Genomic DNA, 115,343 nt, shown 5'->3' on the forward strand with positions numbered 1-115,343 from the left:
CCCGGCACTGGGCCGGGCTCACCGACCGCGACAAGGGCGAACTGCGCAAGCACTACGCCTCCTGGCAGTTCAGCCAGTTCCTGCACGGCGAGCAGGGCGCGATGATCTGCGCCGCGCGCATCGTGGAGTCCGTGCCGGACATGGACGCCAAGTTCTACTCGGCGACCCAGACCATGGACGAGGCCCGGCACGCCGAGATCTACGGCCGCTTCCTGCACGAGAAGATCGGGATGCTCTACCCGATCAACGACAACCTGCGGTCCCTGCTCGGCGACACCCTGCGCGACAGCCGCTGGGACATGCCCTACCTCGGCATGCAGGTCCTGATCGAGGGACTGGCGCTCGCCGCCTTCGGGATGATCCGGGACACCACCAACAAGCCGCTGCCCAAGCAGATCCTCGCCTACGTCATGCAGGACGAGGCCCGACACGTGGCCTTCGGGCGCATGGCCCTGCGGGACTACTACCAGCAGCTCACCGACGCCGAACTGCGCGAACGCGAGGAGTTCGTCATCGAGGGCTGCCATCTCATGCGGGACCGGCTGCGCGGCGTCGAGGTGCTGGAGAACTTCGGCATCCCACGCGCCGAGGCCGAGCGGATCAGCGAGGAATCCGAGTTCCTCCAGCTCTTCCGCAAGCTGCTGTTCAGCCGCATCGTGCCCTGCGTGAAGGACATCGGCCTGTGGGGCAGGCGCCTGCAGCAGGCCTATGTCGACATGGGCGTCCTGGAGATGGGTGACTCCAGCCTGGACCTGCTGATGGCGCAGGACGAGGAGATCGCCGAGCGGCTGGACGCCGAGCGCTTCGCCGCGGAGGAACGGCTGCGGGTGGCCGAGGTGGGGGAGGCGATCGAGTCGGGGACGGCCGACGCCTGAGCCCCTCCGCCCGTGCAGTACCGTTCTGGCGTGTCCATGCCTCCACCCCCTCAGCAGCCGCAGTACCCGCACGGCCCGCAGCCCGGCCCCTACGGCCAGCAGCCCCCGGGGCCCTACGGGCCGCAGACCCCGCCGCCCCCGGGGCCCTACGGCTCCCCGTACCCGCAGGCGCAGCCGTACCCGCCCCAGCCCCACCCCCAGCAGCCCTACCCCGGCTGGGGCGTGCCGCCCATGGGTCCGCCCGCGAAGAAGCGCGGGCCCGGCCTGGCGCTGGGCATCGTGGGCGGGGTCGTCGGCCTGGTCGTGCTCGGCTCCGTGGGCGTCGGCGCGGTGCTCGAGTCCGGCTTCCCCGCCGCCGAGAACGAACTGGCCCTGCCCCACAGGCTGCTGGACGAGAAGTACCAACTCGCCGAGGACCTCTCCGACACCGAGGGGCAGAAGGTCGAGGACGAGGCCGACGGCGCCTGGGACGCCAAGGACATCCATGCCGTCGTCGGCCGCTACAGCCCGGGCGGCGACGACACCAAGGGCATGCTGCTCGTCTCCGGCATGTACGGCAGGTTCAAGAACGAGGCGGACGTCCGCAGCGGCATGCTCAAGGGCGCTGGCGAGGCCGGCGGGGTGACCGTCACCCGGCCCGCGCGGGACGTCACCCCGGCGGGCGCGGACGTCACCGTCTCCTGCGAGGTGCTCACCCAGAAGCAGGCCCTGGTGACGATCACCTACCCGGTCTGCACCTGGGCGGACGGCAACACGGCGGCCGTGGTGGGCGAGGTCGACCTGCAGCGGAAGGACTCCGCCGACGTCGACCTGGACACCGCCGCACGCAACACCCTGAAGGTCCGCTCCGAGATGATCAGACCGGTCGGCTGACCGCCACCCCCTCCTGCGCGGGGAACGAGGTCCGCAGCGTGAAGGCGTACGGCGTCGGGCCGTGCGCCCTCAGGTGCAACAGCCGCTCCTCCGCCTCGGCGACGTCGGGCCGGTGTCCCGCCGGCACCCACCACAGGGCGGTCACCGCGTCCCCGGGACGCTCGAACCACTCACGGCGCCGGGCCAGCAGCTCCCGGTGCCGGCCCCGGTACATGAACGCCGTGAGCGACTCGACGTCCCGCCACACCGACATGTTGACGATCAGCCAGGCGTCACCGAGGAAGGCGATGTCCGTCGCGTTGCCGGAGTCGCCCTGCAGCCGCCAGACGAAGCCCTCCGCGGCGTCCGCCACGGCGTTCACCGGGTCGAGGCCGTCGACGAAGTCCTTCAACCGGGGCGAGTCCAGCGGGTACTTGAGGCGGGCGATGTTCACCTGGGCGAGATGGCGCACGGGCTCCGAATCCGTCATGACCGGACGTTAGGTCGGCCGGCGCCGCTCCCGGTACCCCCGTCTCACAGGCCGAGCACTGCCCGCATCACGTCCTTCGCGATCGGTGCCGCGTCCCCGCCGCCGCTGATCTCGCCCCGGTCCGCCGAGGCGTTCTCGACCACCACCGCGACCGCGACCTTCGGCTCCAGATCGTCGTCGGCCTGCCCCCAGGAGACGAACCAGGCGTACGGCACACCGGCGTTGCCGAGGCCGTGCTGGGCGGTGCCGGTCTTGCCGCCGACCGTCGCCCCGGGGATGGCCGCGTTGGTGCCGGTGCCCTCCCGGACCACGTCGGTCATCAGCTCCTTCAGCCGCTCGGCCGTCGACGGCCGCATCACCTGCCGGTCCGGCCGCATCCCGCCGCCCGTGAGCGTCTCACCGCCCCGGCGGGTGGTCGACTCCACCAGATACGGCGTCCGCAACCGGCCCCCGTTGGCGACCGCCGCCGCCACCATCGCCATCTGCAGCGGAGTCGCCCGGGTGTTGTACTGCCCGATCGAGGCCAGCGCGAGCTGCGCCTTGTCCACACGGGTGTCGAAGGTGCTGGGCGCGACGGCGAAGGGGACGCGCAGCCGGGTGTCGTTGAAGCCGAACGCCTGCGCCGTGGCCGACATGCCCGGCACCCCGACGTCCACGGCCAGCTTGGCGAACACCGTGTTGCACGACCACTCGAACGCCGCCCGCAGCGAGGCGTCCCTGCAGCCGTCGGCCTCGTTGGTCAGCCGGGTCCTGGTACCGGGCAGCCGGTAGGGGTCGGGGGAGCGGGTGCGCGCGTCCGGATCCCTCACCACCCCCGAGTCCAGCGCCGCCGCCGCGGTGACCACCTTGAACGTCGACCCCGGCGGATAGGTCTGCCGCACCGCCCGGTTGAGCATCGGCTTCTCCGGGTCGTGGTTGAGCCGGGCCCACGCCGAGGACGCCGCCTCACTGTTGCCGGACAGCTCGGCCGGGTCGTACGACGGCGTCGACACCAGCGCCAGGACGCGGCCCGTGGCCGGCTCGATCGCGGCCACCGCGCCCTTGCGCCCGTGCAGCCCGTCGTACGCCGCCCGCTGCGCGCGCGGGTCGAGGGTGGTGACGACGTTGCCGCCCGGACCGGCGCCCCGCGTCACGTCGTTCCACAGCGGCAGCGGCGCCAGCATCGGGTCGGCGCCGGAGAGCACCCCGTCCTCCGCGTCCTCCAGGAACGTGGTGCCGTACAGCTGCGAGGCGTGCCCGGTGACCGGGGCGTACAACGGGCCGTCGCGGTAGGTGCGTTCGTAGCGCAGTTGCTCGCCGGTGTCCGTGGAGCCGGTGACCGGCTCGCCGCCGACCAGGATGTCGCCGCGCGGCTGCTGGTAACGGGCGATCGTGGCACGGCGGTTGGCCGGGTTGGACTCGTAGGTGCCCGCCTGGAACACCTGCACCCGGGCGGCGTTGGCCAGCAGCGCCGTCAGCAGCAGGACGCAGAACGCGCAGGCGTGCCGGATGTACCGGGTCATGGCCGGCCCGCCGCCGTACTCGGTCATGACGCCTCCCGCCCCGCGTGTCCGGCCACCCGGTCCTGCGCGCCGCACTCGGTCACGGCGCCTCCTGGCCGTCGTACTGGCTGCGGGCCGAGTCGCTGACCCGGATCATGAGCGCCACGATCGCCCAGTTGGTGACGACCGAGGAGCCGCCCTGGGCGAGGAACGGCATCGCCATGCCGGTCAGCGGGATCAGGCCGGTGACCCCGCCGGCGATCACGAACACCTGGAGCGCCAGGATCGAGGCGAGACCGACGGCGAGGAGCCGCCCGAACGGCTCGCGCAGGGCGAGCCCGGCCCGGTAGCCGCGCTCCACGAGCAGCGCGTACAGCAGGAAGATCGCCGCCAGGCCGGAAAGGCCCAGCTCCTCCCCGGCCGTCGCCAGGATGAAGTCCGACTTGACGGCGAAGCCGATGAGCACGGAGTGGCCGAGCCCCAGCCCGGTGCCGAGGACCCCGCCCGCCGCGAACGCGAACAGGGACTGCGAGAGCTGGTTGGGGCCCTGCCCGGCCTCGATCGTGGCGAACGGGTGCAGCCAGTCCTGGATCCGGCCGCCCACATGCGGTTCGAGCCGGCCCACGGCGACCGCCCCGAGCACGGCGAGCAGCAGGCCCACCGCGATCCAGCCGGTGCGGCCGGTGGCCACGTACAGCAGGACGACGAACAGACCGAAGAAGAGCAGCGAGGTACCGAGGTCCCGCTCCAGGATCAGCACGCCGACGCTCAGCAGCCAGATCGCCACGATCGGGCCGAGCACCCGCCCGGTCGGGAACTGCATCCGCCACAGCCGCCGGCCCGTGTACGCGAGCGCGTTGCGGTTGGCGGCCAGATAGGCGGCGAAGAACACCGCGAGCAGCACCTTGGCGAACTCGCCCGGCTGGATGGAGAACCCGCCGATCCTGATCCAGATGCGCGCGCCGTTCACCGCGGGGAACAGGATCGGCAGCAGCAGCGCGACGAGGGCGGCGACCACGCACACGTAGGAGTAGCGCTGCAGCACCCGGTGGTCGCGCAGCATCAGCACGACGAGGATGAACAGCCCCACCCCGAGCGTCGACCACACCAGCTGCGCCGGTGCCGCCCGGTCGCCCGGCGTCTCCAGGTCCAGCCGGTAGATCAGCACCAGGCCGAGCCCGTTGAGCAGCACCCCGATGGGCAGCGGGAGCGGATCGGCGTACGGCGCCCGCTTGCGGACCACGAAGTGCGCGAACAGGGCGAGCACACCGAGCCCGGCACCGTAACCGGCGGCCCCCGGCGGCACCCTGCCGCTCCTGGCCAGACCGACCGCGCAGTAGCCGTACACGGACAGCAGCACGGCCAGCACGATCAGCGCGAGCTCGACGCCACGGCGCCGGGGCAGGCGGGCACCACGCGCGGGCGCCCGCGGCTCGGCCACTGCGGTTCCGGCCTTGGTCATGTCCGGAACTTACCCAAACAGGACAGTCCGGCCGGGCAGGCGCCCCAGCGGGGCGCGTCAGCGGTGGACGCCGGCACAACCGGCCCGGCGCCGGCCCCGGCTGCCCGCACCGCCCTCACCGCCCGCTCTCAGGGCAGGGTGAGAGCGGCGACCGCGCCCCCGTCCACCGCGTTGCCGAACGTCAGCCGGGCACCCAGCACCTCCGCCTGCCCGGCCGCGATCGTCAGCCCCAGCCCGTGGCCCTTGGCGCCGCCCTCGGTCCGGAACCGCTGCGGGCCGTGCGCCACCAGGTACTCCGGATAGCCGTCCCCGTGGTCCCGCACCGTCACCACCGGGCCGTCCACCGTCAGCACCACCGGCGCCCGCCCGTGCTTGTGCGCGTTCGCCACCAGGTTGCCCAGCACCCGCTCCAGACGCCGCCGGTCCGTCTCCACCCGGGCGTCCCGCACGATCCGCACCTCGGTGTCCGTCCCCGACGCCCGCACCACCCGGCCGGCCAGCGCGCCCAGCTCCTCGAAGTCCAGCTCGCGGCGCTCCCGCCGGGTGTCCAGGCGGGAGATCTCCAGCAGGTCCTCGGTGAGCGTGCGCAGCGCCGCCACCCGGTCCCGGACCAGCTCGGTCGGCCGGCCCGGCGGCAGCAGCTCGGCCGCCGCGTGCAGCCCGGTCAGCGGGGTGCGCAGCTCGTGCGCCACGTCCGCGGTGAACCGCTGCTCGCTCAGCAGCTTGCCCTGCAGCGACGACGCCATCGAGTCCAGCGCGGCGGCCACCACGGCCACCTCGTCCTGCGGCCGCGTCGGATCCTTGGTCCGCGGATCGTTCACGCGGGCGTCCAGATCGCCCGCGCTGATCCGCCGGGCCACCCGCGCGGTGCCGTTCAGCCGCCGGGTCACCCGGGTCACCGCGAACGCGCCGACCAGCACCGTCGCCCCGATCGCCAGCGCCGACGACCACAGGATCGACTGGTCGAGCCCGGCGATCGTCCGGGCCTGCTGCGAGTAGTCGACCTCCACCGCGAGCGCCCGGTGGCCGTTGGCCGGACCCGCCGCCCACATCGTCGGCCGCCCCAGGTGCGAGGAGACCATCGTGCCGCGCTTCCCGGCCACCGCCAGCGCCCGCAGCCGCCCGGGCAGCCCGTCGGGGTCGAGTCCCGCGCCCGGCAGCAGCGCGTCCCCGGCCTCGTACGCCGCCGTGGCGTCGTCCAGCCGGGACAGCGCCAGGTCACGGGCCCGGCCGACCGTCTGGTTGGTGACCGACACGTGCACCAGCACCCCGAGCAGCGCGGCCAGCGCACAGCTCATCACCGTGATGAACGCGGCCGCCTTCACCGCCAGCGCCCCGGCCCACCGGGGCAGCGCGATCCTCATGGGCCGCTCGCGGACGCGCCGGGGGAGGCCGACGGGGACGCCGTCGCGGACGCCGGCGGGGCGGTCGCTCCGGATGCCGACGGGGACGGCCCACGGCCGTGCGGGACCCGGCCGGTGCGCAGGAACTCGTCCCGGGAGAACACCATGGCCCGCCGGTCCTGATCCCAGATCCAGGTGGTCCGGTACTCGTACCCGGCGATCCCGGCCGGAGAGCGCTCGATCAGGGCCCGGCCCGCCAGCTCCACCCCGATGATCGCGTCGTTGTCGGCCAGCACCTGCACCAGCCGGTGCCTCTCGACCGTGTAGACCCGCACCGCCGTCTGGTTGGTCGGGTACAGCCGGAAACCGAGCGTCATCTCGACCCGGCCGTCCCCGGTCAGATCCCGGTAGTACGCCCGGAGCAGCGGACACCGCGCCCGTACCCCGCCCGGCTCGCACTCGCGCACCCGGTCCACGGTCGCGTGGTACGCGCCCTTCGAGCCGTAGTCGTCCGGATGCGCGGCGATCTCCGCCCGCACGACGTCCACCGGATCGACCTTCCGGATGTCGTCACCGGGCACCGTGACGCCCTTGACGGTCTCCCGGGTCGCCACGGCGTACGGGTACGCGGGGCTGGACGCCGGCCGCAGATCCGGCCAGAGCCGCGCCGGGCTGACCGCGGTCGGTGTCGCCCCGGCGCCCTCCAGCCCGCCCCGGTCCCCGCAGCCCACCGCCGCCGTCGCCACCAGGGCGACGACGGCCGCGGCGCGGGCGGTGCGACGGACTGACCTGCGGGCTGGCACGGGGCTCCAGGTGCTTCGGGGGACGGTTGGGGCGACGGTGACGACCGAGGCCGGTACACCCTATGCGCAACTCGTAGGAAAGTCCTTTTTGCACACCTCAGCTGCCGGCCGTCCGCGAACGCCCCCGCCCCCCGGGCAGCAGGCTCACCCCCGGCCCCGCCGCAGGCTCACCACCGGCCCAGCCCTGGCGTCACCCTGCGCCCCGCCCTCCGCGGCCGACCTCGTTCTTGCCGTCACCGCGCCCGCCTGTTCCCATGGTCAGGGGGTGATGCACGCATGAGCGGCACGAGCGGCATGGGCGGCGAGGGCGGCATGAACGGACTGCGCGTGGTGCCGGCCCGGCAGCAGGGCCACGAACGCCTGCACGTGTGCGGCCCGGACGGAGCGGACGTCGCCTGGTACGACCGGGACACCGGCCGGGTGAACCTGGTCGCGGCGGACCGCGAGGCCGACGTGATGGACGCCCTCAAGCCGTTCCTGACCGGCCCGGTGACCGTGGGCCCGCCCCCGGTGCCCACCCCCGCCGAACTGGCCCGGCTCACCCTCCACCCCGACGACGACCTCGCCCCCAACCGCCCCGGCGAGGCCCTGCTCGTCGCCCTGGACCGCGACCCCGGCCACGCCCGCCGCCTGCGCCCCGACCCGCGCCGCCGCGCCCTCACCGCCGAGCAGACCGCCGGCGAGGCCCTGGACCGCCTGGAGGGCGCCGGCTGGCACACCCTGCACTCTCTCCCGCTCCCCGGCGGCGACCGCATCCACCACCTGCTCATCGGCCCCGGCGGCCTCTTCGCCGTGCACGCCCTGTACGCCCGCAAGCAGCGGGTCCTGGTCGCCGACCCGATGGTCACCCTGGGCCGCCAGGACCCGGAGCCCGTCCTGCGCCGCCTGCGCTCCGCCGCCGACCGTGCCTCCCACGCCCTGACCGCCGAGGTCCACCCCCTGCTGGCGCTCCTGGACCCCACCGACATACGCACCCCCACCCCGCCCCGGGACGTCCGCGTCCTGCGCACCGCCGACCTCCCGGCCCTGGCCCGCCTGGGCGCCGTACTGAAACCGGCCGACGCCGAGGCCCTCCACGCGATGGCCCGCGACCGGAGGACGTGGGCGAGGCTGTAGCAGACGTGGGCGAGGCTGCAGCGGGGGAGGAGCGGACGAGAGGGCGGCCGCCCAGGACATTTCCGTAGCGGGGGAGTAGCGCATGACCGGGCAGCCGCCCAGGGCAGTTCCGTAGCGGGGGAGTAGCGCATGACCGGGCAGCCGCCTAGGGCAGTTCCCCGACGCCCCGCCCCTCCACCAGCCCCTTCAGCAGATCCCCCGCCTCCCGCACCCGCTCCACGACGTCCCCCGCCGAGAACTCCAGCTCCGCCGCCCCCCGGCACCCCTCCACCTCCCGCCACGTCACCGGCGCGGACACCAGCGGAACGGCTCGCGCGCGCACGGTGTACGGCGCCGCCGTCGTCTTCCGGCCCGCGTTCTGGCTCCAGTCCACGAACACCTTTCCCGGCCGCAGACTCTTCGCCATCCGGTGCACCACCAGCCGCGGCATGGCCCGCTCCGCCTCCACCGCAAGCGCCTTCGCGTACTCGCTCGTCCGCTCCGGCGAACGCCCCCGCACCGCGGCCAGCAGATGCAGCCCCTTCGACCCCGCCGTCTTCGCGTACGCCTCGATCCCGTCCGACGCCAGCCGCTCCCGCAGCCACAGCGCGACCTCGCAGCACTGGACGATCGTCGCCGGCGCCCCCGGATCGAGGTCGAACACCAGCCGGTCGGCCTCCTCGGGCGACTGCACCAGCCACTGGTGCGTATGGAACTCGGCCACCAGGTTCGCCGCCCACACCAGGCTCGGCAGGTCCCGCACGACCACCATCCGCGCCGGCCCCTCGGACCGGGGCACCTCGGCGGTCATGACCCAGTCGGGCGTACCCGGCGGAATGTTCTTGGTGAAGAACACCTGCCCGTCCGGCCCGTCCGGATAGCGCAGCAGGGACACCGCCCGGTCCCGCAGATGCGGCAGCATCACGTCGGCGACGGTCGCGTAGTAGTGCAGCAGCTCCCCCTTGGTGAAGCCGGTCTCCGGGTACAGCACCTTGTCCAGGTTGCTGAGCGCGACCCTGCGGCCCTCCACCTCTGTGATTGGCGTCATAGGATGACAATCCCAGAAAAACACCCGCATAACGCCGTATCGCCATACGGCACATGCGACGCCCGCTCGGAACGGAGGCCGCGGCACGTGCGATCCATCTGGAACGGCGCCATCTCCTTCGGACTCGTCAGCATCCCGATCAAGCTGGTGAACGCCACCGAGAGCCACTCGATCTCCTTCCGCCAGATCCACACCGAGGACAGCGGCCGCATCCGCTACCGCAAGGTGTGCGAGCTGGAGGACCGGGAGGTCAGCCAGGCGGAGATCGGCAAGGCGTACGAGGACGCCGACGGCACGATCATCCCGATCTCCGACGAGGACCTGTCCCACCTCCCGATCCCGACAGCCCGGACGATCGAGATCGTCGCCTTCGTGCCGGCCGACCGGATCGACCCGCTCCAGATGGACGCGGCGTACTACCTCGCCGCGAGCGGAGCCCCGGCCGCCAAGCCGTACACCCTGCTGCGCGAGGCGCTCAAGCGCAGCAACAAGGTCGCCATCGCCAAGTACGCCCTGCGCGGCCGGGAACGCCTGGGGATGCTGCGCGTGGTGGGCGACGCCATCGCCATGCACGGACTCCTCTGGCCGGACGAGGTACGCGCCCCCGAGGGCGTCGCCCCGGACGGCGACGTCACCGTCCGGGACAAGGAACTCGACCTCGCGGACGCCCTGATGGACACCCTCGGCGAGGTCGACCTGGAGGACCTGCACGACGACTACCGCGAGGCGCTGGAGGAGGTCATCGCGGCCAAGGCGGCCGGCGAGACCCCGCCCGAGGCCCCTGAGCCCGCCGAGGGCGGCAAGGTGCTGGACCTGATGTCGGCGCTGGAGAACAGCGTCCGCGCCGCCCGCCAGTCCCGGGGCGAGCGGCCGGCCGCCGAGGAGGCGGAGGGAGCCGACGTCAGACCCCTCACCCGCCGCCGCTCCACCCCGAAGGAGACGGGCGGCAAGAAGTCGACGGCCACCACCTCGAAGAAGGCTCCGGCGAAGAAGACCGCGGACGCGAAGAAGTCGACGGCCAAGACCACCCGCGGCGCGAAGAGGACGACGCCGTCGAGGAAGTCGGCGGGTTCCACCGGCTCCGCGTCCGGAGCCGCTGCCCGGTCCACGTCCAAATCCACTGCCAAGTCCGCCAGTTCGGCCAAAGCGACGACGAAGAAGACCCCGGCGAAGAAGACGGCCTCCCGCAAGCGCTCGGCCTGACGGCGGGCCGTCCGCAGGACCGGAGCGGGGCCGGTGCGGGGCCGGTGCAGGGAATGGACCGGTATTCCCTCCCCTGAGATGGGACGACTCGGGCACGATGTGGGCGTGACTTACGTGGTGACCGTGACCATGGCCCCTGCCAAGGGCGCTCCGGAACTCGACCCCCTGCAGCGGGAGGGCGTCATCTTCGTGCTGCGGAAGGGCTTCGACTCGCTCGAAGCGGTCGAGGGACCGGACGGCATGGAGATCGAGCTGATGGACGACGTCATAGCCGCCCATCCCGGAGGCGCCCTGCTCAAACTCTTCGTGGACGCGCCGGCGCTGGAGTTCGCGGAGGACGCCGCGCGCGAGGTCGTGGCAGAACTCCTCGAACGCACCGAACCGCTCGCCGACTGGCAGATCACCCGCTGCGCGGTGGAACTGAACTCCGCCCTCCTGCAGGAGAGCCTCGACGCCGCCGACGGCCCCGACGCCCCGCCCGCCGACCCGGCGGAACGCGCCCGCCGCCACGCCGCGGCGGAACCCGCACCGGCGCAGGGCCGCCTCGACCGGGCCGAGGTCGAGGCCATGCGCACCAGGCTCCGCACCCTGGCACCGGCCCTGAGGGCCTTCCCGCTCGACCTCTTCGGCTTCTGCGACGACGAGGAAGAGCGCACCGTGTCCCGCGAGGCGGCCGAAATCGCCGCGGGTGCCCTCGTCTTCGCCATCGACCTCCTGGTGGACGAACTCTTCACCGACCTGGCCGGCCTCGAGGAGGACGGCCCCACGGTCGCCGAGAGCGACGCCACCTTCATGCTCCTGGACGACCTGCCCTCGCAGTACGCCGACGAGTACACGGTCCTCTTCGCCCGCCGCCTCACCGTCACGGCGGTCACCCTGACGGCCCGCCTCACCCAGCCCCACTTCACCGGCCCGCACTGCGTTGCCGAGGACATACTGCTGAGGGTCCTGCTCACCCAGGCCGAGGTCGCGGCCGACCTCTACGACCTCCTCACCGACGAGGTCACGACGGCCTTCGAGACCCTCACGGACACCCTCGACGAGGACCCCGCCCACGACCCCCTGGACCACGCCCCACCCGGAGTGGAGAACTGGTTCACCCCCTTCGATGCCGAGAGCCCCGTCCACCCGTACGCGACGAACGACGACGAGGAGTCGTTGCAGGGGCGGTAGCTGGTGGCCGGTGGCCGGTGGCCGGTAGCCGGTGGCCGGAGCCGGAGCCGGAGCCGGAGCCGGAGCCGGAGCCGGAGCCGGAGCCGGAGCCCCAGCCGCAGCCGCAGCCGCAGCCGCAGCATCGCGCGGACCCTCGGGTGGGCCCCACCCCCCGGATGGCTTCCCCGATGAGCGCCGCACCCGAAGTCGATCTAGCCTCCGAGATGAGCGCTTAGTGGATCTTCTGTTGGTGCGCTCTTCTGATTGAAGAAGGAGGAGAAATGCGCAAGCTTCGCACTGCCGTCGCGGCGGCCGCCATCATCGGCGGCGTCGGCTTCATGGGAGCCGCCCCAGCCACCGCCCTGCCCATGGGCGGCGGCCACGGCGGCGGTTGCAGGTCCCACGACTTCAACCTGGACATCCTCGGCGAGGTGGGCGTCCTCAACGGCCTGGGCGCCAACCTCATCAACGGTGAGGGCAGCCCGGGAGCCCAGTTCACCGACATCGGCTCCGACTGCGGAGGCTGGTAAGACCACCTCCAAGCACACCCGAATAGGTCCGGGCACCTGGCCGCCAAGGCCGAGGCCCACTCCACCGATCTGTGGCAGAGAATCTCATCTCAAGGTGGACACCGAAGGCCCCGCACCGTTACCGGTACGGGGCCTTTGTGTTGGCCACCGAGAATCCAGGTACTGAAGACCACTGACTCCATGGCGACTACAGTCACCTGTGTGCGACACGTCACGTTGCGTCGCACGTCGGGCGGTTGGGACCAGCCACCTTCGCGCCCGACTCGTGCCGGTTGGGGGGCATCATGAATGAAATGGTCAAGGGCTCGAACGTGGCTCTTGCATCCCTGAGTGAGAACGTCGGATCGGTCATCGTCGGTCTGGGCTGGGGGAGCCCGACCGGTGAAGGCGACGCGGACGTCTCCGTCCTGTTGCTGGACGTGAACGGCAAGGTCCGCAGCGACAGCGACTTCTACTTCTACAACAACCCGGTCGCCGTCGACGGGAGTGTGCAGCTACTGGGCAAGACACCGACGGCGGACGGCAACGAGGACCGGATCAGCTTCGACCTCACCGCGGTCCCGGCCGACATCGACCGCGTGGTCGTCGCGGCGAGCCGCTACAACGGAGCACGCTTCGGCGAGCTCGAGGACGTACACCTGACTTTGGCCGACGGCGCCGGTGACGACCTCCTCCGTTTCCCCGTCGCCGATGTCGACTCGATGAGCGCCATCATCTTCGGCGAGCTGTACCGGCGCGGAGATGAGTGGAAGTTCCGCGCTGTCGGCCAAGGTTACGAAGCCGGTCTCGCAGGTCTGGCCACAGACTTCGGCGTCGACATCGAGGACGACGCGGAAGCGGTGGAGGCACAGAACGACGCGGCGGCCGACGACCAGGAGGACATGACCGCCCCGGCCCCCGCCGGCGAACCGGGCCCGCAGAGCACCCGGGAAGCCGTCCCGTCTCCCCGCCGTCCCGCGCAAGCCGGCGAGTCACGGAAGCCTGCCGTCCGGCCCCGTACCGCCAAGAAGAAGATCACGCTGCCCAGGGTGGCCAAGAAGACCCTGGCGGAGAACGAGTCCTGGAGGGAGGCCCGGCTCTTCCCGGTGTCGGCGCTCAAGAGCGACCGCGACCGGGAGATGCGAGCCACCTCGGTGCTGCTGTCGGTGATGGCACAGGTGCCGGAATTCGGCCGGAGACTGACCGCGGCGTTCGGGGCGCCGGCGGGCCGCATGGAGACCTTCGCCGAGGTCACCCTGCCGCACGGCGACTCACCGCGACGCCCCGACGGGGTGATCCGCGTCGAACGGGCCGGCAAGCTGTGGACCGCCCTGGTCGAGACGAAGACCAACGGCAACGCGCTCAAGTCCGATCAGGTGCAGGCGTACATGGACATCGCCGCACGCCGCGGGTACGAAGCGGTGATCACACTCTCCAACGACGTCGCGCTGGAAGGCAGCCCGCTCGTCGACGTCAAGATCGACCGAAGGCGCAAGCACAAGGTGGCGCTCTGGCACCTCTCCTGGGCGGAGGTCACCCACCAGGCGCAGATGCTGATCCGCCACGAGGGCGTCGGCAACGCGGCACACGCCTGGCTCCTCCAGGAACTGCTGCACTACCTCCAGCACGACAACTCCGGCTGCCACGGCTTCCAGAACATGGGCCCGTCCTGGGTCCCCGTACGCAACGGGATCGACGACGAGACCCTGTGCCAGGGAGACGCGCGCGCCCTGGAGGTCGTCGAGAGCTGGGAGCGGCTCATCCGGCAGGTCTGCCTCGGCCTGGGCGGCGAACTGGGCCAGAAGGTCCTGCCCGTCCAGCGCGCCAAGCGGGGAACGGACCCGGGAGAACGCCGCAGCCGCCTCGCCGATCAGCTCTGCCAGGACGGCCGGCTGGACGCGGAGCTGCGCATCGACGGAACGCCCGGCGTCCTGACGGTCAGCGCGGACCTCCGCACCGGCAGACTCCGCACCTCCGTCGAAGTCCCGGCACCCGAACAGGGCTACCCCCTGTCCTGGGCGAAGCGGCTCGTACGCCGCCTGGCCGACGCCCCCGCGGACCTCCACATCGAGACCCTCCTCGAGGGCGAGACCGGCGGCCCCCGCGGCACCCTGGAACGGCTTCGCCCCGAGCCCGCGGACCTCCTCCCCAAGGACAGCACCAACCGCATCACCGGCTTCCGCCTGACCCTGATCAAGAGCATGGGAAGCGGCCGCGGCAACGCGGAGACCGGTTTCATCCGCAGCGTCGACGACGCGGTACACCGCTTCCACAAGTCAGTGGTGACCCACCTGGACCGCCCGGCACCCCGCCGGGCCCCGATCGGGGAAGCGGCCACGACGAACTGAGTCCGGCGACCCGCCTCAACCATCCGACCGGCCACCATGAGCCGATGCCACGAGGCCCCGGGTCCTCCCCGGGGCCTCGACCGCGTCCGTGTGCCGTCCGCTGGGGCAACCCGGACGGGGCCGAAGCGGGCGATCACATAATCCCCGTGACTCGATCGCCGTCCTGGCAGGATGGCGCCATGGAACGTGTGCTTGGAATCGGTGGGTACTTCCTGCGGGCCGCCCACCCGGCAGCCCTGAGCGCGTGGTACCGCGACTGCCTGGGCCTGGACGCGGACGAGCACGGCGTGTGGCGGCAGGAAGCCGGCCCCACGGTGTTCGCGGCATTCGAGCCCGAGACCGACTACTTCGGCTCCCGCACCCAGCGAACCATGCTCAACTTCCGCGTCCGTGACCTGGACGCCATGCTCGCGCAATTGCGCGCCGGGGGAGCCGACGTGGCAGACGAGACGCAGGACATGGAGGGCGTCGGCCGATTCGGCTGGGTCACCGACCCCGAGGGCAACCGCATCGAACTCTGGCAGCCCGCCTGACCTGACCCTCACCTTGGGCGGAGCCGTGCTCGTGGCCGACCATCTGGTCAAGGTACGAGCCAGGCCGGCTCCGCACGGTCACGTCCGAGCGTCGGCCTGAAGGCCGTGCCTACCGCCCGGAGAACTGCCTGAACGGACGCCAGAACGCAACTGGACGACGGCACGCCGCCGGCCGGCGTACCGAGGACTACGCAGCCGGCCCGGTGCCCGCTACCCCTTCCGTTCGCCGCCCGGCACGGAAAACCTCCCGGACAGTCCCGACGAGAAAACCCGCGGCAAGCACCCCGATCACGATCGCACCCTGCCGCACCCCATCGGCGTCACCTCCGTCGAGGTAGGCAACGCTGCGCACCTCGGTGGGGCGCTCAGGGTCGTACACGACGGGCATGTACGCCCCGGGCTTCGCGGAGCTTGCCGAGCCGGACGGGACATCGACGTCCGCTCGCACGGAACCGGACGGCGTACTGAAACGCACGGTCACGGAAGTCGCCCAGCCTTCCTCCGTCCGGCCGGTGATCTCGACTATGGCCGCGTCGGTCCTGAGGCCCTGGGCCCGAAGACTTGCCAGCACCTGGTACTCCTGAGCGGCCTGCCACCCCATGACTCCAGCAATGGCGGCGAACACCAGGAAGCCCGCGGCGGCCAGGCGGACCTTGGCCCAGCGAGGCGCCACCAGCCAGGACTCCGGCCCGGCCCGCAGCAGCCCAGCCACCAACTGACCCGGCGAAGGAATGCCCCAGCCCCGGCGTCGCAGCAGCCATGTGACACCGTCCGCTGCGGTCAGCGCGGCCGCCCAGCCGAGAACATAGAGCCACAAGGACCCAAACGGCCCGAAGACCATACACACCACGACGGCCACGCCGCCCGCGAGCACTCCCCACCCGGCTGGAATGCCGTACTCGCCCCGGCCGCCGCTCAGCACGGATCCGCGCTCATCCATCTGCGCCTCCACACCTCGTCACGGGATGAGACTCACGGGCTGCGGCACTGGTTGTAGGAGTACCCGACCGTCTCAGCAGGCGCTTGCACTGAATGACGGAGCATCAGGGACTGATGCCAAGCACGTCATGTGGTTCGTCGTATTGCCCGACTAATCTTCCGTGTATGGGGCTTGGCGACATCAAGTACGAAGACATAGTCGCGGCGACCGAGGAGTTCCGTCGCCTGGGCCGGGACAACTTCCTTCAGACCTACGGCTTCGGACGGGCCAGGTCATACGAGCTGGTTCTGGACGGCCTTCGCTATGACTCGAAGGCCATTGCCGGTGTCGCCCACGGGCATGCCACCGGCGACCTCCTGAGAGCAGGGGATTTCAGCGGCGGCGCGGCCACGGTGGCGCGACGCTTGCGCGAACTCGGATTCGTGGTGGAGACCGGGGAGGCCTCCCGGAACGGCGCAGCTCTGCTGGCACGCCTCCGGAAACTCAGAGTGTCCCGCGGACCCGGGAGCTCAGCACCCAGCCGTCATCAGCCGCTGAGCCTCCTGTGGGCGATAGCCCGCGAAGCCGATGAGCGGCCCCGTATGGCCCCGTGGCCACAGTTTCGAGACGAAGTGGGCCCGCTTCTTGTCGAGTTCGGCCTTCCCAACGCGAAGGCCACACCGGAGTATCCCTTCTGGCATCTCCGGGGCAGCGAGCTGTGGGAGGTCCAGGGCGTACCGGTCGAGCTGGTCAAGGAGATGCCGCGGATGAGCATCCTCGACGCGCACCACCCGCAGGCCGGCCTGACGGAAGAGACCGCCGCTCTCCTCGGAGACCCGTTGATCCGCCTCGATGCCATCGCCACCATCTGCGACGTATATCTCGAAGACGTCGACCGCCACACCCTCTTCGAGCGAATCGGCCTCGGCGGATACATAACAGCCGGCAGCCTGTCGAGCCCTTCGGAGCCGGGACGCAGCGAAGCCGGCGTGGACGAGTACGGGCGGATGACGGGCCCCGCACCACGCCGCGAAGCGACCGGTTCTGTCATCGTCCGCGACGAAGCATTGGCCAGAAGGGTCAAGGAACTCGAGGGCGATCGGTGCCAGATCTGTGGCACGACGCTCCGCTATCTGAACCGCCCCTACAGCGAGGCAGCTCACATAAGGGGCTTGGGCAGGCCCCATCACGGTGCCGACGAACTGCAGAACCTCCTGTGTCTGTGTGCCAACTGCCACGTCCTCTTCGACGGCTTGGAGATCTACGTCGACCCCGATGGCCTGGTCAGGGGAACGAGGGACAGCAGAGAACCCCGCCCGCTCCGCCGCGACCCCAGACATCCGGTGGACGAGGCGCACCTCGGCTATCACCGTGGTCTGTGCAACGTCAATGCTCATGGGCTTGCCGTCACCTGACCTGGTCTTCGGCCTTCATGCCCGTTCACCCGCACGGACGCCCGGCGTGTGATCGGCAGGGCGCCTCGCGTCTGACTGCGGGGGATGTACGGATGCTGAAAGGCGACCAGAACTATCGGTGTCCAGACGCCAATCGCCACGATGGCAACGGAGACAGCCCACTCACCCCACCGAGGGGGTCGACCGAAATGACCAAGGGGGAGACAGAAGCGTAGAAGCTCAGGCAGCGTGGGAGATGCAAGTAACAGAGCGGTGGGCGGTGGGGACAGGAGCCGAATGCTCCTCACCACTCGGGCCGGTGACCGAGCGCCGACGGACGCGTCGTGCTGCGCAAGGAGGATATGTGGCGACCGAAACGTTCAGCATCGACAAGCGGCCCTTGCGGGATCTGCTGCGGCAGGTCGAAGCGGGGAAGATCCAGTTGCCGGAATTCCAGCGTGGCTGGGTCTGGCCCTGGCCCAACATCGCGAGTCTGCTGGCTTCGGTGTCCCTCAATTATCCGATTGGGACGGTGATGCTGCTCGAAGGCGGCGGAAACGTCCGGTTCAAGTACAGGCCGATCGAAGGAGCGACCCCGGGTGGGCAGGTGCAACCGGAGTCGCTGGTCCTCGACGGACAGCAGCGGCTCACCTCACTGTTCCAGTCGTTGGCGATGGAAAGCCCGGTGGACACCCAGGACGAGCGCAAGCGTCGGGTGGCCGGCTGGTTCTACGTCGACATGGCCAAGGCCCTCGATGAGAACGAGGACCGGGAGGACGCGATCCGTTTTCTCCCATCCTCACGCAAGGTGGTCAACTTCCGCGGTGAGGTCCTGGAGGACTACTCGACAAGGGAGTTGGAGTACCAACATCGCCTCTTCCCGCTGCGAAGCCTATTCGACAACGCGTGGGGCGACGGCTTCGCTCGCCACTGGGGCTTCGCGCCGGACGCGATGGAGCTCTGGTACGGCTTCCGGGACGGCTTTATCCGGTCGTTCGACCTCTACCACTTCCCGGTCATCGAACTCGGCAAGGGCACCCCCCGTCAGGCCGTGTGTCAGGTCTTCGAGAAGGTCAACACGGGTGGAGTCACCCTCACCGTGTTCGAATTGCTGACGGCGACGTACGCCGCCGACGAGTTCGATCTGCGACGTCACTGGCACGAGTGCCGTTCTGCCTGGGAAGCACCTGAGTACGCCATCCTGCGGGACGTCTCCAACACCGACTTCCTCCAGGCGGTCACTCTGCTTGCCACCGCCGAGCGACGCCGCCATGAGGAAAAGGCCGGCACGGACGAGGAGCGCCTGCCGCGTATCGGCTGCAAGCGCAAAGACATGCTCGCGCTGAGCCTGGAGGACTACCGGCGGTACGCGCCCGACGTCGTCGCAGGCTTCAAGGCCGCCGCCAAGTTCCTGCGTCAGCAGTTCGTCTTCGACACGCGGTTCCTCCCGTACGGCACGCAACTCATCCCGCTTGCTGCGATCTTCGCGCTTGCCGGCAAGTACGCGGAGACCGCGGGTGCGCAGGAGAAGCTGGCTCGCTGGTACTGGTGCGGAGTGTTCGGCGAGCTGTACGGCGGTACCACCGAGACCCGGTTCAACCTCGACCTCCCCGACGTCGTCGACTGGATACACGGGGCGCCGCACGAACCCCGAACGGTCACACAGGCACAATTCGCGGCGAGCCGCCTGCTGACCCTGCGAACCCGGCAGAGCGCTGCGTACAAGGGCATCTACGCGCTCCTGCTCAAGGCGGGCGCCGTGGACTGGCGTACGGGGGAGAAGGCTGAGGTCAGTGTCTACTTCGACGAGGCGATGGACATCCATCACATCTTCCCGCAGGCCTGGTGCCAGAAGAACGGTTATGAGCGCTCCGTCTATAACTCCGTCGTCAACAAGACACCGCTGACGGCACGCACCAATCGGATCATCGGCGGCCACGCACCGTCCGAGTACCTGCAGCGGCTCGCCAAGGCGGCCGAGACGAGTCCAGAGGGCGTCGAGCAGCGCATCAGCACACACCTCGCGGACCCAGGGCTGATGCGGACCGACGACTTCGACGCCTTCTTCGAGGAACGGCGGAAGGTGCTTCAGGAACACATCGCCGGAGCGATGGGCAAGCCGGTGGTGGACGACCACATCCCCGGCCAGCGGCCTGGGGCGGCGGTCCGGGCCGCTGAGATCGGGCTAGGAGCCAGCGTCTAAGTTCTGTGACCTCAGGACACCCCAGTCCGGTGGGTCGAACGCGAGGCCCGCGCCGCTTAGTCAGGTGGGCCTCGCGACACGACCGCCCTGTCGCCGAAGATCCGGGAGAGGGTGGTGTGGACGCGTCTGGGCGCAGACGTCGACGGCGGTTGCCGCACCGGCGGCGGGCTCGGTGATGGTTCCAGCTGGGGGCGACGGCGACGACATGCCGTGCCGCGTGGGCCAGGACCGACGCTGGGCAGCAGATGTCTCCTCGGCCTACTCGCCCTTCTTTTCGACTGACCGCCAACGCCACATGACGCCCAGCCACACTGCACAGCAGACGACGAAGAACACCACCGTCCCAAGGCCAACCGACTGGATCACGAGCGAGCCGATCACGACAGCGATCGCCATCAGGACCGAGCAGCCGACGCAGCCGTAGCCACACGAAACGATCATGGGTTCCTGGCTCATGTGCCCCCCGAGAAAGTTCAATGAGCAAGGACCGAGCATAGGGCCAAGCTCACTCTGTCGGCACGCCATGCGGCGAGGCCCGGGCGCCAGGGATAGCGGCCACGTACTGGTGCCGAGACCGCTACCAGGCGGCGTAGCGGGCGACTGTCGTCATAGGCATTGTGCTTAAGCGGGGCGCCACCACATTCCCTGCCGACGCTGCAGGCCCGACGTCGAAGGCGTCGGCCGGCGGCACCGGTCAACATGTCCTGACGTACCGCCGTTCCTGGCTGCATGCGCCCGCATATAGGCGAAGACGCCGGGCCTCAGCGCTTCCGTTCGTGACGGGGTCTTTGGGCACCTCATGCTGGGTGCCCCGGCAGGATTCGAACCTGCGCACATGGCTCCGGAGGCTGTTTGGCCTCGCAGTAAAACGGCTGGTCAGGGTCAGGTAGACGCGTCATTGGTCCGTGCACGTCCACAAGCAGTCCACAGGATCCTGACCACCCGCAGCGGTTCACCGCTTCCTACGAAACTTGCCAAATCCTGTTCCCATAGCCCCAGCACATCGGATGCCGCAGGGTGTTGACGAGTTGCCGGTCATTGTGGTGGTCAACCCCGAGGTTGAAGCTCCAGCTGGCTGAGGGCAGGTCCTGTCCCATCCCTACCGTCTGACGCACTCGGCGCACCTCTCTCGAAGTGGCTGAGGGAAGCCGTACCACAGAGTTGACGATCATGTGAGCCATCAGAGGAACCGCCGCTGTACTCGCCGGGCTCTACACGGGTTAGGACTTGATGATCTTGGCTGTGGGTTGGTACGGACCGCTCGAGTCATCTCTTGACGCTGAGACATCATGCGAGTCCTAGAGGGCAGAGCAGTCGCCCGCTACAGTAACGGCCAGGGGGAAGTCCTTTGCGGCAACAGGCACCGGTCGAGCTGCCGGAGACGGAGTTGCTAGCGTGGGAGCAAGGGCATCAGAGGGGACTGGTCATGGCCACTGTGCACGATGTAGCCGCATACATCCTCGACCAGGCTGGGCCCGTGTCTGCTATGAAGCTGCAGAAGCTCTGTTACTACGCCTACGGTTATCACCTTGCCTGGGAGGATGAACAACTCTTCCCGGAACCGTTTGAGGCCTGGGCGAATGGTCCCGTAGCGCCAACGCTCTATGAGGCCCACCGCGGTAAGTTCTCACTTAAGCGCGGGGATTTTCCAGCAGTGCCGAGTCGTCTGACCTCAGGCCAGCGAGAATCCATCGATATCGTCATTAAGTCCTTCCGTGACTACACCGCGCATCAGCTTTCGGAAATGAGTCATCAAATCGATGGCCCGTGGGATCTGGCGCGAAAGCGAGCGAGCGTCCGAGAGCTTGAACGGTCGGATGAACGGTTGAGCGACATTGACATGTTTGAGTACTTCTCAAGGCTGATTTCCGTGGACGACGGGGAATAATTCGCAGCTGGATTTAGGCCGGGCGATGTCTCTCCTGCCTGTGCCGCAATAGCTACCCACTGGGTGTTTATTTACGACCGCATCGATGTTTTCCCGGTGCGGGCGACTTGATGTCTGGCCGGCGTCCGGAGCGACTCATCCTTCCCTCCGTAAGAGCTCTGCGCTACGAATAGAACCCTTGTCCGATAAGGCGCCGAGAGTCCGTCTGTCGACTCTCGATGGGCACATCTCCGAGCCCCTCGCGTTTAGCCTGCAATACAGCCTGCGCTGCCAACTTAGCGAGGCAGTACTGCCAAGTCAACGAGTCAGACATAAGCCCATAAACCGCTCTTATCGGATACGCTTGCGGTGCCCTGCTCTAGTGGTCTAGCTTTTCTCTCGCGACTCGGGGAGAGAACAGATCCGCCCAGTGCAGGTGATTGCCGTGCGGGTCTGATGGGGCATATTCCAGGTCGATGTATCGATACGGTTCGCCGTACGGCAGGCAAATATGATTCGCAGCGGGGGGCTGGGGGTGGCGAAAGCTAAGAAGCGGCTGGTGCCGCCGTCCAAGCCAAGTTCCGGTAAGCGTGTTGTTATGCCGGCCGTGGGGCTTCTTCCTAGCGCGGGTAACTCGCCGGCGCGGGTGTGCTGGCGTTTCGCTCATGCTGATTGGGAAGGGCGTTGGGGGTTGCAGCACCTGACTATCGAAAGATGGAACTGGATCATGTCCAAGCTGGTTCAGTTTGAGACCATGACCATTCAGGAGTTGCGGGAGTCGAATGCCTACGTCGAATACGAACTCCCGAGCAGGCTCGATGCAGAGGCCTTGACCCGTCTTGAGGAAGTTGGACTTTCTGACCTGACCAAGCTGGGGCGATTTCGCCTTACAGGGAAGAGTCGTTTGTATGGCGTCATGGAAGGCAACGTCTTTCATGTGTTGTGGTGGGATCCGCATCACCAAATTTACCCATGGGAACCCTGGAATACGTGATGCGGCCGAGCGATGGATGGCTTATGAAGAGCTGTAGCAAGGATCCATCGCCGTCTTCGACTCAAAGAATCAGGTAAAGCCTCGCGGGTGGCTAGTAGATTTGGGGGAGGCGTCTTCGGAATGGAAGACGTAATCGATTCATTTATCGAAGCTCTTTTGGAGGATAGTGAGCGCCTCGGCCAGCTAGAGCGTGCACATGTCGTCCAGGTTGCGAGCCGTCGGGGCATTAGCCCGCAGCAGTTGGATCGCGTTTTTACCGTGTTGCGTGGACACGGGGCGTTGAGCGAAGAGCCGAAGGACGGACGGACCGCCTTCGGTGAGGTAACTGAGTCCGAGCCCGATTCATCTGAATGCGATACGTCGGACTCTCCGCTTGGCCAGATCGGACGCCATCGTATCTTGAGTGCTGACGAAGAGGTTGCGCTGGGGAGACGGATCCAGATGGGGCAACGTGCAGCCGAACTCCTCGCAGCCGGCGAGGCCCTGGGGGAATCTGCCGAGCTCGTGCGTGATGGTGACGCGGCTCGCAGGACGTTGGTTCGGCACAACGTGCGCTTGGCAATCAATATCGCGAAGCGTTTTCTTCCGAGTGCGGGCGATCTAGAGCTTGACGATTTGATCCAAGAGGGAATCGTAGGCCTTAACCGCGCGGCGGAAAAGTTCGACCCCGCGATGGGGTTTAAGTTTTCCACCTATGGAAGCTGGTGGGTGCGACAGGCAGTAAGTCGAGCCATCGCTAATACCAGCTCCGCGGTCCGCCTGCCAGTGCATATTCGCGAGGAACTGCGGCGCATCGAAAAATACGCGCGTGGCTTCGAAATGCGTAATGGTCGAGTTCCAACAGTTCCGGAGCTAGCCGAGGCATTGGAAGAGAAGCCTGCCTCGATTCAGGCGCTCCTCGACTACTCCGCGCCCATCATCCATTTGGATGTCCCCGTCGATGATGAGGGCGGGGCAACATTGGGCGACCTGTTGCTCACGTCCAAGACGGAGCGACCAGAGTACGAGACCATCCACCAAATCCTGAGGCAGCAAATCCTCGACACGGTAAGCAGCTTGTTGGAAGGTGCGGACCCGAGACTGATGCGACTTTTGGAAGGCCGTTTCGGCCTAGACGGCGATGAACCTATGACGCTGGAGGCCCTAGGCAAGGAATTCGGAATAACAAGGGAACGGGTGCGGCAGTTGGAGAAGAAGCTGCTTGAGCGGCTGCGAGCAAACGACAAACTTAAGGATCTGATGATGGAGTTCTTCGCGACGGGGGCGGCGTGACACAGAACGTGATCGAGGCCCAAACCCGATTTGTGACCTGGCTCGACAGCAGAGTGACGGCTGCGGGCCGAGGGGACGGAGAGAGCCTCTTGGAGGCGGATCCGTCAGGTGTGTATTGGTTGGGACGGCTTGCCCCAGAGAGCGAAGCGGCAGCAGTGGGCCGCGAGCGACGCATGGCTCCGTGCGCAATCGGAATGAGGGTGCGACCCGACCGCGGCGGGCCCTGGTCTTTCCGAGTCCGAGTGCGAGCCTTGGCCTGGAACCGGGCGCGGGATTCACAGGAGCGGGGCGAGAAGTGGGAGAAGACCGCGCCGATCGACGTGGAGGTACCTGTCGATGTCCCGGTGGGCGCAGCTGGAACGCCCTTCGGTAGCCGGCTGATCGCCGAAGCTCTGCACGCCGCTGGGGCCGTGGGCTCGAGAGCCGAGTTGCGGGTGACCGACGAGTCCTGGCGCGGAGCGCCTGAGCTCCTAGTGGAGCTTGTTAATACCACTTCGGCAGGATCGCGCCAACGCGGCGAGTGTCACCTGTTCGAAACAGAGCTGCGAGTAGTGGATCTGCCAACTCTGCCGTTCTTGTTGGAATCACTACCCGATAGCTTTCGATATGACCGACGTCTTCCCGCGATCGGCATCAACTGCGGTGTGACCCTCGAAGGAGCCCGCGAGCTAGTCACAACTGACCAAGTGGTGGTCGACCGGGGACGCCCGGAATATACCTTCGGCTACACCGACGTAGATGCCTTGCCGCTGACATTCGAGCGTCTGTTTCAGGATCCAGTGGCTACCTTGTCGCGACTGGTGGATGCCTACGAAGCGTGGGGGCGCGACCATTGGTCGCCTGAGCGCCTGCGGCACCGGGCTTCGGAAGAACACTGGCAGCCGGAGATGGTTCGCCAGGCTCAAAAAGCCGCTGATGAGCATGTCGCGGAGCTGCGGCGGCTGCATGCCGGCGTGGAGGCGCTGGAGCAGCACCGTGATCTCCGCTGGGCGTTCCAGTTGATGAATCGGGCTATGTGCCGCGCGTCGCGTGGACGTTACGACGGTTGGCGGCCTTTTCAAATTGGCTTCGTGTTGTCGGTACTGCCCTCCCTCGTGCGCGGGGGAGCGGACTGGCAGACAGTGGAAACTGTCTGGTTTGCCACCGGTGGTGGCAAGACTGAGACCTATCTGGGCCTACTCGTGCTGGCTGCCTTCCATGACCGGCTGCGGGGGAAGCTCGCAGGTATTACCGCATGGAGTCGTTTCCCACTCCGAATGTTGTCTCTGCAGCAGACTCAGCGATTTGCTGATGCGCTGGCTGCAGCCGAGCTGGTGCGCCAAGACTACAAGGTTGCTGGTGATCCGATTTCGCTTGGCTACTTCATTGGTTCCGGCGCTACCCCCAATGAAATCCCAACAGCGCCGACTGAATATAACCCCATCGACATCGATGAGCCTGGTATGGCCGACCGCTACCGAGTGCTAACCGCCTGCCCATTCTGCGGGTCGGAGAAGCTCCGCATGAAATTTCACCGCGGTGACTGGACCCTACGCCACCTGTGCACAGCGACCCAATGTCCCTCTAAGGGACAGCCGCTGCCCGTGTATATCGTTGACCAGGAAATCTACCGTTTCCTCCCTACCGTGGTGATCGGTACCCTGGATAAGGCAGCGCTCATCGCCATGCAAGGCGGTATGCGGGCCTTCGTCGAAGGACCAGCCGGCCGTTGCTCGCGCACAGGCCATGGCTTCACTTACGCCAAGCGCGCCAAACGTCCTAACGGCTGCCTCGTGCCCGACTGCCCTGGGGAGACTACCCCCTTGACCGTGAAGGAACGAGCTCGCTTCGCTCCCTCTTTCCGATTGCAAGACGAGTTGCACCTTCTTCGCGACTCACTAGGGGCGGTCGATTCCCATTACGAGTCGCTGTTGGACGCCCTGCAGCTCGAGCTCACAGGCACGACGCCGAAGATCATTGCTTCATCGGCGACGCTCACCGGATTCGAACGGCAGGTAGGCGTCTTGTACAACCGCCCGGGACGGGTCTTCCCGGTTCCCGGCCCCTCTGCTCGTGAATCCTTCTGGACACGCGAGACCGATCACCTACTGCGCAGATTCGTCGCGGTATGGCCACGCGGCGTCACTCTAGAGTGGGTGTCCGACCGCACCACCACCATCCTGCAGCAGTCTGTGCGTAGGTTGCTACAGGAGCCCCAACGCGTCTGCGCCGAGGCACGCATCGACCCTACGCATGTGCCCATGCTGCTGGATATGTACGGCACCCATGTCGTGTACGGCAACACCGTGCGGGATGTAGAGGCGGCCCGCCGTTCCCTAGGCACCCAGGTGCCCGTGAATCCACTCAACGCCGCACAGCTCACGGGCCAGACTCCCTTCGAAGAGGTCCGCGAGACGTTGCAACGCCTCGTGCGTCCAGAGGACGGATTCCTTGACCGCCTGCATGTCCTCACCGCGTCGTCGATGATTTCTCACGGGGTAGACGTTGACCGCCTAAACATCATGACGGTGCTTGGTGTTCCACTGACGACCGCTGAATTTATCCAGGCCACCGCACGGGTGGGACGAACTCATCCGGGCCTTGTCTACGTAATACATAAGGTCGGCCGCGAGCGCGACGCCGCAGTTTTCGCCCACTTCACTCCCTTCATAGAACAGGGTGATCGCTTTGTGGAGCCCATTCCGGTTACTCGCTCGAGTCGCCGCGTACTGGAGCTGACCACCAGCGCGGCAATCGAGGCGCGCCGTTTGTTCGTCCACGAACCGCGTTCTGCTTTGGGGCGTCTGACCACAGTAGAACTGCTGCGTAAGTTCGCCGCTCAAACCGACCTGGCCTCAGGAGAGGAGGCCCGCGCCTGTGCGGCGGCCCTGGGCGTAGACGAACAAAACCACCTAGCTTTCGATGACGTCCACAGGCAGTTGGAGGCGTATTTCATGCGCCTTGAGGATCCCGGTTATGGGGCTAAGTGGCCAAACCAACTACTCGCGCGCGCGCCCATGCGCTCGCTGCGTGATGTTGAAGCCCAGATCCCCATCAGTGACGACTAACCGAAGGGAGAAAGTACACGATGAAAGATCAGCGTAGCGGATCACAGATTCTCTATGGTTTCCTTCCTCAGCAGACTGCCGATCTCAAGGGTGGCATTTGGCGCACGACTGAGTGGAAGGACCCGCGTCCCGTCGACGTTGACGATTCGATCATTCGCCACCGCCTGGCTTTCGAACTTGAGGGTTGGGTCCAACACGGCATGGATCCCAGCGCGGTGAACTTCGTGCGGTCCGGTGGAAACATCGAGGTTGTGGCAGTTAACCCTGAACGGGGGGTGCGCGTTGAACGCTTTCCACAGGTGTGGGTGTGTCGTGTTTGCAGACGGGTCCAGACTGGTGCACCCAATATTTGCATGTGTGGCACTAACCGCTGGCAGCAGTTGCACTTCGTTGGCTTCCACGAGTGCGGATATCTCGAACAGCCAGTCATCCCTCTTTGCCGCGACCATCGCCAGGTGTGTATGCCTCCCCAGTCAAGCATGGATGCCTCGCGCATCGTCTTCGAGTGTCCGATATGCCACCGGGAGATTCGCAAGGGATTCGGTTACCGTAAGTGTCCCTGCGGGCGCCGTTACTCCGATGCCAGAGGCGCAGAAAATTTGCGTTACAACGTCCACCGCTCAGCCAGCGTCTACACTCCGCAAACCTTCACCCAGATCAATCCTGCCAGCCGCGCGGCAATGCGTCGTGTCACCGAGTCCGGCGGACCGCGCCGCGCACTGCTTTGGGCTTTGAGCGGTTTCGAGGACGCTGAGCCGGGAGGCGGCCGCCAGACACTGACCTCGCTAGTCGATCAATTGGTAACCTCCGGCCTGTCTCGCACTGTGGCCGAACAGATGGCTGTGGTGGCTAGCGAAGCGGGGGAACTCGGCGTAGAAGAAGACCTCGGCGCGCTCGCAAATTCCCACACTGTCCAAATCCAGGCCGCCGAACGCGAGGCCGTCGACGTCGCTTTGGCCGCCACAGACAAGGACTCTCGCCGGCGCGTCGTCGACCTGGTCACACCCGCAACGCCGAGCGATGCCCTCACCCGTTACCAGGTCGATTACCCTGCTGCACTCCGTCGTGCCGGCCTGGCCGGAGTCGATCTCTTCACTAACTTTCCCGTCCTTAAAGCAGTTTATGGCTTCACCCGAGGTGGCGGCGAACCCGGATCGTCACGGCTAAGTCTGTTTTCCGGAAAAAGTGGCGGACGGCGCGTATACGCAGACCTGCGCGCTACTGAGGCGCTCTTCTTCCGTCTCGACCCCATGCTGGTCCACGCTGCACTTTGTCGACGCGGTCACGCACTGCCGCCGGTTTCTGACGCCCGCATGGCCCGCACCGTCCTTGCTGCCGAAGCCGTACCGCCCTCACGCTTCAGTGACCCGGGTGATGCGAACGGTGCGAGGGATTTGATGGGACGTGATCTACTTACTCTCATTCACTCCTATGCACATCGGGCAATCCGCCAACTTGCCGTCTTCGCTGGAGTCGACCGCGAAGGCCTCGGTGAATATCTTGTTCCTCGCCATAATGGATTTTTCGTTTTTGCTGCAAGCCGCGGCGACTTCGTCCTTGGTGGTCTGCAAGCAGTTTTCGAAAACGATCTTCACCTACTGCTATCTAGCATCGCAGGTGCTGAATCGCGATGCCCGATGGACCCTGCATGTGAACGCAACGGTGGGGCCTGCTCCGCCTGCCTTCATTTGGGTGAACCAGCTTGCGATTACTTCAATCGTTTTTTGGATCGGAGTGCTCTGTTTGGTCCTAGCGGGTTTCTTGCGGCGGCAAGGAAGGCCTCGCGGTAATTACGATACGGCAGGGGAGGGTTCACTCTTGTTGCTTTCGGTTCGGCCGCTACTGCACACCTGTGCTTCGCTGGTGCGTATGGCAGCGGCTGAGCACTGGAAACGTTGCAGCCAGTCGTAGAGCTGTGCACGCGCGTGAGGTGCCACGCTAGGAAGGCCAGCGGTATAGCGACTACTTACCACTTTTTTCGTGAGTGGCATTCCGTGCTCGATGGCGAGTAGTGCCGAGGCGACCTCGTCGACGCGCTTACGGCGTGTGCGAAAAAAGGCTGGTGTCGCGATAAATCGATTAACGCCCACTGAACGAATGCGCGCTTCTATTGATTGATCGACTGAAGTGGTTGCATCGATCATTTGCCAGGCCTCCTTCGCCACTGCGTCGATGTGAGGTGCCACGGGCGCGCTATGAAAGAGCGCGGTTGCGAGAAGTTGAGCAGCGCGTTGGAAAGGTTGTCCTTCATAGTCGGTGAGTCTGGCAACCTCACGCGGAAGCCAAACAAGGTTTGGAACGAAGCTATAGAGCAGTGGTATACGACTGGCAAGGACAGACTGGCCGACGTCTCGCCATACATGTGCCGCGATAAACCCATTACCCATCTTCGCGCTGGCAAGAGGGTGCCGTGCAGGCGCAGTGATGGTTAGAGAGCGGGCTGTCCCCTTGACGAACGAATTATCGTCCAGGCAGTACCCGAGCGGATCAGGGCTGGACCACCGTTCTTCCCGGGTACCACCAGCGCTACGGCAGGATAGATCGCGTACCGACCATGGCAGCATTACCGGCCATGCAGCGTACGCGTCCAGTGGTAGCCAAACCCCTGTCTGGAGAATCACATCAATTGGGTCTTGCTCGGCTAGGCGTGAAACATCAGGGACGAAATGCGTCAAAACACTGTCGCCTGTTACCCGTCTGGCAGTCATCTCACCATCCCGTAGCTGAAGTTGCGCCGAAAGGCTACTTGGACCGACGTTCATGGGATAGACCCAGAGCTGACAGCACAGCACAGCACGTGTAAGCATCGACGGCAGACGGGCGTTGAACCGCTACGGGGAAGTGTTGAGGTTGGAGGCCACAAGCGGTCCGCGGATCTCGATCCGACGTGACGGCCTGTGGTGCTCGCATGGTCGAACCAGGCGGGCGGGACGATCCGATGTCGCGGCGCGGCGGACGCTGAATGGGCCTCGCGCTTGCAGCCCGGTTATCGCTGTGCAGAACAACGGGACTTCAGTTACGGGGGATCGGCACTTCGCTCCTCCGCAAGCGCGGCTTGCCGCTGTTCGTTCGCGTGGTCAAGGTAGTCCGATACGTTCGAACTAGCGAGTGTCACTTCCTCATTAGGCTCCGGCAAGGGAGCTCCGCGACGGTGAGCAGCTAGCAACGTGATGCCGAAATGGCACACTTCGCTCATGAACCACGGAGTAGGTGCCGTTCTGGTGGAGTACTCCCAATTGTCGAGGATCGTGACCAGCTTCAGCATTTTCCGACGGAGATCGTTGTCTGAGATACCGGCAATAGGTAGGCGTGCCGCATCGACGTTCCGGGCAACACTTCTGGCCCACTCAGCGCGCTCTGCACTCGATCGGGGCGGCACTTCCTGGAACAAGTCCTGGATGCTGAGCAACGTGTGGGCAGCGGCATCCATGGCCGCATCGTTGCGTTGCCGCTCGATCTCCTGCCTTTGGGCTTGTGCCTGCTTGCGCTGCTGCCAGACGGCACCGCCAAAGGTCGTTGCGGCACCAACTGCGACACCAACCAGCCCGAAAACCCCGGAAGTTACGTCGCTCATTGGTTCATTATGCCGTGACCAGTTACTGATGAGCCCGCTAACCAAGGCCTCCTTCACGTCAGTCCCGTGATCGATGGAGGACAAGGGCGGCCGCCGTCCTGTGGTGAGGAGCGGCCGCCCCGCAACGCCAACGCACTGTGGTGAACAACCGCAACCCGTCTGCTGACCTTCGCAGCTGGTGAGGGACACGCCGGCCCGAGGTCGAGGGACCTTCGCCTATGCCGGGCCCGGCGGGCACTTTGGAGGCAGGACCGCGTGCATCTCACCGCCCTGACTGGCTGTCGGCGGCCCGCCATCCGCGGTTCGCTCGGGCTACGTGGAAGTAAATCCCTGAGCCCAGTGGTTGCGGATGAGTGCGCGTGACTGGTCGGCCGACTGCTTGCTGGGCGTAGGCATGCGATCGGGTGCCGACCATAGCCGGCCAGGATGCAGTTCGTCCCATGGGGGTCGGGCCCCGGTGGTTCTCTTCCCGCCGGGAGAGTGGTTGCCGAAGCCATCCACCAGCGTGTTCCACACGGGTCTGAACCGCCGGATCATGAGCTGTTCGGCTAGGGATACGAAGAATCCCACCGCGACCAAGTACCGCACACGGAAATCCTCCGCGTCCAAGTCGCGGGCGTGCTCCAGGGACGTGCGGTGCTCGTTGATCCGGGCCCAGAGGGGCGCCTGGTCCTCCTCGGGGAAGGTGATCAAGCCCTTGCGGCCACCCGAGTACACGGCCTTGCCGACGTAGATGGGCGTATGGCACCCATCGGCGATGGGACGGTACAGCTCGTGATCGCCGGCGTAGTAGATCGCATAGATCCCGGCCCCGAACATGGGAGGCACGTTGGTGATAGGAGCGGGCTCCATCTCCAGCATCCTCATCTCGATGCTGTGGCCTAGGTTCTCCAGCTTGAGTGGATCGTATGGCTCCGGGCGTGTAGCGACCTGTCTCCAATGACTTTGTACGCCCGGGGCTCTCCGCTGCTTTCCTATCTGACCAGCATCCTCGGACACCGATCCTCACCCCTCCCCTTAGCGCGCGCCATGATCGGCTGCCTGGTGTGGCGGACACTCTAGCGAGTGGGTTTGCCGAGGTGAGGGGACCTTCTCACCCATCGGGTGCCATGATCCAAAACTCCGCGGTATGCTTCCGCTATGTCTGATCAGGGGAAAAGAAGCGCCATGGGACGGACGGCCGTGGAGTTGTTCGCGGGCGGCGGCGGGCTCGCTATGGCTGTGCACAATGCCGGCTTTTCTCCCCTGCTGGTGAACGAGTTCGCCAAGCGCGCGCTGCAGACCCTAGAGGAGAACGGAGCGGTCCCGCGTGATGCCGAAGACACGTCCATGCCGAAGCCGGGTAGTGGCCGCGCTGGTCGCCGTGCTGAGGGGTGGCCCCTTGTACCGGGGGACGTTCGCGGCATCCCCTCGTTCGATTTCCTAAAGGACGCCGAGGTAGACGTCCTCGCGGGCGGACCTCCCTGCCAGCCGTTCAGCCTTGGCGGCGTCCACAAGGGCACCGAGGACGAGCGGAACATGTTCCCCCAGATGTTCCGTGCCATCCGAGAGATGAGGCCCAAGGCCGTCATCTGCGAAAACGTGCGCGGTCTGCTTCGTCCGTCGTTCCGGCCGTACTTCGAGTACATCCTCCGGGAGATGAGCCTGCCGTTCGTGCGGCGTGCGGAGGGCGCCACCTGGGAGGACCACGATGAGGTGCTCCGGAAGATCCTCGCAGAAGGCTCCACGGAGCCAACCGAGCGGTACGACGTGACGTACGTTCCCGTGAACGCGGCGGACTATGGCGTGCCACAGATCCGACACCGCGTGATCATCGTCGCGTTCCGCGCTGACCTCGGCGTGGACTGGGAGAAGTACAAGCCGGAGCCCGGGTTCTCGGAGGCCGCGCTCCTCTACTCCATGCACGACGGCACGTACTGGAAACGCCACAACGACGTACCAGGGATCGACGCGATTCGAGAGAGGGTCATGGCGAACCTGCCGGCCGCCCCTCTCCTGCCGGATGGAATGGAGCCGTGGCGCACCCTGCGGGACGCGATTGCCGGCATCGATGAGAACGAGGGCAAGCCATTGCCCCCGGTTCCGTTGGAGGCTGTCCACGACCGGCTCGAAGTCGATGGCATTCCCGATCACGTGGGCTGGCCCAGGGCCCGCGTCTACGTCGGCCACACCCCGAACGAACTTGACCGACCCGCCAAGACGGTGAAGGCCGGCGTGCATGGGGTGCCCGGCGGTGAGTCTGTCCTGCGCTTGGATGACCCCACCTTCGACGGGAGCGGGTACCGCTACATGACCGTTCGCGAGACGGCGCGCGTTATGACGTTCCCCGATGACTGGGTACTTGCTGGTCCACGAGGCGAGAAGATGCGCCAGCTTGGGAACGCCGTTCCGGTCAAGCTCGGTGAAACCTTCGCGAAGGCAGTCCGGGCCGCTCTCGATGATGCCGAGGGACGGACGTGATCCCACCGGCCAAGAGCCAACATGGTTGGAGCGATCAGCTCCCACCTGAGCGGGCCTGGAAGCCGAGGGCGAGTATGACCAGGGCGGCTCGCTCTGCGGAGCAGGACCGGGCAGCCGGCGGCCGTCACCGACGCATCGTCGTGATCGATGACGAGAAGCGGGCGACCGGATCAATCGCGCTTCGTCTCTACCGCCGCACGCGCCGGATCCGCGCGTATCTTCGTTGGTCGCAACAGGGCTCCACGCGGGAGCGCTACGTGGGCGAGGTCAACGCCGCGACTCGTACCGCCAACCTCGCTCAAGCCTGGTCCATAGCTCGGGCCGCAGGAATGGTCATCGACGAGGTGCTGCCGACCGATTCAAAGGCCTCCTCGATAGCCGTGCGCGCCGTCATGGCGGCAAACAAGGGGCGTGACACGAAGCCGGAGCTCCTGCTGCGCTCGATCCTGTACCGCAGGGGCCTGCGGTACCGCGTGAACGCCCAGCCGTTGCCCGAGCTGCGCCGCACAGCCGACCTGCTCTTCCCGAAGGCCCACGTTGCCGTCTTCGTCGACGGCTGCTATTGGCACGGGTGCCCCGACCACTACCGTCCCGCAATGAAACGCTCCCGATTCTGGCAAGACAAGATCCAGGGCAACCAGGCCCGGGACGCTGACACGAACCAGAGACTTCGCGAGAAGGGCTGGACGGTCATCCGGATCTGGGAGCACGAGGACCCGAACGTCGCTGCCGAGAAAGTAGTAGCGGCGCTCGAGCAACGGTGAACGATGCTCGTCGCGTGTCGCGGTCACTGTGGCAGTCTGTGAGCATGCTTCGGGAACCCACGCAGCTGACCATCGGTGATGACGGACAGGTCCAGCTCCCCCTCGGCCTCCTGGCGGAATCCGGCCTGAGTCCCGGCTCCGAGATCCTTGCTTACAGCTTGGGAGACGGTCGCATCACTCTTCGCCGAGCCGAAGACGCGATCGGCGAGCTACTCTCCACGGGAGACATCACGTAGACGGGAGACGTCTGGGGATGACGGCCGTTCACGTGGGCCTCTCTTCGAAAGCACCGATTCACAGCTTCTGAGGTCGCTGTAACTCACGCTTTGTTGGGCCGACTACTCGCATCGACGGGTGCGGGGACTTTTTCGGATCGGTGAACCAATGTCTCTAGGCGGTGGCTGCCTCAGCGCGAGCCATCTGTGGAGTTACGGTCGTTGGTACCTGCGCACGGTGCATGTCCCAGTGCTTGGCCAGCCACTTGAGGTGATCAGTCGTCACCGTCACGGTCAACGGGGCGCGGTCCAGTTTCGAGTAGTCGGGGTACGCCTTGAGAGCGTCGGCCAGGTGCAGGGCCCTGGTCTGGGGGTTGACGGTGATCAACCCGAGATCGAAGAGCCGGTGCAGGTCACGGCGCAGTAGCAGACCACCGCCCTTGTGGTGACTGCCGTTCGCCGCGTAGCTGTACAGGTGCGCCGCTTCCAACGCCTGGACTGGGGCCGGCCCGGTGAACGCGCATACTTCCCCGAACACGCCCAACAGGTGCTTGCGGAAGGCGGGCTGGCCCTTTCGCACGCGAATGGTGGCAGTGACGTGACCACCGGCGATGACCTGCTGGGCGGTGTCGATGATGCGCAATGGCAGCGGCGTATCGCCGCCGGTGAGGGCGTGCTGGAAGTCGTCCCAGCGCAACTCGCGCAGGCTGTTCTGGGAAGCGCGTTGCACGCATAGCGCGCGCAGCTCGGCAGCGGTCAATGTGCCGCGGGCAGGGGTCCAACCGGCCTCGTGCCGGCTGCGGTATGTGGTGACCCGCTTGCGCTTCCAACCGGCCTGATCAGATTCGTGCTTGCACTTCTGGTTCCAGCACACGAACCGGGGCAGCTTCTTCTTTCGTTCAGCCACATCGGCCTTACCGCACTCGCGGCAGTAGGGGGTTTCTTTCTCAGCCTGCCCAACCTTGATTTCCTCGATCACCGACAGGCCCAGCAGCTCGGTGGCGTCCCACAGTGCGATCACGTCGCCGACCTTCAACTTGGCATGATTGTTCACCGTGCTGTCCCAGCTGTAATGGGTGGCGGGGTTGTCGTCGTAGCCCTCACTCACCCGCTTGCTTCCAGCCTTCGCCAGCACCAACCACGCCGCCACTGAGTCCTCCCCAAGCACATCGAACCAAGATGGTCTCACGCAGGCACGATCCCGCACGAGCGCCTGGACCAACGTAGGGGGCTGCACTGACAACTCCCTTTCGGTCCCATGGCAGAGGCTGGTCTGGGTGAACCGTATGGTGTAGCCACGATCGCCCGGTGATTTCGTCTACATGGCCGGCTGAGCCTAGGGACGCCCAACCACGCGAGGTCGCGAAGTTGACCGCCTCAGGCACAGCCGGTTGAGCCTTGGAACTCTTCAGGCGAGACTTTCCAGTCCCAGGTTGACCGTGGCTGACCGCTGCAAGTGGCACGGCAGGGGCACGAACTTCAGCCATCGACAGTCAGCCACGACGGCGGGTGCGCCGACCGATGATGCACGCGTGTGCTTCGCTGCACCCCCACCGAGCTCAGCCACGTTATTTGGGTGTCGTCGACCAGAGTAAGCGGGCACGGCAAGCCCGTGACGACGACCGGAGCTCCCAACTTTGCGAACCGGGATACCGAAAGTCAACCCGTGAAGCCACTCTATGTTGCGCTACGGACAATATTTTGTGACGTCCGCATCATCCAGCAGTAGACGGGAGGAATTCGCCTCACGGAAACCTTCGCGCGGTTAGTCGAAGCTGCAGGCGAGATAGTCACCTAAAGTTTGGAATCTGCCGCATTTTTTTCTCGCCAAAGTAGTAACACTGCGCTCCTGGGTAGTGAACTCCATGTTCGATGTACGCGATCACATGGCCGCTCAAGGCAGTGATCTGCCAATCCCGCCCCAAAAGCTTAGCGAGGAAGCGAAATGCGCTATCAGGTGTGCCCCCCACTCCATCGAAGTTGACTATTTCTTCTTCGATCGCTCTTGTGCGGGGAGAATTTCGATCATATCGAAAGGTGAAAGGGAGAACTTCCCTAAGCCACTCCAGGTACCACGATACCGATCCATCGAGGAAAGGGATGCCGGGCATCTCCCAGTACAAGTCTATGGGATAAAGTGCATCGAAGTGATCGTAACTAAGGGTTGCCTTATCTCGCCGCCTACCCCCGTCATTATTTCCGAATCCGTTGCTATTCCAGTATGGCTGCACGCTCGGGTCAAGGGATTGCAGAATTAGATATTGCGGCCCTATGGTGGACAGCTCGTCATCTATGCGTAGATGTGAGAATGAAAATTCTTGAGGCTTCAAACCTTCCCTGCCGGATAGCTTGCGATGGAGTCGACTCAATCTAGAGGGAAGGGACTTGTCGGCATTTCCGATGTAGACGAGCTCTTCATTTCGTTGTAGCGCGAAGAGTCCAGCCGCAGGAGGTAGGCTTTCTATATTGAGAGGTGTTAAAGGATGCGTTCTCTGGCATATGAGGAGATCTGCAAGTTGGCGTCCAAGGTTAGCAACGTCAAGCTTGACTACGCCCTCTTCGGAGACAACAAGCGATAGGCCGGTGACCGGTGCTGACAAGCCTTCGCGTGCTGGGGTGGACGCCTGAATCCACGCGCGGTTGGTGGTGAACGGAAGCATGTGAACCGTGTCGCTGCCGCGTTGATTCGGCTCGGGGAGCCCCTCGCGACGAAGTGTCCCGCGCAACTCGATGTACAGATCGTTAAGTGTTAGATACTCCGACTTTCCCGCGATGCCAAGCCGAATCGAGTCGACCAGAGCGCGGGTGAAGGATGTAGCCAGAGGAGCTTCTGACTTGCCGATCGGTGGCAGAGCGTAAGCTATCCCGTCGGCAGCGGTCAGAGTGTAAACTCCGCTGACGTCTGTAACGTCTGCCATTTGATTTCCGGTTTTCGACAGGCCCATGATAGCTCGCCCTGAATAGCAGCAATCCATGATGACCATTTTCGCGCGAGCGGGGCTTCCGGTTAGTGCCCGACGTACCCGCTCATATTCGAGGCCTGTGAGATCTGGGTCCTTAGATTCGGTCTCGGAGACTGCGAGACACAATTCACCTGTTTCGCTCAGAATCCCATGGCCAACAAAGTAGACCAACAGTACCCCGGTAGTCTCTTCAGCTATCCTACGGAGTCGTTGGGCTAGCTTTGTGGCTACTGGAGGGTCTTCGAATACTGTAACGCGATCCTCAGGCCAACCGCACAGCTCGGGATCGGTCAGAACCGAATACATGCCCTGGAGGCTGAATTGGGCGGCGGGTACCTTTGGCAGGGACTGATCTTCATAGTTTGAAACTCCAATGAGGATCGCCCGAGACTCTGAGTAATCAACTAGATCTTGGAGCATTTCCCTCTGCCAGGAGTTGCTGAATCAGTTCTTGTGCATTCTGAATGTTCGTTGCGCTAACTTCAATGGTTCGATCTGCGTGTGTAACTTTGATGGTTACCTTGGATCGGTTTTGTAGCCAAGTACCCAAAGATCCCGCCAGAACTGTTGCTATCCCCCCTGATCCGATCGCGACAGAGATCAACTCGAAACCCCCGCCAAGCTGTCCTTCTTGAAGGTCTTGACGCTCTTGCTTTACCAGACCTTCGAGTTGACGTTCAGTGCGCAGCCACTGAAACAGTGATAGGTGATCGTCAATCATCGTTGGTGAGCTGAGCCGGATTTCTACCCGCATGCGACATCACCTCTCGTGTGCTGCTCGGTGCTGAATGCCACCGATCATGCCATGCGATGGGCCGTGCAGCTCTGCGTTCGTTACACACGCATGATGGCGACATCCGGTCGCGGTGCATTCCTTCTCGGGCGTCAGACGCTTGGTTGCTTAGCGCGCGGCACGGACGCCGGCCGGGCTGGAGCGGGGCGGAGACAGGAGCGCAGGCCCGGCCGGGGGCCGGGCCGCGAGCGGTGAGCGTAGCGAGCCGCCTTGAACCCGTGAAGAAGGTTGTTACTCAGTTGGATGCCTGGGGCGCCTGGGGTTTGAAGTCGTACGCGCAGGCTGGAAGTTCAGCGCTCTGGCGGTGTGCGAGCGGCAGGAAGATCACTGGTCGGATCGTCCATGTGATGCGGGTCTGCTCGTGGGTGACTGACACCGTGCTGGGCTCGGAGCGCAAGAGGGCTCGTCTGGTCTCGATGCGGCCGTCGTACAGCCATTCCCATGCTGCGTCCGATGCGTCCGCGTCGAGGGCTGGGGAGATCGTGCGGAGTGCGACTGAGACCCATCGGTCTGCCTGGGGTGCTGTGTAGGCGTCGAAGGATGCCAACCGCACCGGACGCTGCTGCTCCGTGAGGTCTTCTGTCCAGCACTCGCACCAGTAGCCGCGGCGAGGACCCCTCATCAGCACGGGTGTCCTCCCTGGTGGTCCTCTGCGCGGAGCTCCGCAGTGACTGTGCGGCCTGAGTCGTCGCCCTGGACCGTGACGTTGTCGGCGAGGGCGGCCACCATGCCGAGTCCTCGGCCGTGGGTGGCGTTGAGGGGCGGATGCTGAATCTCAGGGGTGGTCCTGGACTGGCCGGAGTCGGTCACCGCGATCGTGGTGGTGAGCTCGGAAACGGTGAGCGTGACGTGGAAAGCGCCGGCGCCGTCTCCGCTGGCCGTATAGGTGAGGGCGTTGGTGCCGAGTTCCGTGACGATCAGCGCGGCGTCGTCGGAGTGGGGGTGGCCATTCAGGGCGGCGTGGATCCAGTTGCGCGCGGTGCGGAGCGCTCGGGGGTCCCCCGGGAACGTGCGTTGGTGGGTGCGCATGGCGTCCTCCATGGCGGTGACCTGCTGCTTCTGTGCCTGCCAGGCGGACTGGCTGACACGGACCATGCAGAGCCGTACAATTAGTACTAGCACCGTACCGAATGTGCGCGTATTGGAAGTGCGGGTTCGTACTTTTCGTGCGGGCGGGTGGGCGCATAGCGTTCGCTGCATGGTCTGGTGCTGACCTGATGCCGATGGAGGAAGGACTCCGCATGTTCGGTCTGTTTGTGCGCTTCACGTGCAAGGACGACGTGGCGGCGGCTGCGTTCGACGATCTGGTGGCGCGGACCGGTGAGCTGATCCGGGCGAACGAGCCCGGAACGGTGGTCTACGCGGTGCACCGTGTTGACGGCCGTCCGCTGGAGCGCGTGTTCTACGAGCTCTACCGGGACAAGGGTGCCTTCGAGGAGCACGAGTCCAAGGACTACGTGTGCGCCTTCCTCTCAGAGCGGGGCCAGTACCTGTCCGGCATCGAGGTGGACCGCTTGGATTTCGTGTCCGGCAAGGGCGTGGACGTTGAGCACTGAGTATCAGAAGGCGCTTGGTCGCAAGATCGCCTTCAACCGCAAACGCCGGGGGCTGTCGCAGAAGGAGTTCGCCGGCCTGCTGGGGCGCTCGGAAGCGTGGGTGTCTCAGGTTGAGCGGGGAGTACGGCGCATCGACCGGATGACCGTACTGGAGAAGGTCGCCGACGTCTTGGAAGTGCCGATTGCCGAGTTGGCGGCTGAGGCTCCTCTTGTCGCGTCGGTGACCGAAGGGGAGCCGCCTGGTGCCAGTCGCCTGCGGTTGGTACTGAGTGCGGCTCACTCACTCAAAGCGGTCCTCAGTCAGCAGGATCCGTCCCCTGACGTGCCGGCGCTGCGCGCCGAAGTCGACCTTGCCTGGTCGCTCACTCACCAGGGCAACTACGCCGACCTGGCCGAACTGCTCGAAGGGCTGGTGCCCCGGTTGGAGTCGGCCACCCGGTCGGTCCCCGAGTCGGAACGCCCTGAGCTGTTCCGGATGCTGGCGGTCATGTACCACACATGCAGCGGCGCCCTGGCGAACATGGGCGAGCCGGAAGCGGCCTGGATCGCCGTGGACCGGGCCGTGGTCGCTGCCGAGCGGGCGAATGATCCGCTGCTGATGGCGGCCGGTGAGTTCCGTCTGTCGCTGGTCTTCCTCGGCGCGCGTCATTTTGATCAGGCGGCCCAGGTGTCCGGGAGTGCGGCTGAGGCGTTGCGGCCTCTGGCCGAGTCCGGGCAGGTGGAGGCGGTCGCCCTGCGCGGTGCTCTGACCTTGCAACGGGCGGTGGCCGCGGCTCGGTTGAATCTCGCCGATGACGCTTACGGGTACCTCCGCGAGGCCCGCGAGATGGGCGAGCAGGTCGGTGACGGGCGCAACGACTACAACACCGAGTTCGGGCCCACCAATGTCGCCTTGCATGAGGTGGCCGTCGCGGTAGACCTGGGCGACGCCGGCGTTGCCCTGCGGGCTGCGGAGACCGTTGATGCCTCCGGACTGTCGGCGGAACGGCAGACACGCTTCCAGATCGACCTTGCCAGGGCGTATGCCCAACGACGCCAAGTTGCTGACGCCGTTTCAGCGCTGCTGGCGGCCCGTGGGCTGTCACCGGAGCTGGTGCGGGCTCTGCCGATGGTGAAGCAACTCATTGCCGACCTGCTGACCATGAGCCAGCCGCCCTCCGAGGAGCTACGCGCCCTGGCGGGGGAGCTGGGCGTACACGAAGTACGGACTGGTACCTGAAGTACTAGACAGTACTTGGAGTACGGGTTACTGTGGTTGCTGTCGGCGCGCCCCTTCGCCTCCAGCGGAGTTGGTGATGCGGGCATGCGAACGGGCCGGAGCAGGAAGGCAGACCTGCGCCGGCGCGTGAGCGGAAAGGGCCACAGAAAGCAGATGTGGCCTGAGCGGGAGGCAGCCCACTCAGGCCGGGTGCGTCGTTGGCATCAACGCTCTTGGAGCGTATCGCGCCCAGTCGGTATGCGGTCAACCTCCCGTTGCGTAGTCATTCGTCACTAATTGCACCGTCGTGCATGCGTACGGTGCAGCGCAAGGGAGATCAGTTCTGTGCGTGTAATCCGTGTAGAGACCTCGTCGGCCACCATCCTGCTGACCGAGGCTCCGGAACCGAAGGTACGGGACCGGCAGACCGGTGAGATCGCCAAGGACGCCAACAGCGGCGAAGCGCTGATGACGATCGGCGTCGTCTACATCGAGGACGGTGAGTCCTCGCTGATCAAGGTCACCGTTCCGGAGAGCGGCGTCACCGAAGGGCTGGCGCTTGGCGCCCCGGTTTCGCTGGTGGGCCTGGTGGCGCGGCCATGGGAGAGCGTGTTCAACGGCCAGCAGCGGCACGGCATCGCCTTCCGCGCCGCTGCGGTCGCGCCGGCCGCCTTCCCGGCCGCCGTCGGGGCATCGGCCTGATGTCGGACTGGATGACACTGCTGGAGGTGGGTGGCCCCCTCGCCGCGTTCGGCGGCGGGGCCGCCTACACCCGGGCTCGTCACCCGGGCGTCTACTGGTCCACGGTCGGATTGCCGTTATCGACGGCCCGGCTCCTCGGCTCGTACGGCTCCGTCATGGAGGCGTGCGGCCTGACAGTGCAGCCTTCCCGGCTGCGCGTTCTCGCCACCAAGGCAACGACTCGACGTGAGGTCCGGCCGGTTCCCCCGCGGCGGGGCATCATCCGGCCCACCTCGACCGGCCTGCGGCTTCGGCTGCGCCTCGCTCCCGGGCAGGAACCGGCGGACGTCGCCGCCTCGGCCGAACGGCTGCGGCACGCCTGGGGTGTCCACGCCGTGTACGTGACGGACGTGAAGCCGGGAGTGGTGGAGCTGCGGCTCGTCGGCTTCGACGTGCTGCGCGACGTGCGGATGCCGAGGAAAGCCGGCGGCGGGCATCTCAAGGTACCGGTGGCGCTGAGGGAGGACGCGACGGCCTTCGTACGGGACTATCGCGCCGTCCCGCATCAGCTCACGCTCGGCGCAACACTTTCCGGCAAGTCGATGTACTTGCGCCACCTGGTCACCGGACTGGCGCGGCAACCGGTCGCCCTGGTCGGCATCGACTGCAAGCGCGGTGTGGAGCTGGCGCCGTTCGCCCCTCGTCTGTCGGCGCTCGCGACCGACCCGGAGCAGGCGGCCGAACTGCTGCCCGTGCTCATCAAGGAGATGGAGGACCGGTACGACCTGATCAAGGCACGACAGGGCATCGCTCCCGGCACTCCCGCTGAGGACATCACCTCGGACATCTGGGGTCTGCCCGAAAGTGAACGTCCGGTGCCGGTCGTGCTGTTCGTGGACGAGGTGGCGGAACTCTTCCTCGTCGCGACGAAGAAGGATGAGGAACGTCGCGACGAGATGGTCACCCTGCTCATCAGGCTCGCCCAGCTCGGCCGGGCCGCCGGCATCTATCTGGAGGTCTGCGGGCAGCGCTTCGGCGCGGAGCTGGGCAAGGGGGCGACCATGCTGCGGGCCCAGCTGACCGGTCGCGTCTGCCATCGCGTCAACGACGAGGCCTCCGCCAAGATGGCGCTTGGCGACATCGCGCCCGAAGCCGTCACGGCCGCCTGCGCCATCGCTCCCGAGCGGCCGGGCCTGGCCGTGGCCGGCGACACCTCGGGCGGCTGGTCCCGCATTCGTACGCCGTACCTCTCCCTGGGTGACGCGGCCCGCATCTGTCAGGACTCGGCGCACCTCGCCCCCGAGCTGGCCACATTGGAGCCGTTCCGGCCCGAATTCCCGGCCGGTCATGTCGAGGCCCCGTCACCGATCGTCCGGCCGATCCCGGTCACCGACTGACCCTCTCATCTGCTCAGCACTTGGTCGGCGTGACTTCTCGCGCCACGTCTCTACCCCGTCATGCCCGATTCCGGAAGGAGCCGCATGATGCGTGCTCACCTGGCCCGTGTCGACGCGGTGCTTGTCCAAGCGCTCATCGCGGCGGCGCTTTCCTTTGCCCACCTGCACGACGTCGCCTCGGCCGCTGGGCAAGCCGGTTGGAAGGCTTGGGCCTACCCCGTTTCCGTCGACCTCCTCCTCGTAGCCGCCTGGCGCCGACTGCGGTCCGGCGACGCGAAAGCGTCCGGCTGGTGCTGGTTCGTGATCGCCCTCGCCGCCTCGCTCGGCGCCAACGTGGCTACCGCTGGTCTGCTCAACATGCACCAGGTGCCGGCCTGGCTGCGCATCCTCGTCGCCGGATGGCCAGCGGTCGCCTTCCTCGGCGGCACCCTCCTCGCCCACACCACACACGAGACGGCCGAAGAATCCGCGCTGGCAACTCCGGAGCCGGCCGTGACGGCCCCGGAGCCCGAACAGCGACCGGCCGTCGCCCCTCGCCCGGTACCGGTGCCGGCCGCGCTCGTCGCTCACGCCCGCAAGGTCGCCGACGAACACCACGCCCGGACCGGATCGGCCATCGACACCTCAACCCTTCGCGCTCGGCTCGGCGTCGCGGCGCCACTGGCCGAAGCCATCGCCGCACAGCTCTGAGAGGAGTACTCATGCCCGCCAACCCTCGATTCCGCCGTGTCGTCCGCATCGGTCCCGTCCAGGTCGGCACCTACTACGACGGCCGGGGCCGCGAGAAGCACGCCGCCGTCTGCACGGCCCCGCGCTGCGGCTTCTCGGCCGACTACGACAGCCGTGCCGCCGCCGAACTGGCTGCCCGCACCCATCGCTGCCGCGTCCGCTGAGGGAGCTCCCGTGACCGTCTCGCTGCCGCTCGTCTTCGTCCTGGGTGTCATCGCCTGGGCCGCGATCAAGTTCCTCGGTGTCCGGCTCTGGGTCGCCCTCGTGATCGCGCTGTTCGGCTTCTGGCTCTCGCACACCTTCCTCGCTCCCGCCATCGAGTCCGGCACCCGTTCCGGGGTTGGCGTCGTCAATGGCACCCACAAGTGACAAGGAGGTCCGCCGTGCTCCGCCCCAAACTGCCCGCCGCCCCCACTCTGCCGACGACAACCGTCACGCCTCAGCAGACCCAGGCCCCGGCCTTCTCCGCTGGCCGCACGGTCGCTCCGTACGTGGGCGTCGGTGTCGTCGCCGTGGTCGTCGTCGGCATCGTGCTCACCGCGCTCCTGGCGGCGGTCGCCGTATCGGCCGTGTCCGTGGCCGTCGCCGCCGTGGTCCTGCGCTCACTCCTCAGCAGCGCGAACAAGCGCTGACCGGCCGCCGGGGCGGCAACCAGCCGCCAAGCATCCCGCCGCCCCGGGGCCGTCCCTCCCAACCGTCGCAACAGCCGAAAGGAACTGCCATCATCACCCGGCAGACTCCGCCCCCGCTGGCGGAACTCTCCACGCTGGCCTCCCTCGGCACCATGCCCGAGCTGGCCCACCAACTGTCCGGACTGGGCGGCTGCATCCACCCCGTCCGCCTCGACGGTCACCGCACCGAATACTCGGTGGACCAGACGACCGGCGAGATCGGCCGCGTCCTGCACCACTTGGACTCGTCGGCCCTGCCCGCCGGTCAGCTCCTCATCCGTTGCAACAACCGCCGCGCCACCCGGTGCGCGGCCTGCGCCGAGACCTACCGCCGCGATACCTACCACCTGATCACCGCCGGGCTCCGCGGTGGCAAAGGCACCCCGCAGAGAGTCGGGACACACCCGCGCGTCTTCGCGACCTTCACCGCCCCGAGCTTCGGCCCGGTCCACAACCGACCCTCCGGCGGCCGGAAATGCCGTTGCGGCGTTCGGCACGAGGAAGGGGACGCCGTCCTGGGGACGCCACTCGACCCGGACTCTTACGACTACGAAGCGGCCGTGCTGTGGAACGCACACGCAGGGGCGCTGTGGCGGCGCTTCTCGATCTACCTCCGCCGCGAGGTCGCCAAGCGAGCCGGCCTCACTCAGCGAGCATTCCGGCACCACGCCCGAATCTCCTTCGCGAAGGTGGCCGAGTACCAGAAGCGCGGTGCTGTCCACTTCCACGCCGTGCTCCGCATCGACGGCCCCGAGGGTGGCGACTCCGCTCCTCCCTCCTGGGCCTCCGCCCAGTTGCTGACCGATGCCGTTCGGGCAGCAGCGACCACGGCGCGTGCTGGCGGGCCGGTGGTCGACGGGCGGCCCCACACCTTCGTCTTAGGCCGTCAGCTTGACGTTCGCACGATCCGCTCCGCCGACTTCGACAACGGCCAGGAGCTGACCGAGCGGGCCGTAGCGGCGTACATCGCCAAGTACGCCACCAAGGGAGCAGAGACCGCGACCGGCACCCTGGACCGGCCTATCAGATTCCTCGCCGACCTGGCGCAGGTCGAGATCAGCGAACACGCCCGGCGGATGATCCGCACCGCTTGGACCCTGGGCGCCCGTGCCGAGCTGGCAGAGCTCCGTCTGCGGGCCTGGGCTCACATGCTCGGCTTCCGCGGCCACTTCTCCACCAAGTCCCGCCGCTACTCCACCACGCTCGGCGCTCTCCGTGAGGCACGGGCCGACTGGCGCCGGGCCCAAGCCGCCCCGCCGGTCACGCAGGACGGCGAGACCACGCTCGTCCTCGCGCACTGGGTCTTCGCCGGCACCGGCCTGTCGAGCGCCGAAGCCTGGCTTGCCGAATCTCTCGAGCCCGCCCCCGGAACGGAAGGAGAACCGACATGGACGCCCGCCGCGACGAATTGATGACTGTTCGCCAAGTCCTGGCCGAGCTGGGCGGCGTTTCCCGACGGACGTTTTACCGCTGGCGCGAGCTGGGACAGGGGCCGGCCGCGTTCAAGCTCCCCAACGGCGAGCTTCGGGTATGGCGTAGTGACTTCGCCTCGTGGCTCCGGCAGCTGGAGGAGGCAGCGTGAAGTCTCTTGACGTGAAGGTCTGGGGCGTACGCAAGCGGGACACCAAGACGCCCTCGTACGGCGTCCGCTGGTCCGTCGCGGGCAACGTCTTCTCCGACTCGTTCCGTACCAAGGCGCTCGCTGATCACTACCGAGCCAAGCTCATGAGTGCCATGCGAGGCGGCGAAGAATTCGACACGGAGACCGGTCTTCCGGCCTCGATGGAACAAAAGAAGTCGCCGTTGTCCTGGTACGACTTCGCCCTGAGGTATCTCGCAATGAAGTGGCCCCACGCCGCACCCAATACGCGAGACGGCATCAACGAATCTCTGACCAGTGTGACCATGGAACTGCTCGTGGAGCGTGCAGGACGGCCGTCCGACGGGGAGATCCGCAAGGCCTTACGCAACTGGGCCTTCGTGCTGCCGGGACCCAAGGACCGAGAGATCCCGGATAACGCCCGGAACGTTCTGCACTGGGTGGCCAAGGCATCACGACCGCTTGCGGACCTCGCTGATCCGGCAACGGCCCGTGCGGTGCTCGACGGGCTGAAGCTCAAGCTCGACGGCACCGCGGCAGCCGCCGAGACCGTGCGGCGGAAGCGGCGGACTCTCGTCAACGCCGCGAACTATGCGGTCGACCTGGGAGAGCTGCGTGAGAACCCGATCACGGCGGTTCGCTGGCAGAAGCCGAAGATCTCGAACCAGGTCGATCCGCGCGTTGTCGCCAATCCGGAGCAGGCACGCAATCTCCTGACGGCGGTGTCCTACGTGGGTGGTTACCGGCGTGCTCGCGGCCGGCGCCTCGTCGGGCTGTTCGCGGCGATGTACTTCGGTGGCCTCAGGCCCGCTGAGGCGGTCGGCCTGGTCGAGACTGACCTTGTCCTCCCTGAGCAAGGCTGGGGTTCGGCGCTGCTCCATCGGACCCGTCCTTCGGTCGGCAAGCGGTGGACGGACTCGGGGGAGACCCACGACGACCGCGGGCTCAAGAATCGGCCGACTGAGGACGTTCGGCGTGTGCCCATCCCGCCCCAGCTCGTCACCGTGCTGCGCGAGCACCTGGCCACGTTCGGCACGGCGGATGACGGGCGGCTCTTCTTCAGCGAGAAGGGTTCGGTCGTCCCGTCCTCGACCTACTACCGCGTGTGGCAGGAGGCTCGGCTCCTGGCGCTTCCGCCGGCTGTCGCGGCCTCGCCGCTCGCGAGTAGGCCGTACGACCTTCGGCACTCGGCGCTGTCGACGTGGCTCAATGCCGGAGTGGATCCCACCGAGGTGGCGGAGCGCGCCGGCAACAGCGTTGAGGTCCTGTTGACCCGCTACGCGAAGTGCCTGGACGGACGGCAGGATGTCGCCAACCGGCGGATCGAGGACCTGCTCCGCGAGTACGAGTGAGACAACCTGCACCCACACGGAGGCCTCAGGCATGTCGCCTGGGGCCTCCCTCGTTTGTGCCCTACCTGCGCCGATGCTTCGTTCGGACAGGGCGAGCTGAGCGGCGTCGCTTGTCCTGCGGTCTTGTGGCCGCGTCATGCTTGCTGCTGGCATATCTGCCACGTCAACGCGGGAACGCAGGGGGCCTTGTGGAGCTGAACGTCACGCGCTGGAAGCGATACGGGCATGATCGTCTGTACGCCAACCTGCCTGATGGCACCGCGGTCGGTTGGGCGGACGTCGCGACGGGGGACATCACGGTCTTGCGGGCAGAGTGTCGCGACGACGTGATCGCCGTGCTCACGAAGCACTTACAGAGCCTTACCGGGCCTGTCCCGCCACACAAGGCGCCGGAGGTTCAGGCGCGTCCGATGCTGCCGCCTCTGACGCCGGCCGACGACCTGGCCGTCAATCCTCCCGGGCGGTCCTTGCGTGATCTGCTCGCCGAATCCGGCCCGGGGCTGATGGAGCGAGCTTTCTCAAGGCTTCTGCGGCGGCCATCGGAATGGGACTCCTGGCGAAAGGGGTTGGCGGGGGAGCGGCGAGTGGGAGCCGAGCTGAACCGGTTGGGGCGCCACGGATGGCGCGTCCTGCACTCCATCCCCTTGGCCAACCAAGTGGATATCGATCACTTACTGATCGGGCCTGGTGGAGTGTTCAGCATCAATACGAAGCATCACGACAGGAGGGCCGTATGGGTCGGGGATAATTCCGTGAAAGTCGATCACGGTAAACCGGCGCCCTACGCACGCAAGAGCCGGGCGGAGGCCAAACGTGTCGCCCGAGTGCTTGAGCGCTATTGCGACTTCCCGGTACCGGTGGAGCCGGTGCTCGTCTTCGTCGGTGTCAGCGAGCTGAAGGTAGTTGCTACGCAGCTCAGTGTCCGGGTGTACCAGGAGCGTCAGGTATCGGCACTCGCTCCGCTCTCAGGCGCTCTCACGGCCGACCAGGTGGAGCAGGTGTACCGCGTGGCTCGCCATCGGCAAGCTTGGAACAATGCCTGATGCCCCTCAGCGAAGCGCCAGTTTGCTTCGGTCGCGTGTTGTGGCGCTGATCGGCGGCCATGGTTCACGCGTCCCCGCGAGTGGTGATGGCTTCCGCGACGCTGAAGACCTCGCCGCACTCAGCGCACTGTGCTTTGCCGAAAACGTAACTCAACTTGTGCGCAACATCGGTCTGACCGTCTGCGAGTGCGCGACTGTGGAGTCTTTGGGCCAGCCCCTCCAGGGCTGAGGTGTCGGCAGGCTGCAGCGGCATCTTCTTTGCCGTGGTCTCGTTCATGTACATGCTGTCCGTCGTCGAGAAGCAGCCGTACTCGCCGAAGGCTATGAAGTTCTCTGTACTGCACGAGGGGCAAGGGACTTCGTATTCGTCGTCGTTCAGTCCGTCGAGCTGTTCGCCCCAGTCTTCGACCCCCTGGAAGCTAATGAGCGCGGCCAGCAAGTAGACGTAGGTGCCGGGGTCGTCGCCGAGGGCGGGATCCTGAAGAGCTTCCTCGGTCAGTTGCACCAGGTCCGACATCTCCGAGGCGTAGGCCACGTGGGGATCTTGCTCGTCGTATGGCCGATCAGTGCTGGCCGCGATGGCGCCGGCCAGCGTGAGTGGCATCTGTCTGTCCGCGGGTGACCACTGGCGTGCCATGTCTCGCAGGGCGGGCAGAGCCGCGTAGCTCGCTGAGTAGACGGTCCCTTGATGGCACAGCCGGGACCAAAGTTCGGTCCAGCCTGAGTCCTTCGGTGCCGGGCTCACTGCGTCGAGCAGGCCGGGAATGTCTTCTGCCGTGCCGTAGGCGTGGTGGAGCTGGGACCAGTCCGTCATGCCAGCGATCTAAGCAGTCGGCTGCGCCGGACCCCATGGCTGGGGCCGTGCCGGTCGCCCGACCTTGAGGGTAAGCCGAGCCTAGGGCCAGAAAGCAGCCAGCGACCTGCGGCGATGCCTCAAGATCCCGTCCACGCCTCGTCCACAGACCCCGACATGCGCCCGCTCCGAGCGACACACGCCTGCACATACGCGAAGACCCCGGCCTCAGCGTTTCCGCTGGTGACGGGGTCTTTGGGCACCTCATGTTGGGTGCCCCCGGCAGGATTCGAACCTGCGCACACGGCTCCGGAGGCCGTTGCTCTATCCCCTGAGCTACGGGGGCGTGTCGGCCGCTGAGCTGTTCGCTTGCGGCGACGGGTAGAACACTAGCAGGTCCGACGGGGTGATCAGGAACGGGTTTCCCGGGTGCGTCGCCGGTGGGTTGAGGGGAGACGGTCGGGAGCCGGACGGCGGTGTGGCTCGGCATGGGCCGGCCGGCAACGCCGCTCCGGCGGGAGCCCGGTATCGGCGTCCTCCGCGCGGGTTGGAAGTGGGGAAAAGCCGGACGCGGTGGCCGGTGCCGACCTACTCTCGAGTTGTGCCAGGCGCGTCGGGTCGGGTGCTTGTTGTGGACGACAACAAGGTCATCCGGCAGCTGATCAGGGTCAACCTCGAGCTGGAGGGGCTTGAGGTCGTGACCGCGGCCGATGGTGCCGAGTGTCTGGATGTCGTGCATCGGGTCCGCCCCGATGTCGTCACGCTCGACGTCGTCATGCCCCGGCTGGACGGCCTCCGGACCGCCGCGCGGCTGCGTGCCGATCCTCGTACGCAGGATCTTCCGGTCGCCATCATCAGCGCGTGTACGCAGCACGAGGTGGAGAGCGGTCTCGACGTCGGTGTCGACGCCTTCCTCGCCAAGCCCTTCGAACCCGCGGAGCTCGTGCGGCTCGTCAAGCAGCTCATCGAGCGGAAGCCCGGGCGCACCGGCACCGGCACCGGCCGGCACGGTCACGGGGACGGCGAAGGCCACGGGTACGACGGCGAAGGCCACGGGGACGGCCAGGGCCAGGGGGACGAGGACGGCGACGAAGGCAGTGGCGGAGACGCCGGGGGCAGTGGTGGGGCGGCGGGAGTGGCGGTGAGGTGAGGGGACTCGTGGGCACAGGGGGAGGGCGCGTCCTCAGGGCCTTCCGTCTCGTACCGTAAAACCGCCTCGCATTCCCACCCCCCACCTCCCCTACGCTTGTCCCGTGACCCCCGTCGAGCTCTCCCGCACCGTGTTGCACTCGGTGCGCGCTGCCGTGGACGACGGGGAGCTGTGCGTGGACGTGCTGCCGGAGCGGGTCGTCGTGACCGAGCCGGGGCCAGGGGGGTGCGGGGACTACGCCACCAATGTCGCCCTCCAGCTCGCCCGGGCCGCCGGGCGAGCGCCCCTGGACGTCGCCGGGATTCTCCGCGAGCGGCTTCTCGGCGCCGACGGGATCGATGACGTCGTCGTCACGGGGCCGGGGTTCCTCAACGTCACTCTCGCCGACAGCGGTGAGACGGCCGTCGGTCTCGTCGCCGAGGTCCGCCGCCTCGGCCCCGCCTACGGTCACGGTGACGCGCTCGCCGGGCAGGTCGTGCTGCTGCGGGTGCCGTACGAGGTGCGGGCCGAGGTCGTGGCCGACGCCGTCGTGCGGATCGTGGCCACCCAGGGCGGGCGGGCCGAGGTGGAGCACGGGGAGCCGGTGAACCTGCGGCCCGTGCCCGCGCCGGAGGACCCCGCGCCGCTCGGGGCCGACGCCGCCCAGTGGGCGCTGCTGCATCCCGCGCCGCACGACCGGCCCCGGATCACCGCCGACCACCTGGTGCAGCGGGAGGCCAATCCGCTGTTCCGGGTGCGGTACGCGCACGCCCGTACCCGGGCCATGTCCCGCGGTGCCGCCCGCCTCGGGTTCGGTGCCGAGCCCGGACCCGTGGCCGCCCGCGAGGTCGTCGCCGCCCTCGCCGACCACCCCCGCATCCTCACCGCGGCCGCCACCCACCGCGCCCCGGACCGGCTCGCCCGGCATCTCGTCACCGTCGCCGATGCCGTGCTGCCCCTGCTGCCCACCGTGCTGCCGCGCGGCGAGGAGAAACCCTCGGCCGCCCACCGTGCCCGGCTCGCCCTCGCCGAAGCCGCCGGGACGGTGCTGGCCGGCGGCCTGTCCCTGCTCGGCATCGACGCACCCGAACACCTCTGAGGCGACCCAGGACGCCCCGGAGAGAGACAGAGAGTCTGAGAGTCACGTCATGAGCCGTTCCGCCCACCCCGCCGGGCCCCGTCACGCCGATGTCCTTCCCGAGGGGCACTACTCCGCCCCGCCCGCCGATCTCAACGCCCTCGACCCCAAGGTGTGGGCGCAGACCGTCGGCCGGGACGAGGACGGTGTCCTCACCGTCGGCGGGATTCCCGCGACCCGGCTCGCCGAGGAGTTCGGCACCCCCGCCTACATCCTCGACGAGGCCGACTTCCGGGCCCGGGCGCGTGCCTGGCGCACCGCGTTCGGTGCCGACGCCGACGTGTTCTACGCCGGGAAGGCGTTCCTGTCCCGGGCCGTCGTGCGGTGGCTGAACGAGGAGGGGCTCAATCTCGACGTGTGCTCCGGTGGAGAGCTGGCCACCGCGCTGTCCGCCGGGATGCCCGCCGAGCGCATCGCCTTCCACGGCAACAACAAGTCCGTGGCGGAGATCGAGCGGGCGGTCGAGGCCGGGGTCGGGCGGATCGTGATCGACTCCTTCCAGGAGATCGTGCGGGTCGCGCACGTCGCGCGGTCGCTGGGCAGGCGGCAGCGGGTGCAGATCCGGATCACCGTCGGGGTCGAGGCGCACACCCACGAGTTCATCGCCACCGCCCACGAGGACCAGAAGTTCGGCATCCCGCTCGCCGGCGGTCAGGCCGCCGAGGCGGTGCGGCGGGCGCTCCAGCTCGACGGGCTCGAGGTCATCGGGATCCACAGCCACATCGGCTCGCAGATCTTCGACATGTCCGGCTTCGAGGTCGCCGCCCACCGGGTGGTCGGGCTGCTGAAGGACATCCGGGACGAGCACGGGGTCGAGCTGCCCGAGATCGACCTCGGCGGCGGCCTCGGTATCGCGTACACCAGCGCCGACGACCCGCGCGAGCCGCACGAGATCGCCAAGGCGCTGACCGAGATCGTCGGCCGGGAGTGCGAGGCCGCCCGGCTGCGCACGCCCCGCATCTCGGTCGAGCCGGGCCGTGCCATCGTCGGCCCCACGGCGTTCACCCTGTACGAGGTGGGCACCGTCAAGCCGCTCGAGGGCCTGCGGACGTACGTCTCCGTGGACGGCGGGATGTCCGACAACATCCGGACCGCGCTGTACGACGCGGAGTACAGCGTCGCGCTCGTCTCGCGCGCAAGTGACGCCGAGCCGGTGCTCAGCCGTGTCGTCGGCAAGCACTGCGAGAGCGGGGACATCGTGGTCAAGGACGCGTTCCTGCCCGCGGACGTGGCGCCGGGTGACCTGCTCGCCGTGCCCGCCACCGGTGCCTACTGCCGCTCCATGGCCAGCAACTACAACCACGTACTGCGTCCGCCGGTCGTCGCGGTGCGGGACGGCGAGGCGCGGTTGATCATGCGGCGTGAGACGGAGGAGGACCTGCTGCGTCTCGACGTCGGCTGACGAAGGCCGGCGTGCCGGCCGGCGCAGGGGACTGGCCGAGGGTGCCGGAATCCCCTGTTCCGCGGGCTTCGGTGAGCCGTGGGGACAGGGGCCGGAAGATCTTCGGTCATCCCATCCCGGGAAAATGAAATAGATGTCTCACGATCCGGACGAAGGGTAGAAAGTCCCGTCCGGTGAGTGAGACTGGTCCAACCGCAGACGGTAAGAGGAAACGAGGTCGGATGATGCGTACGCGTCCGCTGAAGGTGGCGCTGCTGGGCTGTGGAGTGGTCGGCTCAGAGGTGGCGCGCATCATGACGACGCACGCCGACGACCTCGCCGCCCGGATCGGGGCCCCGGTGGAACTGGCCGGCGTCGCCGTGCGCCGGCCCGGCAAGGTGCGCGAGGGCATCGACCCGGCCCTGGTCACCACCGACGCCACCGCCCTCGTCAAACGCGGCGACATCGACGTCGTCGTCGAGGTCATCGGCGGCATCGAGCCCGCGCGGAGCCTCATCACCACCGCCTTCGAGCACGGCGCGTCCGTGGTCAGCGCCAACAAGGCGCTGCTCGCCCAGGACGGGGCCGCGCTGCACGCCGCCGCCGAGGAGCACGGCCGGGACCTGTACTACGAGGCCGCCGTCGCCGGCGCCATCCCGCTGATCCGGCCGCTGCGCGAGTCCCTCGCCGGCGACAAGGTCAACCGGGTGCTCGGCATCGTCAACGGCACGACCAACTTCATCCTCGACAAGATGGACTCCACCGGCGCCGGGTACCAGGAGGCGCTGGACGAGGCCACCGCGCTCGGATACGCGGAGGCCGACCCGACCGCCGACGTCGAGGGGTTCGACGCCGCCGCCAAGGCCGCCATCCTGGCCGGTATCGCCTTCCACACGCGCGTGCGGCTGGACGACGTCTACCGCGAGGGCATGAGCGAGGTCACCGCCGCCGACTTCCGCTCGGCCGCGGAGATGGGCTGCACGATCAAGCTGCTCGCCATCTGCGAGCGGGCCGCCGACGGCGCCTCGGTGACCGCGCGGGTGCACCCCGCGATGATCCCGCTGAGCCACCCGCTCGCCTCCGTGCGCGGCGCCTACAACGCCGTCTTCGTCGAGTCCGACGCCTCCGGGCAGCTCATGTTCTACGGCCCCGGCGCCGGCGGTTCCCCGACTGCCTCCGCCGTGCTCGGCGACCTGGTCGCCGTCTGCCGCAACCGGCTCAACGGCGCAACGGGGCCCGGTGAGTCGGCGTACGCGGCCCTGCCGGTCTCGCCCATGGGCGAGGTCGTCACGCGGTACCACATCAGCCTCGACGTCGCGGACAAGCCGGGTGTACTGGCCCAGGTCGCGACCGTGTTCGCCGAGCACGGAGTGTCGATCGATACGGTTCGCCAGCAGGGCAAGGACGGCGAGGCCTCCCTCGTCGTCGTCACCCACCGGGCGTCCGACGCCTCCCTGACCGGGACCGTCGAGGCGCTGCGCAAGCTCGACACCGTGCGGGGTGTCGCCAGCATCATGCGGGTTGAAGGAGAGTAACCAGCAATGACCCACCAGTGGCGCGGAATCATCGAGGAGTACCGGGACAGGCTGCCGGTATCCGACACCACGCCGGTCGTGACGCTCCGCGAGGGCGGCACGCCCCTCGTGCCCGCGCAGGTGCTCTCCGAGCGCACGGGCTGTGAGGTCCACCTGAAGGTGGAGGGGGCCAACCCCACCGGATCCTTCAAGGACCGCGGCATGACCATGGCCATCTCCAAGGCCAAGGAGGAGGGGGCGAAGGCGGTCATCTGCGCCTCCACCGGCAACACCTCCGCCTCGGCCGCCGCCTACGGGGTGCGGGCCGGGATGGTCTCGGCCGTGCTCGTCCCGCAGGGCAAGATCGCCCTGGGCAAGATGGGCCAGGCGCTGGTGCACGGCGCCAAGATCCTCCAGGTCGACGGAAACTTCGACGACTGCCTCACGCTCGCCCGCGCCCTGAGCGAGAACTACCCGGTGGCGCTGGTCAATTCGGTCAACCCGGTGCGCATCGAGGGGCAGAAGACGGCCGCCTTCGAGATCGTCGACATGCTCGGCGACGCCCCCGACATCCACGTCCTTCCGGTCGGCAACGCGGGCAACATCACCGCCTACTGGAAGGGCTACAAGGAGTACGCCGCCGACGGCGTCTCCGCCCGGACGCCGCGCATGTGGGGCTTCCAGGCCTCCGGCAGCGCGCCGATCGTGCGCGGCGAGGTGGTCAAGGACCCGTCGACCATCGCCACCGCGATCCGGATCGGCAACCCCGCCTCCTGGGACTACGCCCTCGCCGCCCGCGACGAGTCCGGCGGTGCCATCGACGAGGTGACGGACCGTGAAATCCTGCGCGCCTACCGGCTGTTGGCCGCGCAGGAGGGTGTCTTCGTGGAGCCCGCCTCCGCCGCTTCGGTGGCCGGTCTGCTCAAGGCCGCCGAGCAGGGCAAGGTGGACCCGGGGCAGCGCATCGTGTGCACCGTCACCGGCAACGGGCTGAAGGACCCCGACTGGGCCGTCGCCGGCGCGCCGCAGCCGGTCACCGTCCCGGTCGACGCCGCCACCGCGGCGGAGCGCCTCGGCCTGGCCTGACCGCCCGCGGGCCCGGGCGACCGGGCCCCCGGACCCCGCCCCGCCGGGGCGGCCCGTGGCAGGGTGCACGGGAGGACCACGACACGCATCGTGCGCCTCCTGTGCGCCCTATGTCGCCGCGGAACCTTCCTTCGATAGGCTGTACTGAACCCGCCTACCGCATATGCCCCGCGTGTGGGCGCGGGCCGCGCCGTCTCCGCGACCCGTCGGGTCTTCGTACGTCATCGAATGTTCATCGAAGCGATCGAGCGGCATTCGGTCCCATCGGATGTCCTTCGACACTCAACGCAGCTCAAGGAGAGTCTTCGAGCGATGGCCGGTCCAGCTTTCCGCGCCGCCGCCGTACGGGTGCGCGTCCCTGCCACCAGCGCCAATCTCGGTCCGGGCTTCGACGCCCTGGGCCTCGCGCTGGGGCTGTACGACGACGTCGTCGTCCGGGTGGCCGACTCCGGTCTGCACATCGACATCGCGGGTGAGGGCGGCGAGACCCTGCCCCGTGACGAGAGCCACCTGCTCGTCCGCTCCCTGCGCACGGCCTTCGACCTGCTGGGCGGACAGCCCCGCGGCCTGGAGATCGTCTGCGCCAACCGCATCCCGCACGGCCGTGGCCTCGGCTCCTCCTCCGCCGCCATCTGCGCCGGCATCGTCGCCGCCCGCGCGGTGACCATAGGCGGCGAGGCCCGGCTCGACGACGCGGCGCTGCTCGCGCTGGCCACCGAGATCGAGGGCCACCCCGACAACGTGGCCGCCTGTCTGCTCGGCGGATTCACCCTGTCCTGGATGGAGGCCGGCGCCGCCCGCGCCATCAGGATGGAGCCCGACGATTCCATCGTTCCGGTGGTTTTCGTGCCGGGGAAGCCGGTGCTCACCGAGACCGCGCGCGGCCTGCTGCCGCGCACCGTGCCGCACGTCGACGCCGCCGCCAACGCGGGCCGTGCCGCCCTGCTCGTCGAGGCCCTCACCAGGCGCCCCGAGCTGCTGCTGCCCGCCACCGAGGACCGTCTGCACCAGGAGTACCGCGCCCCGGCCATGCCGGAGAGCGCCGCGCTGGTGGAGCGGTTGCGGGCCGACGGGATCCCGGCCGTCATCTCCGGCGCCGGACCCACCGTCATGGCGCTGGCCGACACCGACAGCGCCGAGAAGGTGTCCCACCTCGCGGGTGAGGGCTGGGCCGCCAACCGGCTGGACCTCGATGTCCAGGGAGCGAGCGTGCTGCCGCTTGCGACCTGAGACACGGTTGCCGGATTTGGAGAGGGGGAATGTTTGTTGGATCCGGTAGTGTTAACCTCAAGTCTGCACCCGACCCCACCATGGCGAGGTGCATCGTGTCCCCGTCCGGGACAGACATCCTTCCGGGAGCCTCCCACACCACTCCGTGTTCCGTGCGCCGTACCTGGGCAGTACGACGCATGCGGACTCTGAGCGGGACTCTGGGCACGCTCCGGAATCGGTGCTACCACGCCACGTGACACTGGGTGCCACGACTCGCGGAAGCGCCATCACCAGAAATTCTCTTCCGCCGCTTTGGCGGACCACCGCCCCGGCACGGTCCATCGAAGACAGGACCGTAGTCCGGACAGCACAACCGGTCGCCGAGCCAGACAGGCCGACGTCCGCTCCAGGGAAGGACCCTTCGTGAGCGACACCACCGATCTGATGGGCGCACGTGTCGAGGAGACCGCTGCCGCGCCCGCCACGGACGCCTCCGCGCCTGCCAGCGGTGCCGGCTCCCGGCGGCGCCGCGGTACCGGCCTCGAGGGCATGGTGCTGGCCGAGCTGCAGCAGGTCGCATCCGGCCTCGGCATCAGGGGCACCGCGCGCATGCGCAAGAGCCAGCTGATCGAGGTCATCAAGGAGGCCCAGGCCGGGGGCGCCGCTCCCAAGGCGGAGGCCGCCACCGAGACCAAGCCCAAGCGCCGGGCCACCTCCAAGGCCCGTACCGGCGAGGAGGCCGCCGAGAAGAAGGCGGACAAGTCGGCCGAGGCTCCCGCCGAGAAGGCCGTGGCCCAGCAGCAGATCGAGATTCCCGGCCAGCCGGCCGGTGGCGCCGCCCGCTCGGGCGACGCCGAGCGTGGGGGCGACGAGGCCCCGGCCGAGCGGCGCCGCCGCCGTGCCACCGCCGAGGCGGGCAGCCCGGCCGCCGGCGCCGAGAGCGTCGCCGCCGAGGCGAAGGGTGAGTCCAAGGGCGAGACGCAGCAGGGCGGCCAGCAGGGCGAGTCCCGCGGCGACGCCGGTGACGGCGAGGGCCGCGGCCGCCGCGACCGCCGCGACCGCGACCGTGACCGCGGCCGTGACCGCGACCGCCGTGGCAAGGGCGACGACCAGCAGGGCGGCGGCCGGCAGGACCGGCAGCAGCAGGGCCAGCAGCAGGGCGGCCGGCAGGACCGCAACAGCGGCCCGCAGGACGACGACGACTTCGACGGCGGCCGCCGTGGCCGTCGCGGCCGCTACCGCGACCGCCGTGGCCGCCGTGGCCGCGACGACGTCGCCGAGCCGCAGGTCGCCGACGACGACGTCCTGATCCCCGTCGCGGGCATCCTGGACATCCTCGACAACTACGCGTTCATCCGGACCTCCGGCTACCTGCCCGGCCCGAACGACGTGTACGTCTCCCTCGCCCAGGTCCGCAAGAACGGCCTGCGCAAGGGTGACCACATCACCGGCGCGGTCCGCCAGCCGAAGGAGGGCGAGCGCCGCGAGAAGTTCAACGCGCTGGTCCGTCTCGACTCCGTCAACGGCATGGCGCCCGAACACGGCCGCGGCCGCCCGGAGTTCAACAAGCTGACCCCGCTGTACCCGCAGGACCGCCTCCGCCTGGAGACGGACCCGGGCGTGCTGACCACCCGGATCATCGACCTCGTGTCGCCGATCGGCAAGGGCCAGCGCGGTCTGATCGTGGCCCCGCCGAAGACCGGCAAGACCATGATCATGCAGGCGATCGCCAACGCGATCACGCACAACAACCCCGAGTGCCACCTGATGGTCGTCCTCGTCGACGAGCGTCCGGAAGAGGTCACCGACATGCAGCGGTCGGTGAAGGGCGAGGTCATCTCCTCGACCTTCGACCGCCCGGCGGAGGACCACACCACGGTCGCCGAGCTGGCCATCGAGCGCGCAAAGCGCCTGGTGGAGCTCGGTCACGACGTGGTCGTGCTGCTCGACTCGATCACGCGTCTGGGCCGTGCGTACAACCTCGCCGCCCCGGCCTCCGGCCGCATCCTGTCCGGTGGTGTCGACTCGACCGCCCTGTACCCGCCGAAGCGGTTCTTCGGTGCGGCCCGCAACATCGAGGACGGCGGCTCGCTGACCATCCTCGCCACCGCCCTGGTGGACACCGGGTCCCGCATGGACGAGGTGATCTTCGAGGAGTTCAAGGGCACCGGCAACATGGAGCTCAAGCTCGACCGGAAGCTCGCCGACAAGCGCATCTTCCCGGCGGTGGACGTCGACGCGTCCGGTACCCGTAAGGAAGAGATCCTGCTCGGCAACGAGGAGCTCGCCGTCGTCTGGAAGCTGCGCCGGGTGCTGCACGCGCTCGACCAGCAGCAGGCGATCGAGCTGCTGCTGGACAAGATGAAGCAGACCAAGTCGAACGGCGAGTTCCTGATGCAGATTCAGAAGACGACGCCGACCCCCGGCAACGGCGACTAGCCGGTAGGTACCGGGTAGGAAACGAGGGCCGCCCCCCGTCACCACGTGACGGGGGGCGGCCTTTTGGCGCTGAGAGGGAGGGGAGCGCATCACGCGCCCCACTCACCACACCTCTCCCTGGGGGGAACCGCCTTGCCCACGTCCGAGCCCGGGCGGCACAGACGCCGGATACGTCTTGCCGTCCCCCTTGCCGCGGCCGGTGTCGCCGCCGCCGTGACCGCCGCGCTGATGACGGCCTCCGCCGGCGCGGCCACCGCGCTGCCGAAGCCCGGCACCGCCCCCGCCGTCACCCAGCCGTCCCAGGCCACGCTGGCGAAGCGCATCGCGGGCGCCTCCGGGACCGAGCAGCCGGCGAAGACCAGCAGCCCCTCGGCCGTCTCGCCGAAGATCATCGGTGGCAGCGAGACCACCATCTCCTCGGCGCCCTGGATGGCCCAGCTCTGGTACTACGACGACAGGAACACCACCGACACCGGCGACGACGTCAGCTTCTTCTGCGGTGGCTCGGTGGTCTCGCCCACGAAGATCCTCACCGCCGCGCACTGTCTCAGGGAGGACAACCGGAACTACGACTGGGCGAACCACGGCGCCGTCGTCACCGGTACCGACCAGCTGCCCACCACCGACGCCGCCGGCAGCACCGACCTGCACGGCGGCCAGGCCACCGGCGTACTGCGGCAGTGGTGGCAGCCGGGGTACGACCCGGTGGACAAGGAGACGGGGAGGTACGAGGGCGACCTCGGCGTGCTCACCCTGGGCGTCCCGGTCAAGGCCACGCCGATCCGCATGGTCGCCTCCGGCGACACCGCGTCCTACGCCACCGGCACCAGCGCCAAGGTGTACGGCTGGGGCCGCACCAGCTCCACCAGCCAGGACATCTCCCAGACGCTGCGGACGACCGCGCTCACCCTGCACTCCGACAGCGCCTGCTCCGGCGCCTACGACACGGCCTACGTCGCGGGGCGCATGGTCTGCGCGGGCACCCAGAGCGGCAGCGACACCGGTACCAGCGCCACCTGCAACGGCGACTCCGGCGGGCCGCTCGTGGTGGGCGGCCGGATCGTCGGAGTGGTCTCCTGGGGCGTCACGGACTGCGTGAAGCAGGGCTACTACAGCGTCTTCACCAAGGTCGGCGCCTACGTCGGCTCCGCCTGTCCCCAGATCGACGACAGCAACCTGAGCTACGAGGACAACAAGGCCGACCTCTTCGTGCGCGCCTCGTCCACGAAGACGGGCTACGAGAAGGACTCCAAGGGCACGTCCTTCGGCTCCCGCATCTCCTGGGGCGACTGGGGCGGGGTCAACCTCGCCCTCCAGGCCGACCTGAACCGGGACGGCTACCAGGACGTCGTCTACCGGGTCAGCTCCACCGGCGACGTGTACTGGGAGCACTTCGTCCTCAACAGCGCCCGCACCAGCGGGAGCTGGACCGAGACGAAGATCTTCACCGGCTGGAAGACCCGCAAGCGGATCATCACGGCGGGCGACGTCACCGGCGACTACCTGCCCGACGTGCTCTCCGTCGACTCCAGCGGCGCGCTGTGGCTGTACGCGGGCAAGGGGAACGGCACCTTCGCCACCAAGGTGAAGGTGAGCACGGGCTGGGACCAGTACAACTCGGTGCGCGGCCACGGGGACTTCAACGGTGACGGCAAGGCCGACCTGCTCGCCCGCAAGTCGAGCAACGGCGACCTGTATCTGTACAAGGGCACCGGCAAGTCCGGTACCGGCGCCTTCTCGGCCCGGGTCAAGGTGCGCAGCGCCTGGACCGGCTACAACGCCTTCGACGCCGTCGGCGACGTGAGCGGCGACGGCAGGGCCGACTTCCTGGCCCGCACGCCCGGCGGAACCCTGTACCTGTACAAGGGCACCGGAAAGGGCACAAGCGAGATCTTTGCCACAAGGGTCTCGGTCGGCACCGGCTTCCAGGCGTACGACATCTGGGGCTGAAACCGCAGGTGAGCATGGCTCGCCCAAGACCGCACGGTCACGCAGGGTGCCCGTCGCCGCACGCGGCGGGCACCCCGCGCTGTGCAACCCTGTGCCGAGTTTCTCCGTCTGACCAGGCGGAGCGACGATGGAGCGGTGACGACCGCGCCTGACCCTGAAAGCAGGGGGTAGACGACCGGACGAGACCTAGGAGTGACGTGTCCGCCGAGAGCACGCCGGAGCCCGGCATAACCGAGCCGGTACCCACCGGCCCGCAGCGAAGAGGCCAGGGCCGCCGCCGCAAGGCCGCCGCCCCCGGCAAGCGCCGCAAGGCGCTGCTCGCCACCGCGTGGGCGGCCGCCGGCGTCGTCGTGCTGGGCGGCACCGGTCTCGGATACGTCTACTTCAAGCTCAACGGCAACCTGAAGAGCGTCGACATCAACCAGGCCCTCGGCGACGAACGGCCCACGAAGATCGACAACGGTTCCGAGAACATCCTGGTCCTCGGCTCGGACACCCGCTCGGGCAAGAACCGGAAGCTGGGCGGCGGCACGGACGACGGCAGCGCCCGCTCCGACACCGCGATGATCGTCCACGTGTACAAGGGGCACAAGAAGGCCAGTGTGGTCTCCGTCCCGCGCGACACCCTCATCGACCGCCCCGCCTGCACCGACACCAAGGGCAACAGCCATCCGGCGGCGTCCGGTGTCATGTTCAACTCCGCCTACTCCACCGGCGGCGCCGCCTGCGCCGTGAAGACGGTCGAGTCCCTCAGCGGCATCCGCATGGACCACTACCTCGAGGTCGACTTCGCCGGCTTCCAGAAGCTCATCGACGACCTCGGCGGAGTCCCGGTCACCACGAGCAAGGCCATCGCCGACCCGCAGAGCCATCTGAACCTCAAGGCCGGCACCCACACCCTCGACGGTGAGCGCTCACTCGCCCTGGTCCGCACCCGGCACGGCGTCGGCGACGGCTCCGACCTGGGCCGCATCCAGCTCCAGCAGGCCTTCGTCAAGGCGCTGCTGGACCAGGTCGAGCACGTCGGCGTGCTGAGCAACCCCAAGCGGCTGTACGACCTCGCCGACACCGCCACCAAGGCCGTCACCACCGACTCCGACCTCGGCTCGGTCAACGCCCTCGCGGACTTCGCGAGCGGCCTGAAGGGCATCGGCTCCTCCCACATGCGGATGGTCACGATGCCGGTCCAGTACGACCCGGCCGACCCCAACCGGGTCCTGCTGCAGAAGACCAAGGCCGAGCTGATCTGGAAGGCCCTGAGGAACGACCGGCCCATTCCCGCGTCGGCCACGAAGGGCACCGCGGCGGGCGGGGCCAAGGGCGTCGTCAGCGGCTGACCCCCGTACCGGGGCCGTCCCGCCCCCCGACCGCCCCCGCGCCGGGCCCGGCAGGGGCGCCGGGGGACGAGCGGGGAATAGACGGCCCCGCCCCCCGGTTTTGGGGGATGGCGCCAGTCCTGGCAGACTGGTACGTCGGCTCCGGTTCACGCTTTCGCATCCAGCGGCTGCGACCCGGCGCCCTCCCGAAACCTAGGAGACACCTTGAAGCGCGACATCCACCCCGAGTACGTCGAGACGCAGGTCAGCTGCACCTGTGGCGCGTCGTTCACCACCCGCAGCACCATCGGCTCCGGCACCATCCGGGCCGAGGTCTGCTCCGAGTGCCACCCGTTCTACACGGGCAAGCAGAAGATCCTCGACACCGGTGGCCGTGTGGCCCGCTTCGAGGCCCGCTTCGGCAAGGCCGCCGGCTCCAAGAAGTAGCGAGCCCCAGATCGCCGGTCCACGGTCGCGCCCTCTCCCGGGGCGTGCCCGGGACCGGCGTTTTTGGTCGCCCGCCCTTGTCCTCACCGCAGTATCAGGAGCCGAAAGATGTTCGAGGCCGTCGATGAACTCGTCGCCGAGCACGCCGACCTGGAGAAGAAGCTCGCCGACCCGTCGGTCCACGCCGACCAGGCCAACGCGCGCAAGCTGAACAAGCGCTACGCCGAGCTCACCCCGATCGTCGCCACGTACCGCTCCTGGAAGCAGAGCGGCGACGACATCGAGACCGCGCGCGAATTCGCCGCCGACGACCCCGACTTCGCCGCCGAGGTCAAGGATCTGGAGAAGCAGCGCGAGGAGCTGACCGAGAAGCTGCGCCTGCTCCTCGTCCCGCGCGACCCCAGTGACGACAAGGACGTCATCCTGGAGATCAAGGCCGGCGCCGGCGGTGACGAGTCCGCGCTGTTCGCCGGCGACCTGCTGCGCATGTACCTGCGGTACGCCGAGCGGATCGGCTGGAAGACCGAGATCATCGACGCCACCGAGTCCGAGCTGGGCGGCTACAAGGACGTCCAGGTCGCGGTGAAGGCCCGCGGGCAGATCGAACCCGGCCAGGGCGTGTGGGCCCGGCTGAAGTACGAGGGCGGCGTGCACCGCGTGCAGCGTGTGCCGGCCACCGAGTCCCAGGGCCGTATCCACACCTCCGCCGCCGGTGTCCTCGTGACCCCCGAGGCCGAGGAGGTCGACGTCGAGATCAACCCGAACGACCTGCGGATCGACGTCTACCGGTCCTCCGGGCCCGGCGGCCAGTCGGTCAACACCACCGACTCCGCGGTGCGCATCACGCACCTGCCCACCGGAGTCGTCGCCTCCTGCCAGAACGAGAAGAGCCAGCTGCAGAACAAGGAGCAGGCGCTGCGTATCCTGCGCTCCAGGCTGCTCGCGGCGGCGCAGGAGGAGGCGGAGCGGGAGGCGGCCGACGCCCGGCGCAGCCAGGTCCGCACCGTCGACCGCTCCGAGAAGATCCGCACCTACAACTTCCCGGAGAACCGCATCTCGGACCACCGCGTCGGTTTCAAGGCGTACAACCTGGACCAGGTCCTGGACGGCGACCTCGCCGCGGTGATCCAGGCCTGCGTCGACGCCGACTCGGCGGCGAAGCTGGCGGCCGCGTAAGAGGCGCGTACGAGTTACACGGAGGACTTGCGTGCAGTCACCAACTGGGGGGCGACCCCCGAGCCCCCGCAGTCTGCTGCTCGCCGAGGTGGCCCAGGCCACCCAGCGGCTGGCCGACGCCGGCGTGCCCTCGCCACGTACCGACGCGGAGGAGCTCGCCGCGTTCGTCCACGGCGTGAAGCGGGGCCAGCTGCACTCCGTCAAGGACTCCGACTTCGACGCCCGCTACTGGGAGGTCATCGCCCGGCGTGAGCAGCGCGAGCCGCTGCAGCACATCACCGGGCAGGCCTACTTCCGGTACCTGGAGCTCCAGGTCGGGCCGGGCGTGTTCGTGCCCCGGCCGGAGACGGAGTCCGTGGTCGGCTGGGCCATAGACGCCGTGCGCGCCATGGACGTGGTCGAGCCCTGCATCGTGGACCTGTGCACCGGCTCCGGCGCCATCGCGCTCGCGCTGGCCCAGGAGGTGCCGCGCTCGCGCGTGCACGCCGTCGAGCTGAGCGAGGAAGCGCTCCAGTGGACCCGCAAGAACGTCGAGGGGTCCAGGGTCGACCTGCGCCAGGGTGACGCCCTGACCGCCTTCCCGGACCTCGACGGCCAGGTCGACCTGGTCATCTCCAACCCGCCGTACATCCCGCTCACCGAGTGGGAGTACGTCGCGCCCGAGGCCCGTGACTACGACCCGGAGATGGCGTTGTTCTCCGGCGAGGACGGTCTCGACCTCATCCGCGGCATCGAGCGCACCGCGCACCGGCTGCTGCGGCCCGGCGGGGTCGTCGTCATCGAGCACGCCGACACCCAGGGCGGGCAGGTGCCCTGGATCTTCACCGAGGAGCGGGGCTGGGCCGACGCGGCCGATCATCCGGACCTCAACAACCGCCCCCGGTTCGCCACCGCCCGCAAGGCGCTGCCGTGAGCACCCCGACGACTTCCAGCCCGCAGTACCCGCATGAGGAGGCCCGCTAGACATGGCACGGCGATACGACACCAACGACGCGACCGACCGTGTGACGGGTCTGCGCGAGGCCGCGTCCGCCGTCCGCCGGGGCGAACTGGTGGTGCTTCCGACCGACACGGTCTACGGCATCGGCGCCGACGCGTTCTCCGCGGAGGCGGTCGCCGACGTGCTGGCCGCCAAGGGCCGGGGCCGCAACATGCCCACCCCCGTGCTGATCGGCTCCCCGAACACCCTGCACGGCCTCGTCACGGACTTCTCCGAGCTGGCCTGGGAACTGGTGGACGCCTTCTGGCCGGGCGCCCTCACGCTCGTTGCCCGGCACCAGCCGTCCCTGCAGTGGGACCTGGGCGACACCCGGGGCACGGTGGCCGTGCGCATGCCGCTGCACCCCGTCGCCATCGAGCTGCTCACCGAGGTCGGCCCGATGGCCGTGACCTCGGCCAACCTCACCGGTCACCCGGCGCCCGAGGACTGCGACGCCGCCCAGCGGATGCTCGGCGACTCCGTCTCCGTCTACCTCGACGGCGGCCCGACGCCCGGCAACGTGCCGTCGTCCATCGTGGACGTCACGGGCGAGGTGCCGGTCCTGCTGCGGGAGGGCGCGCTCTCCCCGGAGGAGCTGCGCAAGGTCGTACCCGACCTCGAGGTGGCGAATTGACGGCCCCTGACGCGGGGCGTGGCATAGGCAGGGAGAGCGCCGCGGAGATCACGACGACGTTCGTCGGGCTTCCGCGCGACTGCTTCCGCATCCTCCACGTCAGCACCGGCAACGTGTGCCGCTCGCCGATCACCGAGCGGCTGACCCGTCACTTCGTGACGGAGCGGCTCGGTGTACTCGGTGGCGGGCTGATCGTGGAGAGCGCCGGCACCTGGGGCCACGAGGGCGCGCCCATGGAGGCCAACGCGGAGACCGTCCTGGCCGAGTTCGGCGCCGACGCCTCCGGCTTCACCGGCCGGGAACTGCTGGACGAGCACGTCATCATGGCCGACCTCGTCCTCACGGCCACCCGCGACCACCGCGCCCAGGTCATCTCCATGGGCCACTCGGCGGGCCTGCGCACCTTCACGCTGAAGGAGTTCACCCGCCTGGTGCGCGCCATAGACCCCACCACGCTGCCTCCGCTGGAGGACGGCGTGGTGGCGCGTGCGCGCGCCCTGGTGCGCGCCGCGGCCGCGCTGCGCGGCTGGCTGCTGGCGCCGACCGCGGAGGCGGACGAGGTGTACGACCCGTACGGGGCGCCGCTGCCGTTCTTCCGCTCGATCGGCGACGAGATACACGAGGCGCTCGATCCCGTGGTGACCGCACTGACCGGGGTCCCCGCCCGCGCGTGACGCGGGCGGGCACCGCTCGCCCGCGAGGGGTACGGCGTGAGCCGCGGACGCGGCAACCCGCGCATACCGGACACACCGGGCCTACATTGGACTCACGTCACCGTCGACCGCCCGGAGCCCGCCATGTCGGTCACCCGCACCCTCGAGGCCGATGTCCTGCGGCAACAGGATCCCGAGCTGGCCGACATCCTGTTCGCGGAGCTGGACCGGCAGTCCACGACCCTCCAGCTCATCGCCGCCGAGAACGTCACCTCCCCGGCCGTGCTGGCCGCCCTCGGCTCACCGCTCGCCAACAAGTACGCCGAGGGCTACCCCGGTGCCCGGCACCACGGCGGCTGCGAGATCGTTGACGTCGCCGAGCGCCTGGCCGTAGAGCGGGCCATGGCACTGTTCGGCGCCGAGCACGCCAATGTGCAGTCCCACTCGGGCTCCTCGGCCGTCCTGGCCGCCTACGCCGCCCTGCTGCGCCCCGGCGACACCGTCCTCGCCCTCGGGCTGTCCCACGGGGGCCATCTCACCCACGGCTCGCCCGCGAACTTCTCCGGCCGCTGGTTCGACTTCGTCGGCTACGGCGTCGACGCCGAGACCGGGCTCATCGACCACGACCAGGTGCGCCACCTGGCCCTCGGCCACCGGCCCAAGGCCATCGTCTGCGGCTCCATCGCCTACCCCCGCCACCTCGACTACGCCTTCTTCCGGGACGTCGCGGACGAGGTGGGGGCGTACCTGATCGCCGACGCCGCGCACCCGATCGGCCTGGTCGCCGGGGGAGCGGCGCCCAGTCCGGTGCCGTACGCCGACGTCGTCTGCGCCACCACGCACAAGGTGCTGCGCGGGCCGCGCGGCGGAATGATCCTGTGCGGCGCCGAACTGGCCGAGCGGGTGGACCGGGCGGTGTTCCCCTTCACCCAGGGCGGCGCGCAGATGCACACCATCGCCGCCAAGGCCGTCGCCTTCGGCGAGGCGGCGACCCCTGCCTTCGGCGCATACGCCCACCAGGTGGTCGCCAACGCGCGGGTGCTCGCCGGCCATCTCGCCGCCGAGGGACTGGGCGTGATCACCGGCGGCACCGACACCCACATGATCATCGTCGATCCGGCCCCGCTCGGTGTCGACGGACGCACCGCGCGCGGCCGGCTCGCGGCCGCCGGGATCGTGCTCGACTGCTGTGTCCTTCCCCACGGTGACGGCCGCGGGCTGCGCCTGGGCACGGCCGCGGTGACGACGCAGGGCATGGGGGAGGCGGAGATGGTGCGGATCGCGGCGCTCATGGCCGCGGCCCTGCGGGGCGAGGCGGAACCGGCCGTGACGCGGGCCGAGGTACGTGAGCTGACCGGTGGATTCCCGCCCTATCCGGAGTGAACCGGGGCGGGCGGAGACCGCGTGCACCCGGACGGGCGCGGTGGCACACAGCCACCCGTGCAACCATCGTCGCTACCCGGAAGTCCTCATCCATAAGCGTCCGTCGCTAGGGTGTGGGGCTGTGATGGCCAGCGAGACCTGTGGGGAAGCCCGTGCGTGAATACCTGCTGACGCTCTGCATCACGGCCGCGGTGACGTACCTGCTGACAGGGCCGGTACGGAAGTTCGCGATCGTGGCGGGGGCGATGCCGGAGATCCGGGCACGTGACGTGCACCGGGAACCCACTCCGCGGCTCGGCGGGATCGCGATGTTCTTCGGACTGTGCGCGGGCCTGCTGGTGGCGGACCACCTGACCAACCTCAACGAGGTCTTCGCCAAGTCCAACGAGCCGCGGGCGCTGCTGTCCGGGGCCGCGCTGATCTGGCTGATCGGTGTCCTCGACGACAAGTTCGAGATCGACGCGCTGATCAAGCTCGGCGGACAGATGATCGCCGCGGGCGTCATGGTCATGCAGGGTCTGACGATCCTGTGGCTGCCCGTCCCGGGCGTCGGCAACGTGGCGCTGACCCAGTGGCAGGGCACCCTGCTGACCGTGGCCCTGGTCGTCATCACGATCAACGCGGTGAACTTCGTGGACGGCCTCGACGGCCTGGCCTCCGGCATGGTCTGCATCGCGGCGGCGGCGTTCTTCCTGTACGCCTACCGGATCTGGTACTCGTACGGCATCGAGGCGGCCGCCCCGGCGACGCTGTTCTCGGCCATCCTGATGGGCATGTGCCTGGGCTTCCTGCCGCACAACATGCATCCGGCGCGGATCTTCATGGGCGACTCCGGCTCGATGCTCATCGGCCTGGTGCTGGCCGCCGGCGCGATCTCCATCACCGGTCAGGTGGACCCGGACGCGCTCGCCCTGTTCACCGGTTCGGAGAAGGCGGCGGTGCACCAGACGGTGCCCGTCTACATCCCGCTGCTGCTGCCGCTGACGATCATCGCCGTGCCCGCGGCGGACCTGGTGCTGGCCATCGTGCGCCGCACCTGGCGCGGCCAGTCGCCGTTCGCCGCGGACCGCGGCCACCTGCACCACCGCCTGCTGGAGATCGGCCACTCGCACAGCAGGGCGGTGCTGATCATGTACTTCTGGTCGGCGCTGATCGGCTTCGGCGCGCTCGCCTACTCAGTCAACTCGGCGTCGATGTGGATCGTGCTCGGTGTGGTCTTCCTGAGCGCCATCGGCCTGATCCTCCTCCTGCTGCCCCGCTTCACCCCCCGCGTCCCCGCCTGGGCCCAGCACTTCGTACCGCCCCGCTACCGTCGTCGCGGCGTGGGGGCGTCACTCTCCCCCGACGACTCCACACCGGCGTCCACGACGGACCGGACCGCCTTCACCGGCCCGGAGGAACGCACTCCTGTGGCGTCCGGGGTCTCGAGCGTCAGCGGGGCCACGGCCATCGGCTCCCGTTCACGTCTTGCCGATCGAGGCAAGGCCGGGACGTAGAAATCAGCCACGGTGTCCAAGAGTCGGTGACAGTTCGTGCGCGCGCGTGAGGGATGCGTGATCGAGCTCACCACACTACGTGCTGGTGCGGTCACTCTCGATATGTAAGATCATCATCGACCGCGCCGACATGGTCCTGACCAGACCGATGTCTCAGCAATCAAAAATGGGGGTTGACATGCGCAAGTCGCGTGGATTCTGGCGTGCCGCCGCTGTGGGCGGGGCGACTCTTGGTGTCGCTCTTCTCGCTTCCGCACCGGCCCAGGCAAGTGCGCACAACTGCACCGAGGGCGGCAGCAACTGCATCGTTGTCACTGGCTCGGGCCTCAAGGTCACCAGCATCATGGGTAACTACTCGCCGGCACCGAAGACGATGTCCGGGAAGATCGCCAAGCTGAGGATCACCCTTCCGGGTAAGGGCCCGGAGGTGCACTGGGAGCACGACAGCGTCCGCCAGGGCCGCGCCGAGGACCACAACTGGGACTCGTACGCGAAGAGGTATCCCGACGGCACCAAGATCTGCACGGGCTGGAAGTGGACCGACGCGCTGGCCTGTGCCACCGTGCACGACTGATTGGCACCACTTGTCGGACCTCATGCGGGGCGCTCGGATCGACTCGAGCGCCCCGTAGTCATGCCGCATGGCGGCCACCACTGGGTGCGATGCTCCTGGGCTCCTCTCGCGTGATGTTCGCGGCAGGAGCCTTCGGTAGGTAAGAATCTGACTAGAGCATTGCCATCTCGTGGTGGAGCAAAGCTCCCCAATACCAGACAAACAGGCCCGGTTTTTGCACAGACGCGCACTGTCACTCTCATGTGTGACAGCAAGCACACCCAGCAGGTAAAGACCTCATCAAATAGTTTGTGATACGGTTCACGAGAACCCCGGATAGAACCGAAGGACCGTAGTGCGACGGTCCACCGGTGTGAGGTCTCGACCACTCAGCCCGGGACTACGCTCGTCCATGACGACACCTGCCCCCTGTGAAAGCGGAGTTGCCGCCATGCCGTCCAATGACGCCCGGAACCTACTGCAGATCGCTGTGCCCGCAGCGGCCGCCGGCGTGATCGCCGTCGCCGTGAGCGCCGCGGTCGCGGGAGGCAAGGGTGCTCTGGGTGCGGCCGTCGGCACGCTGCTGGCCATCCTGTTCATGGGAATCGGCCTCTACGTGCTGCAGTGGACGGCAAAAACGCTCCCGCAGTTGTTCCAGGCCATGGGGCTGATGCTCTACATGGCTCAGCTCCTGCTCCTCCTGATCTTCGTCGCCGTCTTCAAGGGCACCTCACTCTTCAACGCCAAGGCGTTCGCCGTGTCGCTGGTCGTCACGACCGTCGTGTGGATGGCAGCGCAGGCGCGCGCACACATGAAGGCCAAGATCTTCTATGTCGATCCCGACTCCGCGAAGAGTGAGAAGCACGAGAAGACGGGGCCGCCGTCGTGAGGGGTAGGGGCGGGATAAAGGCTTGGGAGAACTCCTGCTATCGTCCGGTGCCAACTGCGGCATCGCGGGCGCGGGCATCCCAGCTGACGCCTGCTCAATCGCGAGGCTTGATGCCCCCCAGCCGCCCCCACATCCGTAACACCTGTCCGGTGCCGATCAGCGGCCCTGCGCCGCGCCGACACAACGAGGTTGCCGTACCCATGCGTCACGCCGAAGGAGCCCGCGGTGAGTGCTGACCAGACCCAGCTCGCCTTTGACTGGAGTTGTCGGATCATGTCCGACAACGGGTGTGGCTTCCCGGCTCCGGGCCTGCACTCGTTCCTGTTCAAGCCGATGGCCACGGTCGGCGGCTTCGAGTTCAACAAGGTGATGCTGCTCGCGATCGTCACCACGGTCGTCGTCATCGCCTTCTTCTGGGCCGCCTTCGGCAACGCCAAGGTCATCCCCGGCAAGCTGCAGATGGTCGGCGAGGCCGGCTACGACTTCGTGCGCCGCGGCATCGTCTACGAGACGCTCGGCAAGCGCGAGGGCGAGAAGTGGGTGCCGCTCATGGTCTCCCTCTTCTTCTTCATCTGGCTGATGAACATCTGGTCCGTGATCCCGCTGGCCCAGTTCCCGGTGGCCTCGGTCTTCGCCTTCCCGCTCGTGCTGGCCCTGATCGTCTGGGTCCTGTGGGTCGGACTGACCTTCAAGCGCCACGGCTTCGTCGGCTTCTTCAAGAACATCACGGGCTACGACAAGTCGCTCGGCGCGGTGCTGCCGCTCGTCATGGTCATCGAGTTCTTCTCGAACCTGCTCGTCCGCCCGTTCACGCACGCGGTGCGACTCTTCGCCAACATGTTCGCCGGTCACCTGATGCTGGTGATGTTCACCGTCGCCTCCTGGTACCTCCTGAACAGCTGGATGATCCCGGCCGCCGGCATCTCGTTCGTGATGACCATGGCCATGATCTGCTTCGAGCTCTTCGTGCAGGCCGTCCAGGCGTACGTCTTCGTACTGCTGGCCTGCTCCTACATTCAGGGCGCTCTCGCCGAGCACCACTGAGCCCCACACACCTCCCCGTCGTCCGGTGGCCAACCCCCACCGGTTCTTAAAAGAGAAGGAAGAAACGGCATGTCTGCTGCCATCGACATCGCTGCTGGCGTCTCCGGCTCCCTCGGCTCCATCGGTTACGGCCTCTCGGCCATCGGCCCCGGCATCGGCGTCGGCATCATCTTCGGTAACGGCACCCAGGCCCTCGCCCGTCAGCCCGAGGCCGCCGGTCTGATCCGTGCCAACCAGATCCTGGGCTTCGCCTTCTGTGAGGCGCTCGCCCTCATCGGCATCGTTATGCCGTTCGTGTTCGGTCAGTAATAGCTACTTACCGCTACACGTTTCGACGAAAGGCACTGATGTGATCGCCAACCTGGTACAGCTGGCGGCCGAGGAGAAGCAGAACCCGCTGATCCCGGCCGGCCCCGAGCTGCTCGTCGGCACCATCGCCTTCGCCATCGTGTTCTTCTTCTTCTGGAAGAAGCTGCTTCCGAACATCAACAAGGTTCTGGAGGAGCGTCGCGCGGCGATCGAAGGCGGCATCGAAGAGGCCGACGCCATGAAGGTCGAGGCCCAGAGCGTCCTTGAGCAGTACAAGGCTCAGCTCGCCGAGGCCCGGCACGAGGCCGCGCGTCTGCGCCAGGAGGCGCAGGAGCAGGGTGCCACGCTCATCGCCGAGATGCGGGCCGAGGGCCAGCGGCAGCGCGAGGAGATCGTCGCCGCCGGTCACACCCAGATCGAGGCCGACCGCAAGGCCGCCGCGGGCGCGCTCCGCCAGGACGTCGGCAAGCTCGCCACCGACCTGGCCGGCAAGCTCGTCGGTGAGTCCCTCGAGGACCACGCCCGGCAGAGCCGTGTGATCGACCGCTTCCTCGACGAGCTCGAGGAGAAGGCCGAGGCCACGCGATGAACGGAGCGAGCCGCGAGGCCCTGGCAGCCGCACGTGAGCGTCTCGACGCGCTGACGGACTCCACGTCCGTGGACGCGACGAAGCTCGCGGACGAGCTGGCCGCCGTCACCGCGCTGCTCGACCGCGAGCCCAGCCTGCGTCGGGTCTTCACCGACCCGGCGCAGCCCGGTGAGGCGAAGGCCGAGCTGGTCCAGCGCCTGATCGGCGGTCAGGTCGGCACGACCACCGTCGACCTGGTGTCCGGCATGGTCCGTTCCCGCTGGTCGCAGCCGCGCGACCTGGTGGACGCCCTGGAGGAGCTGGCGAACGTCGCCGACCTCACCTCGGCGCAGAAGACGGCCACGCTCGACGACGTCGAGGACGAGCTGTTCCGGTTCGGCCGGATCGTCTCCTCGAACACCGAGCTGCGTGCCGCGCTCACCGACCGCTCGGCGAGCGTCTCGGCCAAGGCCGAGCTGCTGCGCCGGCTCCTCGGCGGCCGGGCCAAGCCCGCCACCGAGCGTCTGGTCGCGCGCCTGGTGTCCGCGCCGCGTGGACGTAGCCTGGAGTCGGGACTGGAGTCCCTGTCCAGGCTCGCCGCCGAGCGCCGGGACCGCATGGTCGCCGTCGTCACGTCGGCGGTGCCGCTGAGCGACGGGCAGAAGCAGCGCCTCGGCGCCGCCCTGACCAGGCTCTACGGGCGCCGGATGCACCTCAACCTGGACGTCGACCCCGAGGTCGTCGGCGGGATCCGGGTGCAGGTCGGTGACGAGGTCATCAACGGCTCCATCGCGGACCGGCTGGAGGACGCGGCCCGCCGCATGGCGAGCTAGCGACACCTCGGCAATCGAGAAAACGCAAGACGTGCTTACGGCCCTGGTTGGGCCGTGCAGAGGATTCACCTCATTCAGGGGGGAGTCCCCATCCCCCCAAAGTGAAACTTCGGGCCCAACAAGGAGAGCAGGGAACCCAGATGGCGGAGCTCACGATCCGGCCGGAGGAGATCCGGGACGCGCTGGAGAACTTCGTCCAGTCGTACAAGCCGGACGCGGCCTCGCGCGAGGAGGTCGGTACGGTCACCGTCGCCGGCGACGGTATCGCCAAGATCGAGGGCCTGCCCTCGGCCATGGCGAACGAGCTGCTGAAGTTCGAGGACGGCTCCCTCGGTCTCGCGCTGAACCTGGAAGAGCGCGAGATCGGTGCCGTCGTACTCGGTGAGTTCAGCGGTATCGAGGAGGGACAGCCGGTGCACCGCACCGGTGAGGTCCTCTCCGTCGCGGTCGGCGAGGGCTACCTCGGCCGCGTCGTCGACCCGCTCGGCAACCCGATCGACGGCCTCGGCGAGATCGAGACGTCCGGCCGCCGCGCCCTCGAGCTGCAGGCCCCCACGGTCATGCAGCGCAAGTCGGTGCACGAGCCGATGGAGACCGGCTACAAGGCCGTCGACGCCATGACCCCGATCGGCCGTGGTCAGCGTCAGCTGATCATCGGTGACCGCCAGACCGGCAAGACCGCCCTGGCCGTCGACACGATCATCAACCAGCGCGACAACTGGCGCTCGGGCGACCCGAAGAAGCAGGTCCGCTGCATCTACGTCGCCATCGGCCAGAAGGGCTCCACCATCGCCGGCGTGCGCCGCGCGCTGGAGGAGAACGGCGCCCTGGAGTACACGACCATCGTCGCCGCCCCGGCGTCCGACCCGGCCGGCTTCAAGTACCTGGCGCCGTACACCGGTTCGGCCATCGGTCAGCAGTGGATGTACGAGGGCAAGCACGTCCTGATCATCTTCGACGACCTGTCGAAGCAGGCCGACGCCTACCGCGCCGTGTCGCTGCTGCTGCGCCGCCCGCCGGGCCGTGAGGCCTACCCGGGTGACGTCTTCTACCTGCACTCCCGCCTGCTGGAGCGCTGCGCCAAGCTCTCCGACGAGGAGGGCGCCGGCTCGATGACCGGTCTCCCGATCGTCGAGACCAAGGCCAACGACGTGTCGGCGTTCATCCCGACCAACGTCATCTCCATCACCGACGGCCAGTGCTTCCTGGAGTCGGACCTGTTCAACGCCGGTCAGCGCCCCGCGCTGAACGTCGGTATCTCCGTCTCCCGAGTCGGTGGTTCCGCGCAGCACAAGGCGATGCGCCAGGTCTCCGGCCGCCTCCGTGTGGACCTCGCCCAGTTCCGTGAGCTCGAGGCGTTCGCCGCCTTCGGTTCCGACCTGGACGCGGCCTCCAAGGCCCAGCTGGAGCGCGGTCAGCGCATGGTCGAGCTGCTGAAGCAGGACCAGTACCAGCCGATGTCGACCGAGGACCAGGTCATCTCCGTCTGGGCCGGCACCAACGGCCGTATGGACGACGTCCCGGTCGTCGACATCCGCCGCTTCGAGCGCGAGCTGCTGGACTACCTGCACCGCAAGGAGTCGGGCCTGCTCACCTCCATCCGTGAGGGCGCCAAGATGTCGAACGACACGATCCAGGCGATCGACGACGCCGTCGCGGAGTTCAAGAAGCAGTTCGAGACCTCGGACGGCAAGCTGCTCGGCGAGGACACTCCTGCCGCTGCCGCCAAGTGACGTAAGGAAGGGACCTGACTCATGGGAGCCCAGCTCCGGGTCTACAAGCGTCGCATCCGATCCGTCAGCGCGACCAAGAAGATCACCAAGGCGATGGAGATGATCGCCGCCTCGCGCGTCGTCAAGGCGCAGCGCAAGGTGGCGGCCTCCACGCCGTACGCGACCGAGCTGACGCGTGCGGTCACGGCGGTCGGTACGGGTTCGAACACCAAGCACCCGCTCACCACCGAGGCGGAGAACCCGGCCCGCGCCGCGGTTCTGCTCCTCACGAGCGACCGCGGTCTCGCCGGTGCCTTCAACTCCAACGCCATCAAGGCGGCGGAGCAGCTGACCGAGCGCCTGGAGCGCGAGGGCAAGCAGGTCGACACGTACATCGTCGGCCGGCGTGGTGTCGCCCACTACAACTTCCGTGAGCGCAAGGTCGCGGAGTCGTTCACGGGCTTCACCGACGAGCCCTCGTACGCGGACGCCAAGAAGGTCGCGGCGCCCCTGATCGAGGCCATCGAGAAGGAGACGGCGAACGGCGGCGTGGACGAACTCCACATCGTCTACACCGAGTTCGTCTCGATGATGACGCAGACCGCGCTCGACGCCAGGCTGCTGCCGCTGCGTCTCGAAGAGGTCGCCGAGGAGGCCGTCCCCAAGGGCGAGATCCTCCCGCTGTACGACTTCGAGCCGTCGGCGGAGGACGTCCTCGACGCCCTGCTGCCGCGCTACGTGGAGAGCCGGATCTACAACGCGCTGCTCCAGTCGGCCGCTTCGAAGCACGCCGCCACGCGGCGCGCGATGAAGTCGGCCACCGACAACGCGGGTGAGCTGATCAACACGCTCTCCCGTCTTGCCAACGCGGCCCGCCAGGCCGAAATCACCCAGGAAATCAGCGAGATCGTCGGTGGCGCCAGCGCCCTGGCCGACGCGACCGCGGGGAGTGACCGATAAATGACCACCACTGTTGAGACCGCGACGGCTACGGGCCGCGTCGCCCGGGTCATCGGCCCGGTCGTCGACGTGGAGTTCCCCGTCGACGCGATGCCGGACATCTACAACGCCCTTCACGTCGAGGTGGCCGACCCGGCCAAGGCCGGCGAGAAGAAGACGCTGACCCTGGAGGTCGCCCAGCACCTGGGTGACGGCCTGGTCCGCACCATCTCCATGCAGCCCACCGACGGTCTGGTCCGCCAGGCCCCGGTCGTCGACACCGGCAACTCCATCACGGTGCCGGTCGGCGACTTCACCAAGGGCAAGGTGTTCAACACCCTCGGTGAGGTGCTGAACGTCGACGAGCAGTACGACGGCGAGCGCTGGGGCATCCACCGCAAGGCCCCGAACTTCGACGAGCTCGAGTCGAAGACCGAGATGTTCGAGACCGGCGTCAAGGTCATCGACCTGCTGACCCCGTACGTCAAGGGCGGCAAGATCGGTCTGTTCGGCGGTGCCGGCGTCGGCAAGACGGTGCTCATCCAGGAGATGATCTACCGTGTCGCCAACAACCACGACGGTGTCTCCGTGTTCGCCGGTGTCGGTGAGCGCACCCGTGAGGGCAACGACCTGATCGAGGAGATGTCGGACTCCGGCGTCATCGACAAGACCGCTCTGGTCTTCGGTCAGATGGACGAGCCCCCGGGCACCCGTCTGCGCGTCGCGCTGGCCGGCCTCACCATGGCCGAGTACTTCCGTGACGTCCAGAAGCAGGACGTGCTGTTCTTCATCGACAACATCTTCCGCTTCACGCAGGCCGGTTCCGAGGTCTCCACCCTGCTCGGCCGTATGCCGTCCGCGGTGGGTTACCAGCCGAACCTGGCCGACGAGATGGGTCTCCTCCAGGAGCGCATCACGTCGACCCGCGGTCACTCGATCACCTCGATGCAGGCGATCTACGTCCCCGCCGACGACCTGACCGACCCGGCCCCGGCGACCACCTTCGCCCACCTCGACGCGACGACGGTTCTCTCCCGTCCGATCTCCGAGAAGGGCATCTACCCGGCCGTGGACCCGCTGGACTCCACGTCCCGGATCCTGGACCCGCGCTACATCGCCGCGGATCACTACAACGCGGCCATGCGCGTGAAGACGATCCTGCAGAAGTACAAGGACCTCCAGGACATCATCGCGATCCTCGGTATCGACGAGCTCGGCGAGGAGGACAAGCTCGTCGTCCACCGTGCCCGTCGCGTGGAGCGCTTCCTGTCCCAGAACACCCACGTCGCCAAGCAGTTCACCGGCGTGGACGGTTCGGACGTGCCGCTGGACGAGTCGATCGCGGCGTTCAACGCGATCTGCGACGGCGAGTACGACCACTTCCCGGAGCAGGCGTTCTTCATGTGCGGTGGTCTTGAGGACCTCAAGAACAACGCCAAGGAGCTGGGCGTCTCCTGAGCCCCGTGCTCTCGGTGAGGGGGCGGGTGCGTCCCGCCCCCTCACCCACGCCCCCTAGAATTGACCCCAACACCCGGCACCCCCGCCGGGTGGTGACCCGAGGAGCCACCCTTGGCTGCTGAGCTGCACGTCGAGCTGGTCGCCGCCGACCGCCAGGTCTGGTCCGGCGAGGCCACCCTGGTCGTCGCGCGCACCACGTCCGGCGACATCGGCGTCATGCCCGGTCACCAGCCGCTGCTCGGTGTGCTGGAGTCGGGCCCGGTGACCATCCGTACGAGTGATGGTGGAACGGTCGTCGCCGCGGTGCACGGCGGTTTCATCTCGTTCGCCGACAACAAGCTGTCGCTGCTGGCCGAGATCGCCGAGCTGTCGGACGAGATCGATGTCCAGCGCACGGAGCGCGAGCTCGAGCGCGCGAAGGCGGAGGACGACGCGGAGGCAGAGCGCCGCGCCGACGTCCGTCTGAGGGCGGCGACGGCGGCGCGTTGATCCAGCGCGCGGTGTGATGACGTCACTCAGCCGCGGTCGGTCCGGAGCAATCCGGTACCGACCGCGGCTGAGGCAGATGTGGGTGTTTTTTCGGTTTCATTACTCAGTTGTTAGCGCAGTGACACTGTTCGGGAGACGAGGAGGTCGGTGCCGATGGTCCTCGCTCTGACTGTGTGCGGGATCGTGGTCTTGCTCGTGGTGGTGGGACTGTTCCTGTTCGGCCTGCGCCGCAGACTGATCCAGCGCTCCGGCGGAACCTTCGACTGTTCGCTGCGCTGGGACGTGCCCGAGAAGCCGGACGCCGGCGGCAAGGGCTGGAGCTACGGCGTCGCCCGCTACAACGGCGACCGGATCGAGTGGTACCGGGTCTTCTCCTACGCCCTGCGCCCGCGCCGTGTCATGGAGCGCGCCGCCATCGAGGTGGCCGGCCGCCGGCTCCCGGAGGGCGAGGAGGAACTGGCGCTGCTCTCCGACGCGGTGATCCTCGCCTGCACGCACCGCGGCACGCGCCTCGAACTGGCGATGAGCGAAGACGCGCTGACCGGGTTCCTCGCGTGGCTGGAAGCGGCCCCGCCCGGTCAGCGGGTGAACGTGGCGTAGCCGCGTTCACCCGCTGTGTGGGGGTCCCCCGGACGACGTCCGGGGGAGCGTCGATGTGGCTCGGGTGCTCTACAGGTTGTTGCTGATGGCGCTCACCAGTTCTCCGTTGCTGGTGTCACCGCTGAACTCCCAGAAGAACGCGCCGCCCAGGCCCTGGTTCTTGGCCCAGGTCATCTTGGACGCGATGGTGGCGGGGGTGTCGTAGGACCACCAGTTGCTCCCGCAGTGCGCGTACGCCGTGCCGGCGACGGTGCCGGTGGCCGGGCAGGACGTCTTGAGGACCTTGTAGTCCTCGATGCCCTGCTCGTAGGTGCCCGCCGCCGGGCCCGTGGCCGTGCCGCCCGGGGCGTCCTGGGTGACACCGGTCCAGCCGCGGCCGTAGAAGCCGATGCCGATGAGCAGCTTCTTCGCCGGAACGCCGATCGCCTTGAACTTGGCCATCGCGTCGGCGGTGGTGAAGCCGTCCTTCGGGATGCCGGAGTACGAGGTGAGCGGGGAGTGCGGGGCGGTCGGGCCCTTGGCGTCCCAGGCTCCGAAGAAGTCGTACGTCATCACGTTGTACCAGTCGACCGAGCTCGCGGCGCCGGCGTAGTCGGCCGCCTCGATCTTGCCGCCGTTCGAGCCGTCGGCGGTGGTGGCCGCGGTGACCAGGTTGCCGGTGCCGAACTTGGCGCGCAGCGCGGCCATCAGGTTCTTGAAGGCCGCCGCCCCGCTGGTGTCGCAGCTCAGTCCGCAGGCGTTCGGGTACTCCCAGTCGATGTCGATGCCGTCGAAGACGTCGGCCCAGCGGGGGTCCTCGACCAGGTCGTAGCAGGACTGCGCGAAGGCGGCCGGGTTCTTCGCGGCCTCGCCGAAGCCGCCGGACCAGGTCCAGCCGCCGAAGGACCACAGCACCTTGATGTTGGGGTACTTGGCCTTGAGCTGACGGAGCTGGTTGAAGTTGCCGCGCAGCGGCTGGTCCCAGGTGTCGGCGGCGCCGCTGACGGACTGGTCGGCGGTGAACGCCTTGTCGTAGTCGGCGTAGGAGTCGCCGATCGCGCACTTGCCGCCGGTCACGTTGCCGAAGGCGTAGTTGATGTGCGTGATCTTGGCGGCGGAGCCGGACGTCACCAGGTTCTTGACGTTGTAGTTGCGGCCGTAGATGCCCCACTCGGTGAAGTAGCCGAGCTTGACCTTGTCGCCGGTGGGCGGGGGAGTGGTGCCGCCGCCGGTGGTGTGCACGGCGACCGCGCCGCTGACCGGGCCGGTCTGGTCGGCGGTGTCGCGGGCCCGCACGGTGTAGGAGTAGTCGGTGCCGGCGGTCAGCCCGGTGTCGGTGTACGAGGTGGCCGTCACCGTGGAGACGACCTTGCCGTCGCGCAGGACGTCGTAGTTCTTGACGCCCTTGTCGTCGGTGGCCGCGCCCCAGGCGATCTTCACCGAGGTGTCGGTGATGCCGGAGGCGGTCGGGGTGCCGGGGGCGGAGGGCGCCGCGTCACCGGGGACGGTGGTGCCGTCGCAGCTGTCGCCGTTCAGCTTGCAGTTGGACGGCGAGCCGGGGCCCGCGCCGTTGAAGCCGAAGGAGACGGAGGCGCCGGGGGCGATGCCGCCGTTGTAGGACTTGTTCTTGGCGGTCCAGTGGGTGCCGGAGTTCGTGACGTCCGCGTCCCACGCGGAGGTGACGGACGTACCGGAGGGGAAGTCCCACTCGACGGTCCAGGAACTGATGGCGCTGGTGCCGGTGTTCTTGACGGTCCACTGACCGCCGAAGCCGGTGCCCCAGTCGCTGGTCTTGGTGAAGCTCGCCGTCGCGTTGGCCGCGGCCTGGGCGGGGCTCGCGAGTCCGACGAGGCCGGCCAGGGGGAGCAACAGGGTCGCGAACCCTGCCGCGGCTCTGTGTCTGAAGCGCATGCTGCGCCTCCCTCTTCGTTGGGGGTGTCAGGGGCATGACTGAGCCTTCACGCCCACGGTGCCGCGAGAATAGAAAGGTCTGGACCACGTGGTCAATAGGTCTGGACCACTTGGTACGCGGCTCCGTCCGCATCCCCAACTCCTCTGCCAGCACCACGGCTTGCCCCCGGTGGAGAGGCTCCGGCTTCCCCGGTGGACGGCTGACGTGCGCCTTCCCCCGGCGGCCGGCCGTCCGGGCGGCCCCGGAAGAACGGCGCGGCCCGCGCCCTCCACGAGTGGAAGGACGCGGGCCGCGGAAGTGTGGCCTCGCCGGTCGCCCGGCCGTACGGCTAGCGCTCCCCGCCCGGTACCCAGAGCACGTCGCCGGTCTCCTTGTTCGCCGTCCGGGCCAGGATGAAGAGCAGGTCGGACAGGCGGTTCAGGTAGGTCGCGGTCAGCGGGTTCATCACCTCGCCGTGCGCCTCCAGCGCCGCCCAGGTGGAGCGCTCGGCCCGGCGGACCACCGTGCACGCCTGGTGCAGCAGGGCGGCGCCGGCGGTGCCACCGGGGAGGATGAAGGAGCGCAGTTTCTCCAGCCGCTCGTTGAAGCGGTCGCAGTCCGCCTCCAGCCGGTCGATGTAGAACTGCTCGACCCGCAGCGGCGGGAACTCCGGGTTCTCCTTCACCGGCGTCGACAGGTCGGCACCCACGTCGAACAGGTCGTTCTGGACGCGGGTGAGCACCTCGACGACCTCCGCGTCCAGGCCGCCCAGCGCGATCGCCGTGCCGAGCACCGCGTTCGCCTCGTTGGCGTCGGCGTACGCCGAGATCCTGAGGTCCGTCTTGGCGACCCTGCTCATGTCGCCGAGGGCGGTGGTGCCCCGGTCGCCGGTCCTGGTGTAGATGCGCGTCAGATTGACCATGCGACCAGCGTAGTTACGCTCCGGCCGTCCGGAACACGCGTGTGCCCACCGTCACGGTCAGCACGGCGAATCCGACCGCGACGAGACCGCCGTACAGCATGTGCGCGCTCGCGTACCGGCCGACGTAGGCGTCGCGGACGGCGTCCACCAGATAGCGGAACGGCACGCAGTGCGAGAGCGCGTCCAGCCAGGCCGGCGCGAGGGTCATCGGGAGCATCAGGCCGGACAGCAGCATCGACGGCATCGACACCGCGTTGATCAGCGGCCCGAACTCCTGCGGGGTGCGCACCTTCATCGCCAGCGCGTACGACAGCGAGGCCAGCGACACGGTGAGCAGGGCGACGAAGGCGAAGCCGATGAGGACGCCCGGCAGCGGCGCGCGCAGGCCCATCACCAGCGCTGCCAGCACCAGCAGCACCGCCTGGAGGACGAAGACCGTGGCATCCCGCAGGACCCGGCCGAGGAGCAGGGCGAGACGGCTGACCGGGGTCACCCGCATCCGCTCCAGCACCCCCTGGGCGTTCTCCATGATGACGGTGAAGCCCGCGAACAGGGCGCCGAACAGGCCGAGCTGGAGCAGCAGCCCGGGTACCAGCATCTGCCAGGAGCTGCCCCCGCCGCCCAGTGGCAGACCGGTGAGCAGCGGGCCGAAGAAGAGGAGGTACAGCAGAGGCGTCAGTACACCGAAGAGCAGGGCGAAACGCGAGCGCAGGGACTGGCGGAGATAGCGGCCGTAGACGAGGGCCGTGTCGTGCAGCAGCATGCGGGCGTCCTAAACGGCGACGGGGGCGGCGTCGGCCGGGGCGGGACCGCGGCCGGTGATGGCGAGGAAGGTGTCCTGGAGGGTGGCGTCGATCGAGCCGCCGTGCGCCAGCTTGAGCGCGCCGGGCGTGCCGTCGGCCACCACGACACCCCGGTCGACCACGACCAGGCGGTCGGCAAGGGCGTCGGCCTCGTCCAGGTAGTGGGTGGTCAGGCAGACGGTCGTGCCGTGCCGGTCGCGCAGCCCGCGGACCAGGTCCCACAGGTCGGCGCGGCTGCCGGGGTCGAGGCCGGTCGTCGGCTCGTCCAGGAACAGCACCTTCGGGCGGTGGGTGAGCGCCATCGCGATGTCGAGGCGGCGCCGCTGCCCACCGGAGAGTGCGGCCGTCCTGCGGTCGAGCAGAGCGGTGAGGTCCAGTTCGCGGGCGAGTTCGGCGGTGCGCCGGACCGCCTCGGCCTTCGGCAGGCGGTACATCCGGGCCTGGGTCACCAGCTCCTCCCGGACGGTGATCTGCGGGTCGACCCCGCCGGACTGGGCGACGTATCCGGAGACCCGGCGCACTCCGCCCGGATCGGTGGCCAGGTCGTGCCCGGCGACGGTCGCCGCGCCCCCGGTGGGCCTCAGCAGGGTGGTGAGCATCCGCAGGGTGGTGGTCTTGCCGGCGCCGTTGGGTCCGAGGAGGCCGAGGATCTCGCCCTCCCGGACGGCGAGGTCGACACACCGTACGGCCTCCACCGGGCCGGCTTTCGTCTGGAAGGTGCGGGCCAGGCCGGCCGCGCTGATGACTGCCATGGCGAACAGAAAAACAGAGTCCCTGAAATTTTGCAATGACCCCAACTTTTCATCGGTCCCAGCGAAGCTAGGATGCGGGCATGGCTGAGGGGCTCAGGGAGCGGAAGAAACGGCAGACCAGGCAGTACATCTCGGATGTCGCCACGGGGCTGTTCGTCGAGCGCGGGTTCGACGCGGTGACGGTCGCGGAGATCGCCGAGGCGGCCGACGTCTCCGTCAACACCGTCTACAACTACTTCCCGGCCAAGGAGGACCTGTTCTTCGACCGCTCCGCCGGTATGACCGACCGGCTGGCCCGCTGGGTGCGCGGCCGCCCGGTGGGCGAGTCGGCGGTCGCCGCGGTGCTGCGCGAACTGCGCGAGGAGGTCGAGGCCGTGTCCCCGCGGGTCGGGCTCATCCCCGGGTACGCCGCGTTCATGAGGGTCATCGAGGAGGCCCCCGCGCTGCGCTCCCGGCTGTGGGGCATCGGCCAGGAGGTGCAGTCCACCCTGGAGCGGGAGCTGCGCGAGGAGACCGGCGCCGCGGACGCCGACGACCTGCCGCATCTGATGGCCGGCCAGATCGCCTGGGCGCACAGTACGGTCATGGCGGTCATCGGCCGCGAGATGGTCAGGGGGCGCGATCCGCGCGATGTCTCGCGGGAGGTGCTCGCCCTCCTCGACGACATCGAGGACCTGCTGAGCGAGCAGGTCCTCACGTACGCGGTGCGCCCCGGGGCCTGAGCGGCCCGGGCCCCGCGTCAGCCGATGGCGATGCGCGGGTGGGCGGCGGGCCGGATCCAGGACATGATGCCGTCCATCGTGGCGCGCGGCACCGACACACAGCCGGCCGTCGCCCCCGATCCGTTGACGTGCAGGAAGATCCCCGCACCCCGGCCCGGGGTGGCCGGCCACCGGTTGAAGTTGATGACGAGGGCCTTGGCGTACTGGGTCGGGTAGTTGACCAGGTGCTCGCTGCCCCGGTCGCCGGACTCCGTGAGCGGGAAGTCGGCGCCCGCCTCGCCGTGCATCGAGTTGTAGTACTTCGACTGCGGGTCCTCCACCCACCAGTCGTCGGACCCCACCACGTGGTACGGCATGCTCGTGCCGCCCGCCTGGACGCCGAACCCCTCGGTGACGGTGTAGGTCCCGGACGGCGTGGTGTACGTGCTCTGCCGCCGGGTCGCCCCGTTGGTCACGCCGTTCGATCCGACCCGCCCGGCACTCGTGCCGAACTGCGCCTTCCAGCCGGAGGCTCCCTTGGCCCAGGCCGTGACCGTGGCGTAGGAGCCGCTCGCCTTGACGGTGATGATCTGGGTGGCGTCGCCGACCTCGACCGGGACGGGGAAGTCGGGCGCACTCGCGGTGCCCGGGCTCGCCGCGCCCGCGCCGGAAGCGCCACCGGAACGGGCGGGGGCGCCGGAGGCGGAGGGCGTCCCGTCCGAGGAGGCACGGCTGCTCGGTCCGGCCGAAGCGGACGACGTGGCGGAGGCCGAAGCGGTGGCGGATGCCGACGCTGACGCGGACGCGCTCGCCGACCCGGTGGCCGAGGCACCCGGCGTGACGGTGGCCTCGGCGGCGACCTGTTCGGCCGGGCCGGCGTCGGCGTCGCCGCTTCCGCAGCCCGCTACGAGGAGCAGTGCACCGCCTGCCGCGGCCGTGGCGAGGAGCCTGCGGGGGCGGGCCGGGGCGGGCCGGGAGGCGAGCGGAACGAAGGACTCGGGCAGCACGGAGTGACCCTTCATCGAGGTGAGGGTGGGGCGGGCGGGCGGGGGAGGGGCGGGCGGCCGGCGCGAGGGGCTCAGCCCTGCTTCGGGCCCTCCGGGGCGGGCAGGGAGCCGGAGCAGGTGGCGCGGCCGAAGTTCCCGCTGGCGGTCGCGCTCTGGACGTGGTGGCCGCGGACGGCGAGCGCGCAGTGCGCGGTGCCGCCGTCCTCGCCGAGCACGATGCTGATGAGCGGGTCCCGGCCGACCGGAACCTCGACGGTCCGGTGCCAGGGCAGCCGGGCGCCCCGGACCACGGTGGCCGTCCCCGACTCGCTGCGGGCCTGGAAGGTGAGGTCGGCGGTGCCGGTGCCGGTCACCTCGTAGGTGACGGAGGCGGTGGGCGTCCGGTGCCGGGCCGGAGCGGAGTCCTCGTCGCCGTTAAGGACGCCGTACAGCACGAGCCCGGCGCACGCGGCCAGCACGCCGCCGGCGACGAGCAGGCCGGCTCGGTCCGGACGGCGTCCGGCGGCGGCGGGCGACGGGTCCTTCTCCGGTGTGCCCGCGGATTCCACGCTTTCTTCAGCGGTTTCCGAATTCTCCTCGGAAGATTCCGCCGACGGCTTTTCCACGCCCATGAACAATCCCTTTCAGCTCCGGAACCGGCCCCTTATACGTGATGGCGCGCGACGGTCGCAAGCGGGCGGACAAACCGGGCGGAGAAATCCAGCGAGGGGCGGATTGTCGGACTTGCGAGCTCACTTGACACGGCATCACCCGGGTGATTAGAACCGCGGCGCCGCTGCGTCTGACCTGGCTCTTCTTCGGAGTCTTGTGTGCACGTTGCCGGTTTTTACGACGTAAAACTCGAAGAAAGGGTTGCGGTGAAACCCAGATTGGGCAGGCTTGTCGCGTGCCTTGCGGTCTCCGCGGTGGTCAGTACCGCGTTGCCGCAGGTCGCATATGCGGCGACGGACTCCGGTGATGGTGACGGAAAGGGGATAGTCGACACCCTGAAAGGCTGGTTCGGCGCTGACGACGACGAGCACGAGCTCGCGGCGCCTCCGTCGCACGACGAGCTGGAGGTCGCCGACCGGCAGAAGCTGCCGAGGGGCAAGCGGGCGGCCAAGGCGAAGCGGGTCGCGGAGCTGAAGAGCCGTCGTACGTCGAGTGCGCGGTTCTGGCGGATGTCGGACGGCCGGGTGCAGGCGGAGTTGTCGGCGGTGCCGACGTCGTACCGTTCGGGCTCGGGCAAGAAGGCTTCCTGGAAGCCGATCGACACCACCGTCCACGCGACGGACGCGAAGGGCTTCGACTTCGCCAACACGGCCAACGAGGGCCGTAGCTGGTTCGGCTCGCACCCCGGCCGACTGGTCAAGTTCCAGTCGCCGGACGGCCGTTCGGTCACCCTCGGCCTCAAGGACGCCGACACCTTGAGGCCGGTGGCGAAGGGTTCGACGGTCACGTACAAGGACGCCGTCGAGGGGGCCGATCTGGAGTACGGCGTGGGCCGGGGCCGGGTGAAGGAGAACATCACCCTGGCGAAGCGCCCGAGTGGGCCGGTGCGGTTCACGTTCACGCTGGACACCGACGGGCTGGTGCCGAAGGCACGCAAGGACGGCTCGATCGCGCTGTTCGGTGAGTTGCCGAACACGCCGGTGATGGTGATCCCGGCGCCGTTCATGACGGACGCGAGCAAGGCGGCGAAGGCGCGGAAGTCGGTCTTCGGCGAGACGTACAGCACCAAGGTCTCGCAGAAGCTCACGAAGGACGGCAAGTCCTGGGCACTGACGGTGACGCCGGACGCGAGGTGGCTGGCCGCCAAGGAGCGTCAGTACCCGGTCGTGATCGACCCGACGATCACGATCGCGCCGTCGCCGTCGGACTCGCAGGACACGATGGTCCTGTCGGACCAGGCGTCGACGAACTTCAACACGACGTGGAAGCTGTCGGCGGGCAAGACCGACACGGGTATCTCGCGTTCACTGATCAAGTTCCCGCTGAGCGAGATCCCGTCGGGCACGAGCATCGACTCGGCCCGTCTGGAGATGTACTTCGACCAGGCGCACACCACCAATGCCAACGATGTCGCGATCGGTGCGTACCGGGCGACAGGCGCCTGGGACGAGTCGACGGCGACCTGGTCCAACACCAGCTCCCTGGTGGGCGAGCTGTCCGGCACCAGCGTCCAGGTGGACGACGGGGACGCCGGGACTACGGCCGCGGTGGGATCGTGGAAGCCGGGGTCGACGACGTACGGCATCGACGGCGACTACCTGTACAACAAGGACGCGGTCCTCGGGGACACCTACACCTGGCAGCCGAACCTGCCGGAGGCCGCCTCGTACCGGGTGGACACGCACTACGTGCAGGCCTCCGACCGGTCGGCGGCGGCCCCGTTCACGGTGACGAGCAGCGATCCCACCGCGACGTACACGGTGGACCAGACGGCCGGTACGAACGGTGTGTGGGCGTCGCTGAACAGCGGCTCGCAGATCAACTTCGCGAAGGGCACGGCCGGGAAGGTCGTCCTGAAGGACACCGACGCCACGCATGCGGTGATCGCGGACGCGATGCGCTTCGTGAACCCGGCGTCGATCGTGAAGAACACCGGTGAGTACAACCAGTGGCACAAGTTCCCGGTCACCGACACCGTGCAGCAGTGGCTGAACGGCACGTCCACCAACAACGGCTTCGTGCTCAAGGCCACCGACGAGTCGGCGAGCGCGCCGACCGGCGGCCCGCGCTACGAGTCCGGTGACGGTGACTACGGCGGCGAGACGGCGACGATCCCGCGGCTGACGGTGACCTACGACAAGGTGGGCACCACGCTGAACTCGCCGACCGTCGTGCACGGCACGGGCCCGGAGCTGTCCTGGAAGGCGTACTCCAACACCACCGGTGACAGCGGTCTGGACATCGTGGAGTACCAGTTGCACCGCTCCACGCAGCAGTCGTTCACGCCGTCCGCGGCCACGTTGGTGGCGCCGATCGGCAAGTCGACGACCGCCTACACGGACACCACCGCCACCCCGACGCCGGACTCGTCGTCGGACGAGATCGGCCGGTCGTACTACTACCAGCTCGCCGTGAAGACGAAGAACGGCCAGCTGCTGGGTTCCCCGACCCGCATCGTGGGCGTGCCGAAGGCGGGCCGCACCATGCGGCTGATCCAGGGCACCTCCGGCGTGACGGACACGACGCTGTCCTCCGGGCAGCCGACCACGAACGAGGACACGATCGCGTCGTTCGGTGTGGGTCAGAAGTGGCTGGAGGTGGGCAACAACTCCACCACCTACGGCAAGGCCCGCGCGGCCATGAAGTTCACCACGTCCGGCATTCCGACGTCCGCCACGGTTCTCGAGTCGCGCCTGTTCATGTGGGGCGCGGAGACGACGACCGACACGAACGGCGCGATCTACGAGCTGCACGGCCTGAACAAGGACTTCAACGAGACCCAGGCCACCTGGAACAACGCCACCTCCACCACGCCGTGGACCACGGCCGGCGGTGACTACGCCGGCACCGTGTCGGACACCGTGGCGCAGGTCTCCGAGGTCGGCCGGCACTGGTGGGACGCGACGTCCCTGACGCAGGGCTGGATCAAGACGCCGACCTCGAACCACGGCGCGCTGGTCAAGCTGAAGGACGAGTCGGCGACCGGGCCGCAGGAGCGGTCGCTGTTCCTGTCCTCGGAGGCGCCCGACCCGCAGCTCGGCCCGCTGCTCAGGGTGATCTACGTCGACTCCACGACCGCGGACACGTACTACGCGCCGCAGACCCCGGCCCGGATGACCCCGAACTCCACGTACACGGTGGACTTCACGGTCGCCAACACCACGTCGAGCGCGTGGGCGGCCGGTGAGCGGCAGCTCTCGTACACCTGGCAGCTCCCCGACGGCACGGACGTGACGACGGGCGGCAACCAGGCATCGACCGCGATCCCGGCGCTCTCGCCCGGCCAGTCGGCGACGATCAAGGCGACCGTGAAGACGCCGATCAACTCCGACTCCGGCAACAAGCGCACGGACTACGTGCTCGGCTGGGACGTGCGGAAGGTCTCGGACGGGTCCTGGCTGTCGGCGACGAACACCTCGATCCCGCCGCTCAAGCAGAACGTGGCCGTGGAGGACCCCACCTCCAACGCGCTGGGCCTGGAGAAGTTCTACTCCTACACCGGCAAGAACACCGGCGCCGGTTCGACCGTGATGAACAACCTCGCCTCCGGCAACAGCGTGTGGTCGTACAACGCGTTCACCAACCCCGGCCGGGGTCTGACCACGTTCGCGCGCTTCGCCTACAACTCGCTGGACACGTCCGACACGGTGTCGGGTGCGGGCTGGTCCGTACAGCTCGCCGGGCCCATCCGCCTCGGTGCGGCCCTGGACTTCCACCCCAACCCGGTGCAGAACGCCACCGAGATCCGTCTGCCGGACGGTGACGGCACCACGCACGTCTTCACCAAGCAGGCGGACGGCACCTGGAAGGCCCCGGCGGGCGTCCACTACCGCATCACCATGAAGGCGGGCCTGGACTGCACCCCGAACAAGGACCCGATACCGGACGCCTGGACCCTCCTGCGCCCGGACGGCACCCGTTTCCTGTTCGGCTGCGACGGTTACATGACGTCTGCTGTCGACAAGAACGGCAACACGCAGACGTACACCTATGAGGAACGCAAGTCGAACAACAAGCCGACCAAGTTCCTCACCTACATCACCGACCCTGCCGCCCGGCAGTCGCTGACGCTCGACTACTACGAGAAGGGCGACGCGTCCTACGACTACATCGACGACACGGGCGCCAAGGCCAGCGGCAGCAACCTGACCAACTCCAAGATCTACGACCACGTGAAGTCCATGACGGACATCTCGGGCCGGAAGGTCTCCTTCTTCTACACGACGAAGGGCCTGCTGGGTCAGTTCACCGACGGTGACGGCTCCGGCCAGCCGAAGGACTTCAAGTTCACCTACGACGCCACCCAGGGCAACAAGAACGTCAAGCTGGTCAAGGCCACCGACCCGCGCGGCCACGGCACCCAGCTCGCGTACTACGAGCCCAAGGCCGGTGACGACCCGAAGTACCACTGGTGGACGAAGACCCTCACCGACCGCCTCGGCGGTGACACCGGATTCGCCTACGCGGCCGACACGGCGAACACCAAGTTCACCGACACCACCGTCACCGACGCCGAGACGCACGCCACGAAGTATGTGACCGACGACTTCGGGCGCCCGGTCCAGACGACGAACGCCAAGTCGCAGACGTCGAAGATGAGCTGGGACGCGGACAACAACGTCACCTACCTGGAGGAGGACAACGGCGCCAAGAGCGCGTACTGCTACGACCAGAAGACGGGCTACCCGCTCTGGCAGCGCGACGCGGAGAACAACAAGGCGGGCGTGCCCGACCAGACGACCACCTGCGTGACCGACTCCACCAAGTGGCCGGCGAACGCCTCCAAGTACGAGTACCAGACCCGTGCCGACGGCTTCTCCGCGGACCTGTTCCGCAAGACCTCGCCCGAGGGCCGCGCCTGGCAGTTCGGCTACGACACCTTCGGCAACCTGAAGACGGTCACCGACCCCAAGGGCGTCGCCACCGCCACCGCGGGTGACTACACCACGTCATACGACTACGACGCCTACGGCGAGTTGACCAAGGCCACCGACGCCAACGGCAACCCGACCACGTACAGCGGCTTCGATCCGAACGGGTATCCCGCGAAGATCACCGATGCCAAGGCTGCCTCGACCTCCTTCCTCTATGACGAGCGGGGCCAGGTCACCCAGGTCACCGATGCCATCGGCAAGGTGACCACGCAGGCGTACGACACGTACGGGCGTCCGCTGGTGAAGACGGAGCCGAAGGACCAGGACGCCGGTGTCCTGCTCACCACTCCGGCGCCGGTGTACGACGCGAACGACAACGTCACCCAGGCGACGGCGCCCAACGGTGCCGTGTCGACCGCGGTGTACGACGCTGCTGACCAGGTCGCCTCGGCGACTGCTCCGGCGAACAACCAGACCGCCCCGCGTACCTCGACGTACACCTACGACAAGGTCGGCAACCTGAAGTCGACGGCCGAGCCCAAGGGCACGGCGACGACGACGGATCCGGCCGACTACCTCACGACCAACAATTTCGACGAGATCTATCAGCTCACCTCCGCCGTCAATGCAGAGGGCGACAAGGTCTCGTACGAGTACGACAATGTCGGCAATGTCACCAAGGTCATCGACCCGAAGAAGAACGCGACCGCCGACACGACCGACTACGCGGCGAAGACCGACTACGACCTCGACCACCGGCCGACGGTCATCACCGACGCGGCGGGCAAGACCACCAAGCGGGGCTACGACAAGGACTCGCTGACCATCTCGACGACGGATGCCGAGAACAACACCACGCTCATCACCTACGACGAGCGAGGCAAGCAGACCGAGGTCAAGGTCCCGCACGACGGCACCTCGCCGATCACGTACCGCACGACGAAGTACGAATACGACCAGGTCGGCAACACCACCAAGGTGATCAGCCCGCGGGCGACGGCGGCCGGTTCCACCGACGCCTTCACCGCCCGGACCGACTACGACGAGCTGAACCGCCCGGTCAAGCAGTACCAGCCCTACGACCCTGCGGACGCCCGGTACAACGATCCCAACGTCTACACAGAGACGACGTACGACAAGGCCGGCCGTGTCGCCAAGACCTCCCTGCCGCCGTCGGACGGCGAGACGGTCCGCAACGACACCACCTACAGCTACTTCGACAACGGCTGGGTGAAGAAGGCCACGGACCCGTGGTCCATCGTCACCGACTACGACTACGACAACACCGGCGGCCAGACCAAGCGGACCATCTCGGCCGCTGACGGCTCGTCCAACCGGACCATGACGTGGTCGTACTACGCCGACGGCAGTCTCAAGGCCCGGTCGGACGACGGTGTCCCCGTCGGGCAGTCGGTGGTCCTGGTGGACAACTCCGACACCCAGAACACGTCGAAGACCGGCACCTGGACCAAGGGAGACACCACCGGCCAGCAGGGGTACAACCAGGAGACTCACGCCGCCGGTACCGGCACGGACGCCTACACATGGACGCTCAACATCCCCAAGGACGGCACGTACACCGCGTACGTCAAGTTCCCGGGGGTCACGGGTGCCGCGACCACGGCGAAGTACACCCTGACGTACGACGGCGGCACTGCCGACAAGACGATCGACCAGAGCGCGAGCGCGAACCAGGGCACCTGGGTAACGCTGGGTTCCCACCCCTACAAGCAGGGCAACGACGCCAAGCTGCAGTTGTTCCAGAACAGCGGCGGCACGGTGGTCGCGGACGGCGTCAAGCTCGTTCGCGACACCAGCGGCGACCCGGCCGACACGGAGCAGAAGCACTTCGACTACTCCTACGACCTCAACGGCAACCTGACCCGGATCGACGACAGCTCGTCGAGCGCGGCGATCGACTCCTACGCGATCACGTACACCGGCCTCAACCAGGTCCAGAAGGTGAGCGAGTCGCTGGCGGGGACCGAGAAGAAGGCCACCTCGTACACGTACGACGTGGACGGCCAGCAGGACACGGTCACGCACCCGGACCAGTTCTCCAAGTACACGTACGACCTGCGTGAACTGGTCAGCACGGTCTCGGTCGGAAAGTCCTCGACGGACGCCTCCCCGAAGGTCACGTCGTACACCTACACCGACCGCGGTCAGAAGCTCCGTGAGACCAAGGCCAACGACAACACGGTCGACTACACGTACTACCTCGACGGCCCGGTCAGGTCCACGACGGAGAAGAAGCCGAACGGCACCCTCGTCTCCTCGCACACCTACGCCTACGACCCCAACGGGAACAAGGCGCAGGACTTGGCGAAGAAGATGAACGCCGACGACCACGCGTCGTACCTGTCGTCCACCACGGACTACACGTACGACCCGGCCGACCGGCTTGCGAAGGCGGTGAAGACCGGCAACGGCGCGGGCACGGAGACGTACGTCCACGACGACAACGCCAACGTCGTCAGCCAGACGATCAAGGGTGCAACGACCACCTACGACTACGACCGCAACCGCCTGCTGAGTGCCACGAGCAACGGCGTCACGGCGAACTACACCTACGACCCGTTCGGCCGGCAGGAGTCGGTCACGGCCGGCGGCCAGGTCGTCGGACGCACTGTGTACGACGGCTTCGACCACGTCGTGGAGTCCCAGAAGGCGGACGACACGGGTGCCCTGAAGTCCACCACGTACGACTTCGACCCGTTCGACCGCACCACTTCGAAGACAACCGCCGGTAAGACGACGGACTACGAGTACCTGGGGCTGTCCGGCGAGGTGCTGGACGAGAAGGTCGGCGGCCAGCTGACCAAGTCGTACCAGTACAGCCCGTGGGGCGAGCGCCTGTCGCAGATCAAGCACAACAGCGACGGCACGACCGAGGACGGCTACTACGGCTACAACAGCCACACCGACGTCGAGACCCTCACCGACGAGAACGGCGACACCAAGGCGACGTACGGCTACACCGCCTACGGCTCCGACGACGAGTCCGAGTTCACCGGCATCGACAAGCCCGACGCCGCCGACCCCACGAAGGAGGAGTACAACCCCTACCGCTACAACGCCAAGCGCTGGGACGCCCAGTCCGGCACCTACGACATGGGCTTCCGTGACTACAGCCCGGGGCTGAACCGCTTCGCCTCGCGGGACCTGTACACGGGCGCACTCGCCGACATGGGCCTCGGCGCGGACCCGTACACCGGCAACCGGTACGCGTTCACCGGTGGCAACCCCACCAGCCGCGTCGAGCTCGACGGCCACGGCTGGCTGGACGACGCGGCGGGATGGGTCGGCGACAACGCGGGAACGCTGGTCGACGCCGCGGCCCACACGGCGGAGATCATCGCCGGGGCCGGGAACATCACCGGTGGCTTCTCCATGATCGCCAGCGGTGTCGGTGTCTGCATCGGTGGCGGCATCGAGACGGTCGGCGCCGCGTGCGTCGTGGGTGCCGGTGCCGTGATCGCCGGCGCTTCGCGCATCGCGGCCGGATCGGCGCTGGTCGTCGACGGAGCGGTCGGACTGAACAACGATCTGACCGCGCTGCGCGAGTCCGGCGGTGAAGGAGGCGGATCCGGGGCGAGTACCCGGACCCCGTCGGGCGCCGAAGACGGACCCGGAAACTGGAAGCACGTCAACCGGGGCAACTCGGACGGCGCCTGGTCGCGGTTCGAGCAGCAGGTCACCGGAGTCGACAACGGCTACGAGTACGAGGTCATCAACCCGGCGACCAAGCGGCCCGTGAAGTTCGACGGCTGGAACCAGAAGCTCAAGAAGCTGATCGAGGTGAAGTTCGGTTACTCCAACGGCAAGTGGATCGATGCCGACGGCAACCCGACCAAGCTGCTGACGGAGAAGTTCCTGGAACAGGGAACGCGTCAGGTGGAGGCCGCGAACGGCAAGGCCGTCGAGTGGGTCATGTCGAATGAAAAGGCGGCCAAGGCGGCCCGCAAGATATTCGAGGAGAACGATCTGGATATAAGCGTCCGGGTCGAGGAAATGACGAACTGGTAAAGACCTGTTCGTGAACGATGCGCGGGCCGTGCCGGGATGTCTTTGCGTCCCGGCGCGGTCCGTTGCGCTTCGCCGGCTGATGCTAGGATTTCAGCCATGGCTGAACAGCTGATGATGCGCGGTTTCTGGGGTCCGAGGCAGGAAAAGAGTGATGACCTCGCTGAACGTCTTTCTGCATTCTGTAGGCGATTGGGCGAATTGATCCCGGGTGGGATCGTGCATTGGCTCGATGCGCAGGATGCCGCGGTCGCGCTCGCGAGCCAGGAAGGGGCCAGAGCCTTCGTCGGGCAGCGGTTCGCCGGACTCGCGGACGACGAGGGCCGGTTGGGTGTGGTGCTGGTGGCGTCGGCCGAGGGTGCGGGCGGGACGAAGCTGACATTCAGCGCGAGTGCCGGCGGGTATTCCGAACTGCGGACACTCAAGAACAATGCCGTCCTCAAGATCGATGTGCCCTCCGGTGTCACGGCGCAGGCCCACGCGGAGCTCGCGCGTGAGTGCTTCGCGGTCCTGGTCGAGGAGTGGGAGCCCGATTGGGCGGATCTCACCTCGCACGACCTGTGGGACGCGATCCGTGACAAGGTGCAGGTCAAGAGCAGGACTCCGCGCGCCGGGTTCGTGACGTATCTGTCGTCGGGGCGCAGGGAGGGTGTGCCGGCGGACATCGTGGCTCCGTCCGTGGCCACCGCCGACGGAGGCATCCTCATCGGGGCCGGTACGGGAAGTGAGTTCATCGGCCAGGACCGCGTCGCGCAGATCGACAACGCCCTGCGATCCACGCCGGCGTTCGAACCGGTCCCCACGGACCGCAGCCGACTGTGACCGGATCCGGGACCGGTGAAAGGGGAGTCTCGATGAAGTTCAAGCTGAAATACCCGCCTCTCGCGGCTAACGGACCCGAATTCGCAGCGGACATCGTGGGGGCGGCCAGGGACATCTCCGGGGCCGAACTGGACTACTCGGTGCAGAGCCTCGTGGTGGCCGACGAGTTGATACACGGCATCCGTGCCGAAGGCGCTCCGATCGAAGCCGTCGGCGGAACGCTTTTCGGTTTCGGTGCCTACCTGGGGCAGGTCATGGTGGTGCAGGCGGACATGCGCTGGGTCGACTTCGACGACCGGTCGCGCGAACGGTTCGGTCATGCCTTCGGTGTCGCGGCGGCGGACGGAAGCCTGTGGAATCCGCTGGCGAAGGGATTCGACTGTTTCGCCGGCGAAGACTCCTTGCACTCCTTCTACCGCGTGGCCTGCGCGTGATCCGCGGTCGACACTCGACCCCGGCAGACGAAGCGGGGCCGCTCGGGGCGGCGCGCCCGGTGGGTCCGGCCGCGCGGTGTCCGTCGCTGACGGACATCCCGCACCGGTGAGCGGCATGTCGAGGCTCGAAGACCTGGAGGCCGCGCTGCCCGCGATGACGCGGTGGCGTGTGCCCGGCGGACGCGGCGTGGACTGGGCCGTCCTGGAGGCGGCCCTCGGCACGGCGCTGCCCTCGGACTTCCGCTCGCTGGCGGAGGCGTATCCCGTGCTGGTCGTCGACGACTTCCTGATGGTGTCCCTTCCCCGGCCCGGGGGTGAGGTGTCGTGGGCTTCCGCGTCCCGGGACGACGAGATCCTCCAGGACCTCCACGAGATGGGCGACACCGAGGACTACGTCCCCTTCCCGCAGCCGGGAGGCCTCATGGGCTGGGCGTCGTCCAACTCCGGCGACGACTTCTACTGGAGGACGAGCCCCGCGGACCCGGACGCGTGGCCGGTGGTCGTCCGCACGGACAACGCCGACTGGGCCGAGTTCCCGCTCGGCGCCGTCGAGTTCCTGGCCGGCGTGTACGGGCGCACCATCGATGTTCCGGGCATGCCCCGGAACTTCCCCGGCGACCACCCGGAGGTGCTGGGCCTGAGCGACTGACGGTCGCCCGAGCCCCGGCCACACGCGGGAAACCGTCGTCCCCGGGCCCCCGGGGGCGACGGTTCGCCCCGGTTCGCCCGGGCGTTGGCAACCGCGTCGGCGGCTGCTGTATGAACGGGCCGCCCAAAGACCTCCCGCCCTGCCGAAGGGTCCATTCGTGCTGTCCGGAATACGTCCCCGCCGCAGTGGACACCGTGTCCTCGGCGTCTCCCTGGTCGTGGCCGCCGTGGCCGTGACCGGCTGCTCCCCGCTCGGAGGCGAGTCGAAGCCGGCGCGGAAGCAGCATGCCCCGAGGACCGCGCGGGCCGGATCCGGGCCGGCCGGTACGCCCCGTTCCGCGGAGAGCGCCGCGCCGGAGCCGAGAACCGCCGCGCAGTTCGTCGCCCGTGCCCGGCGGGCCATGAAGGAAGAGCGGGGGTGGACGTTCGTCCTGCGCGGCAGTGAGTCCGCCGTCATGCGGGGACAGGCGCCGTCCGGCGCCACGTACACCGCCACGGTGCACCGCACCACCGGCCCCGAGGCGCTCCAGCAGACCGGCACGGTCACCACCGGCAAGGGGGAGCGCAAGTCCGAGGTGGTGTACGTCGTCGGCGGCACGGGTTACGTCAAGGACGGCGCCGGCGCCTGGAAGAAGGGGCCGCTGTCCGACCCCGGCATCGCCAACGACGTCGAGGATCCCCTCGCGGAGCTGGACGCGTTCGAGGCGTACGCCAAGAGCGCGAAGGTGAACCGCCGCACGGGGGCGGACGGCGCTCTCGTGCGGCTCCGGGTCGAGGCGTCCGGCTGGCAGTTGTCCGCCGCCCGCGGCCGTCCCGCGCTGAAGCGCGCGGTGCGGGAGGTGGAGCCCGCCCTGGCTCAGCTGCGGAAGGCCGGGGTGACGGCGGCCGACGGCCAGGTCACGCTCAAGGGCTTCACCGAGACGTGGGACCTGGACGCGGCGCACGGGTACCGGCTCGCGTCACACCGTTACGCGTTCACCTTCCTCGTCCCGTTCCAGGGCGGCGACATCACGGTGAGCCAGGAGGTACGGGCCGACAACCGGGGTGTGTTCACCGGACGCGTGACCCTGCCCGCCGACGCGATGTGACGACGGCCGCCGGCCGGTCCGGACGGCTCCACTGGTAAGGCCCCGTGTGCGTACCGCAGTTGCCGCCCGCCTCGGCACCTCTTCCGTCGGCTCCCCGGTCGGGTGACGGCCCGGCGCGGGAGGCGGTACCGGCATCGACACCGACGGGCGGGCCGCGCGGCGGGCGGCGGACGTGACCGGCATCTCACCCCGTGAGACGTGAAACGCGTTACTAACTCCGCCGCTGTGCCCCTCACGGGCGCTAGTGTCCGGCCGAGAGATAGGCCCCGGCGTGACCTTTTCGCCTGCCCGGCGGCGTCCGGTGAAGCAACTGCCCCAGGACGCCGGGATCGAACCAGCGAGCAGACCAGGGGAAGGCGACGCCAGGGCCTGACGACAGCGCGTATCAGGGGAGTCGCACAGTGGCACGGAAGCTCGCCGTCATCGGGGCCGGCCTCATGGGGTCCGGCATCGCTCAGGTCGCCGCGCAGGCGGGCTGGGACGTCGTCCTGCGGGACGTCACCGACGAGGCCCTCAAGCGTGGCACCGACGGCATCAAGGCCTCGTACGACAAGTTCGTGAGCAAGGGCAGGCTGGAGGCGCACGACGCCGACACCGCCCTCGGCCGCATCACCGCGACCACCGACCTGGACGCCGCCGCCGACGCCGACATCGTCGTCGAGGCCGTCTTCGAGAAGCTCGAGGTGAAACACGAGATCTTCCGCGCGCTCGACAAGATCGTGCGGCCGGACGCCGTGCTCGCCTCCAACACCTCCGCCATCCCGATCACCAAGATCGCGGCGGCCACCGAGCACCCCGAGCGGGTCGTCGGTGTGCACTTCTTCTCGCCGGTGCCGATGATGCAGCTCGTCGAGCTGGTCCGCGGTTACAAGACCAGCGACGAAACCCTCGCCACCGCGCGGGAGTTCGCCGAGTCGGTCGGCAAGACCTGCATCGTCGTCAACCGGGACGTGGCCGGCTTCGTCACCACCCGCCTCATCTCGGCCCTCGTGGTCGAGGCGACCAAGCTGTACGAGTCCGGCGTGGCCACGGCCGAGGACATCGACCTCGCCTGCAAGCTGGGCTTCGGTCACGCCATGGGCCCGCTGGCCACCGCGGACCTGACCGGCGTGGACATCCTGCTGCACGCCACCGGCAACATCTACACCGAGTCGCAGGACGAGAAGTTCGCCCCGCCGGAGCTGATGCGCCGGATGGTGGACGCCGGTGACATCGGCCGCAAGAGCGGGCAGGGCTTCTACAAGTACTGATCCGTCCGTATCCACACAGATCCGTACGACTCCGAAAGCGCTCCCCGGGAGTAATCACTCCCGGGGGTGAATTCGGTATCGGTTCGCTTACAAGCAGCAACCGCATCGCCACTCAGGCAGTCAGACGTTGCACAGCATTCGCACCGTCACAGCATCAACACCGTCACGGAGTAGGCCACACCGCACTCAACGGGGAGCGCATATGTACATCAGGGGCGACCACGCCGAGCTGGTCGTCGGGGGCCGCCTCGACGTCCGCAGCGCGGCGGACGCCCGTACGGCCCTGCACTCGGCCGTCGACGGAGGAGTCGGCGACCTGGTGCTCGACCTGTCCGAGCTGGACTCCTGGGACGCCACCGGTCTCGGGGTGATCATGGGTGCCCACCGGCGGGCCGGCCGCTGCGGCCGCCGCCTGGTGCTCCGCGAGGTCCCGGCGCAGATGCAGCGGCTGCTGGTCGCCACCCGGCTGCACCGCATCCTCGCCATCGAGGGCGGCATCGGGGTCGAGTCCCTGCCGCGGGTGTAACGCACCGGACCAGGGATGAGCGGGGCGACGGGAGAGACCCGGGCGCAGGCCCCGTACCGCGCGACGAGGGCAATCCTCACCGGACCGTGACGTCTCGGGCCGCGCGGCACCCCGCCCTGTCATGGATACTGTGCGAAGGTTTAGGGTTCGGTCGCCCGCTGCCTGAAGCAACCCTCGAGCGGGCCCGGACCAGAAGCGACGACGTGGTGTGCAGCAGGCCGGGAGGGGCCGGTACTTGAGGGCACACGACGCTTTTGGGGGGCTTGAACCCATGGACCCGATCACTCCGGGACCCGAGGAGCACGGTCAGGCTCTCAGCCGCCGCCCGCCCCGGGAATCCCTCACCTCCGACTTCGGCCAGAGCGCGCCCGCGGTCGCCCGTACGGCACAGGTCGTCTCCGGCGACTTCCTGCTCACCGTCAACCCGGTGGACGGCAGCGAGATAGAACCCTGCCCGCCGCACCAGAGGCCCGAGCGGCCCCGCAAGCGCACACCCGCCGAGCGCGCCGAGACCGAGCGCGCCGCCCGGCCGCCCGTGCCGCCCGGCCCGGCCCTGCCCACGCTCTCCCTGCTGGAGCGTCAGGACGAACGCGAACGCCTGGTCCGGCTGCTGGCCCGGGGCCGCTCGGTGCGGCTCACCGGCCCCGGCGGCTCCGGCCGCACCGCCCTGCTCGACCTCGTCGCCGAGGACTGCGTGGACCTCGCGCCCGACGGCGTCGTCCGGCTCACCGGCTTCCACCGCACCGCCGCCGACCTCCTGCACGACCTGTTCCACGCCGTCCACGACGCCCCGGCGTACCGCCCCGGACAGGACGAACTGGTCGCCCTCGTCGGGGAGGTCGGCGCGGTCGTCGTCGTGGACGACCTGGAGTTCGGCGGCGCCGCCCTGGACGAGCTGCTCGACGCCACCCCCGAGTGCGCCTTCCTGTTCGCCGCCACCCCGGACGTGCCCGGGCCCGCCGCCGGCTCCGAGGTCGAGGAGGTCTTCCTCGGCGGTCTCGACCGCGCGGCCGGCGTGGAGATCCTGGAGCGGGCCGTCGGCCGTGTCCTCACCGAGGAGGAGGCCAACTGGGCCGGCGACCTCTGGTTCGAGTCCGAAGGTCTGCCGCTGCGCTTCGTGCAGGCCGGCGCCCTGCTCCGGCAGCGCGACCAGCTTCGCGCCAGCACCGGGGCGGTCGACGAGTACGGCGTCTTCGAGGACCTGCGGCCCCAGGCCGAGCAGGAGTTCGACGCCGACGAGGGCGATCAGGTGGCCCTGCCGTCCCTCGGCGAGGCCGCCGCGCCCGCCCCGCTGCTCGCCGCCCGGCTGAGCGCCTCCGCCCGCGCCACCCTCCGCCTCGCGGTGGCGCTCGGCGGCGAGGTGCCGCACCAGGCGCATCTGCCCGCCCTGGTCGGCGACACCCACGCGGACGCCGCGCTCGGTGAACTCGCGAGCTGCGGACTCGTCTCGGCGGTCGGCTCCCGCTACCGGCTGGCGGCCGGTGTGCAGGCCCAGCTGGAGGCCGCCGGTTACGACGCCGACGCCCGCGCCGAGGCCCGCACGGCCGCCGAGCACTACGCCTGGTGGGCCGGTCACCCCTCGGTCACCCCCGAGCGGGTGTGCGCCGAGGCCGACGCGGTGCTCGCCGCGCTCACCGTGGTGGTGCCGGCCACCGAACCCGCCGCCGAGGGTGAGGAGAGCGTCGCGGTGCGGCTCGCCCGCACCGCCGCGCCCGCCTTCGCCGCCGGGCTGCACTGGAGCGCCTGGGAGCGCTCGCTGCGCTCCGGCACCGAGGCCTCCCGGCTCTCCGGCGATGTCCCCGAACAGGTCTACTTCCACCATGAGTTGGGCGTCCTCGCACTCTGCTGCGGGCAGCTCGACCGGGCCCGTGCCGAACTTGAGGCCTCCGGCGGCCTGCGCGGGGCGCTGGCCGACAAGCGGGGCGCCGTCGCCGGGCGCCGCGCGCTGGCGCTGGTCGCCGACCTCTCCGGAGAGGCGCCCGGGACGGCGGCGATGGCCGGCGAGGAGGTGCCGGACGCCCGCCACGAGGAGTCCGCCGCACCGCCCGGCGGAGTGCCGGCCGCCCGTACGGCGCCGTTCGGCCCGGCCGCCGAACCCCTGATCACCCGTCAGGCCCCGGCCGCCGCGACCGGCGGCGGCATCCGCCGGCTGGCCCGCCGCAACCTGGTCGCGGCCGGTTCCGGTGCGCTGCTCGTCGCCGTGCTCGGCACGGTCGTCACCCTCGGCATGACCTCCGAGCAGAACGCCGACCGGAACCCGGCCGGCACGGTCGACGTCAACCCGTCGGTGAGCCAGGGCGTCGAGGACGGCGACCCCGGCTCCGGCCCGAAGAAGGACCACGACGGGGACGCGGGCCCCGGAACGGTCTCCAGCAGCCCGACCAACCCCGGCCCCGACGGCACCTACGGCACCTCGGACGACCCGGCCCCGCCCGCGGAGAGCTCCGGCCCGTCGTCCCGTCCGAGCGCCACGAAGGGCACGGACGGCGGGGGTACGACGCCGACGCCGACCAGGAGCACCCACCGGCCGGGCTCGCCGACGCCCACGCCGACCAGGTCCACTCCGTCGAGCAGCCCGCCGGCCAGCTCCAGCGCGCCGGGGTCCCCGTCCCCGTCCGCCAGCCCGTCCTCGTCGCCGGGGACGTCCACCTCGGCGAGCGGCCCGGCGTCCGGAGCCCCGACGGCGTCGAGCGGCGTGGCGAGCGCGCCGGCGGCCGGCGGCCCGGACGTGGTGGCGTGACCCCGCCCGCCCGACGCGCGAGGGCCGGTTCCCCCGGGGAACCGGCCCTCGGCCGTGTCGGTGTCGCCGCGGCTCAGAACAGCCGCAGCTTGTCGTCCTCGATGCCGCGCATGGCGTTGTAGTCCAGGATCTGGCAGTTGATGCCGCGGTCCGTGGCGAGGACCCGGGCCTGCGGCTTGATCTCCTGGGCGGCGAAGACACCGCGGACCGGCGCCAGATGAGGGTCGCGGTTCAGCAGTTCGAGGTAGCGGGTGAGCTGCTCGACGCCGTCGATCTCGCCGCGCCGCTTGATCTCGACGGCGACGGTCCCGCCGTCCGCGTCCCGGCAGAGGATGTCCACCGGGCCGATCGCGGTCATGTACTCGCGGCGGATGAGGGTGTAGCCCTCGCCGAGCGTCTCGATGCGGTCGGCGAGCAGTTCCTGCAGGTGCGCCTCGACGCCGTCCTTGATCAGACCGGGGTCCACACCGAGTTCGTGCGAGGAGTCGTGGAGGATCTCCTCCATCGTGATGATCAGTTTCTCGCCCGCTTTGTTGATCACCGTCCAGACACCGGCGTCCGCGTCCGCGCCCTCCTTGAGCGTGCAGGGCGGGGACATCCAGTTGAGGGGCTTGTACGCCCGGTCGTCCGCGTGGATGGAGACGCTGCCGTCCGCCTTGACCAGGATCAGGCGGGGCGCCGAGGGCAGGTGGGCGGTGAGCCGGCCGGCGTAGTCGACCGAGCATCGGGCAATGACGAGACGCATGGTCGGCAACGCTACTCGACACCCGGTGGTGCACGCGATTCGCCCTCCCGCCGCCGGCCCCACCGGCACCGCGCACCAGGGAAACCACCCCTTTTATCCCTGGAAACTCCTGTTCAACTCTGGCCGATTGTGTGCCCAAAGGGACCGTTCCATATACGCAATCTGCTGGTGTGGTCACCGACCGTTGCCTACCGTAGAGAACGGGAGGTCGCGGTCCGTGTACCCAGCGTGTTCGGTATCGCGAACTCCCCTGTCTGTCCGGCAACCCCTGCTCGTCGGGGGTGCGAGAGGAGAACCCATGTCGCTCGACGTCTCACCGGCCCTACTCGAACAGGCCGAGCGAGGCGAGGTCGACGAAGCAGCATTCGTCGACTGCGTCCGGACCTCCCTGCCTTATGCGTGGGAGATGATCAGCTCCCTGGTGGCCCAGCTGAAGGTGGACGGCGGACCCTTCGCCGACAACCAGACGCCCCCGCCGGACGAGCAGGCACGTGGTCAGCTGCTGCGTGCGCTGGCGAGTGACGCCATACGCGGTGCGCTGCAGCGGCACTTCGGTGTACGGCTCGCCTTCCAGAACTGCCACCGGGTCGCGGTGTTCCCGCTGGACGACTCGGTGGACGAGACGCTGGCCCGCTTCACCTCGATGCGCAACCAGTTGCTGAACCAGTCGCCGGAACTCCGGGACTGCTGACGCGCGGACACCCGGCTGCTGACACAGTGAGCCGCTCGCTTGCCGCTCCGCCCGGGGGAGGTGCATACGTACTGGGGCGGCAAGCACCCCTGGGCGCCGGGGATCCGGCGGCCCGTCAGCGCAGCTGGGGCAGCACCTCGGCGCCCAGCCGCCGCACGTTCTCCTCCGTCGCCGCGAGGTCGCCCGACCCCTCGACAAGCAGGGCGAACCGGGAGATCCCGGTGCGTTCCGAGGTGGCCGCGAGCCGGTCGGCGGCCAGCCGCGGGGTGCCCACCGGGTGCAGCCCGCAGAGCAGTTCGGTGTAGGCGAACGGGTCGCGCATCGCGCGCGCCCGGCCGTCCACCGTCACATGGGCGTCGAGGCCCTGTTTCAGCCAGCCCGGCATCGCCTTCAGCAGGGTCTCCACCGCGTCGGTGCGCCGGTCCGCGAGCTGGCAGACGCCCGCCGAGACATGGGCCGCGCCCGCGATCTCCTCGGCCGGCCGGCCGGCAGCCCGCGCGGACCGCCGCCACAGGGCGACCATCTCGGCCTTTTCCTCGTCACCGATGTGCATCCCGAGCAGCATCGGCAGTCCGCGCTCGGCCGCCAGCCGGACCGTGGCCGGTGAGGTGCAGGCGACGACCACCTCCGGTCCCGGCGTCTCCGTCAGCGCCTCCGAGGGGCGGGGCACGACGGGCACCTCCCGGAAGGAGAAGCGTTCACCCGAAGCCGCGACGGACGGTTCGCGCAGCCAGCGCACCAGCAGATCGAGTGATTCCGGGAACCCCCGCTCGTACGCCTCCAGGCCCGCGCCGAACACCTCCAGGTCCACCCACGGCCCGCCGCGCCCCACGCCCAGCGTGAACCGCCCGCCGCTCGTCAGGTGCAGCAGCGCGGCCTGTTCGCCGAGGGCGACCGGGTGGGCGGTGGGCAGCACACTGACCGCGGTGCCGACCCGGACGCGCTCGGTGCGGCCGAGCAGCAAGGCGGCCAGGGTGACCGCGGACGGACATGTGCCGTACGGCACGAAGTGGTGCTCGGCCAGCCACACTGTGTCCAGCCCGGCCTGTTCGGCGACCTCCGCCGAGCGGACCGCCCGGTGCAGTGCCTCCCCGGGGCCCTGACCCGGGAACTGGGCCGCCAGCACAAAGCTTCCTACGCGCATCGCTCTTCCTGCTTCCTTGGCTCCGACCGGAGCTCCCCCACCCGGCATAACCGTCTGACACGTGCCGAGGACACGGCCTGGCGGGGAGATTTGCGGATTGTCTGCAGAATGCGCGCCTTGGCAGGGGTACTTGTGCGGTTCGGAGTGCTACGCGTACCCGTACCGGCGCCGCGTACGCTGGATGCGGCCCGTGCTTCCTGTATAGCTCCGAGAGGTGTCCCGTGTCCCCGCGTCGCAACCGACCGAAGGCAGCCGGATCGTCCGGCCGGAGCGCCGAGGACGATCAGGACGGCCGGTACGGCGGCTGGCAGTCCGCGGAGAGCTGGCGGGGCGAGGAGTGGAGCGTGCGCCACGTCGCGGGGGCGAGCGCCGAGGGCAAGACCTACCGCTGCCCGGGCTGCGACCAGCTCATCCCCTCCGCCGTCCCGCACGTGGTGGCCTGGCCCGAGCACGCCGGCGTGGACGACCGCCGGCACTGGCACAAGGCGTGCTGGAACGCGAAGGACCGCCGCACCACGAGGGTGCAGCGGTCCCGTAACGCGCCGAGGTTCTGACCCCGGGACTCAGACGTCCCGGCTCTGGAGCAGGGCGTAGGCGCCCGCGTAGGCCGCGGCGGTCACGCCCAGCATGATCCACAGCGGGTCCCAGCCCGACGGGCCGGAGTGGCTGAGGGTGTTGTCGTAGAACACGCCCATCTGGCTCGGGATCGAGTACTCCAGCAGCGCCGTCTGAACCTTCTCCAGCGACGACGCGTTCATGAAGAGCGCGATCACCAGCGGCGCGAGCACGGCGCCGATCATGATGGTGATGGCGCCCGCCGAGTGCCGGATCATCGAGCCGACGAGCAGCGACAGCAGTCCGAGCAGTGCGATGTAGAGGCTGATGCCGAGCGTGGCCTTCAGCCATTCCCCGGTGGTCGGGCTCTTCGCGCCCTGGCCGTCCAGCATGGAGGCCTGGAGCATCGCCACGAAGGACACCACCGCCAGCGTCACCACGAAGGCGAGCGCGAAGAAGACGATCGCCTTGGCGGCCAGCACCCGGCCCCGGCTCGGGCAGGCGGTCATCGTCGTACGGATCATGCCCGTGCCGTACTCGGAGGCCGTGGTCAGCACGCCGAGCGTGATGATGCACATCATGCCGATCAGCAGGCCGAAGAAGCCGAGGGTCAGCGGGCTCTGGCCGCTGAGGTCGCCGGAGCCCCGGACCGCCACACCGGCGAGCAGGCCGATGCCGACGACCAGCAGGACGAAGACGCCGAGCGTCCACATCGTCGAGCGCACCGACTTGATCTTGGTCCACTCGGACGCCAGCGCGTGCCCGAGGTGGGTGCGCACGACGGGGATCGGCGAGTTGTAGCCGGGGAGGTTCCCGCCGGGCGCCGCCTGCCATTCGGGCGCGGCGGCCGGGGCCTGCGGCATCGGGGGCTGGTGGGTGCTCATCGGGCGTCCTCGGGCTGGGTCGGGTCGGCGGCCGGGGCCGCGGGTGCGGACTGGGACGGTCGGTCGGCCGGGGCCGGGGGAGCGGCCGCCGGGGGCTGTGCCTGCGGCGCCGGCTGTGCCTGCGGGACCGGCGGAGCCTGGGGCGCCTGTGCGGCGGGGGCGGCGTACGGGTTGGGGGCGCCCGCGCCGGGTGCCCCGTACGGTGCGCCCGCGGGAGCACCGCCGTACGGCCCCTGGGGCGCCTGCATCGCGAACGGGTGGCCGCCCGCCTGCGGCGGCGGCGGGGCGTACCAGCCGGGCTGGCCCTGGCCGGGAACCGGCATGGGCGGCTGGGCGCCGGGCGGCAGCGGCTGCTGCAGCCCCGCCTTCTGGTCGATGGTGGAGCGGTAGTCGACGGCGCCCTGCGTCATCCGCATGTAGGCCTCCTCCAGCGAGGCCTGGTGCGGCGACAGCTCCCACAGCCGTACGTCCGCCTCGTGCGCGAGGTCGCTGATGCGGGGCAGCGGCAGCCCGGTCACGCGCAGCGCGCCGTCCTGCTCCGGCAGCACATGACCGCCCGCCTCGGTGAGCGCGGAGGACAGCTTCTCGCGCAACTGGGGCTCGGTGTCGGGCGTGCGGACCCGCGCGAAGTCGGCGGAGTTGGCGGAGATGAACTCCTTCACGCTCATGTCCGCGAGGAGCTGGCCGCGCCCGATGACGATGAGATGGTCGGCGGTCAGCGCCATCTCGCTCATCAGGTGCGAGGAGACGAAGACGGTACGGCCCTCGGCGGCCAGCGCCTTCATCAGGTTGCGTACCCAGAGGATGCCCTCGGGGTCGAGGCCGTTGACCGGCTCGTCGAAGAGGAGCACCTGGGGGTCGCCGAGCAGCGCGGCGGCGATGCCGAGCCGCTGGCCCATGCCCAGCGAGAAGCCCTTCGACCGCTTCTTCGCCACTTCCTGGAGACCGACCACCCCGAGCACCTCGTCCACCCGGCGGGCCGGGATGCCGGAGAGCTGGGCGAGGCTGAGCAGGTGGCTGCGGGCGGACCGGCCGCCGTGCACCGCCTTGGCGTCGAGCAGCGCGCCGACCTGGCGGGGGGCGTTGGGCAGCCTGCGGTAGGGGTAGCCGCCGATGGTCACGGCGCCGGACGTCGGATTGTCCAGCCCGAGGATCATCCGCATGGTGGTCGACTTGCCCGAGCCGTTGGGCCCGAGGAAGCCGGTCACCGCACCCGGTCGCACCTGGAAGGAAAGGTTGTACACGGCGGTCTTGTCGCCGTAGCGCTTGGTCAGGCCGACAGCCTCGATCATGCTCCGCACCCATCGAAAGGTTCAGGACAGCGGGGCACACGCCCCCGTAAGGGTTAGGAGGATATCCGGGCGCTGACGGTTCCGGCCAAGGAAAAGTAAAGCCAGAGCGTCACCGAACGTGGCCGAAACGACTCACTGGGCGTCCCGCCGCTTCAGCAGGGCGTACCCTCCCGCGAGCGCCGCGGCCACCCACAGCGCCATGATCCCGAGCCCGCCCCAGGGGCCGTAGGGGGTGTCGTCACCGATCCTCGGCACCACCTGCATGATCCGGCTGCCGGCCTGGTCGGGCAGGAACCGGCCGATCTTCTTGGTGGCGTCCACGTTGCCGAGGATGTTGGAGACGAGGAAGAAGAACGGCATCAGGATGCCGAGCGAGAGCAGCGGCGAGCGCAGCATCGTGGCGACGCCCATGGAGAACATCGCGATCAGCGTCATGTAGAGACCGCCGCCGATCACCGCGCGCAGCACACCCGGGTCGCCGAGATGGGTGCGCAGGGAGCCCAGCATGGCCTGCCCGAGGAAGAACGCGGCGAAGCTGGTGGCCATGCCGACCAGCAGCGCGAGCGCGGTGGCCACGGCGATCTTGCCGAACAGGAAGGTGCCCCGCTGCGGCACGGCGGCCAGCGACACCCGGATCATGCCGGTGCTGTACTCGTTGGAGACGACGAGCACCCCGAACACGATCATGGCGAGCTGGCCCAGGGTCATGCCCGCGAAGCTGACCACGGTGGCGTCGAAGGAGAGCCGGTCGCGCACCGGCATGTTGTCGAACTGGTTCCGGGTCAGCGCGGAGATGAGCATCCCGAGGGCGAGCGTGACCAGGACGGCCAGCGAGAGGGTCCACACCGTGGACGAGACGGACCGGATCTTGGTCCACTCGGACCGGATCACCTGCGCGGCGGCCATGCTCAGGCTCCCTTCCAGCCGGCGCCCCAGTCCTGGCGGACCGGGACGGTGGGTTCGGTGTGCGCGTGGTACTCCACCGACTCGGCCGTGAGCCGCATGAACGCCTCCTCCAGCGAGGCGTGCTGCGGGCTCAGCTCGTGCAGCACGATCCCGTTGCGTGCGGCCAGTTCCCCGATCCGCTCCGCCTTGCCGCCCTCCACCTCCAGCGCTCCGCCGCCCGCCTCGACGACGGTGATCCCGCCCTCGTGCAGCACGTCCAGGAGCCGCTCGCGCTGGGGCGTACGGATGCGCACGTAGGCCCGCGAGTGCTGCCGGATGAAGTCGGCCATGGAGGTGTCGGCGAGCAGCCGCCCCTGTCCGATGACCACCAGGTGCTCGGCGGTCAGCGCCATCTCGCTCATCAGATGGCTGGAGACGAACACCGTCCGCCCCTGGGCGGCCAGCGACTTCATCAGGTTCCGGATCCAGTGGATGCCCTCCGGGTCGAGCCCGTTGACCGGCTCGTCGAACATCAGGATCCGCGGATCGCCGAGCAGCGCGCCCGCGATGCCGAGCCGCTGGCCCATGCCGTACGAGAACCCCTTGGCCTTCTTCCGCGCCACGGCGGTGAGCCCGACGGCGTCGAGCACCTCGCCCACCCGGCGCGCCGGGATGCCGTTGCTCTGCGCCAGACAGAGCAGGTGGTTGTGGGCGCTGCGGCCGCCGTGCACCGCCTTGGCGTCGAGCAGCGCCCCGATCGAGGTGAGCGGGTCCCTGAGCTGCTCGTAGTGGCGGCCGTCGATGCGCACGTCACCGGCGGTCGGCCGGTCCAGCCCGAGGATCATCCGCATGGTCGTGGACTTCCCGGCGCCGTTGGGCCCGAGAAAACCCGTCACGATGCCCGGGCGCACGGTGAAGGTGAGGTGGTCCACCGCCACCTTCTCGCCGTACCGCTTGGTCAGCCCCTCGAGCTCGATCATGCGGCCACGCTAGGACGGGGGCAGGGGCCCTGCCACTCGGGAGGACGGCTCGGTCCGCGGCGGTGAGCGCGGTCAGCGGGAGGGCCGGCGGATCCGGATCGGGCCGCGGGCCCGCGCGGGATCGACGCGAGTGCCGTGCTGGGTGATCTCCACCTGCCCCCGGGCCGCGAGCCGGGAGGCGGCCCGGCGGACGGGCTCCATCAGTTCCCGCCAGCCGTCGTCGTCGGACCGGTGGACCGCACGGGCCACGTCCGACGGACAGACCGAGGCGCCCGGCGCTCTGCGGTCCAGCAGATCGAGGACCGCCTCCTCCAGGGACCTGTCGGTGTCGGACATGGGGCGGCCCCTCTCACTCTTCCGTCAGGCTACGCGCACACGGAAGGGGCGGCGGGACAAGGTCCCACCGCCCCTCACCGGGTCGCTCGACTAGCGGGTCTGCTGCGCCGGGACACCCCGGGAGATCGACTCGTCCTCGGCCGGCGAACCGGCGGCGGCCACCGCGGCACCGGTCAGCGTGGCGAGCATCTCGCGCACGTTCGTGAGCTGGGCGTTGATGGAGTCGCGGCGGTTGGTGAGAGCCGCGAGCTCGCGCTCGGATTCCGAACGGATCCGGTCGGCCTTGGCATTGGCGTCGGCCACGATGTCCTCGGCCTGGCGCTGGGCCGTCTCCACCGTCTGGCGGGCGCGGCGCTCGGCGTCGGTGCGCAGCTTCTCCGCCTCCAGACGGAGCTGCTCGGCGCGGTGCTCGATCTCCGCGAGGCGCTTCTCGGCCTTCTGCTGACGCGAGGCCAGGTCGCGCTCGGACTGCTCGCGGCGCTTGGCCAGGTTCGTCTCGAAGTCGGCGGCGGCCTGCGCGGCCTTGGCACGGGTCTCCTCGAAGAGGGCGTCCGCCTCCTCGCGCTTGGACTGCGCGTCCTTCTGCGCGTCGGTGCGGAGCTGGGCGGCCTCGCCCTTGGCCTTCTCGACGATCCGGACGCCCTCGTCCTCGGCCTTGGCCTTGCGCTCGGCGGCGAAGGACTCGGCGTCGTTGCGGACCTGCTGGGCCGCCGACTCGGCAAGCTCGCGGTGCTGCTCGGCCGCGCGCCGCGCCTCGTCGCGCAGATCCTTGGCCTCTTCCTCGGCCAGGCGCAGGATCTTCTCGACCCGCGCCCCGAGACCCGCGTACGACGGCTCGGCGTCGGTGACCTGGGCCTGCGCGTTCTGCGTCTCGAGGTGCAGCTCCTCGATGCGCTTCTCCAGCGCGGTGATGCGGGAGAGGGCGCTGTCACGGTCGGAGACGAGCTTGGAGATGCGTTCGTCCACCTGAGCGCGGTCGTACCCACGCCGCACAAGCTCGAAGCCGTAGGGGGAAGTGTCGCTCATGGGGTTCCTGTCGAATGAGACCGGTGAGGTGATAGGTGGAATCCTAGGCGCCGAAGCGGTGTGTCATCGAGCGGATACGTGTTTGATCTGGAGAATGACACCTCTTTCGGGTGGCTGATCACATGACGGCTTGCCAAAGACCTGGGCAAAGCACCCAGAAGACACCTCAAGCCTTCCCGTTCGCTAGCTCTCCGACGACTTGCCACCCGAACGGGGGGAACCCACCGTCGCTCCCGCCTTGACCCCGTTGTCCTTGCCGGCCGCCGGCGTCTCGAAGGACTCCAGCGCCTCCAGGACGTCCTGGACCCGGGAGATCTCGGTGTTGATGTCCTCGCGGCGGCGCACCAGCAGCTCCAGCTCCCGCTTGCCCTCCTCGACCGTGCGCCGCGCCTCGCGGACCGCCTCGGCCTTGAGCTCCTCGGCCTCCCTGACCAGCGTGGCCTTCTTCTGCTCGGCCTCCTTGAGCAGCCCCTCCGCCTTCTTGACGGCGGCGATGCGGACCTTGCCGGCCTCGGAGTTGGCCTCCGACACCAGTTCCTTGGCCTTCGACTGCGCCTCGGCGAGCTGCTCCTCGGCGGCCTTGATCAGCGCGTCGCAGCGGTCGCCGGTCGACTTCATCGTCTCGGCGGCCTCCCGGCGGGCCCGCTCGTGCAGCTCCTCGATCTCGGCGGTGATGCGTTCGCGCAGCTCCTCCGCGCGCTCGCGGATCGCGGTCGCGTCCCGGCGGGCGCCGACCAGCAGCTCGTCCGCGTCCGTGCGGGCCTTCTCCACCCGGGAGTTGCCCTCGACGGTCGCCTCGGACACGATCCGGTCGGCCTCGCTGCGGGCCGCGCCCACCATCGTGTCGGCCTGCGACTCCGCGTCCGCGGTGGTCTTCAGCGCCTGCTGCTGGGCCTCGGTGAGCAGCTTGTCCGCCTCGGCCGTGGTCTCCGTGATGAGCGTGTCGACCTGCTCGGCCGCCTCCGACCGCCGCTTGTTGGCGTCCTTGCGGGCCGCGTCCAGGGTGCGCTCGGCCTCCTCGCGCGCGGACCCGGTCAGCCGCTCGGCCTCGGCCTCGGCGTCCGCCCGCAGCCGCTCGGCCTCGGCCCGCAGCCGCTCCGCGTGCGCCTGCGCCGAACCCACCGTCTCGGCGGCCTCGGCACGCAGCCGTTCGGCCTCGCCGGTGGCGTCCCCGACGAGCTGCTCGGCGTTCGCGACGGCCTCGGCGCGGACCCGGTCCGCCTCCGTGACCGCCTCGGCCCGCACCCGCTCGGCCTCGGCGGCCGTCTCGGTCTGCAGCCGCTCCGCCTCGGCGGTGGCCTCCGTGATGAGCGTGTCCACCTGGGCCGCCGCGTCCGAACGGATGCGGTTGGCGTCCTCCCGGGCGTCCGCCCGGGTGCGGGAGGCGGCCTGGTCGGCCTCGGCGAGCGCGTCCGACGCCTCGGTGCGCACCCGCTGGGCGTGCGCGGACGATTCGGTGCGCAGCCGGTCGGACTCCGCGATCGCCTCCGCGACCGTGCGCTCGGCGAGCGCCTTGGCGGCCTCCGCCTCCTCGTGCGCCTCGCGCCGCAGCCGCGAGGCGTCCTCGCCGGCCCGCTCCCGCTCGGCGTAGGCGTCGGAGCGGACCCGGTCCGCCTCCTCCTGCGCCTCCCGCTTCGTACGGTCGGCCGCGTGCTCGGCGGCCGAACGCAGCCCGGTGATCTCCGCCTGCGCCTGCTCGTGCAGCCCGGCGACGGAGTCCCGTACCTGCTGGGCGTGCTGCTCGGCGGCGGACACCATCTCGGTGGCGCGCCGGTCGGCCTCCTCGACCAGCCGGGTCGCCTCGGTCTGCGCGTCCTCCACCCGCTTGCGGGCCGAGGCCAGCAGCTCCTCGCTCTGCTCGCGGGCCCGCTCGCGCTCCTGGTCGGCCTCGGACCGCGCGGCACCGAGCAGCTCCTCGGCCTCGCGGCGGCGGCGGGCCGCCTCCTCCTGGGCCGCGGCCAGCGTCTCGGACGCCTCGGTGCCGAGCCGCTCGGCGGCGGCCTGCGCCTCCGCGCGGACCCGGTCGGCGGTCTCCTGGGCCTCCACCTTCAGCCGTTCGGCCTCGGTCGCGGCCTCCGTGCGCAGCCGCACGGCGACGGCCTCGCCCTCGGCGCGCGAGGCGGACGCGTCCGAGGCGGCCTCGGTGCGCAGCCGTTCGGCCTCGTCCTCGGCCTGCTGCTGGAGCGTACGGATCCGCTCGGCGGCCTCCGTGCGCAGCCGCTCGCCCTCCTCGGCGGCCTCCCGGCGGATCCGGGCGGCCTCCTCACGGGCCTCGCCGAGGGCCTGTTCGGCCGACGCCAGCCGCTCCTGGGCCTCGGTCTGCAGCCGGGTCAGCTCCTCGGCGGCCTCGGCGCGCCGCGCCTCGACCGCCCGCTCGGTCTCCTCGCGCAGTTCGCGCGCGGCCCGTTCGGCGTCCGCCTTCAGCGCGTCGGACTGCTCGACGACCTCCGCGCGGTGCCGCTCGGCCTCCTTGCGGGTGCGCTCCAGTGTCTCCTCGGCCTGCCGGCGCAGCGTGGTGGCCCGCTCGATGGCCTCGGTGCGCACCTTCTCGCTGTCCGAGGTCGCCTTCTGGCGCAGCTCGTCGGCGTCCGCCCGGGCCTTGGCGAGCAGCTCCTCGGCGGACCTGGCCGCCTCCTCGATCTGGGCCACGGCCTCCCGGCGGGCCTCGGCGCGGATGGACTCGCCCTCCGCGACCGCGTCGGCGCGCAGCTGCTCGGCCTCGCCGCGCAGCCGGCGCGCCTCCTCCTGCAGCTCGACCGTCTTGGCGCGGTACTCCTTGGTGTCGTCCTTCGCCGCGCCCTTGAGCTGCTCGGCGATGTCGTGCGCCTCGGAGCGCAGCCGGTCCGCCTCGGCCTCGGCCTCCCGGCGGACCCGCTCGGCCTCCTCGGCCGCGGCCTTGATGGTCTTCTTGGCGTCCTCCGACGCCTTGTCGAGGACGTCCTCGGCGGTCCGGGCCGCCTTCGACAGCTGGGTCGCCGTCTCCTCGGCGGTGACGCTGCGGGCCTTCTCACCGGCCTCGGCGACGATCTTCTCGGCCTCGGCGCGCGCGTCCGCGACCAGCTGCTCGGCCTCGGACCTGGTGTTCTCGGCCTCCTTGGTGGCCTCCTCGACCAGCCGGGCGACCTGCTCCTTGGCGGTACGGGTGCGGGTCTCGTTGGCGGCCTCGGCGCCGGCCAGCGCCTTGGCGGCCGCCTCCTTGGCCTCCGTGAGCAGCTTCTCGGACTCGGACTGCGCCTTGCGCAGCGCCTCCTCGGCCTCCGCCATGCGCTGCTCGGCGGCCCGGCTCAGCTCGGTGGACTGCCGGCGGGCGGCGTCCGACTCGTTGGCGGTGGAGGTGCGCAGCTGCTCGGCGTGGTCGGTGGCCTCCTGCGCCTGCGTGGAGGCGGCGTTCAGCAGCCGCTCGGCGTCGGTGCGGGCACGGCGCAGCAGCTGCTCGGCCTCGGCGCGCGCGGCCTCCGCGTCGCTCTGCAGCCGCTCGCGGGCCTCCCGGGTCAGCCGCTCGGCCTCCGCGCGGGCGGCGGCCATGGCCTGCTCGGCCTCGGCACGGGACTCTTCCAGCAGCCGGCGGGCCTGCGACTCGGTGCGGGCGCGAAGCTGCTCCGCCCACGCCACGTTCTCGTTGACGTGCGACTCGACGGTCTGCCGCCGCTCGGCCAGCTCCTGGTCGAGCTGCTGGCGGCGGGTGACCGCCTCCTGGTGCAGCTCGGTCTGGAGCCGCGCGGCCTGCTCGGCGTGCTCCTGCAGGATGCGCTGGGTCTGCGCGCGGGCCTGGCTCAGCTCCCGCTCGGCGTCCTGGCGCAGCTGGTCGGCCTGCATCTGGGCATTGCGGAGCAACTGCTCGGCCTGATAGCCGATGTCACCGCCGTCATAGGCGGGCCGGGTCATCAGGGTGCGGCGCGCCTCGTGCAGCTTGGCGCGCAGCACCTCGACCTGGTAGCCGAGGTCCTCGGCGTGCTGAATCGCCTTTTCCCGCTCGGTCCTCAGCCGCTTCATCTCGGCCTCGAACCGAGAGAGGTGGTCGACGTCAGCCGCCGGCTCTCGCTCCTGGCTCTCGTAGCCCCGCACTGCGCGGTCCCATCCGTCCCCTGGTGAGCTTCTCCAACGAGCACCGCCCATCCGCCGGACGGAGCCCCCGGGGAATGGTGTCAGATCAACGGCGGAGCACGGGCTGCTGCCCCGACGCTCGTCCCCCGAAACCCGGACCCCGGCATGCGGTCGTCCCGGTTCTGAGGACGACCGCCCCCAACCCTACCGGCCCATATGTACGAGGGTCAGTGCTCAGGTGACTCAACTGGGGCCGAAGTGACCAGTTCTGTCAGGACACCGTGGCAATCCTTCGGGTGCAGGAAGGTGATCCGCGACCCCATGGAGCCGCGTCGTGGCTCGTCGTACAGAACGCGTACGCCCTTGCCCCGGATGGAGTCGGCGTCCGCGTCGACGTCCGCCGTACCGAAGGCGATGTGGTGGACGCCCTCGCCGTTCTTGGCCAGCCACTTGCCGACCGCGGAGTCCTCGCGGGTCGGTTCCAGGAGCTGGAGGTAGGAGGCGCCGCCGTCGGACGTCTCGTTGATCTTGAGCATGGCCTCGCGCACGCCCTGTTCCTCGTTGACCTCGGTGTGGAACACCTCGAAGCCGTACGTGGCCCGGTAGAACTCGACGGTGGCGTCGAGGTCGTGGCAGGCGATCCCGATGTGGTCGATTCGCGTCAGCATGGATTCAGTGCAGCGCCACCGCCGTGGTTACGCAACGTGCGCGCGATCACACCGACGGGCCGATGACGGCACGGAGTGCCGCTCAGTACATTCGAAGTAAACCCTCGTTCACTCCTCGGCTGTGCAGGCCGGTAAGGGGATCGCAGCTCATGTCTTCTGGAACACCCGGTACGACCAGCTCGGTGATCGTCGCGGGCGCGCGTACGCCCATGGGGCGGCTGCTCGGCTCGCTGAAGTCCTTCTCGGGAGCCGACCTCGGCGGCTTCGCGATCAAGGCCGCCCTCGACCGTGCGGGGATCGGTGGCGACCAGGTGCAGTACGTGATCATGGGTCAGGTGCTGCAGGCCGGGGCGGGTCAGATCCCGGCCCGCCAGGCCGCGGTCAAGGCCGGCATTCCCATGAACGTCCCGGCGCTGACCATCAACAAGGTGTGTCTCTCGGGTCTGGACGCGATCGCGCTGGCCGACCAGCTGATCCGCGCCGGCGAGTTCGACATCGTGGTGGCCGGCGGCCAGGAGTCCATGACCAACGCCCCGCACCTGCTGCCGAAGTCCCGTGAGGGCTACAAGTACGGTGCCGTCGAGCTGCTCGACGCCATGGCCCACGACGGCCTGACCGACTCCTTCGAGAACATCGCCATGGGCGAGTCGACGGAGAAGCACAACACGCGCCTCGGCATCAAGCGCCCGGAGCAGGACGAGATCGCCGCCCTGTCGCACCAGCGGGCCGCCGCCGCGCAGAAGAACGGCATCTTCGAGGCCGAGATCACCCCGGTCGAGATCCCGCAGCGCAAGGGCGAGCCGGTCCTCTTCAGCAAGGACGAGGGCATCCGCGGCGACACCACCGCGGAGTCGCTCGGCAAGCTGCGGCCCGCGTTCGCGAAGGACGGCACGATCACCGCCGGGTCCTCCTCGCAGATCTCGGACGGCGCGGCCGCCGTGGTCGTGATGAGCAAGGCCAAGGCGCAGGAGCT

At 68.7% G+C, this 115,343-nt stretch carries 101 protein-coding genes and 1 tRNA gene (2 of these 102 only partly in view); 68 read left to right on the top strand and 34 right to left on the bottom strand.

Annotation, left to right across the window (positions count from 1 at the left end):
• Both ACWCPN_RS15175 and ACWCPN_RS15180 read left to right on the top strand, forming a co-directional pair.
• On the top strand, positions 1-875 hold the 3' portion of the coding sequence (locus tag ACWCPN_RS15175) for a ferritin-like domain-containing protein (RefSeq protein WP_451205770.1). Its footprint begins 235 nt before the window's first position; only the last 875 of its 1,110 coding nucleotides appear in the window; its start codon lies off the left edge, out of view; it ends in the stop codon at positions 873-875.
• Between the two features lie 36 nt (positions 876-911).
• Positions 912-1,748, top strand: a complete 837-nt coding sequence (locus ACWCPN_RS15180) for a hypothetical protein (RefSeq protein ID WP_451206058.1) — start codon at positions 912-914, stop codon at positions 1,746-1,748.
• On the opposite strand, the gene ACWCPN_RS15185 is transcribed toward ACWCPN_RS15180, so the two are convergent.
• The 5 genes from ACWCPN_RS15185 to ACWCPN_RS15205 form a co-directional block, all read right to left on the bottom strand.
• Positions 1,732-2,217, bottom strand: a complete 486-nt coding sequence (locus ACWCPN_RS15185; protein ID WP_365119773.1) for a DUF3291 domain-containing protein — start codon at positions 2,215-2,217, stop codon at positions 1,732-1,734. The genes ACWCPN_RS15180 and ACWCPN_RS15185 overlap by 17 nt on opposite strands.
• 44 nt (positions 2,218-2,261) lie before the next feature.
• Positions 2,262-3,719, bottom strand: coding sequence for a penicillin-binding transpeptidase domain-containing protein (locus ACWCPN_RS15190; RefSeq protein ID WP_451206061.1), 1,458 nt, complete (start codon positions 3,717-3,719; stop codon positions 2,262-2,264).
• Positions 3,720-3,798: 79 nt separating this feature from the next.
• Positions 3,799-5,160 (bottom strand): FtsW/RodA/SpoVE family cell cycle protein, encoded by a 1,362-nt coding sequence (locus tag ACWCPN_RS15195; RefSeq protein WP_451205774.1) that lies wholly within the window; start codon positions 5,158-5,160, stop codon positions 3,799-3,801.
• 128 nt (positions 5,161-5,288) lie between these two features.
• The gene (locus tag ACWCPN_RS15200) at positions 5,289-6,524 is read right to left on the bottom strand and encodes an ATP-binding protein (RefSeq protein ID WP_199211988.1); all 1,236 of its coding nucleotides are present in this window, start codon (positions 6,522-6,524) and stop codon (positions 5,289-5,291) included.
• On the bottom strand, positions 6,521-7,306 hold the full coding sequence (locus tag ACWCPN_RS15205) for a hypothetical protein (protein ID WP_451205778.1): 786 nt from the start codon (positions 7,304-7,306) through the stop codon (positions 6,521-6,523). Before ACWCPN_RS15205 ends, ACWCPN_RS15200 begins: the two co-directional genes overlap by 4 nt.
• A 312-nt stretch (positions 7,307-7,618) precedes the next feature.
• Here ACWCPN_RS15205 and ACWCPN_RS15210 point away from each other — a divergent pair, with 312 nt between their 5' ends.
• Positions 7,619-8,422, top strand: coding sequence for a nuclease-related domain-containing protein (locus tag ACWCPN_RS15210; RefSeq protein ID WP_451206065.1), 804 nt, complete (start codon positions 7,619-7,621; stop codon positions 8,420-8,422).
• A 145-nt stretch (positions 8,423-8,567) separates the two neighbouring features.
• Here the strand turns inward: ACWCPN_RS15210 and ligD are convergent, their stop codons facing one another.
• The gene (ligD, locus tag ACWCPN_RS15215) at positions 8,568-9,449 is read right to left on the bottom strand and encodes a non-homologous end-joining DNA ligase (protein ID WP_451205781.1); all 882 of its coding nucleotides are present in this window, start codon (positions 9,447-9,449) and stop codon (positions 8,568-8,570) included.
• A gap of 87 nt (positions 9,450-9,536) precedes the next feature.
• On the opposite strand from ligD, the gene ku reads away from it, so the two are divergent.
• The 5 genes from ku (at position 9,537) to ACWCPN_RS15240 (ending at position 15,194) form a co-directional block, all read left to right on the top strand.
• Positions 9,537-10,652 (top strand): non-homologous end joining protein Ku, encoded by a 1,116-nt coding sequence (gene ku / locus ACWCPN_RS15220; protein WP_451205784.1) that lies wholly within the window; start codon positions 9,537-9,539, stop codon positions 10,650-10,652.
• A gap of 105 nt (positions 10,653-10,757) precedes the next feature.
• Positions 10,758-11,825, top strand: a complete 1,068-nt coding sequence (locus ACWCPN_RS15225; RefSeq protein WP_199211991.1) for a hypothetical protein — start codon at positions 10,758-10,760, stop codon at positions 11,823-11,825.
• Between the two features lie 260 nt (positions 11,826-12,085).
• Positions 12,086-12,334 (top strand): hypothetical protein, encoded by a 249-nt coding sequence (locus ACWCPN_RS15230; protein ID WP_199211992.1) that lies wholly within the window; start codon positions 12,086-12,088, stop codon positions 12,332-12,334.
• Between the two features lie 284 nt (positions 12,335-12,618).
• Positions 12,619-14,661, top strand: coding sequence for a TerD family protein (locus ACWCPN_RS15235; protein ID WP_451205788.1), 2,043 nt, complete (start codon positions 12,619-12,621; stop codon positions 14,659-14,661).
• A 179-nt stretch (positions 14,662-14,840) separates the two neighbouring features.
• Positions 14,841-15,194 (top strand): VOC family protein, encoded by a 354-nt coding sequence (locus ACWCPN_RS15240; protein ID WP_451205791.1) that lies wholly within the window; start codon positions 14,841-14,843, stop codon positions 15,192-15,194.
• 187 nt (positions 15,195-15,381) lie between these two features.
• Here ACWCPN_RS15240 and ACWCPN_RS15245 read toward each other — a convergent pair whose 3' ends face one another.
• On the bottom strand, positions 15,382-16,134 hold the full coding sequence (locus ACWCPN_RS15245; RefSeq protein WP_451205794.1) for a hypothetical protein: 753 nt from the start codon (positions 16,132-16,134) through the stop codon (positions 15,382-15,384).
• A 164-nt stretch (positions 16,135-16,298) separates the two neighbouring features.
• Here ACWCPN_RS15245 and ACWCPN_RS15250 point away from each other — a divergent pair, with 164 nt between their 5' ends.
• Complete coding sequence (locus ACWCPN_RS15250; protein WP_451205796.1) at positions 16,299-17,528, top strand: HNH endonuclease; 1,230 nt, start codon at positions 16,299-16,301, stop codon at positions 17,526-17,528.
• A gap of 343 nt (positions 17,529-17,871) precedes the next feature.
• Positions 17,872-19,710 carry a GmrSD restriction endonuclease domain-containing protein gene (locus ACWCPN_RS15255; RefSeq protein ID WP_451205799.1) on the top strand — a complete coding sequence of 613 codons (1,839 nt, stop codon included), beginning with the start codon at positions 17,872-17,874 and terminating at the stop codon, positions 19,708-19,710.
• A 258-nt stretch (positions 19,711-19,968) separates the two neighbouring features.
• Here ACWCPN_RS15255 and ACWCPN_RS15260 read toward each other — a convergent pair whose 3' ends face one another.
• Positions 19,969-20,166 (bottom strand): hypothetical protein, encoded by a 198-nt coding sequence (locus tag ACWCPN_RS15260; RefSeq protein WP_451205801.1) that lies wholly within the window; start codon positions 20,164-20,166, stop codon positions 19,969-19,971.
• A 970-nt stretch (positions 20,167-21,136) separates the two neighbouring features.
• Here ACWCPN_RS15260 and ACWCPN_RS15265 point away from each other — a divergent pair.
• From ACWCPN_RS15265 to ACWCPN_RS15285, 5 genes are all read left to right on the top strand, one after another.
• Complete coding sequence (locus ACWCPN_RS15265; protein ID WP_451205804.1) at positions 21,137-21,598, top strand: Panacea domain-containing protein; 462 nt, start codon at positions 21,137-21,139, stop codon at positions 21,596-21,598.
• A gap of 706 nt (positions 21,599-22,304) precedes the next feature.
• The gene (locus ACWCPN_RS15270) at positions 22,305-22,571 is read left to right on the top strand and encodes a hypothetical protein (RefSeq protein WP_451205807.1); all 267 of its coding nucleotides are present in this window, start codon (positions 22,305-22,307) and stop codon (positions 22,569-22,571) included.
• A gap of 120 nt (positions 22,572-22,691) precedes the next feature.
• Positions 22,692-23,843 carry a sigma-70 family RNA polymerase sigma factor gene (locus tag ACWCPN_RS15275; RefSeq protein ID WP_451205810.1) on the top strand — a complete coding sequence of 384 codons (1,152 nt, stop codon included), beginning with the start codon at positions 22,692-22,694 and terminating at the stop codon, positions 23,841-23,843.
• 434 nt (positions 23,844-24,277) lie between these two features.
• Positions 24,278-26,890, top strand: a complete 2,613-nt coding sequence (locus ACWCPN_RS15280; protein ID WP_451205813.1) for a helicase C-terminal domain-containing protein — start codon at positions 24,278-24,280, stop codon at positions 26,888-26,890.
• Positions 26,891-26,910: 20 nt separating this feature from the next.
• Positions 26,911-28,680 (top strand): hypothetical protein, encoded by a 1,770-nt coding sequence (locus ACWCPN_RS15285; RefSeq protein ID WP_451205816.1) that lies wholly within the window; start codon positions 26,911-26,913, stop codon positions 28,678-28,680.
• Here the strand turns inward: ACWCPN_RS15285 and ACWCPN_RS15290 are convergent, their stop codons facing one another.
• The 3 genes from ACWCPN_RS15290 to ACWCPN_RS15300 form a co-directional block, all read right to left on the bottom strand.
• Complete coding sequence (locus ACWCPN_RS15290) at positions 28,681-29,034, bottom strand: hypothetical protein (protein ID WP_451205819.1); 354 nt, start codon at positions 29,032-29,034, stop codon at positions 28,681-28,683. It abuts the gene before it with no gap.
• A gap of 872 nt (positions 29,035-29,906) precedes the next feature.
• Entirely contained in the window at positions 29,907-30,464 is a 558-nt protein-coding gene (locus ACWCPN_RS15295; RefSeq protein ID WP_451205822.1) for a hypothetical protein, read from the bottom strand.
• A gap of 312 nt (positions 30,465-30,776) precedes the next feature.
• Positions 30,777-31,325 (bottom strand): Eco29kI family restriction endonuclease, encoded by a 549-nt coding sequence (locus tag ACWCPN_RS15300; protein ID WP_451205824.1) that lies wholly within the window; start codon positions 31,323-31,325, stop codon positions 30,777-30,779.
• Positions 31,326-31,604: 279 nt separating this feature from the next.
• Between ACWCPN_RS15300 and ACWCPN_RS15305 the strand changes: the two genes are divergently transcribed.
• Positions 31,605-32,924, top strand: coding sequence for a DNA cytosine methyltransferase (locus tag ACWCPN_RS15305; RefSeq protein WP_451205827.1), 1,320 nt, complete (start codon positions 31,605-31,607; stop codon positions 32,922-32,924).
• 140 nt (positions 32,925-33,064) lie between these two features.
• The gene (locus ACWCPN_RS15310) at positions 33,065-33,688 is read left to right on the top strand and encodes a very short patch repair endonuclease (RefSeq protein WP_451205830.1); all 624 of its coding nucleotides are present in this window, start codon (positions 33,065-33,067) and stop codon (positions 33,686-33,688) included.
• Positions 33,689-34,078: 390 nt separating this feature from the next.
• Here ACWCPN_RS15310 and ACWCPN_RS15315 read toward each other — a convergent pair whose 3' ends face one another.
• From ACWCPN_RS15315 to ACWCPN_RS15335, 5 genes are all read right to left on the bottom strand, one after another.
• Entirely contained in the window at positions 34,079-35,053 is a 975-nt protein-coding gene (locus ACWCPN_RS15315; protein WP_451205833.1) for an HNH endonuclease, read from the bottom strand.
• Between the two features lie 640 nt (positions 35,054-35,693).
• Positions 35,694-37,286, bottom strand: coding sequence for a caspase, EACC1-associated type (locus ACWCPN_RS15320; RefSeq protein ID WP_451205836.1), 1,593 nt, complete (start codon positions 37,284-37,286; stop codon positions 35,694-35,696).
• Entirely contained in the window at positions 37,267-37,620 is a 354-nt protein-coding gene (locus ACWCPN_RS15325) for an effector-associated constant component EACC1 (RefSeq protein WP_451205839.1), read from the bottom strand. The genes ACWCPN_RS15320 and ACWCPN_RS15325 overlap by 20 nt, the downstream gene beginning before the upstream one ends.
• A 274-nt stretch (positions 37,621-37,894) precedes the next feature.
• Entirely contained in the window at positions 37,895-38,281 is a 387-nt protein-coding gene (locus ACWCPN_RS15330) for a hypothetical protein (RefSeq protein ID WP_451206068.1), read from the bottom strand.
• Positions 38,281-38,754: an ATP-binding protein gene (locus ACWCPN_RS15335; protein ID WP_451205843.1), complete on the bottom strand. Its 474-nt coding sequence runs from the start codon at positions 38,752-38,754 to the stop codon at positions 38,281-38,283. The genes ACWCPN_RS15330 and ACWCPN_RS15335 overlap by 1 nt, the downstream gene beginning before the upstream one ends.
• 146 nt (positions 38,755-38,900) lie before the next feature.
• On the opposite strand from ACWCPN_RS15335, the gene ACWCPN_RS15340 reads away from it, so the two are divergent.
• The 12 genes from ACWCPN_RS15340 to ACWCPN_RS15395 all read left to right on the top strand — a co-directional run bounded on the left by ACWCPN_RS15340 (position 38,901) and on the right by ACWCPN_RS15395 (position 47,886).
• Complete coding sequence (locus tag ACWCPN_RS15340) at positions 38,901-39,215, top strand: putative quinol monooxygenase (RefSeq protein WP_451205846.1); 315 nt, start codon at positions 38,901-38,903, stop codon at positions 39,213-39,215.
• Entirely contained in the window at positions 39,205-40,434 is a 1,230-nt protein-coding gene (locus tag ACWCPN_RS15345) for a helix-turn-helix domain-containing protein (protein ID WP_451205849.1), read from the top strand. The genes ACWCPN_RS15340 and ACWCPN_RS15345 overlap by 11 nt, the downstream gene beginning before the upstream one ends.
• 324 nt (positions 40,435-40,758) lie before the next feature.
• The gene (locus ACWCPN_RS15350) at positions 40,759-41,115 is read left to right on the top strand and encodes an SCO3933 family regulatory protein (protein ID WP_154823304.1); all 357 of its coding nucleotides are present in this window, start codon (positions 40,759-40,761) and stop codon (positions 41,113-41,115) included.
• The gene (locus ACWCPN_RS15355; protein WP_451205852.1) at positions 41,115-42,491 is read left to right on the top strand and encodes an FtsK/SpoIIIE domain-containing protein; all 1,377 of its coding nucleotides are present in this window, start codon (positions 41,115-41,117) and stop codon (positions 42,489-42,491) included. Before ACWCPN_RS15350 ends, ACWCPN_RS15355 begins: the two co-directional genes overlap by 1 nt.
• A gap of 87 nt (positions 42,492-42,578) precedes the next feature.
• Positions 42,579-43,181: a DUF2637 domain-containing protein gene (locus ACWCPN_RS15360; RefSeq protein WP_451206071.1), complete on the top strand. Its 603-nt coding sequence runs from the start codon at positions 42,579-42,581 to the stop codon at positions 43,179-43,181.
• Positions 43,182-43,192: 11 nt separating this feature from the next.
• Complete coding sequence (locus ACWCPN_RS15365; protein ID WP_069926932.1) at positions 43,193-43,384, top strand: mobile element transfer protein; 192 nt, start codon at positions 43,193-43,195, stop codon at positions 43,382-43,384.
• A gap of 10 nt (positions 43,385-43,394) precedes the next feature.
• Positions 43,395-43,589, top strand: a complete 195-nt coding sequence (locus tag ACWCPN_RS15370; protein ID WP_451205855.1) for a hypothetical protein — start codon at positions 43,395-43,397, stop codon at positions 43,587-43,589.
• Positions 43,590-43,603: 14 nt separating this feature from the next.
• The gene (locus tag ACWCPN_RS15375; RefSeq protein WP_451205858.1) at positions 43,604-43,852 is read left to right on the top strand and encodes a SpdD protein; all 249 of its coding nucleotides are present in this window, start codon (positions 43,604-43,606) and stop codon (positions 43,850-43,852) included.
• A 152-nt stretch (positions 43,853-44,004) separates the two neighbouring features.
• Positions 44,005-45,303: a replication initiator gene (locus tag ACWCPN_RS15380; protein ID WP_451205861.1), complete on the top strand. Its 1,299-nt coding sequence runs from the start codon at positions 44,005-44,007 to the stop codon at positions 45,301-45,303.
• Positions 45,279-45,473 (top strand): helix-turn-helix transcriptional regulator, encoded by a 195-nt coding sequence (locus tag ACWCPN_RS15385; RefSeq protein ID WP_125214118.1) that lies wholly within the window; start codon positions 45,279-45,281, stop codon positions 45,471-45,473. The genes ACWCPN_RS15380 and ACWCPN_RS15385 overlap by 25 nt, the downstream gene beginning before the upstream one ends.
• Entirely contained in the window at positions 45,470-46,843 is a 1,374-nt protein-coding gene (locus ACWCPN_RS15390; protein ID WP_451205865.1) for a tyrosine-type recombinase/integrase, read from the top strand. Before ACWCPN_RS15385 ends, ACWCPN_RS15390 begins: the two co-directional genes overlap by 4 nt.
• Before the next feature lie 188 nt (positions 46,844-47,031).
• Positions 47,032-47,886 (top strand): nuclease-related domain-containing protein, encoded by an 855-nt coding sequence (locus ACWCPN_RS15395; protein ID WP_451205868.1) that lies wholly within the window; start codon positions 47,032-47,034, stop codon positions 47,884-47,886.
• A gap of 64 nt (positions 47,887-47,950) precedes the next feature.
• Here the strand turns inward: ACWCPN_RS15395 and ACWCPN_RS15400 are convergent, their stop codons facing one another.
• Entirely contained in the window at positions 47,951-48,700 is a 750-nt protein-coding gene (locus ACWCPN_RS15400) for a hypothetical protein (protein ID WP_451205871.1), read from the bottom strand.
• Between the two features lie 253 nt (positions 48,701-48,953).
• Positions 48,954-49,025, bottom strand: a tRNA-Arg gene (locus ACWCPN_RS15405).
• Between the two features lie 285 nt (positions 49,026-49,310).
• Between ACWCPN_RS15405 and ACWCPN_RS15410 the strand changes: the two genes are divergently transcribed.
• From ACWCPN_RS15410 to ACWCPN_RS15540, 27 genes are all read left to right on the top strand, one after another.
• Complete coding sequence (locus ACWCPN_RS15410) at positions 49,311-49,829, top strand: response regulator (protein WP_451205874.1); 519 nt, start codon at positions 49,311-49,313, stop codon at positions 49,827-49,829.
• Positions 49,830-49,932: 103 nt separating this feature from the next.
• Complete coding sequence (gene nrtL / locus ACWCPN_RS15415; protein WP_451205876.1) at positions 49,933-50,907, top strand: ArgS-related anticodon-binding protein NrtL; 975 nt, start codon at positions 49,933-49,935, stop codon at positions 50,905-50,907.
• A 49-nt stretch (positions 50,908-50,956) separates the two neighbouring features.
• Entirely contained in the window at positions 50,957-52,348 is a 1,392-nt protein-coding gene (gene lysA / locus ACWCPN_RS15420) for a diaminopimelate decarboxylase (protein ID WP_451205879.1), read from the top strand.
• 221 nt (positions 52,349-52,569) lie between these two features.
• A complete protein-coding gene (locus tag ACWCPN_RS15425) occupies positions 52,570-53,862 on the top strand; it encodes a homoserine dehydrogenase (RefSeq protein ID WP_199212011.1) in 1,293 nt (430 codons plus the stop codon).
• 6 nt (positions 53,863-53,868) lie between these two features.
• Entirely contained in the window at positions 53,869-54,927 is a 1,059-nt protein-coding gene (gene thrC / locus ACWCPN_RS15430; RefSeq protein WP_199212012.1) for a threonine synthase, read from the top strand.
• A gap of 312 nt (positions 54,928-55,239) precedes the next feature.
• Positions 55,240-56,157, top strand: coding sequence for a homoserine kinase (gene thrB, locus ACWCPN_RS15435; RefSeq protein ID WP_451205882.1), 918 nt, complete (start codon positions 55,240-55,242; stop codon positions 56,155-56,157).
• A gap of 405 nt (positions 56,158-56,562) precedes the next feature.
• Positions 56,563-58,578 carry a transcription termination factor Rho gene (rho, locus tag ACWCPN_RS15440; protein WP_451205885.1) on the top strand — a complete coding sequence of 672 codons (2,016 nt, stop codon included), beginning with the start codon at positions 56,563-56,565 and terminating at the stop codon, positions 58,576-58,578.
• A 228-nt stretch (positions 58,579-58,806) separates the two neighbouring features.
• Positions 58,807-60,528 carry a trypsin-like serine protease gene (locus ACWCPN_RS15445; protein ID WP_451206073.1) on the top strand — a complete coding sequence of 574 codons (1,722 nt, stop codon included), beginning with the start codon at positions 58,807-58,809 and terminating at the stop codon, positions 60,526-60,528.
• Positions 60,529-60,725: 197 nt separating this feature from the next.
• Positions 60,726-61,865: an LCP family protein gene (locus ACWCPN_RS15450; protein WP_451205887.1), complete on the top strand. Its 1,140-nt coding sequence runs from the start codon at positions 60,726-60,728 to the stop codon at positions 61,863-61,865.
• Between the two features lie 204 nt (positions 61,866-62,069).
• Positions 62,070-62,291 (top strand): 50S ribosomal protein L31, encoded by a 222-nt coding sequence (gene rpmE / locus ACWCPN_RS15455; RefSeq protein ID WP_030828843.1) that lies wholly within the window; start codon positions 62,070-62,072, stop codon positions 62,289-62,291.
• Between the two features lie 108 nt (positions 62,292-62,399).
• The gene (gene prfA, locus ACWCPN_RS15460; RefSeq protein WP_451205891.1) at positions 62,400-63,467 is read left to right on the top strand and encodes a peptide chain release factor 1; all 1,068 of its coding nucleotides are present in this window, start codon (positions 62,400-62,402) and stop codon (positions 63,465-63,467) included.
• A gap of 73 nt (positions 63,468-63,540) precedes the next feature.
• Entirely contained in the window at positions 63,541-64,380 is an 840-nt protein-coding gene (prmC, locus tag ACWCPN_RS15465; RefSeq protein WP_199213660.1) for a peptide chain release factor N(5)-glutamine methyltransferase, read from the top strand.
• 52 nt (positions 64,381-64,432) lie between these two features.
• On the top strand, positions 64,433-65,080 hold the full coding sequence (locus ACWCPN_RS15470) for an L-threonylcarbamoyladenylate synthase (protein WP_250400766.1): 648 nt from the start codon (positions 64,433-64,435) through the stop codon (positions 65,078-65,080).
• Positions 65,077-65,754, top strand: coding sequence for an arsenate reductase/protein-tyrosine-phosphatase family protein (locus ACWCPN_RS15475; RefSeq protein ID WP_451205894.1), 678 nt, complete (start codon positions 65,077-65,079; stop codon positions 65,752-65,754). Before ACWCPN_RS15470 ends, ACWCPN_RS15475 begins: the two co-directional genes overlap by 4 nt.
• Before the next feature lie 123 nt (positions 65,755-65,877).
• Positions 65,878-67,116 (top strand): serine hydroxymethyltransferase, encoded by a 1,239-nt coding sequence (locus ACWCPN_RS15480; protein ID WP_451205897.1) that lies wholly within the window; start codon positions 65,878-65,880, stop codon positions 67,114-67,116.
• Positions 67,117-67,268: 152 nt separating this feature from the next.
• On the top strand, positions 67,269-68,612 hold the full coding sequence (locus ACWCPN_RS15485; RefSeq protein WP_451205900.1) for an MraY family glycosyltransferase: 1,344 nt from the start codon (positions 67,269-67,271) through the stop codon (positions 68,610-68,612).
• 343 nt (positions 68,613-68,955) lie between these two features.
• Positions 68,956-69,186, top strand: a complete 231-nt coding sequence (locus tag ACWCPN_RS15490) for a hypothetical protein (protein ID WP_451205902.1) — start codon at positions 68,956-68,958, stop codon at positions 69,184-69,186.
• A gap of 430 nt (positions 69,187-69,616) precedes the next feature.
• Entirely contained in the window at positions 69,617-70,054 is a 438-nt protein-coding gene (locus ACWCPN_RS15495) for a hypothetical protein (RefSeq protein ID WP_199212018.1), read from the top strand.
• 273 nt (positions 70,055-70,327) lie between these two features.
• Positions 70,328-71,098, top strand: a complete 771-nt coding sequence (gene atpB, locus ACWCPN_RS15500) for a F0F1 ATP synthase subunit A (protein ID WP_365119700.1) — start codon at positions 70,328-70,330, stop codon at positions 71,096-71,098.
• 69 nt (positions 71,099-71,167) lie between these two features.
• On the top strand, positions 71,168-71,407 hold the full coding sequence (locus ACWCPN_RS15505; RefSeq protein ID WP_365119698.1) for an ATP synthase subunit c family protein: 240 nt from the start codon (positions 71,168-71,170) through the stop codon (positions 71,405-71,407).
• A 40-nt stretch (positions 71,408-71,447) separates the two neighbouring features.
• A complete protein-coding gene (locus tag ACWCPN_RS15510) occupies positions 71,448-71,996 on the top strand; it encodes a F0F1 ATP synthase subunit B (RefSeq protein WP_451205904.1) in 549 nt (182 codons plus the stop codon).
• Positions 71,993-72,808 (top strand): F0F1 ATP synthase subunit delta, encoded by an 816-nt coding sequence (locus ACWCPN_RS15515; protein WP_451205907.1) that lies wholly within the window; start codon positions 71,993-71,995, stop codon positions 72,806-72,808. The genes ACWCPN_RS15510 and ACWCPN_RS15515 overlap by 4 nt, the downstream gene beginning before the upstream one ends.
• A gap of 140 nt (positions 72,809-72,948) precedes the next feature.
• On the top strand, positions 72,949-74,541 hold the full coding sequence (gene atpA, locus ACWCPN_RS15520) for a F0F1 ATP synthase subunit alpha (protein WP_365119694.1): 1,593 nt from the start codon (positions 72,949-72,951) through the stop codon (positions 74,539-74,541).
• Positions 74,542-74,562: 21 nt separating this feature from the next.
• A complete protein-coding gene (locus ACWCPN_RS15525; protein WP_451205910.1) occupies positions 74,563-75,480 on the top strand; it encodes a F0F1 ATP synthase subunit gamma in 918 nt (305 codons plus the stop codon).
• Positions 75,481-76,917, top strand: coding sequence for a F0F1 ATP synthase subunit beta (gene atpD / locus ACWCPN_RS15530; RefSeq protein ID WP_392295835.1), 1,437 nt, complete (start codon positions 75,481-75,483; stop codon positions 76,915-76,917). It abuts the gene before it with no gap.
• A gap of 111 nt (positions 76,918-77,028) precedes the next feature.
• On the top strand, positions 77,029-77,406 hold the full coding sequence (locus ACWCPN_RS15535) for a F0F1 ATP synthase subunit epsilon (protein WP_094216090.1): 378 nt from the start codon (positions 77,029-77,031) through the stop codon (positions 77,404-77,406).
• A 153-nt stretch (positions 77,407-77,559) separates the two neighbouring features.
• Positions 77,560-78,006: a DUF2550 domain-containing protein gene (locus ACWCPN_RS15540; RefSeq protein ID WP_199212023.1), complete on the top strand. Its 447-nt coding sequence runs from the start codon at positions 77,560-77,562 to the stop codon at positions 78,004-78,006.
• A gap of 69 nt (positions 78,007-78,075) precedes the next feature.
• Here the strand turns inward: ACWCPN_RS15540 and ACWCPN_RS15545 are convergent, their stop codons facing one another.
• From ACWCPN_RS15545 to ACWCPN_RS15560, 4 genes are all read right to left on the bottom strand, one after another.
• Complete coding sequence (locus ACWCPN_RS15545; RefSeq protein WP_451205914.1) at positions 78,076-79,896, bottom strand: glycosyl hydrolase family 18 protein; 1,821 nt, start codon at positions 79,894-79,896, stop codon at positions 78,076-78,078.
• 329 nt (positions 79,897-80,225) lie between these two features.
• The gene (locus ACWCPN_RS15550) at positions 80,226-80,798 is read right to left on the bottom strand and encodes a cob(I)yrinic acid a,c-diamide adenosyltransferase (protein WP_451205917.1); all 573 of its coding nucleotides are present in this window, start codon (positions 80,796-80,798) and stop codon (positions 80,226-80,228) included.
• A gap of 13 nt (positions 80,799-80,811) precedes the next feature.
• Complete coding sequence (locus ACWCPN_RS15555) at positions 80,812-81,561, bottom strand: ABC transporter permease (protein ID WP_199212026.1); 750 nt, start codon at positions 81,559-81,561, stop codon at positions 80,812-80,814.
• Between the two features lie 9 nt (positions 81,562-81,570).
• Positions 81,571-82,353, bottom strand: a complete 783-nt coding sequence (locus ACWCPN_RS15560; protein WP_451205920.1) for an ATP-binding cassette domain-containing protein — start codon at positions 82,351-82,353, stop codon at positions 81,571-81,573.
• An 80-nt stretch (positions 82,354-82,433) separates the two neighbouring features.
• Between ACWCPN_RS15560 and ACWCPN_RS15565 the strand changes: the two genes are divergently transcribed.
• Positions 82,434-83,075: a TetR/AcrR family transcriptional regulator gene (locus tag ACWCPN_RS15565; RefSeq protein ID WP_451205924.1), complete on the top strand. Its 642-nt coding sequence runs from the start codon at positions 82,434-82,436 to the stop codon at positions 83,073-83,075.
• A 17-nt stretch (positions 83,076-83,092) separates the two neighbouring features.
• Here ACWCPN_RS15565 and ACWCPN_RS15570 read toward each other — a convergent pair whose 3' ends face one another.
• Together ACWCPN_RS15570 and ACWCPN_RS15575 are read right to left on the bottom strand one after the other, a co-directional pair.
• Positions 83,093-84,076, bottom strand: coding sequence for a L,D-transpeptidase family protein (locus ACWCPN_RS15570; RefSeq protein WP_451205927.1), 984 nt, complete (start codon positions 84,074-84,076; stop codon positions 83,093-83,095).
• Positions 84,077-84,132: 56 nt separating this feature from the next.
• Entirely contained in the window at positions 84,133-84,609 is a 477-nt protein-coding gene (locus tag ACWCPN_RS15575; RefSeq protein WP_451205930.1) for a hypothetical protein, read from the bottom strand.
• Between the two features lie 1,323 nt (positions 84,610-85,932).
• Between ACWCPN_RS15575 and ACWCPN_RS15580 the strand changes: the two genes are divergently transcribed.
• The 8 genes from ACWCPN_RS15580 (at position 85,933) to ACWCPN_RS15615 (ending at position 101,120) form a co-directional block, all read left to right on the top strand.
• Positions 85,933-93,615, top strand: coding sequence for a DNRLRE domain-containing protein (locus tag ACWCPN_RS15580; RefSeq protein ID WP_451206076.1), 7,683 nt, complete (start codon positions 85,933-85,935; stop codon positions 93,613-93,615).
• Between the two features lie 96 nt (positions 93,616-93,711).
• Positions 93,712-94,434 (top strand): Imm52 family immunity protein, encoded by a 723-nt coding sequence (locus ACWCPN_RS15585; RefSeq protein WP_451205933.1) that lies wholly within the window; start codon positions 93,712-93,714, stop codon positions 94,432-94,434.
• A gap of 32 nt (positions 94,435-94,466) precedes the next feature.
• Positions 94,467-94,868: a hypothetical protein gene (locus ACWCPN_RS15590; protein ID WP_199212030.1), complete on the top strand. Its 402-nt coding sequence runs from the start codon at positions 94,467-94,469 to the stop codon at positions 94,866-94,868.
• 115 nt (positions 94,869-94,983) lie between these two features.
• On the top strand, positions 94,984-95,517 hold the full coding sequence (locus ACWCPN_RS15595) for an SMI1/KNR4 family protein (protein ID WP_451205938.1): 534 nt from the start codon (positions 94,984-94,986) through the stop codon (positions 95,515-95,517).
• 157 nt (positions 95,518-95,674) lie between these two features.
• Positions 95,675-96,604, top strand: coding sequence for a hypothetical protein (locus ACWCPN_RS15600; RefSeq protein WP_451205940.1), 930 nt, complete (start codon positions 95,675-95,677; stop codon positions 96,602-96,604).
• Between the two features lie 401 nt (positions 96,605-97,005).
• Positions 97,006-97,854, top strand: a complete 849-nt coding sequence (locus ACWCPN_RS15605) for a 3-hydroxyacyl-CoA dehydrogenase family protein (protein ID WP_351672366.1) — start codon at positions 97,006-97,008, stop codon at positions 97,852-97,854.
• Between the two features lie 202 nt (positions 97,855-98,056).
• Positions 98,057-98,380 (top strand): STAS domain-containing protein, encoded by a 324-nt coding sequence (locus ACWCPN_RS15610; RefSeq protein WP_451205943.1) that lies wholly within the window; start codon positions 98,057-98,059, stop codon positions 98,378-98,380.
• Between the two features lie 271 nt (positions 98,381-98,651).
• Entirely contained in the window at positions 98,652-101,120 is a 2,469-nt protein-coding gene (locus tag ACWCPN_RS15615) for an ATP-binding protein (protein ID WP_451205946.1), read from the top strand.
• Positions 101,121-101,193: 73 nt separating this feature from the next.
• On the opposite strand, the gene nucS is transcribed toward ACWCPN_RS15615, so the two are convergent.
• The gene (gene nucS, locus ACWCPN_RS15620; RefSeq protein WP_365119659.1) at positions 101,194-101,865 is read right to left on the bottom strand and encodes an endonuclease NucS; all 672 of its coding nucleotides are present in this window, start codon (positions 101,863-101,865) and stop codon (positions 101,194-101,196) included.
• A 298-nt stretch (positions 101,866-102,163) separates the two neighbouring features.
• Between nucS and ACWCPN_RS15625 the strand changes: the two genes are divergently transcribed.
• Positions 102,164-102,556 carry an SCO5389 family protein gene (locus ACWCPN_RS15625; protein ID WP_199212035.1) on the top strand — a complete coding sequence of 131 codons (393 nt, stop codon included), beginning with the start codon at positions 102,164-102,166 and terminating at the stop codon, positions 102,554-102,556.
• A 115-nt stretch (positions 102,557-102,671) separates the two neighbouring features.
• Here ACWCPN_RS15625 and ACWCPN_RS15630 read toward each other — a convergent pair whose 3' ends face one another.
• The gene (locus tag ACWCPN_RS15630) at positions 102,672-103,700 is read right to left on the bottom strand and encodes an LLM class flavin-dependent oxidoreductase (RefSeq protein WP_451205949.1); all 1,029 of its coding nucleotides are present in this window, start codon (positions 103,698-103,700) and stop codon (positions 102,672-102,674) included.
• A gap of 221 nt (positions 103,701-103,921) precedes the next feature.
• On the opposite strand from ACWCPN_RS15630, the gene ACWCPN_RS15635 reads away from it, so the two are divergent.
• Positions 103,922-104,254: an ATP/GTP-binding protein gene (locus ACWCPN_RS15635; RefSeq protein ID WP_199212037.1), complete on the top strand. Its 333-nt coding sequence runs from the start codon at positions 103,922-103,924 to the stop codon at positions 104,252-104,254.
• A 9-nt stretch (positions 104,255-104,263) separates the two neighbouring features.
• Here the strand turns inward: ACWCPN_RS15635 and ACWCPN_RS15640 are convergent, their stop codons facing one another.
• The 8 genes from ACWCPN_RS15640 to mce all read right to left on the bottom strand — a co-directional run bounded on the left by ACWCPN_RS15640 (position 104,264) and on the right by mce (position 114,370).
• Positions 104,264-105,139, bottom strand: coding sequence for an ABC transporter permease (locus ACWCPN_RS15640; protein ID WP_199212038.1), 876 nt, complete (start codon positions 105,137-105,139; stop codon positions 104,264-104,266).
• Positions 105,136-106,431 (bottom strand): ATP-binding cassette domain-containing protein, encoded by a 1,296-nt coding sequence (locus ACWCPN_RS15645; RefSeq protein ID WP_451205953.1) that lies wholly within the window; start codon positions 106,429-106,431, stop codon positions 105,136-105,138. The genes ACWCPN_RS15640 and ACWCPN_RS15645 overlap by 4 nt, the downstream gene beginning before the upstream one ends.
• Positions 106,432-106,563: 132 nt before the next feature.
• Positions 106,564-107,337: an ABC transporter permease gene (locus ACWCPN_RS15650; RefSeq protein ID WP_199212039.1), complete on the bottom strand. Its 774-nt coding sequence runs from the start codon at positions 107,335-107,337 to the stop codon at positions 106,564-106,566.
• Positions 107,338-107,339: 2 nt separating this feature from the next.
• Positions 107,340-108,296: an ABC transporter ATP-binding protein gene (locus ACWCPN_RS15655; RefSeq protein ID WP_392403260.1), complete on the bottom strand. Its 957-nt coding sequence runs from the start codon at positions 108,294-108,296 to the stop codon at positions 107,340-107,342.
• Between the two features lie 72 nt (positions 108,297-108,368).
• Positions 108,369-108,632 carry a DUF3253 domain-containing protein gene (locus ACWCPN_RS15660; protein ID WP_451205956.1) on the bottom strand — a complete coding sequence of 88 codons (264 nt, stop codon included), beginning with the start codon at positions 108,630-108,632 and terminating at the stop codon, positions 108,369-108,371.
• A 90-nt stretch (positions 108,633-108,722) separates the two neighbouring features.
• Positions 108,723-109,658: a cellulose-binding protein gene (locus ACWCPN_RS15665; RefSeq protein ID WP_451205959.1), complete on the bottom strand. Its 936-nt coding sequence runs from the start codon at positions 109,656-109,658 to the stop codon at positions 108,723-108,725.
• A 183-nt stretch (positions 109,659-109,841) separates the two neighbouring features.
• The gene (gene scy / locus ACWCPN_RS15670; RefSeq protein WP_451205962.1) at positions 109,842-113,723 is read right to left on the bottom strand and encodes a polarized growth protein Scy; all 3,882 of its coding nucleotides are present in this window, start codon (positions 113,721-113,723) and stop codon (positions 109,842-109,844) included.
• Positions 113,724-113,929: 206 nt separating this feature from the next.
• The gene (gene mce, locus ACWCPN_RS15675; protein WP_199212042.1) at positions 113,930-114,370 is read right to left on the bottom strand and encodes a methylmalonyl-CoA epimerase; all 441 of its coding nucleotides are present in this window, start codon (positions 114,368-114,370) and stop codon (positions 113,930-113,932) included.
• Positions 114,371-114,519: 149 nt separating this feature from the next.
• Here mce and ACWCPN_RS15680 point away from each other — a divergent pair, with 149 nt between their 5' ends.
• Positions 114,520-115,343 carry the 5' portion of an acetyl-CoA C-acetyltransferase gene (locus ACWCPN_RS15680; RefSeq protein WP_365119642.1) on the top strand. Its footprint extends 385 nt past the window's final position, so 824 of the gene's 1,209 nt are visible here — the first part of the coding sequence; its start codon is at positions 114,520-114,522; its stop codon lies off the right edge, out of view.

The organism is Streptomyces sp. NPDC002386 (genome assembly GCF_053593175.1).

Bases quoted from the DNA above. Each gene is read 5' to 3' on its own strand.
- ACWCPN_RS15180 (WP_451206058.1), top strand. From the start codon at position 912: ATGCCTCCACCCCCTCAGCAGCCGCAGTACCCGCACGGCCCGCAGCCC.
- ACWCPN_RS15185 (WP_365119773.1), bottom strand. From the start codon at position 2,217: ATGACGGATTCGGAGCCCGTGCGCCATCTCGCCCAGGTGAACATCGCC.
- ACWCPN_RS15190 (WP_451206061.1), bottom strand. From the start codon at position 3,719: ATGACCCGGTACATCCGGCACGCCTGCGCGTTCTGCGTCCTGCTGCTG.
- ACWCPN_RS15195 (WP_451205774.1), bottom strand. From the start codon at position 5,160: ATGACCAAGGCCGGAACCGCAGTGGCCGAGCCGCGGGCGCCCGCGCGT.
- ACWCPN_RS15200 (WP_199211988.1), bottom strand. From the start codon at position 6,524: ATGAGGATCGCGCTGCCCCGGTGGGCCGGGGCGCTGGCGGTGAAGGCG.
- ACWCPN_RS15210 (WP_451206065.1), top strand. From the start codon at position 7,619: ATGAACGGACTGCGCGTGGTGCCGGCCCGGCAGCAGGGCCACGAACGC.
- ligD (WP_451205781.1), bottom strand. From the start codon at position 9,449: ATGACGCCAATCACAGAGGTGGAGGGCCGCAGGGTCGCGCTCAGCAAC.
- ACWCPN_RS15230 (WP_199211992.1), top strand. From the start codon at position 12,086: ATGCGCAAGCTTCGCACTGCCGTCGCGGCGGCCGCCATCATCGGCGGC.
- ACWCPN_RS15235 (WP_451205788.1), top strand. From the start codon at position 12,619: ATGAATGAAATGGTCAAGGGCTCGAACGTGGCTCTTGCATCCCTGAGT.
- ACWCPN_RS15240 (WP_451205791.1), top strand. From the start codon at position 14,841: ATGGAACGTGTGCTTGGAATCGGTGGGTACTTCCTGCGGGCCGCCCAC.
- ACWCPN_RS15245 (WP_451205794.1), bottom strand. From the start codon at position 16,134: ATGGATGAGCGCGGATCCGTGCTGAGCGGCGGCCGGGGCGAGTACGGC.
- ACWCPN_RS15250 (WP_451205796.1), top strand. From the start codon at position 16,299: ATGGGGCTTGGCGACATCAAGTACGAAGACATAGTCGCGGCGACCGAG.
- ACWCPN_RS15260 (WP_451205801.1), bottom strand. From the start codon at position 20,166: ATGAGCCAGGAACCCATGATCGTTTCGTGTGGCTACGGCTGCGTCGGC.
- ACWCPN_RS15265 (WP_451205804.1), top strand. From the start codon at position 21,137: ATGGCCACTGTGCACGATGTAGCCGCATACATCCTCGACCAGGCTGGG.
- ACWCPN_RS15270 (WP_451205807.1), top strand. From the start codon at position 22,305: ATGTCCAAGCTGGTTCAGTTTGAGACCATGACCATTCAGGAGTTGCGG.
- ACWCPN_RS15275 (WP_451205810.1), top strand. From the start codon at position 22,692: ATGGAAGACGTAATCGATTCATTTATCGAAGCTCTTTTGGAGGATAGT.
- ACWCPN_RS15285 (WP_451205816.1), top strand. From the start codon at position 26,911: ATGAAAGATCAGCGTAGCGGATCACAGATTCTCTATGGTTTCCTTCCT.
- ACWCPN_RS15290 (WP_451205819.1), bottom strand. From the start codon at position 29,034: ATGATCGATGCAACCACTTCAGTCGATCAATCAATAGAAGCGCGCATT.
- ACWCPN_RS15295 (WP_451205822.1), bottom strand. From the start codon at position 30,464: ATGAGCGACGTAACTTCCGGGGTTTTCGGGCTGGTTGGTGTCGCAGTT.
- ACWCPN_RS15300 (WP_451205824.1), bottom strand. From the start codon at position 31,325: ATGCTGGAGATGGAGCCCGCTCCTATCACCAACGTGCCTCCCATGTTC.
- ACWCPN_RS15305 (WP_451205827.1), top strand. From the start codon at position 31,605: ATGTCTGATCAGGGGAAAAGAAGCGCCATGGGACGGACGGCCGTGGAG.
- ACWCPN_RS15320 (WP_451205836.1), bottom strand. From the start codon at position 37,286: ATGCTCCAAGATCTAGTTGATTACTCAGAGTCTCGGGCGATCCTCATT.
- ACWCPN_RS15325 (WP_451205839.1), bottom strand. From the start codon at position 37,620: ATGCGGGTAGAAATCCGGCTCAGCTCACCAACGATGATTGACGATCAC.
- ACWCPN_RS15330 (WP_451206068.1), bottom strand. From the start codon at position 38,281: ATGAGGGGTCCTCGCCGCGGCTACTGGTGCGAGTGCTGGACAGAAGAC.
- ACWCPN_RS15335 (WP_451205843.1), bottom strand. From the start codon at position 38,754: ATGGTCCGTGTCAGCCAGTCCGCCTGGCAGGCACAGAAGCAGCAGGTC.
- ACWCPN_RS15340 (WP_451205846.1), top strand. From the start codon at position 38,901: ATGTTCGGTCTGTTTGTGCGCTTCACGTGCAAGGACGACGTGGCGGCG.
- ACWCPN_RS15355 (WP_451205852.1), top strand. From the start codon at position 41,115: ATGTCGGACTGGATGACACTGCTGGAGGTGGGTGGCCCCCTCGCCGCG.
- ACWCPN_RS15360 (WP_451206071.1), top strand. From the start codon at position 42,579: ATGCGTGCTCACCTGGCCCGTGTCGACGCGGTGCTTGTCCAAGCGCTC.
- ACWCPN_RS15365 (WP_069926932.1), top strand. From the start codon at position 43,193: ATGCCCGCCAACCCTCGATTCCGCCGTGTCGTCCGCATCGGTCCCGTC.
- ACWCPN_RS15380 (WP_451205861.1), top strand. From the start codon at position 44,005: ATGCCCGAGCTGGCCCACCAACTGTCCGGACTGGGCGGCTGCATCCAC.
- ACWCPN_RS15385 (WP_125214118.1), top strand. From the start codon at position 45,279: ATGGACGCCCGCCGCGACGAATTGATGACTGTTCGCCAAGTCCTGGCC.
- ACWCPN_RS15400 (WP_451205871.1), bottom strand. From the start codon at position 48,700: ATGACGGACTGGTCCCAGCTCCACCACGCCTACGGCACGGCAGAAGAC.
- lysA (WP_451205879.1), top strand. From the start codon at position 50,957: ATGAGCCGTTCCGCCCACCCCGCCGGGCCCCGTCACGCCGATGTCCTT.
- ACWCPN_RS15425 (WP_199212011.1), top strand. From the start codon at position 52,570: ATGATGCGTACGCGTCCGCTGAAGGTGGCGCTGCTGGGCTGTGGAGTG.
- thrC (WP_199212012.1), top strand. From the start codon at position 53,869: ATGACCCACCAGTGGCGCGGAATCATCGAGGAGTACCGGGACAGGCTG.
- thrB (WP_451205882.1), top strand. From the start codon at position 55,240: ATGGCCGGTCCAGCTTTCCGCGCCGCCGCCGTACGGGTGCGCGTCCCT.
- ACWCPN_RS15445 (WP_451206073.1), top strand. From the start codon at position 58,807: ATGACGGCCTCCGCCGGCGCGGCCACCGCGCTGCCGAAGCCCGGCACC.
- prfA (WP_451205891.1), top strand. From the start codon at position 62,400: ATGTTCGAGGCCGTCGATGAACTCGTCGCCGAGCACGCCGACCTGGAG.
- ACWCPN_RS15470 (WP_250400766.1), top strand. From the start codon at position 64,433: ATGGCACGGCGATACGACACCAACGACGCGACCGACCGTGTGACGGGT.
- ACWCPN_RS15480 (WP_451205897.1), top strand. From the start codon at position 65,878: ATGTCGGTCACCCGCACCCTCGAGGCCGATGTCCTGCGGCAACAGGAT.
- ACWCPN_RS15490 (WP_451205902.1), top strand. From the start codon at position 68,956: ATGGGTAACTACTCGCCGGCACCGAAGACGATGTCCGGGAAGATCGCC.
- ACWCPN_RS15495 (WP_199212018.1), top strand. From the start codon at position 69,617: ATGCCGTCCAATGACGCCCGGAACCTACTGCAGATCGCTGTGCCCGCA.
- atpB (WP_365119700.1), top strand. From the start codon at position 70,328: ATGTCCGACAACGGGTGTGGCTTCCCGGCTCCGGGCCTGCACTCGTTC.
- ACWCPN_RS15505 (WP_365119698.1), top strand. From the start codon at position 71,168: ATGTCTGCTGCCATCGACATCGCTGCTGGCGTCTCCGGCTCCCTCGGC.
- ACWCPN_RS15515 (WP_451205907.1), top strand. From the start codon at position 71,993: ATGAACGGAGCGAGCCGCGAGGCCCTGGCAGCCGCACGTGAGCGTCTC.
- atpA (WP_365119694.1), top strand. From the start codon at position 72,949: ATGGCGGAGCTCACGATCCGGCCGGAGGAGATCCGGGACGCGCTGGAG.
- ACWCPN_RS15525 (WP_451205910.1), top strand. From the start codon at position 74,563: ATGGGAGCCCAGCTCCGGGTCTACAAGCGTCGCATCCGATCCGTCAGC.
- atpD (WP_392295835.1), top strand. From the start codon at position 75,481: ATGACCACCACTGTTGAGACCGCGACGGCTACGGGCCGCGTCGCCCGG.
- ACWCPN_RS15540 (WP_199212023.1), top strand. From the start codon at position 77,560: ATGGTCCTCGCTCTGACTGTGTGCGGGATCGTGGTCTTGCTCGTGGTG.
- ACWCPN_RS15545 (WP_451205914.1), bottom strand. From the start codon at position 79,896: ATGCGCTTCAGACACAGAGCCGCGGCAGGGTTCGCGACCCTGTTGCTC.
- ACWCPN_RS15550 (WP_451205917.1), bottom strand. From the start codon at position 80,798: ATGGTCAATCTGACGCGCATCTACACCAGGACCGGCGACCGGGGCACC.
- ACWCPN_RS15555 (WP_199212026.1), bottom strand. From the start codon at position 81,561: ATGCTGCTGCACGACACGGCCCTCGTCTACGGCCGCTATCTCCGCCAG.
- ACWCPN_RS15560 (WP_451205920.1), bottom strand. From the start codon at position 82,353: ATGGCAGTCATCAGCGCGGCCGGCCTGGCCCGCACCTTCCAGACGAAA.
- ACWCPN_RS15565 (WP_451205924.1), top strand. From the start codon at position 82,434: ATGGCTGAGGGGCTCAGGGAGCGGAAGAAACGGCAGACCAGGCAGTAC.
- ACWCPN_RS15570 (WP_451205927.1), bottom strand. From the start codon at position 84,076: ATGAAGGGTCACTCCGTGCTGCCCGAGTCCTTCGTTCCGCTCGCCTCC.
- ACWCPN_RS15580 (WP_451206076.1), top strand. From the start codon at position 85,933: ATGGTCCTGTCGGACCAGGCGTCGACGAACTTCAACACGACGTGGAAG.
- ACWCPN_RS15585 (WP_451205933.1), top strand. From the start codon at position 93,712: ATGGCTGAACAGCTGATGATGCGCGGTTTCTGGGGTCCGAGGCAGGAA.
- ACWCPN_RS15590 (WP_199212030.1), top strand. From the start codon at position 94,467: ATGAAGTTCAAGCTGAAATACCCGCCTCTCGCGGCTAACGGACCCGAA.
- ACWCPN_RS15595 (WP_451205938.1), top strand. From the start codon at position 94,984: ATGTCGAGGCTCGAAGACCTGGAGGCCGCGCTGCCCGCGATGACGCGG.
- ACWCPN_RS15610 (WP_451205943.1), top strand. From the start codon at position 98,057: ATGTACATCAGGGGCGACCACGCCGAGCTGGTCGTCGGGGGCCGCCTC.
- ACWCPN_RS15615 (WP_451205946.1), top strand. From the start codon at position 98,652: ATGGACCCGATCACTCCGGGACCCGAGGAGCACGGTCAGGCTCTCAGC.
- nucS (WP_365119659.1), bottom strand. From the start codon at position 101,865: ATGCGTCTCGTCATTGCCCGATGCTCGGTCGACTACGCCGGCCGGCTC.
- ACWCPN_RS15625 (WP_199212035.1), top strand. From the start codon at position 102,164: ATGTCGCTCGACGTCTCACCGGCCCTACTCGAACAGGCCGAGCGAGGC.
- ACWCPN_RS15630 (WP_451205949.1), bottom strand. From the start codon at position 103,700: ATGCGCGTAGGAAGCTTTGTGCTGGCGGCCCAGTTCCCGGGTCAGGGC.
- ACWCPN_RS15640 (WP_199212038.1), bottom strand. From the start codon at position 105,139: ATGAGCACCCACCAGCCCCCGATGCCGCAGGCCCCGGCCGCCGCGCCC.
- ACWCPN_RS15645 (WP_451205953.1), bottom strand. From the start codon at position 106,431: ATGATCGAGGCTGTCGGCCTGACCAAGCGCTACGGCGACAAGACCGCC.
- ACWCPN_RS15650 (WP_199212039.1), bottom strand. From the start codon at position 107,337: ATGGCCGCCGCGCAGGTGATCCGGTCCGAGTGGACCAAGATCCGGTCC.
- ACWCPN_RS15655 (WP_392403260.1), bottom strand. From the start codon at position 108,296: ATGATCGAGCTCGAGGGGCTGACCAAGCGGTACGGCGAGAAGGTGGCG.
- ACWCPN_RS15660 (WP_451205956.1), bottom strand. From the start codon at position 108,632: ATGTCCGACACCGACAGGTCCCTGGAGGAGGCGGTCCTCGATCTGCTG.
- ACWCPN_RS15665 (WP_451205959.1), bottom strand. From the start codon at position 109,658: ATGAGCGACACTTCCCCCTACGGCTTCGAGCTTGTGCGGCGTGGGTAC.
- mce (WP_199212042.1), bottom strand. From the start codon at position 114,370: ATGCTGACGCGAATCGACCACATCGGGATCGCCTGCCACGACCTCGAC.